General features: G+C 70.8%; 116 protein-coding genes and 4 tRNA genes (1 of these 120 only partly in view). 28 read left to right on the forward strand and 92 right to left on the reverse strand.

Translation table 11 applies throughout. The annotated features are described in order from the left end of the window. Positions 1–295: 295 nt before the first annotated feature. From ACZ7LY_RS07085 to ACZ7LY_RS07095, 3 genes are read right to left on the reverse strand one after another with little or no spacing between them, the layout of a single operon-like run. Entirely contained in the window at positions 296–667 is a 372-nt protein-coding gene (locus ACZ7LY_RS07085) for a holo-ACP synthase (RefSeq protein WP_471623515.1), read from the reverse strand. Between the two features lie 43 nt (positions 668–710). Continuing rightward, on the reverse strand, positions 711–2,558 hold the full coding sequence (gene glmS, locus ACZ7LY_RS07090) for a glutamine--fructose-6-phosphate transaminase (isomerizing) (RefSeq protein ID WP_471623516.1): 1,848 nt from the start codon (positions 2,556–2,558) through the stop codon (positions 711–713). A gap of 10 nt (positions 2,559–2,568) precedes the next feature. Continuing rightward, a complete protein-coding gene (locus tag ACZ7LY_RS07095; protein WP_471623517.1) occupies positions 2,569–2,817 on the reverse strand; it encodes a hypothetical protein in 249 nt (82 codons plus the stop codon). Between the two features lie 240 nt (positions 2,818–3,057). Between ACZ7LY_RS07095 and coaA the strand changes: the two genes are divergently transcribed. Together coaA and ACZ7LY_RS07105 are read left to right on the forward strand one after the other, a co-directional pair. Next, the gene (gene coaA, locus ACZ7LY_RS07100; RefSeq protein ID WP_471623518.1) at positions 3,058–4,038 is read left to right on the forward strand and encodes a type I pantothenate kinase; all 981 of its coding nucleotides are present in this window, start codon (positions 3,058–3,060) and stop codon (positions 4,036–4,038) included. Between the two features lie 22 nt (positions 4,039–4,060). Continuing rightward, positions 4,061–5,002 carry a DUF389 domain-containing protein gene (locus ACZ7LY_RS07105; RefSeq protein WP_471623519.1) on the forward strand — a complete coding sequence of 314 codons (942 nt, stop codon included), beginning with the start codon at positions 4,061–4,063 and terminating at the stop codon, positions 5,000–5,002. A gap of 75 nt (positions 5,003–5,077) precedes the next feature. Here the strand turns inward: ACZ7LY_RS07105 and glmM are convergent, their stop codons facing one another. From glmM to ACZ7LY_RS07125, 4 genes are all read right to left on the reverse strand, one after another. Then, positions 5,078–6,436 (reverse strand): phosphoglucosamine mutase, encoded by a 1,359-nt coding sequence (gene glmM, locus ACZ7LY_RS07110; RefSeq protein WP_471623520.1) that lies wholly within the window; start codon positions 6,434–6,436, stop codon positions 5,078–5,080. A 98-nt stretch (positions 6,437–6,534) separates the two neighbouring features. Next, positions 6,535–7,050, reverse strand: coding sequence for a 30S ribosomal protein S9 (rpsI, locus tag ACZ7LY_RS07115; RefSeq protein ID WP_471623521.1), 516 nt, complete (start codon positions 7,048–7,050; stop codon positions 6,535–6,537). Positions 7,051–7,094: 44 nt separating this feature from the next. After that, a complete protein-coding gene (rplM, locus tag ACZ7LY_RS07120) occupies positions 7,095–7,538 on the reverse strand; it encodes a 50S ribosomal protein L13 (protein ID WP_471623522.1) in 444 nt (147 codons plus the stop codon). A gap of 179 nt (positions 7,539–7,717) precedes the next feature. Then, on the reverse strand, positions 7,718–8,968 hold the full coding sequence (locus ACZ7LY_RS07125; protein ID WP_471623523.1) for a glycosyltransferase 87 family protein: 1,251 nt from the start codon (positions 8,966–8,968) through the stop codon (positions 7,718–7,720). 106 nt (positions 8,969–9,074) lie between these two features. Between ACZ7LY_RS07125 and ACZ7LY_RS07130 the strand changes: the two genes are divergently transcribed. After that, positions 9,075–9,923 (forward strand): hypothetical protein, encoded by an 849-nt coding sequence (locus ACZ7LY_RS07130; RefSeq protein ID WP_471623524.1) that lies wholly within the window; start codon positions 9,075–9,077, stop codon positions 9,921–9,923. A gap of 20 nt (positions 9,924–9,943) precedes the next feature. Here the strand turns inward: ACZ7LY_RS07130 and truA are convergent, their stop codons facing one another. The 36 genes from truA to ACZ7LY_RS07310 form a co-directional block, all read right to left on the reverse strand. Beyond that, entirely contained in the window at positions 9,944–10,789 is an 846-nt protein-coding gene (gene truA / locus ACZ7LY_RS07135; RefSeq protein WP_471623525.1) for a tRNA pseudouridine(38-40) synthase TruA, read from the reverse strand. Positions 10,790–10,880: 91 nt separating this feature from the next. Further along, entirely contained in the window at positions 10,881–11,384 is a 504-nt protein-coding gene (gene rplQ / locus ACZ7LY_RS07140; protein ID WP_471623526.1) for a 50S ribosomal protein L17, read from the reverse strand. A 177-nt stretch (positions 11,385–11,561) separates the two neighbouring features. Continuing rightward, entirely contained in the window at positions 11,562–12,584 is a 1,023-nt protein-coding gene (locus ACZ7LY_RS07145) for a DNA-directed RNA polymerase subunit alpha (RefSeq protein WP_003966937.1), read from the reverse strand. A 140-nt stretch (positions 12,585–12,724) separates the two neighbouring features. Next, on the reverse strand, positions 12,725–13,129 hold the full coding sequence (gene rpsK / locus ACZ7LY_RS07150) for a 30S ribosomal protein S11 (RefSeq protein ID WP_003948617.1): 405 nt from the start codon (positions 13,127–13,129) through the stop codon (positions 12,725–12,727). 64 nt (positions 13,130–13,193) lie between these two features. Next, the gene (gene rpsM, locus ACZ7LY_RS07155; RefSeq protein WP_471623527.1) at positions 13,194–13,574 is read right to left on the reverse strand and encodes a 30S ribosomal protein S13; all 381 of its coding nucleotides are present in this window, start codon (positions 13,572–13,574) and stop codon (positions 13,194–13,196) included. Positions 13,575–13,770: 196 nt separating this feature from the next. Beyond that, positions 13,771–13,884, reverse strand: coding sequence for a 50S ribosomal protein L36 (gene rpmJ / locus ACZ7LY_RS07160; protein ID WP_003974245.1), 114 nt, complete (start codon positions 13,882–13,884; stop codon positions 13,771–13,773). Positions 13,885–13,943: 59 nt separating this feature from the next. After that, positions 13,944–14,165 carry a translation initiation factor IF-1 gene (gene infA, locus ACZ7LY_RS07165; RefSeq protein WP_004927214.1) on the reverse strand — a complete coding sequence of 74 codons (222 nt, stop codon included), beginning with the start codon at positions 14,163–14,165 and terminating at the stop codon, positions 13,944–13,946. A gap of 422 nt (positions 14,166–14,587) precedes the next feature. After that, on the reverse strand, positions 14,588–15,424 hold the full coding sequence (gene map, locus ACZ7LY_RS07170) for a type I methionyl aminopeptidase (protein WP_471623528.1): 837 nt from the start codon (positions 15,422–15,424) through the stop codon (positions 14,588–14,590). A 126-nt stretch (positions 15,425–15,550) separates the two neighbouring features. After that, positions 15,551–16,198 carry an adenylate kinase gene (locus ACZ7LY_RS07175; protein WP_471623529.1) on the reverse strand — a complete coding sequence of 216 codons (648 nt, stop codon included), beginning with the start codon at positions 16,196–16,198 and terminating at the stop codon, positions 15,551–15,553. Beyond that, positions 16,198–17,511, reverse strand: coding sequence for a preprotein translocase subunit SecY (gene secY / locus ACZ7LY_RS07180; RefSeq protein ID WP_471623530.1), 1,314 nt, complete (start codon positions 17,509–17,511; stop codon positions 16,198–16,200). Before secY ends, ACZ7LY_RS07175 begins: the two co-directional genes overlap by 1 nt. A 235-nt stretch (positions 17,512–17,746) precedes the next feature. Next, a complete protein-coding gene (gene rplO / locus ACZ7LY_RS07185; RefSeq protein WP_093824865.1) occupies positions 17,747–18,202 on the reverse strand; it encodes a 50S ribosomal protein L15 in 456 nt (151 codons plus the stop codon). A gap of 2 nt (positions 18,203–18,204) precedes the next feature. Beyond that, a complete protein-coding gene (gene rpmD / locus ACZ7LY_RS07190) occupies positions 18,205–18,387 on the reverse strand; it encodes a 50S ribosomal protein L30 (protein ID WP_005481207.1) in 183 nt (60 codons plus the stop codon). After that, positions 18,387–18,992 carry a 30S ribosomal protein S5 gene (gene rpsE / locus ACZ7LY_RS07195; RefSeq protein ID WP_471623531.1) on the reverse strand — a complete coding sequence of 202 codons (606 nt, stop codon included), beginning with the start codon at positions 18,990–18,992 and terminating at the stop codon, positions 18,387–18,389. The genes rpmD and rpsE overlap by 1 nt, the downstream gene beginning before the upstream one ends. 41 nt (positions 18,993–19,033) lie before the next feature. After that, on the reverse strand, positions 19,034–19,417 hold the full coding sequence (gene rplR, locus ACZ7LY_RS07200; RefSeq protein WP_471623532.1) for a 50S ribosomal protein L18: 384 nt from the start codon (positions 19,415–19,417) through the stop codon (positions 19,034–19,036). Positions 19,418–19,420: 3 nt separating this feature from the next. Further along, a complete protein-coding gene (gene rplF / locus ACZ7LY_RS07205; protein WP_471623533.1) occupies positions 19,421–19,960 on the reverse strand; it encodes a 50S ribosomal protein L6 in 540 nt (179 codons plus the stop codon). A 24-nt stretch (positions 19,961–19,984) separates the two neighbouring features. Further along, on the reverse strand, positions 19,985–20,383 hold the full coding sequence (gene rpsH, locus ACZ7LY_RS07210) for a 30S ribosomal protein S8 (RefSeq protein WP_188337378.1): 399 nt from the start codon (positions 20,381–20,383) through the stop codon (positions 19,985–19,987). Positions 20,384–20,623: 240 nt separating this feature from the next. Continuing rightward, positions 20,624–20,809 carry a type Z 30S ribosomal protein S14 gene (locus ACZ7LY_RS07215; protein ID WP_003948630.1) on the reverse strand — a complete coding sequence of 62 codons (186 nt, stop codon included), beginning with the start codon at positions 20,807–20,809 and terminating at the stop codon, positions 20,624–20,626. A 5-nt stretch (positions 20,810–20,814) separates the two neighbouring features. Further along, positions 20,815–21,372 carry a 50S ribosomal protein L5 gene (rplE, locus tag ACZ7LY_RS07220; RefSeq protein WP_471623534.1) on the reverse strand — a complete coding sequence of 186 codons (558 nt, stop codon included), beginning with the start codon at positions 21,370–21,372 and terminating at the stop codon, positions 20,815–20,817. Next, the gene (rplX, locus tag ACZ7LY_RS07225) at positions 21,372–21,695 is read right to left on the reverse strand and encodes a 50S ribosomal protein L24 (protein ID WP_471623535.1); all 324 of its coding nucleotides are present in this window, start codon (positions 21,693–21,695) and stop codon (positions 21,372–21,374) included. Before rplX ends, rplE begins: the two co-directional genes overlap by 1 nt. 2 nt (positions 21,696–21,697) lie before the next feature. Further along, positions 21,698–22,066, reverse strand: a complete 369-nt coding sequence (gene rplN, locus ACZ7LY_RS07230; RefSeq protein WP_003998823.1) for a 50S ribosomal protein L14 — start codon at positions 22,064–22,066, stop codon at positions 21,698–21,700. 137 nt (positions 22,067–22,203) lie between these two features. Next, the gene (gene rpsQ, locus ACZ7LY_RS07235) at positions 22,204–22,488 is read right to left on the reverse strand and encodes a 30S ribosomal protein S17 (RefSeq protein WP_111663851.1); all 285 of its coding nucleotides are present in this window, start codon (positions 22,486–22,488) and stop codon (positions 22,204–22,206) included. Continuing rightward, positions 22,488–22,712 carry a 50S ribosomal protein L29 gene (gene rpmC, locus ACZ7LY_RS07240; RefSeq protein ID WP_017949657.1) on the reverse strand — a complete coding sequence of 75 codons (225 nt, stop codon included), beginning with the start codon at positions 22,710–22,712 and terminating at the stop codon, positions 22,488–22,490. The genes rpsQ and rpmC overlap by 1 nt, the downstream gene beginning before the upstream one ends. Then, a complete protein-coding gene (gene rplP, locus ACZ7LY_RS07245; protein WP_059424836.1) occupies positions 22,712–23,131 on the reverse strand; it encodes a 50S ribosomal protein L16 in 420 nt (139 codons plus the stop codon). The genes rpmC and rplP overlap by 1 nt, the downstream gene beginning before the upstream one ends. A 5-nt stretch (positions 23,132–23,136) precedes the next feature. Beyond that, positions 23,137–23,970 (reverse strand): 30S ribosomal protein S3, encoded by an 834-nt coding sequence (rpsC, locus tag ACZ7LY_RS07250; RefSeq protein WP_471623536.1) that lies wholly within the window; start codon positions 23,968–23,970, stop codon positions 23,137–23,139. Next, positions 23,970–24,317, reverse strand: a complete 348-nt coding sequence (gene rplV / locus ACZ7LY_RS07255; protein WP_009327087.1) for a 50S ribosomal protein L22 — start codon at positions 24,315–24,317, stop codon at positions 23,970–23,972. The genes rpsC and rplV overlap by 1 nt, the downstream gene beginning before the upstream one ends. 42 nt (positions 24,318–24,359) lie before the next feature. Further along, positions 24,360–24,641, reverse strand: a complete 282-nt coding sequence (rpsS, locus tag ACZ7LY_RS07260; RefSeq protein WP_403533367.1) for a 30S ribosomal protein S19 — start codon at positions 24,639–24,641, stop codon at positions 24,360–24,362. Between the two features lie 12 nt (positions 24,642–24,653). After that, positions 24,654–25,490 (reverse strand): 50S ribosomal protein L2, encoded by an 837-nt coding sequence (gene rplB / locus ACZ7LY_RS07265; protein WP_161304259.1) that lies wholly within the window; start codon positions 25,488–25,490, stop codon positions 24,654–24,656. 39 nt (positions 25,491–25,529) lie between these two features. After that, the gene (gene rplW, locus ACZ7LY_RS07270; RefSeq protein ID WP_471623537.1) at positions 25,530–25,949 is read right to left on the reverse strand and encodes a 50S ribosomal protein L23; all 420 of its coding nucleotides are present in this window, start codon (positions 25,947–25,949) and stop codon (positions 25,530–25,532) included. Further along, the gene (gene rplD, locus ACZ7LY_RS07275; protein ID WP_471623538.1) at positions 25,949–26,602 is read right to left on the reverse strand and encodes a 50S ribosomal protein L4; all 654 of its coding nucleotides are present in this window, start codon (positions 26,600–26,602) and stop codon (positions 25,949–25,951) included. The genes rplW and rplD overlap by 1 nt, the downstream gene beginning before the upstream one ends. Positions 26,603–26,610: 8 nt before the next feature. Further along, positions 26,611–27,255: a 50S ribosomal protein L3 gene (gene rplC, locus ACZ7LY_RS07280; protein ID WP_471623539.1), complete on the reverse strand. Its 645-nt coding sequence runs from the start codon at positions 27,253–27,255 to the stop codon at positions 26,611–26,613. A gap of 18 nt (positions 27,256–27,273) precedes the next feature. Then, positions 27,274–27,582 (reverse strand): 30S ribosomal protein S10, encoded by a 309-nt coding sequence (rpsJ, locus tag ACZ7LY_RS07285; protein WP_003948644.1) that lies wholly within the window; start codon positions 27,580–27,582, stop codon positions 27,274–27,276. A 495-nt stretch (positions 27,583–28,077) separates the two neighbouring features. Further along, complete coding sequence (locus tag ACZ7LY_RS07290) at positions 28,078–29,211, reverse strand: FAD-dependent monooxygenase (RefSeq protein ID WP_471623540.1); 1,134 nt, start codon at positions 29,209–29,211, stop codon at positions 28,078–28,080. 41 nt (positions 29,212–29,252) lie between these two features. Further along, entirely contained in the window at positions 29,253–29,816 is a 564-nt protein-coding gene (locus tag ACZ7LY_RS07295) for a GTP-binding protein (RefSeq protein WP_471623840.1), read from the reverse strand. A gap of 15 nt (positions 29,817–29,831) precedes the next feature. Further along, positions 29,832–30,194: a DUF742 domain-containing protein gene (locus tag ACZ7LY_RS07300; protein WP_471623841.1), complete on the reverse strand. Its 363-nt coding sequence runs from the start codon at positions 30,192–30,194 to the stop codon at positions 29,832–29,834. A gap of 92 nt (positions 30,195–30,286) precedes the next feature. Continuing rightward, a complete protein-coding gene (locus ACZ7LY_RS07305; RefSeq protein ID WP_471623541.1) occupies positions 30,287–30,724 on the reverse strand; it encodes a roadblock/LC7 domain-containing protein in 438 nt (145 codons plus the stop codon). Beyond that, positions 30,721–33,729 carry a sensor histidine kinase gene (locus tag ACZ7LY_RS07310; protein WP_471623542.1) on the reverse strand — a complete coding sequence of 1,003 codons (3,009 nt, stop codon included), beginning with the start codon at positions 33,727–33,729 and terminating at the stop codon, positions 30,721–30,723. Before ACZ7LY_RS07310 ends, ACZ7LY_RS07305 begins: the two co-directional genes overlap by 4 nt. A 264-nt stretch (positions 33,730–33,993) precedes the next feature. On the opposite strand from ACZ7LY_RS07310, the gene ACZ7LY_RS07315 reads away from it, so the two are divergent. From ACZ7LY_RS07315 to ACZ7LY_RS07325, 3 genes are all read left to right on the forward strand, one after another. Further along, the gene (locus ACZ7LY_RS07315) at positions 33,994–34,962 is read left to right on the forward strand and encodes a LysR family transcriptional regulator (protein WP_471623543.1); all 969 of its coding nucleotides are present in this window, start codon (positions 33,994–33,996) and stop codon (positions 34,960–34,962) included. A gap of 216 nt (positions 34,963–35,178) precedes the next feature. Next, positions 35,179–36,540: a carbohydrate-binding protein gene (locus ACZ7LY_RS07320; RefSeq protein ID WP_471623544.1), complete on the forward strand. Its 1,362-nt coding sequence runs from the start codon at positions 35,179–35,181 to the stop codon at positions 36,538–36,540. Positions 36,541–37,250: 710 nt separating this feature from the next. Continuing rightward, on the forward strand, positions 37,251–39,230 hold the full coding sequence (locus tag ACZ7LY_RS07325) for a PIG-L family deacetylase (protein WP_471623545.1): 1,980 nt from the start codon (positions 37,251–37,253) through the stop codon (positions 39,228–39,230). 127 nt (positions 39,231–39,357) lie between these two features. Here the strand turns inward: ACZ7LY_RS07325 and tuf are convergent, their stop codons facing one another. From tuf to ACZ7LY_RS07350, 5 genes are all read right to left on the reverse strand, one after another. After that, a complete protein-coding gene (gene tuf / locus ACZ7LY_RS07330; protein WP_471623546.1) occupies positions 39,358–40,551 on the reverse strand; it encodes an elongation factor Tu in 1,194 nt (397 codons plus the stop codon). A gap of 224 nt (positions 40,552–40,775) precedes the next feature. Then, positions 40,776–42,902, reverse strand: coding sequence for an elongation factor G (gene fusA, locus ACZ7LY_RS07335; protein WP_471623547.1), 2,127 nt, complete (start codon positions 42,900–42,902; stop codon positions 40,776–40,778). Positions 42,903–42,941: 39 nt separating this feature from the next. Further along, positions 42,942–43,412 carry a 30S ribosomal protein S7 gene (gene rpsG, locus ACZ7LY_RS07340; RefSeq protein ID WP_111663838.1) on the reverse strand — a complete coding sequence of 157 codons (471 nt, stop codon included), beginning with the start codon at positions 43,410–43,412 and terminating at the stop codon, positions 42,942–42,944. A gap of 2 nt (positions 43,413–43,414) precedes the next feature. After that, positions 43,415–43,786, reverse strand: coding sequence for a 30S ribosomal protein S12 (gene rpsL / locus ACZ7LY_RS07345; RefSeq protein WP_003948652.1), 372 nt, complete (start codon positions 43,784–43,786; stop codon positions 43,415–43,417). Between the two features lie 288 nt (positions 43,787–44,074). Beyond that, on the reverse strand, positions 44,075–44,548 hold the full coding sequence (locus ACZ7LY_RS07350; RefSeq protein ID WP_471623842.1) for a DUF1707 and DUF4190 domain-containing protein: 474 nt from the start codon (positions 44,546–44,548) through the stop codon (positions 44,075–44,077). Positions 44,549–44,782: 234 nt separating this feature from the next. Here ACZ7LY_RS07350 and ACZ7LY_RS07355 point away from each other — a divergent pair, with 234 nt between their 5' ends. The 6 genes from ACZ7LY_RS07355 to ACZ7LY_RS07380 all read left to right on the forward strand — a co-directional run bounded on the left by ACZ7LY_RS07355 (position 44,783) and on the right by ACZ7LY_RS07380 (position 51,168). Then, the gene (locus ACZ7LY_RS07355; protein WP_471623548.1) at positions 44,783–45,499 is read left to right on the forward strand and encodes a Crp/Fnr family transcriptional regulator; all 717 of its coding nucleotides are present in this window, start codon (positions 44,783–44,785) and stop codon (positions 45,497–45,499) included. Between the two features lie 124 nt (positions 45,500–45,623). Then, entirely contained in the window at positions 45,624–46,373 is a 750-nt protein-coding gene (locus ACZ7LY_RS07360) for a hypothetical protein (protein ID WP_471623549.1), read from the forward strand. Then, a complete protein-coding gene (locus tag ACZ7LY_RS07365) occupies positions 46,370–48,502 on the forward strand; it encodes a hypothetical protein (RefSeq protein WP_471623550.1) in 2,133 nt (710 codons plus the stop codon). Before ACZ7LY_RS07360 ends, ACZ7LY_RS07365 begins: the two co-directional genes overlap by 4 nt. A 48-nt stretch (positions 48,503–48,550) precedes the next feature. After that, positions 48,551–49,627 (forward strand): hypothetical protein, encoded by a 1,077-nt coding sequence (locus ACZ7LY_RS07370; protein ID WP_471623551.1) that lies wholly within the window; start codon positions 48,551–48,553, stop codon positions 49,625–49,627. Further along, positions 49,624–50,142 carry a Pycsar system effector family protein gene (locus tag ACZ7LY_RS07375; RefSeq protein ID WP_471623552.1) on the forward strand — a complete coding sequence of 173 codons (519 nt, stop codon included), beginning with the start codon at positions 49,624–49,626 and terminating at the stop codon, positions 50,140–50,142. Before ACZ7LY_RS07370 ends, ACZ7LY_RS07375 begins: the two co-directional genes overlap by 4 nt. A gap of 39 nt (positions 50,143–50,181) precedes the next feature. Next, entirely contained in the window at positions 50,182–51,168 is a 987-nt protein-coding gene (locus ACZ7LY_RS07380; protein ID WP_471623553.1) for a M48 family metalloprotease, read from the forward strand. A gap of 61 nt (positions 51,169–51,229) precedes the next feature. Here ACZ7LY_RS07380 and ACZ7LY_RS07385 read toward each other — a convergent pair whose 3' ends face one another. The 11 genes from ACZ7LY_RS07385 to ACZ7LY_RS07435 form a co-directional block, all read right to left on the reverse strand. After that, entirely contained in the window at positions 51,230–55,129 is a 3,900-nt protein-coding gene (locus ACZ7LY_RS07385) for a DNA-directed RNA polymerase subunit beta' (protein ID WP_471623554.1), read from the reverse strand. Positions 55,130–55,229: 100 nt separating this feature from the next. Next, a complete protein-coding gene (rpoB, locus tag ACZ7LY_RS07390; RefSeq protein WP_471623555.1) occupies positions 55,230–58,715 on the reverse strand; it encodes a DNA-directed RNA polymerase subunit beta in 3,486 nt (1,161 codons plus the stop codon). Positions 58,716–59,305: 590 nt separating this feature from the next. Next, positions 59,306–59,695 carry a 50S ribosomal protein L7/L12 gene (rplL, locus tag ACZ7LY_RS07395; protein WP_471623556.1) on the reverse strand — a complete coding sequence of 130 codons (390 nt, stop codon included), beginning with the start codon at positions 59,693–59,695 and terminating at the stop codon, positions 59,306–59,308. 122 nt (positions 59,696–59,817) lie between these two features. Then, the gene (gene rplJ / locus ACZ7LY_RS07400; protein WP_471623557.1) at positions 59,818–60,348 is read right to left on the reverse strand and encodes a 50S ribosomal protein L10; all 531 of its coding nucleotides are present in this window, start codon (positions 60,346–60,348) and stop codon (positions 59,818–59,820) included. A 268-nt stretch (positions 60,349–60,616) separates the two neighbouring features. After that, the gene (locus ACZ7LY_RS07405; protein WP_471623558.1) at positions 60,617–61,588 is read right to left on the reverse strand and encodes an SCO4651 family lipoprotein; all 972 of its coding nucleotides are present in this window, start codon (positions 61,586–61,588) and stop codon (positions 60,617–60,619) included. A 100-nt stretch (positions 61,589–61,688) separates the two neighbouring features. Further along, positions 61,689–62,408, reverse strand: a complete 720-nt coding sequence (locus tag ACZ7LY_RS07410) for an SCO4651 family lipoprotein (RefSeq protein ID WP_471623559.1) — start codon at positions 62,406–62,408, stop codon at positions 61,689–61,691. 184 nt (positions 62,409–62,592) lie between these two features. Beyond that, complete coding sequence (gene rplA / locus ACZ7LY_RS07415; protein ID WP_471623560.1) at positions 62,593–63,324, reverse strand: 50S ribosomal protein L1; 732 nt, start codon at positions 63,322–63,324, stop codon at positions 62,593–62,595. 77 nt (positions 63,325–63,401) lie between these two features. Further along, complete coding sequence (gene rplK, locus ACZ7LY_RS07420; RefSeq protein WP_016645192.1) at positions 63,402–63,836, reverse strand: 50S ribosomal protein L11; 435 nt, start codon at positions 63,834–63,836, stop codon at positions 63,402–63,404. Between the two features lie 196 nt (positions 63,837–64,032). Beyond that, on the reverse strand, positions 64,033–64,908 hold the full coding sequence (gene nusG, locus ACZ7LY_RS07425) for a transcription termination/antitermination protein NusG (RefSeq protein WP_471623561.1): 876 nt from the start codon (positions 64,906–64,908) through the stop codon (positions 64,033–64,035). Between the two features lie 77 nt (positions 64,909–64,985). Beyond that, on the reverse strand, positions 64,986–65,273 hold the full coding sequence (gene secE, locus ACZ7LY_RS07430) for a preprotein translocase subunit SecE (RefSeq protein ID WP_471623562.1): 288 nt from the start codon (positions 65,271–65,273) through the stop codon (positions 64,986–64,988). Between the two features lie 107 nt (positions 65,274–65,380). Beyond that, a tRNA-Trp gene (locus ACZ7LY_RS07435) sits at positions 65,381–65,453 on the reverse strand. 213 nt (positions 65,454–65,666) lie between these two features. Between ACZ7LY_RS07435 and ACZ7LY_RS07440 the strand changes: the two genes are divergently transcribed. Both ACZ7LY_RS07440 and ACZ7LY_RS07445 read left to right on the forward strand, forming a co-directional pair. Next, positions 65,667–66,920: a pyridoxal phosphate-dependent aminotransferase gene (locus tag ACZ7LY_RS07440; RefSeq protein WP_471623563.1), complete on the forward strand. Its 1,254-nt coding sequence runs from the start codon at positions 65,667–65,669 to the stop codon at positions 66,918–66,920. A gap of 121 nt (positions 66,921–67,041) precedes the next feature. After that, the gene (locus tag ACZ7LY_RS07445; protein ID WP_471623564.1) at positions 67,042–68,079 is read left to right on the forward strand and encodes an adenosine deaminase; all 1,038 of its coding nucleotides are present in this window, start codon (positions 67,042–67,044) and stop codon (positions 68,077–68,079) included. Positions 68,080–68,107: 28 nt separating this feature from the next. On the opposite strand, the gene ACZ7LY_RS07450 is transcribed toward ACZ7LY_RS07445, so the two are convergent. Further along, entirely contained in the window at positions 68,108–68,713 is a 606-nt protein-coding gene (locus tag ACZ7LY_RS07450) for a TetR/AcrR family transcriptional regulator (protein WP_471623565.1), read from the reverse strand. 106 nt (positions 68,714–68,819) lie between these two features. Between ACZ7LY_RS07450 and ACZ7LY_RS07455 the strand changes: the two genes are divergently transcribed. Beyond that, positions 68,820–69,452 carry an NAD(P)-dependent oxidoreductase gene (locus tag ACZ7LY_RS07455; protein ID WP_471623566.1) on the forward strand — a complete coding sequence of 211 codons (633 nt, stop codon included), beginning with the start codon at positions 68,820–68,822 and terminating at the stop codon, positions 69,450–69,452. A 99-nt stretch (positions 69,453–69,551) separates the two neighbouring features. Here the strand turns inward: ACZ7LY_RS07455 and ACZ7LY_RS07460 are convergent, their stop codons facing one another. From ACZ7LY_RS07460 to ACZ7LY_RS07485, 6 genes are all read right to left on the reverse strand, one after another. Beyond that, positions 69,552–70,607 (reverse strand): UDP-N-acetylmuramate dehydrogenase, encoded by a 1,056-nt coding sequence (locus ACZ7LY_RS07460; RefSeq protein WP_471623567.1) that lies wholly within the window; start codon positions 70,605–70,607, stop codon positions 69,552–69,554. Positions 70,608–70,707: 100 nt separating this feature from the next. After that, the gene (locus ACZ7LY_RS07465) at positions 70,708–71,136 is read right to left on the reverse strand and encodes a MaoC family dehydratase (RefSeq protein ID WP_471623568.1); all 429 of its coding nucleotides are present in this window, start codon (positions 71,134–71,136) and stop codon (positions 70,708–70,710) included. Between the two features lie 5 nt (positions 71,137–71,141). Beyond that, positions 71,142–71,594 carry an FAS1-like dehydratase domain-containing protein gene (locus ACZ7LY_RS07470; protein ID WP_471623569.1) on the reverse strand — a complete coding sequence of 151 codons (453 nt, stop codon included), beginning with the start codon at positions 71,592–71,594 and terminating at the stop codon, positions 71,142–71,144. Positions 71,595–71,743: 149 nt separating this feature from the next. Then, positions 71,744–71,908, reverse strand: coding sequence for a 50S ribosomal protein L33 (gene rpmG / locus ACZ7LY_RS07475; RefSeq protein ID WP_003948671.1), 165 nt, complete (start codon positions 71,906–71,908; stop codon positions 71,744–71,746). A gap of 91 nt (positions 71,909–71,999) precedes the next feature. Continuing rightward, positions 72,000–72,072, reverse strand: a tRNA-Met gene (locus ACZ7LY_RS07480). 34 nt (positions 72,073–72,106) lie between these two features. Next, positions 72,107–72,179, reverse strand: a tRNA-Thr gene (locus tag ACZ7LY_RS07485). Between the two features lie 227 nt (positions 72,180–72,406). Between ACZ7LY_RS07485 and ACZ7LY_RS07490 the strand changes: the two genes are divergently transcribed. Further along, positions 72,407–73,666 (forward strand): amidohydrolase family protein, encoded by a 1,260-nt coding sequence (locus ACZ7LY_RS07490; protein ID WP_471623570.1) that lies wholly within the window; start codon positions 72,407–72,409, stop codon positions 73,664–73,666. A 156-nt stretch (positions 73,667–73,822) separates the two neighbouring features. On the opposite strand, the gene ACZ7LY_RS07495 is transcribed toward ACZ7LY_RS07490, so the two are convergent. Further along, positions 73,823–74,923 (reverse strand): hypothetical protein, encoded by a 1,101-nt coding sequence (locus tag ACZ7LY_RS07495; protein ID WP_471623571.1) that lies wholly within the window; start codon positions 74,921–74,923, stop codon positions 73,823–73,825. Positions 74,924–74,998: 75 nt separating this feature from the next. Here ACZ7LY_RS07495 and ACZ7LY_RS07500 point away from each other — a divergent pair, with 75 nt between their 5' ends. Beyond that, on the forward strand, positions 74,999–75,655 hold the full coding sequence (locus ACZ7LY_RS07500; protein ID WP_471623572.1) for an SDR family oxidoreductase: 657 nt from the start codon (positions 74,999–75,001) through the stop codon (positions 75,653–75,655). 92 nt (positions 75,656–75,747) lie between these two features. On the opposite strand, the gene ACZ7LY_RS07505 is transcribed toward ACZ7LY_RS07500, so the two are convergent. From ACZ7LY_RS07505 to ACZ7LY_RS07525, 5 genes are all read right to left on the reverse strand, one after another. Beyond that, on the reverse strand, positions 75,748–75,966 hold the full coding sequence (locus ACZ7LY_RS07505; protein ID WP_471623573.1) for a hypothetical protein: 219 nt from the start codon (positions 75,964–75,966) through the stop codon (positions 75,748–75,750). Positions 75,967–75,970: 4 nt separating this feature from the next. Continuing rightward, positions 75,971–77,344 carry an MFS transporter gene (locus ACZ7LY_RS07510; protein WP_471623574.1) on the reverse strand — a complete coding sequence of 458 codons (1,374 nt, stop codon included), beginning with the start codon at positions 77,342–77,344 and terminating at the stop codon, positions 75,971–75,973. A 3-nt stretch (positions 77,345–77,347) separates the two neighbouring features. Beyond that, positions 77,348–78,031, reverse strand: a complete 684-nt coding sequence (locus ACZ7LY_RS07515; protein WP_471623575.1) for a DUF5825 family protein — start codon at positions 78,029–78,031, stop codon at positions 77,348–77,350. Beyond that, complete coding sequence (locus ACZ7LY_RS07520; protein WP_471623576.1) at positions 78,019–80,043, reverse strand: RiPP maturation radical SAM C-methyltransferase; 2,025 nt, start codon at positions 80,041–80,043, stop codon at positions 78,019–78,021. Before ACZ7LY_RS07520 ends, ACZ7LY_RS07515 begins: the two co-directional genes overlap by 13 nt. 364 nt (positions 80,044–80,407) lie before the next feature. Beyond that, a tRNA-Tyr gene (locus ACZ7LY_RS07525) sits at positions 80,408–80,489 on the reverse strand. 267 nt (positions 80,490–80,756) lie between these two features. Between ACZ7LY_RS07525 and ACZ7LY_RS07530 the strand changes: the two genes are divergently transcribed. Next, complete coding sequence (locus tag ACZ7LY_RS07530; protein WP_471623577.1) at positions 80,757–81,245, forward strand: YajQ family cyclic di-GMP-binding protein; 489 nt, start codon at positions 80,757–80,759, stop codon at positions 81,243–81,245. A gap of 74 nt (positions 81,246–81,319) precedes the next feature. Here ACZ7LY_RS07530 and ACZ7LY_RS07535 read toward each other — a convergent pair whose 3' ends face one another. The 14 genes from ACZ7LY_RS07535 to ACZ7LY_RS07600 form a co-directional block, all read right to left on the reverse strand. Continuing rightward, positions 81,320–81,592, reverse strand: coding sequence for a GlsB/YeaQ/YmgE family stress response membrane protein (locus ACZ7LY_RS07535; RefSeq protein ID WP_471623578.1), 273 nt, complete (start codon positions 81,590–81,592; stop codon positions 81,320–81,322). A 229-nt stretch (positions 81,593–81,821) separates the two neighbouring features. Continuing rightward, positions 81,822–82,214 (reverse strand): YccF domain-containing protein, encoded by a 393-nt coding sequence (locus tag ACZ7LY_RS07540; protein ID WP_471623579.1) that lies wholly within the window; start codon positions 82,212–82,214, stop codon positions 81,822–81,824. After that, a complete protein-coding gene (htpX, locus tag ACZ7LY_RS07545) occupies positions 82,211–83,074 on the reverse strand; it encodes a zinc metalloprotease HtpX (protein ID WP_471623580.1) in 864 nt (287 codons plus the stop codon). The genes ACZ7LY_RS07540 and htpX overlap by 4 nt, the downstream gene beginning before the upstream one ends. 233 nt (positions 83,075–83,307) lie before the next feature. Next, on the reverse strand, positions 83,308–83,772 hold the full coding sequence (locus ACZ7LY_RS07550; RefSeq protein ID WP_471623581.1) for an MscL family protein: 465 nt from the start codon (positions 83,770–83,772) through the stop codon (positions 83,308–83,310). A gap of 82 nt (positions 83,773–83,854) precedes the next feature. Further along, entirely contained in the window at positions 83,855–85,387 is a 1,533-nt protein-coding gene (locus tag ACZ7LY_RS07555; RefSeq protein WP_471623582.1) for an NADH-quinone oxidoreductase subunit N, read from the reverse strand. Continuing rightward, positions 85,384–86,958: a complex I subunit 4 family protein gene (locus ACZ7LY_RS07560; protein ID WP_471623583.1), complete on the reverse strand. Its 1,575-nt coding sequence runs from the start codon at positions 86,956–86,958 to the stop codon at positions 85,384–85,386. The genes ACZ7LY_RS07555 and ACZ7LY_RS07560 overlap by 4 nt, the downstream gene beginning before the upstream one ends. 6 nt (positions 86,959–86,964) lie before the next feature. After that, positions 86,965–88,992, reverse strand: a complete 2,028-nt coding sequence (locus ACZ7LY_RS07565; protein WP_471623584.1) for an NADH-quinone oxidoreductase subunit 5 family protein — start codon at positions 88,990–88,992, stop codon at positions 86,965–86,967. Next, positions 88,989–89,420: an NADH-quinone oxidoreductase subunit NuoK gene (nuoK, locus tag ACZ7LY_RS07570; RefSeq protein WP_471623585.1), complete on the reverse strand. Its 432-nt coding sequence runs from the start codon at positions 89,418–89,420 to the stop codon at positions 88,989–88,991. Before nuoK ends, ACZ7LY_RS07565 begins: the two co-directional genes overlap by 4 nt. After that, positions 89,420–90,040 (reverse strand): NADH-quinone oxidoreductase subunit J family protein, encoded by a 621-nt coding sequence (locus tag ACZ7LY_RS07575; protein WP_471623586.1) that lies wholly within the window; start codon positions 90,038–90,040, stop codon positions 89,420–89,422. Before ACZ7LY_RS07575 ends, nuoK begins: the two co-directional genes overlap by 1 nt. After that, on the reverse strand, positions 90,037–90,606 hold the full coding sequence (locus ACZ7LY_RS07580) for a NuoI/complex I 23 kDa subunit family protein (protein WP_471623587.1): 570 nt from the start codon (positions 90,604–90,606) through the stop codon (positions 90,037–90,039). The genes ACZ7LY_RS07575 and ACZ7LY_RS07580 overlap by 4 nt, the downstream gene beginning before the upstream one ends. Then, positions 90,606–91,574 carry a complex I subunit 1/NuoH family protein gene (locus tag ACZ7LY_RS07585; protein WP_471623588.1) on the reverse strand — a complete coding sequence of 323 codons (969 nt, stop codon included), beginning with the start codon at positions 91,572–91,574 and terminating at the stop codon, positions 90,606–90,608. Before ACZ7LY_RS07585 ends, ACZ7LY_RS07580 begins: the two co-directional genes overlap by 1 nt. Continuing rightward, entirely contained in the window at positions 91,571–92,830 is a 1,260-nt protein-coding gene (locus tag ACZ7LY_RS07590) for an NADH-quinone oxidoreductase subunit C (protein WP_471623589.1), read from the reverse strand. The genes ACZ7LY_RS07585 and ACZ7LY_RS07590 overlap by 4 nt, the downstream gene beginning before the upstream one ends. Continuing rightward, complete coding sequence (locus tag ACZ7LY_RS07595; protein WP_471623590.1) at positions 92,827–93,564, reverse strand: NADH-quinone oxidoreductase subunit B; 738 nt, start codon at positions 93,562–93,564, stop codon at positions 92,827–92,829. The genes ACZ7LY_RS07590 and ACZ7LY_RS07595 overlap by 4 nt, the downstream gene beginning before the upstream one ends. Beyond that, positions 93,555–93,938: an NADH-quinone oxidoreductase subunit A gene (locus tag ACZ7LY_RS07600; RefSeq protein WP_471623591.1), complete on the reverse strand. Its 384-nt coding sequence runs from the start codon at positions 93,936–93,938 to the stop codon at positions 93,555–93,557. Before ACZ7LY_RS07600 ends, ACZ7LY_RS07595 begins: the two co-directional genes overlap by 10 nt. 241 nt (positions 93,939–94,179) lie before the next feature. Between ACZ7LY_RS07600 and ACZ7LY_RS07605 the strand changes: the two genes are divergently transcribed. The 6 genes from ACZ7LY_RS07605 to ACZ7LY_RS07630 all read left to right on the forward strand — a co-directional run bounded on the left by ACZ7LY_RS07605 (position 94,180) and on the right by ACZ7LY_RS07630 (position 101,714). Further along, on the forward strand, positions 94,180–95,412 hold the full coding sequence (locus ACZ7LY_RS07605; RefSeq protein WP_471623592.1) for a sensor histidine kinase: 1,233 nt from the start codon (positions 94,180–94,182) through the stop codon (positions 95,410–95,412). Positions 95,413–95,570: 158 nt separating this feature from the next. Then, on the forward strand, positions 95,571–96,926 hold the full coding sequence (locus tag ACZ7LY_RS07610) for a sensor histidine kinase (RefSeq protein WP_471623593.1): 1,356 nt from the start codon (positions 95,571–95,573) through the stop codon (positions 96,924–96,926). 287 nt (positions 96,927–97,213) lie between these two features. Next, positions 97,214–97,873, forward strand: a complete 660-nt coding sequence (locus tag ACZ7LY_RS07615) for a LuxR C-terminal-related transcriptional regulator (protein WP_471623843.1) — start codon at positions 97,214–97,216, stop codon at positions 97,871–97,873. 226 nt (positions 97,874–98,099) lie between these two features. Next, entirely contained in the window at positions 98,100–100,046 is a 1,947-nt protein-coding gene (locus tag ACZ7LY_RS07620; protein ID WP_471623594.1) for a 2-oxoacid:acceptor oxidoreductase subunit alpha, read from the forward strand. After that, positions 100,039–101,142, forward strand: a complete 1,104-nt coding sequence (locus tag ACZ7LY_RS07625; RefSeq protein WP_471623595.1) for a 2-oxoacid:ferredoxin oxidoreductase subunit beta — start codon at positions 100,039–100,041, stop codon at positions 101,140–101,142. Before ACZ7LY_RS07620 ends, ACZ7LY_RS07625 begins: the two co-directional genes overlap by 8 nt. 335 nt (positions 101,143–101,477) lie before the next feature. Next, on the forward strand, positions 101,478–101,714 hold the full coding sequence (locus ACZ7LY_RS07630) for a hypothetical protein (RefSeq protein ID WP_471623596.1): 237 nt from the start codon (positions 101,478–101,480) through the stop codon (positions 101,712–101,714). A 67-nt stretch (positions 101,715–101,781) separates the two neighbouring features. Here the strand turns inward: ACZ7LY_RS07630 and ACZ7LY_RS07635 are convergent, their stop codons facing one another. Beyond that, on the reverse strand, positions 101,782–102,279 hold the full coding sequence (locus ACZ7LY_RS07635; RefSeq protein WP_471623597.1) for a DUF6082 family protein: 498 nt from the start codon (positions 102,277–102,279) through the stop codon (positions 101,782–101,784). A 237-nt stretch (positions 102,280–102,516) separates the two neighbouring features. Beyond that, on the reverse strand, positions 102,517–102,873 hold the full coding sequence (locus ACZ7LY_RS07640) for a winged helix-turn-helix transcriptional regulator (protein ID WP_471623844.1): 357 nt from the start codon (positions 102,871–102,873) through the stop codon (positions 102,517–102,519). Positions 102,874–102,988: 115 nt separating this feature from the next. Between ACZ7LY_RS07640 and ACZ7LY_RS07645 the strand changes: the two genes are divergently transcribed. From ACZ7LY_RS07645 to ACZ7LY_RS07660, 4 genes are all read left to right on the forward strand, one after another. Then, positions 102,989–103,846: an SDR family oxidoreductase gene (locus tag ACZ7LY_RS07645; protein WP_471623598.1), complete on the forward strand. Its 858-nt coding sequence runs from the start codon at positions 102,989–102,991 to the stop codon at positions 103,844–103,846. A 184-nt stretch (positions 103,847–104,030) separates the two neighbouring features. After that, on the forward strand, positions 104,031–104,948 hold the full coding sequence (gene rarD / locus ACZ7LY_RS07650) for an EamA family transporter RarD (protein WP_471623845.1): 918 nt from the start codon (positions 104,031–104,033) through the stop codon (positions 104,946–104,948). 135 nt (positions 104,949–105,083) lie between these two features. Continuing rightward, complete coding sequence (locus tag ACZ7LY_RS07655) at positions 105,084–105,548, forward strand: VOC family protein (protein WP_471623846.1); 465 nt, start codon at positions 105,084–105,086, stop codon at positions 105,546–105,548. Positions 105,549–105,707: 159 nt separating this feature from the next. Continuing rightward, complete coding sequence (locus ACZ7LY_RS07660; protein ID WP_471623599.1) at positions 105,708–106,301, forward strand: flavodoxin family protein; 594 nt, start codon at positions 105,708–105,710, stop codon at positions 106,299–106,301. Between the two features lie 29 nt (positions 106,302–106,330). Here ACZ7LY_RS07660 and ACZ7LY_RS07665 read toward each other — a convergent pair whose 3' ends face one another. The 4 genes from ACZ7LY_RS07665 to ACZ7LY_RS07680 all read right to left on the reverse strand — a co-directional run. Further along, positions 106,331–107,299 (reverse strand): ABC transporter permease, encoded by a 969-nt coding sequence (locus ACZ7LY_RS07665; RefSeq protein WP_471623600.1) that lies wholly within the window; start codon positions 107,297–107,299, stop codon positions 106,331–106,333. A gap of 211 nt (positions 107,300–107,510) precedes the next feature. After that, on the reverse strand, positions 107,511–108,449 hold the full coding sequence (locus ACZ7LY_RS07670) for an ABC transporter ATP-binding protein (protein ID WP_471623601.1): 939 nt from the start codon (positions 108,447–108,449) through the stop codon (positions 107,511–107,513). A 123-nt stretch (positions 108,450–108,572) separates the two neighbouring features. Continuing rightward, positions 108,573–109,823, reverse strand: coding sequence for a DUF2092 domain-containing protein (locus tag ACZ7LY_RS07675; RefSeq protein WP_471623602.1), 1,251 nt, complete (start codon positions 109,821–109,823; stop codon positions 108,573–108,575). 309 nt (positions 109,824–110,132) lie between these two features. Beyond that, positions 110,133–110,634: the 3' end of a polyprenyl synthetase family protein gene (locus ACZ7LY_RS07680; protein WP_471623603.1), read on the reverse strand. 509 nt of this gene lie beyond the right edge of the window; the window shows 502 of its 1,011 coding nt (coding positions 510–1,011); its start codon lies off the right edge, out of view; its stop codon occupies positions 110,133–110,135.

The following is a 110,634-nucleotide window of genomic DNA, read 5'->3' on the forward strand; positions in this document are numbered from 1 at the left end:
TTCCCCGCGCCCCTGGAGGCGGGGCTTCGCCCCTGCCTCCCCCGATAGAGGTAGCGCACGAAGTGCGCACCGAAGGGGCGCGGGGAACTGCGCGACCAGCCCACCACCGGGCGAAAGGTGAACGACAACCCCAGGGGGCAGCGCCCCGTCAGGGGCGCGGGGAACTGCGCGACCTCAGTTGCAAGCAGCCTCACCCGGGGCAACTCCCCAGGGGCGCGGGGAACTGCGCGACCAGCCACCCACCCGGCGAAAGGTGAACGACAACCAGCAGCCCCGCCCCCGCTGGAAAGCACCCTCAGGACTCAGCCACCACCACAGCGGAAGCGACCCCCGCATCGTGACTGAGCGACACATGAAACACCCGCACCCCCAACTCCGCCGCCCGCGCGGCAACAGACCCCGTCACCCGAAGCCGCGGCTGCCCACTCTCCTCCACCCAGACCTCCGCATCGGTCCACCGAAGCCCCGCCGGCGCCCCCAGCGCCTTCGCCACCGCCTCCTTCGCGGCGAACCGGGCCGCCAGGGACGCGACCCCGCGCCGCTCCCCTCCGGGCAGCACCAGCTCCCGTTCCAGGAACAACCGTTCGGCCAGCCCCGGCGTACGCCGCAACGACTGCTCGAACCGCTCGATCTCCGCCACGTCGATGCCGACCCCGATGATGCTCATACGCCGACCCTAAGCGCCGCCCCCGCGCCAGCACCCCGCCCGCCTACTCCACCGTCACCGACTTCGCCAGATTCCGCGGCTGATCCACCTCGTTGCCCCGCGCGGTGGCCAGCTCGCACGCGAACACCTGCAACGGCACCGTCGTCACCAGCGGCTGCAACAGCGTAGGCGTCACCGGCACCCACACCACATGGTCGGCGTACGCCGCGACGGCCGTGTCACCCTCCTCGGCGATGACGAGGGTCCGCGCCCCGCGCGCCCGGATCTCCTGGATGTTGGAGACGATCTTGTCGTGCAGCACCGACCGCCCGCGCGGCGACGGCACGACGACCACGACCGGCACCCCCGGCTCGATCAGTGCGATCGGCCCGTGCTTCAGCTCCCCCGCGGCGAACCCCTCGGCGTGCATGTACGCGAGTTCCTTCAGTTTCAGCGCCCCTTCGAGCGCCACCGGATACCCCACGTGCCGCCCGAGGAAGAGCACCGTGTCCTGCCCGGCGAGGGAGCGCGCGAGTTCCCGTACGGGCTCCATGGTCTCCAGGACCCGCTCCACGTCCTCGCCGCTGCGCCCGAGTTCCCGTACGACGGCGGCGATCTCGTCGCCCCACTTCGTGCCGCGCACCTGCCCGAGGTAGAGCGCGACGAGGTAGCAGGCGACGAGCTGCGTCAGGAACGCCTTGGTGGAGGCGACGGCGACCTCGGGCCCGGCGTGCGTGTAGAGCACGGCGTCGGACTCGCGCGGGATGGTCGAGCCGTTGGTGTTGCAGATGGCGAGGACGGTCGCGCCCTGCTCGCGGGCGTGCCGCAGCGCCATCAGCGTGTCCATGGTCTCCCCGGACTGGGAGATGGCGATGACGAGGGAGCGGGCGTCGAGGATCGGGTCGCGGTAGCGGAACTCGCTGGCCAGCTCCACCTCGCAGGGGATACGGGTCCAGTGCTCGATGGCGTACTTGGCGATGAGCCCCGCGTGGAACGCCGTCCCGCACGCCACGATGACGACCTTGTCGACCATGCGCAGCACCTGCGGCGGGATGCGCAGTTCGTCGAGGGTGAGCTGCCCCTCGGCGCCGATCCGCCCGAGCAGCGTGTCGGCGACGGCCTTGGGCTGCTCGGCGATCTCCTTGAGCATGAAGTAGTCGTAGCCGCCCTTCTCGGCGGCGGAGGCGTCCCAGTCGACGTGGTAGTGGCGTACGTCGGCGGGCCGCCCGTCGAAGTCGGTGACCGTCACCGCGTCCCGGCGCAGCTCGACCACCTGGTCCTGGCCGAGTTCGACGGCGGAGCGGGTGTGCGCGATGAACGCGGCGACGTCGGACGCGAGGAACGCCTCGCCCTCGCCGACGCCGACCACGAGCGGCGAGTTGCGGCGGGCGCCGACCACCAGGTCCGGCGCGTCCGCGTGCACGGCGACCAGCGTGAACGCCCCTTCGAGGCGCCGGCACACCAGCCGCATCGCCTCGGCCAGATCGCCGCTCGCGGAGAACTCCTCGGCGAGCAGATGCGCGACGACCTCGGTGTCGGTCTCGGAGCGCAGGTCGTGCCCGCGCTCGGCCAGTTCGGCGCGGAGCGCGGCGAAGTTCTCGATGATGCCGTTGTGGACGACGGCGACCCGGCCCGCGTTGTCCAGGTGCGGGTGCGCGTTGGCGTCGGTGGGGCCGCCGTGCGTGGCCCAGCGGGTGTGCCCGAGGCCGGCGGCCCCGGCCGGCAGCGGCCGCTCGACCAGCTCCTTCTCCAGGTTGGCGAGCTTGCCGGCCTTCTTCGCCGAGGCGACGGACCCGTCCGCGAGCACCGCGACGCCCGCCGAGTCGTAGCCCCGGTACTCCAGCCGCTTCAGCCCCGCGAGGACGACATCGAGCGCCGACTGTGACCCTACGTAACCCACAATTCCACACATAGGCCGCAGCCTAGGGGCTGTCCCAGCGCCCCTGAAGAAGCCGGTCCCGTGCGTCTTCCAGGAGTCCGAGATACTCGGCCTCCTCGCAGCGCGGCTTGCTGCCCATCTCGTAGAAGTCGAGGCAGTCGTCCAGGTCCTCGCCGAAGTCCTCGTCGGGCCACTCGTCCACCAGTTCGCTGCGGACCCGGCCCGCCGACCCGTCGGCCGGCGCCGGCGCCGACCCGCGCCGCCCGAAGCCCGGCATACGCACTACGGCCATGGAGCATCCCCTCCCGCCCGCGCGGACGGCTCTGCCCGCACGAGCATCCGAACGTATCGCCGCCTCCACACTGGGTCCATAGGTGTGGCGAGCTGTGGCGAACCTGTGACGGTGCGCTACCGGCGGGCCCACCCGCACGGCCCGTACGGGCACGGCCTCGGCCCGCGTGACGCAGCCCACCCTCCGCTCGGGGCCACACAGCCGTAACAATGGACTGTGATCTCTCCGATCTCCGTGCCCATGACAGAGCCGGCCTCGCGGAGCGCCCACCGGCACAAGCCGGAGGCGACTCCCTACGTCGACCTCACCCGCGACCAGTGGAGCGCCCTGCGCGACAAGACCCCCCTGCCGCTCACCGCCGGCGAGGTGGAGCAGCTGCGCGGCCTCGGTGACGTGATCGACCTGGACGAGGTCCGCGACATCTACCTGCCGCTCTCCCGCCTGCTCAATCTGTACGTCGGTGCCACCGACGGCCTGCGCAGCGCCCTGAACACCTTCCTCGGCGAGAAGGGCGCCCAGTCCGGCACCCCCTTCGTCATAGGGGTCGCGGGCTCCGTCGCCGTCGGCAAGTCGACCGTCGCCCGGCTCCTCCAGGCGCTGCTGTCGCGCTGGCCCGAGCACCCGCGCGTCGAGCTGGTCACCACGGACGGCTTCCTGCTGCCGACCAAGGAGCTCCAGGCGCGCGGCCTGATGTCCCGCAAGGGCTTCCCCGAGTCCTACGACCGGCGCGCCCTGACCCGCTTCGTCGCCGACATCAAGGCCGGCAAGGACGAGGTGACGGCCCCCGTCTACTCGCACCTCATCTACGACATCGTGCCCGACCGCAGGCTCACGGTCCGCCGCCCCGACATCCTCATCGTCGAGGGCCTGAACGTGCTCCAGCCCGCGCTGCCCGGCAAGGACGGCCGCACCCGCGTCGGCCTCGCCGACTACTTCGACTTCAGCGTCTACGTCGACGCCCGCGCCGAGGACATCGAGCGCTGGTACCTCCACCGCTTCCTGCGGCTGCGCGCCACCGCCTTCCAGAACCCGTCCTCGTACTTCCGCAGGTACACGCAGGTCTCCGAGGAGGAGGCGCTCGACTACGCGCGCACCACCTGGCACACCATCAACAAGGTGAACCTGCTGGAGAACGTGGCGCCGACGCGCGGCCGGGCCACCCTCGTCGTACGCAAGGGCCCCGACCACAAGGTGCAGCGGCTGCGCCTGCGCAAGCTGTGAAGGGGCCCGCTAACCTGCGCGCATGCTGCATCTGCGCCTGATCTCCCCCGCCGGCACCACGGACGACGTGGTGCGCCTGATCGAGGGCACGGTCGGCACCACGCATCTCGTGGTGCTGCCGGGCGCGGCCCGCGACCCGGCGGGCGACCTCGTCATGTGCGACGTGGCACGCGAGGCCGGTGACGGACTCATCGCGGCCCTGCGGGAGTTGGGCCTCGACCGGACCGGTTCGATCGCCGTCGAGAGCATCGACCTGTCGCTGTCCCGGCGCGCCGACCAGGCCGAGCGGGACGCGCCGGGCGAGGGCGCGGACGCGGTGCTGTGGGAGCAGTTGACGGACGCCTCGCACGAGGAGTCGACGCTCACCTTCACCTACGTGGCGTTCCTCGTGATCGCCACGATGATCGCGGCCTGCGGTGTCGTCCTGGACAACGCGATCCTGATCGTCGGCGCGATGGCCGTGGGCCCGGAGTTCGGGCCGCTCGCCGGGATCTGCACGGCCGTCGTGCGCCGGGCGCCCCGGCTCGCGCTGCGCTCCCTGATCGCGCTGCTCGTGGGCTTCGCCGTGGCGATGGCGGTGACGGTCGGCTTCAGTTCCTTCATGGACGCCGTGCACCTGTTCAGCGAGGCGCAGCTGAAGGGCGACCGGCCGAGCACCGGGTTCGTGTACGCGCCCGACTGGTTCTCGTTCGTCGTCGCCGTCCTCGCGGGCGCCGCCGGGACGCTCTCGCTGACGTCGGCCAAGTCGGGCGCCCTGGTGGGCGTGGCGATCTCGGTGACGACCGTGCCGGCGGCGGCGAACGCGGCGGTGGCGCTCAGCTACGGCGACATGAAGCAGACCTGGGGCTCCTCGCAGCAGCTCCTGCTGAACCTGCTGGGGATCGTCCTCGCGGGCACGCTCACCCTCCTGGCCCAGAAATGGGCCTGGTCCCGCAAGCGCGTCACGCCGCAGCAGGCACGATGACCCGCGCCCCGGCACCCGGGGTCCCCCAGGTGCCGGGGCGCGTCACCACGACAGGCCGCTCCTACGGGAAAGGCCCTAGCCGAGCGCCGACTTCACCGCGTCCGCGAGGCGGCTCGCCACCGAGCGGGCCTGCTCGATGTCGGCGGCCTCCACCATGACCCGTACGAGCGGCTCGGTGCCCGAGGGGCGCAGCAGGACGCGGCCCGTGGAGCCCAGCTCCGCCTCCGCGTCCGTGACGGCGCTCGCCAGCTCCGCCGAGGTCGTCACCCGGGACTTGTCCACGTCCGGCACGTTGATCAGGACCTGGGGCAGCCGCTCCATGACGGACGCCAGGTCCTTCAGCGCCCGCCCGGTCTGCGCGACGCGCGCGGCGAGGAGCAGGCCGGTCAGCGTGCCGTCACCGGTGGTGGCGTGGTCCAGCACGATGACGTGACCGGACTGCTCGCCGCCGAGCGCGAACCCGTGCTCCTTCATGTGCTCCAGCACATACCGGTCACCGACGGCCGTCTGGACGAGCTGGATACCCTCGCGCTCCATGGCGAGCTTGAGGCCCAGGTTCGACATGACGGTGGCGACAACGGTGTCGGAACGCAGCACACCGCGCTCCCGCATGGCGAGGGCGAGGACGGCCATGATCTGGTCGCCGTCGACCTCGGACCCGGTGTGGTCCACGGCCAGGCAGCGGTCCGCGTCGCCGTCGTGGGCGATGCCGAAGTCCGCCTTGTGCTCGACGACGGCGGCCTTCAACAGGTCGAGGTGGGTCGAGCCGCAGCCGTCGTTGATGTTCAGGCCGTCGGGGTCGGCGCCGATGGTGACGACGTCCGCGCCGGCCCGCGTGAACGCCTCCGGCGACACCCGGGAGGCCGCGCCGTGCGCCTCGTCGAGGACGATCCGCAGCCCCTCAAGACGGTTCGGCAGGACGCCGACGAGGTGCGCGATGTACTGGTCCAGGCCCTGGTCGTAGGAGCGGACCCGGCCCACGCCCGCGCCCGTCGGACGGTCCCAGGGAGCGCCGGTGCGGTGCTCCTCGTACAGCGACTCGATGCGCTCCTCAAGGGCGTCGTCCAGCTTGTGGCCGCCGCGCGCGAGGAACTTGATGCCGTTGTCCGGCATGGCGTTGTGGCTCGCGGAGAGCATCACGCCGAGGTCGGCGTTCAACGCGCCGGTGAGGTACGCCACCGCGGGGGTGGGCAGCACACCGACGCGCAGGACGTCGACGCCCGCGCTCGCCAGGCCCGCGACGACCGCGGCTTCGAGGAACTCACCGGAGGCGCGCGGGTCCCGGCCCACGACGGCGACCGGACGGTGCCCCTCGAACGATCCCGCCTCGCCGAGCACGTGCGCCGCGGCGACCGACAGGCCCAGCGCCAGCTCGGCCGTCAGGTCCGCGTTGGCGACACCGCGCACGCCGTCCGTGCCGAAGAGTCGTCCCACTTGGTGTCCTCCACAACTTCAGGTCGTCCATAAGCCGAACGCCCCGGCGGCACGAAAGGTGCCGCCGGGGCGAACGGAACATACAAGCAGCAGCGGATTTAGCGCTTGCTGTACTGCGGGGCCTTACGGGCCTTCTTGAGACCGGCCTTCTTGCGCTCGACCGCACGGTCGTCGCGGCGGAGGTAGCCGGCCTTCTTCAGGGCGCCGCGGTTGTTCTCCACGTCGGCCTCGTTCAGCGCGCGGGCGACGCCCAGGCGCAGGGCACCGGCCTGGCCGGAGACGCCGCCACCCGAGATACGGGCGATGACGTCGTAGCGGCCGTCCAGCTCGAGCACCTTGAAGGGCTCGTTGACTTCCTGCTGGTGCACCTTGTTCGGGAAGTAGTCCTCGAGCGTGCGCCCGTTGACCTTCCACTTGCCCGTGCCGGGCACGATGCGAACGCGCGCGATGGCGTTCTTGCGGCGGCCCAGGCCGGCGGCCGGCTGGGGGTCGCCGAAGCGGGCGGGGTTGGACTCCGAGGTGTACTCGCCCTCGACAGGCGCGTCCGACTCGGTGGTGTAGCTCTCGACGTCGACGATCTCTTCGACCGGCGTCTCGGCGGTGGTCTCGGCCACGATGCTCCTCAGATTCTTTTCTGTCTTTGGGGGTGTGGCCGGAACTACTGCGCGACCTGGGTGATCTCGAACGGCACCGGCTGCTGGGCAGCGTGGGGGTGCGTCTCGCCCGAGTAGACCTTCAGCTTCGAGAGCATCTGACGGCCGAGCGTGTTCTTCGGGAGCATGCCCTTGATGGCCTTCTCGACGGCCTTCTCGGGGTTCTTGTCCAGAAGCTCGTCGTAACGGACGGAGCGCAGACCACCCGGGTAGCCGGAGTGGCGGTACGCCATCTTCTGCGTCTTCTTGTTGCCGGACAGGTGAACCTTGTCGGCGTTGATGATGATGACGAAGTCGCCCATGTCCATGTGCGGCGCATAGGTCGGCTTGTGCTTGCCGCGGAGGAGAGTCGCGGCAGTGGTGGCCAGACGGCCCAGGACGACGTCCTGAGCGTCGATGACGTGCCACTGGCGAGTCACATCACCGGGCTTGGGGCTGTACGTACGCACTTAGCAGCCTTCTTCTTCTTCAGTGGATGGGTGCTGAAATTGGCATCACTGAAGCGATCGTGCAGCTTGGGACGACAGTGGCCGGGTTCAGCGCCCGTATGCCGCCCACTGGTAACTGCTCCAGGGAACCCGTGTACGGCCCTCTCAGATGAGAACGAGGAAGCCGATACACATAACGACTAGGCAGGATACCCGCGCCGCCCGGCACGGGTCAAAACGCGCCCCTCCCGGGACTCCGGGACCACCCCGCGCGCCCCCTCCGACACCGGCTCGCCGGCCCCGCCCCGCGCGCACCGCACCCCGGCGACCAGCGCGAGCCCGCACAGCGCCGCGCAGTCCAGGAACGCCCGCCGCGTCCCGGTGTCCAGGTACGGCCAGGCGAGCCCGGGCACCTGCGGCAGCAGCGCCGCCCAGAACCACGGGGAGCGCGCCACCGCCCCCGCCGCCCCGGCGCCCGCGATCAGCAGCGGCAGGACGACCAGCAGGTAGTGGTTGTACGAGGGCCGCGACACGAGGAACGCGGCCAGCATCAGCATCGCGGCCGTCTCCGTGAGCCGCGCGGGCCCCGCGTCCCCGCGCAGCCACCGGCGCCGCGCGCACCACACCCCCGCCGCCGCCCCGGCGAGCCCGAGCGCCCCGGCGAACCCGAGCGCCCCGGCGAGCCCGGACGGCACGCCGAGCCGCGCGAGCACCGCCCCGACAGACGCCTCGTAGAGCCGTACGAAGCTGTCGTCACCGTGCAGCAGGAACGGCAGCGTACGCGTGAAGAAGCCGCCCGGGTCCGGCATCGTCAGGGCGGTCAGGGCGCAGGCCACGGCGGGCACCAGCACCATCGCGGCGAGCGCCCGCCCGCGCCGGGCCAGGACGAACAGCAGGGCGACGGGTGCGAGCAGCGGCTTGAGCGCGAGGGCGGCGCCCAGCAGCAACCCGGCGGCGAGCCAGCGGCCCCGCTCGGCCAGGAGCAGCGCGCAGGGCAGCGCGACGACGGCGGTGACGGTCCAGTTGGCGAGCGAGACGAGCTGCCCGAAGGGCGCGAAGCCGAGGGCGAGTGCCGACAGCCCGCCCACCGCGAGCCGGCTCCCCCACGGCACCCGGTGCACCCGCAGCGCGCACGCCCACCCGGCGGCAAGACCCAGCGTCACGCCCGCCGGCACGGCGAGCCGCAGCCAGGCGGCAGGCATGAACACCTGCGGCAGCGCGGCCGGCAGGGCGCTCGGGAAGTACAGGAAGTGCGGGTCCGCGTACGGGGAGCCGCCGTCGAGCCAGACGCGGGCCGCGTGCACGACGATGGCGTTGTCCATGCCTCCGCCGGGCGCCTTGAGCGCGGCGTGCGCGGGCACCACCAGGAGAATCAGGGCGAGACAGACGCGCGCGGCCCGGGACGCCGGCTCCCGAAGCCAGGCGAAAAGCGGTGAAGTGTCCTGATCCATGCCCGTACGGTAGGGCGCGCACCGCCCCCACCCGTGGACCGCGCGCCGCACCCCGCGCCTCGAACGCCCGGACGGTCCGCAGTCCCGCCCGTCTAAGATGCGGCCCATGAGTTTCGGGCAGGGGGGACCCCAGTGGGGCCCAGGGGACAACGGATCGACTCCTGACTGGGCGGCGCTCGCCGAGGCGTCCGAGGCGCGGGCCCGCAAGAAGCGCTGGCTGGTGATCGGCGGGGCGGTGCTCGCCACGCTGGCGGTCGGCTCGGTGGTCGCCTGGGGCATCGTCTCGGCGAACAAGAGCAGCGAGGCGGGCAACAAGCCGGCCGACCAGCTCCCGAGCACCGCCGACATCCCGAGCGCGGGCCACACGCGCGCCCCCTCGTTCGCCGCGACGACCCCGCCGCCCCCGCTCGACCCCAACGACTTCATCGACAGCGCCGCCAAGGACAAGGCGCCGCTGAGCCCGGCCACGCTCTACCCGGGCACGACCCTCACCGTCGGCGACCGCGTCTACCGCAAGGGCGCCACGGCCCGCACGACGGACTGCACGGCCGCCGCGCAGAAGGGCCTCGCCACCGTCCTCAAGCGCAACGGCTGCACCCAGGTCATCCGCGCCACCTACTACAAGGGCGGCTCGGCGGTCACCGTGGGCGTCGCCGTCTTCGACACGAAGGCCGAGGCCACGAAGGCCAAGGAGCAGTACGACTTCGACGGCGGGATCGTCTCCCTGCCCGGCGCGGGCGTGCCCACGTTCTGCCGTACGACGGTGTGCCGCCAGACGGCGAACTCGGTCGGCCGCTACGCGTACTTCACCAACGGCGGCCTGACCGACGGCAAGGACGCCTCCAAGAAGGACACCGCCCTGTTCACCCTCGGTGACGACCTCCAGGTCTTCACCTTCCAGCAGATCAAGCGGCGCGGCGAGGCCCAGGCGTCCGCGGCGGCCACCGCCGGCTGACCCGCCCGGGCCCGGCGCGGTCAGTGCACGGTCCCCCGCACGCGCCGTGCCTGCGTCTGCCGCGCGTGCAGCAGCTCGTCGGCCGGGTACGCGACCTCCTCCAGGGTCAGCCCGTGCGGGCGCACCACGTGGACCGCGCTGTCGCGCACCCCGGCGTCGAGCACCGCGCGCGGCCACTCGACGCCCCGGTGCCCGTCGCCGACGAACAGCAGGGCGCCCACCATGGACCGCACCTGGTTGTGGCAGAAGGCGTCCGCACGGACCTCGATCTCGACGACCCCGTCGTCCCGGCGCCGCACCCCGAAGTCGAAGATCTCCCGTACGGTCGAGGCGCCCTCGCGCTTCTTCGCGTACGCGGCGAAGTCGTGCTCCCCCACCAGCGAACCGGCCGCCGCGTCCATCGCCGCGACGTCCAGCTCCCAGTCGTGCCACAGCACGTGGTTGCGCAGCAGCGGGTCGACGCCGCCGGGCCGGTCGCTGACGCGGTACACATAGCGCCGCCACAGCGCGGCGAACCGCGCGTTGAACCCGTCGGGGGCCTGCCCGACGCGCCAGACCCGCACATCGCGCGGCAGCCGCCCGGCGAGCCGCTTCAGCAGCTTCTCCTCGTGCTCGGCCCACACCCCGGCCGGCAGGTCCACGTGCGCGACCTGCCCGCGCGCGTGCACACCCGCGTCCGTGCGCCCGGCCACGGTCAGGTCGTACGTCACCTCGCCCGCACGCGTGACGGTCGTCAGCGCCGACTCGATCTCCTGCTGGACGGTCCGCCGGCCCACGGCCTGCTTGGCCCACCCGGAGAAGTCGGTCCCGTCGTACGACAGGTCCAGCCGTACGCGTACGAAACCGTCAGCGACCTCGTCGCTCACCTCGACACCCCTCTGCGCTCCTTAGGAGAAACGAAAAAGAAAGCGGGCCCGCCCCCGAGGGCGGACCCGCTCACACACCTGGCACGGAGCCTCAGGCGTCCTTGGACTCCCCGGCGGCCTCGTCGGCCGGCTTGGCGTCCTCGACGACCTCGGCCGGAGCCTCGGTCTTGGCCTCGGCGTCCTTGGCGGCACGCTTGGTGGCGGCCTCGGCCTCACCGGTGGCCTGCTGCGCGACCGTCAGGGCCTCGACCAGCTCGATGACGGCCATGGGCGCGTTGTCGCCACGGCGGTTACCGATCTTGGTGATACGGGTGTAACCACCCGGACGGTTCTCGTAGCGCGGGGCGATCTCGGTGAAGAGCGTGTGCACGATGCTCTTGTCCGTGATGACCTGGAGCACCTGACGGCGGTTGTGAAGGTCGCCCTTCTTCGCCTTGGTGACCAGACGCTCCGCGTACGGGCGCAGACGACGGGCCTTGGCCTCGGTCGTCGTGATCTTGCCGTGCTCGAAGAGGCTCTTCGCGAGGTTCGCGAGGAGGAGCTTCTCGTGCGCGGCGCTGCCGCCCAGACGGGCACCCTTGGCGGGCTTCGGCATGATGTTTCTCCTAGATGTCTGCCCCGGCCGTATCAGGTACCGGAGTCAGTGTCCGAGCAGGCGGTCGCCTGTCGGAGATCCGTGCGCGCCCCGCAGGGGCGGCCCGGAAGGGGCGCGGGGAACTGCGCGACCAGCCACAGCGCACCCGCACCCGAGAACCGTTCCGAGCGGAGTGGCTCAGTACTGCTCGGTCTCGACGAACCCGGCGTCCGCGTCATCGTCCGCACCAAAGGCGTCAGCCGCAGCCGTCGGGTCGAAGCCGGGAGGCGAGTCCTTGAGCGCGAGGCCCATACCGGCCAGCTTCGCCTTGACCTCGTCGATCGACTTCGCACCGAAGTTACGGATGTCGAGCAGGTCCGCCTCGGAGCGGGCGACGAGCTCACCCACGGAGTGGATGCCCTCGCGCTTGAGGCAGTTGTACGACCGAACGGTGAGCTCCAGCTCCTCGATCGGCAGCGCCAGATCGGCGGCCAGGGCGGCGTCCGTCGGGGACGGACCCATGTCGATGCCCTCGGCGTCGATGTTCAGCTCGCGGGCGAGACCGAACAGCTCGACCAGGGTCTTGCCGGCCGACGCCATGGCGTCACGCGGCCGCATGGCCTGCTTGGTCTCGACGTCGACGATCAGCTTGTCGAAGTCGGTGCGCTGCTCGACACGCGTGGCCTCGACCTTGTACGTGACCTTGAGGACCGGCGAGTAGATCGAGTCGACCGGGATACGGCCGATCTCCTGGCCGACCTGCTTGTTCTGCACGGCGGAGACGTAGCCGCGACCGCGCTCGACGGTCAGCTCCATCTCCAGCTTGCCCTTGCCGTTGAGCGTGGCGAGGACGAGGTCGGGGTTGTGCACCTCGACACCGGCCGGGGGCGCGATGTCGGCGGCGGTGACCAGACCCGGGCCCTGCTTGCGCAGGTACATCACGACCGGCTCGTCGTGCTCCGAGGAGACGACGAGCTGCTTGATGTTGAGGATCAGGTCGGTGACGTCCTCCTTGACGCCCGGCACGGTGGTGAACTCGTGCAGGACACCGTCGATACGGATGGACGTGACCGCCGCACCCGGGATCGAGGAGAGGAGCGTACGGCGCAGGGAGTTGCCGAGGGTGTAACCGAAGCCCGGCTCCAGCGGCTCGATGACGAACCGGGAGCGGAACTCGTCGACGACCTCTTCGGTCAACGAGGGACGCTGAGCGATCAGCATGAAGATTCCTTCAGTCAGGGGCACCCACTATTTGATGCCCTGAGGCACAGGCAGAGCCTGTGTTGCTATGTCAAGGGTACGGGCGGCACGGCTCAAAGGAGCTGTACCGCCCGGAACCTTCGACGAAGCGCGCGAACGCGTCAGACGCGGCGGCGCTTCGGGGGACGGCAGCCGTTGTGCGGCGTGGGCGTCACGTCCTGGATCGAGCCGACCTCGAGGCCGGTGGCCTGGAGGGAGCGGATCGCGGTCTCACGGCCGGAGCCGGGACCCTTGACGAACACGTCGACCTTGCGCATGCCGTGCTCCTGCGCGCGGCGGGCGGCCGACTCGGCGGCCATCTGCGCGGCGAAGGGGGTGGACTTGCGCGAGCCCTTGAAGCCCACGTGGCCGGCGGAGGCCCACGAGATCACGTTGCCGGTCGGGTCCGTGATGGACACGATCGTGTTGTTGAACGTGCTCTTGATGTGCGCGTGGCCGTGAGCGACGTTCTTCTTTTCCTTGCGGCGCACCTTCTTGGCAGCGCCCTGACGTCCCTTGGGGGGCATGTCGTTCTCCTACGGGAGGTGGTCGGTCCTACAGCGAAGACCGCGGTTAAGCGTCCGCTGAGGACTACTTCTTGCCCGGCTTCTTCTTGCCGGCGATGGCGCGACGCGGGCCCTTGCGGGTGCGGGCGTTCGTGCTGGTGCGCTGACCGCGGACCGGCAGACCACGACGGTGGCGAAGACCCTGGTAGCAGCCGATCTCGACCTTGCGGCGGATGTCGGCCTGGATCTCGCGACGGAGGTCACCCTCGGTCTGGAAGTTCTGGTCCACGTACTCGCGGATCTTGACGAGGTCTTCCTCGCTCAGGTCCCGAACGCGGATGTTGCGGTCGACACCGGTGGCGTCCAGCGTCTGCTGGGCGCGCGTGCGGCCGATGCCGAACACGTAGGTGAGGGCGACCTCGATGCGCTTGTCGCGCGGGAGGTCAACGCCTTCAACGCGTGCCATTCATGGCTCCTGTTGATGATTCGGAGGTCTGCAGCAGCGCCACTCCCAGCCGCCGTACTAGGTACGAACTGAGTCCCCGGCCTCCGACCGAAGGTGTCGCCACGACGCGTGTGCGCCGCCGGCGGGCCCTGCTTATGTACTCAATGTGCTGCGTCGCGCGAGACTCTGCGAACGAACTGCAGTGGGACGGTCTGCGTCAGCCCTGGCGCTGCTTGTGGCGCGGGTTGTCGCAGATCACCATGACCCGGCCGTGACGGCGGATCACCCTGCACTTGTCGCAGATCTTCTTGACGCTCGGCTTGACCTTCATGTGGTGAGGTTCTCCGGGTCAGTTGCCGGCGGCCCGCCTGGGCGGGACTTGGGCAAGATCTACTTGTACCGGTAGACGATCCGGCCACGCGTCAGGTCGTACGGAGAGAGCTCCACCACGACCCGGTCGTCAGGGAGGATACGGATGTAGTGCATACGCATCTTGCCGCTGATGTGTGCCAGGACCTGGTGGCCGTTCTGGAGCTCGACCCTGAACATGGCGTTCGGAAGAGACTCGACGACAGTGCCCTCGATCTCGATGGCACCTTGCTTCTTGGCCACGCTTCGCCCTTCGAATCGACTACCTTGATCGACTCTCGGTCTGGCATGAGGACACACCGATACACGAGAGCCGACGCGTCAGTCTACGTCAGCACCCCCGGAAAGACGAATCCAGGATTCCTCCCCCACCCCCAAGATCCCTACGCCTCCCTCAGCCCGGGAGCCTCTTAGGCGCCCCCAGCGCCGGGTGCGTGACTGTTGTGCCTCGGGTGCAGCCCCGGTGGGGCTTCTCGCGCAGTTCCCCGCGCCCCTGAGGGGGCTGGTCTCAGCCCCGGTAAATCAAGCCCCTCCGGCGATTGAGGAGCGGGGTCTGGGGCGGAGCCCCAGGGTCGAGTGCCGGGTGCGTCGTGGCCGGGCGCGCAGTTCCCCGCGCCCCTTACGGGGCTGATCTCAGCGGGGATTCCGGGCCGCCGGCGTGGGCGTCAGCCCAGGGGGTCGGGGGCGGCGGTGATGCCGAGTTCCGCGAGTTTGGACTTGCCGCCGTCCGGAGACGTGAGCACGAGCGGCCCCTCCTCGGTGAGTGCGACCGAATGCTCCCAGTGCGAGGACCACGTACCGTCCGTGGTGATGACGGTCCAGTCGTCCTCCAGCACCTCCGTCTTCGGCGTCCCCAACGACACCATCGGCTCAATGGCAAGGCAGAACCCGGGCACGAGCTTCGGCCCCTTCCCCCGCCGCCGCTCGACGTAGTTCAGCAGATGCGGGTCCATGTGCATCTCCGTACCGATGCCATGCCCGCCGTAGTCCTCGACGATCCCGTACTTCCCGCCCCCGGGCTTCGGCTGGCGCCGGATGTACGCCTCGATGGCCCGCGAGATGTCCACAAGCCGGTTGCCGGCCTTCATGGCCGCGATCCCGGCCCACATGGACTCCTCCGTGACCCGCGACAGCTCCAGCAGCTCCGGAGCGTGCCCGGACCCCACGAAACACGTGTACGCCGCGTCCCCGTGCCAGCCGTCCACGATCGCGCCGCAGTCGATGGAGATCATGTCGCCGTCCTCCAGGACGACGTCGTCACTGGGGATACCGTGGACGACGACCTCGTTCTTCGAGGTGCAGATCGTCGCGGGGAACCCGCCGTACCCGAGGAAGTTCGACTTCGCCCCGTGCTCGGCGAGCACCTTGCGCGCGGCCTCGTCGAGGTCCTTGGTGGTGGCACCGGGCACGGCGGCCTCACGGGTCGCGGCGTGGATCGCCGCGACGACAAGCCCCGCCTCCCGCATCTTGCGAATCTGGTCGGGGGTCTTGATCTGCACCATGGGGGCCTGCGCTCTCCGTCATCCAGTACGAGGTGTACGTACACCAACACTAAGGCCGCGATCCCCCCGGAGGGGAACCGCGGCCTGAGCGTACGAACGGGTGTGCCGGGCGGCCAGGGCGCCGCGTCAGCGTCCGAGGGCCTCCATGGCGCGGGCCGTGACCTCTTCCACCTTGCCGAGCGCGGAGATCGTCACGACGAGCCCCTGCTCCCGGTAGTAGTCGATGATCGGCTCGGTCTGCGTGTGGTAGACCTCCAGCCGCTTGCGCACGGTCTCTTCCTTGTCGTCGTCGCGCTGGTACAGCTCGCCGCCGCAGATGTCACAGACACCCTCGGCCGCGGGCTGCTTGTACGCGACGTGGAAGACGTGCGCCGAGTCGTTACGGCAGATGCGGCGGCCGGCGATGCGCTTGACCACCTCGTCCTCGGGGACCTCCAGGTCCAGGACCGCGTCCAGCTTCACGTCGTCGGCCTTGAGGGCGACGTCGAGCGCCTCGGCCTGCGAGACGTTGCGCGGGAAGCCGTCGAGCAGGAAGCCGTTCACGGCGTCCGGCTGCTCCATGCGGTCCTTGGCCATCCCGATGGTGACCTCGTCGGGGACGAGCTGACCGGCGTCCATGTAGGACTTCGCCTGCTTGCCCAGCTCCGTGCCCTGGCTGATGTTGGCACGGAAGAGGTCGCCCGTGGAGATGTGCGGGATCGACAGGTTCTTGGCAAGGAACGCGGCCTGCGTTCCCTTGCCCGCACCAGGCGGCCCGACGAGGACGATTCGCATCAGCGGAGGAACCCTTCGTAATTGCGCTGCTGGAGCTGGCTCTCGATCTGCTTCACCGTCTCCAGGCCGACACCCACGATGATCAGGATGCTCGTCCCGCCGAACGGGAAGTTCTGGTTTGCCCCGAAACCAACCAACGCCATCGTCGGTACGAGAGCGATCAGACCCAAGTACAGCGAACCCGGCCAGGTGATCCGGTTGAGCACGTACGAAAGGTACTCAGCGGTCGGTCGGCCAGCCCGGATGCCCGGGATGAAGCCACCATACTTCTTCATGTTGTCCGCGACTTCCTCGGGGTTGAACGAGATCGCCACGTAGAAGAAGGCGAAGAACACGATCAGGAGGAAGTACGTGACGATGTAAATCGGGTGATTTCCCTTGGTCAGATGGTCGTTGATCCAGACCTTCCACTGGGAATCACCACCGGCGAACTGCGCCACGAGCGCCGGGATGTACAGCAGCGACGAGGCGAAGATGACAGGGATCACACCCGCCTGGTTCACCTTGAGCGGGATGTAGGTGGACGTGCCGCCGTAGGAGCGGCGGCCGATCATGCGCTTGGCGTACTGGACCGGGATGCGGCGCTGGGCCTGCTCGACGAAGACCACCAGGCCGACCATGACGAGGCCGACGAGGATGACGGTGCCGAACTCGATCCAGCCGTCGGCCAGCGAGCCCTGCTGCTTGATGGCCCACAGGGCGGCCGGGAACGTGGCGGCGATCGAGATGAACATCAGGATCGACATGCCGTTGCCGATGCCGCGGTCGGTGATCAGCTCGCCGAGCCACATCATCACGCAGGTGCCGGCGGTCATCGTGATGACCATCGTGACCGTGGTGAAGATCGACTGGTCGGGCACGATCTGGCTGGCGACCGGGCAGCCCTGGAACAGGGCGCCGGTGCGGGCCGTGGCGACGAGGCCGGTGCCCTGAAGGATGGCGAGAGCCACGGTGAGGTAGCGGGTGTACTGCGTGATCTTCGCCGTACCGGACTGACCCTCCTTCTTGAGGGCCTCCAGACGCGGGATCACCACAGTGAGCAGCTGCAGAATGATGCTCGCGGTGATGTACGGCATGATGCCGAGCGCGAAGACCGTGATCTGCAACAGCGCGCCACCGCTGAACATGTTGACCAGACCGAACAGACCACTGCCGGAACCGGCCTGGTCCATACAGGTCTTGACGTTCGAGTAGTCCACACCGGGGATCGGGATATGCGCGCCGAGCCGGTAGATCACGATGATGCCCAGCGTGAAGAGCAGCTTCTTGCGCAGGTCGGGCGTCTTGAACGCCCGGGCGAACGCGGTGAGCACGGTGCCTCCTGCGACCCCCGCGCGCGTGCGTCAGAGGTGACGGTCTTGAAGGATTCGACGAATACGTAACGGTCGAGAGCCGGGTTTGGTGCCGGGGGCACGGACATCCCGGAAATCGACAGCGGACGCCACCTTACCGGCGTACATGCCCCCCTAGGAACGACCAACCGGGGATACCCCTTTTGTGGGGTATCCCCGGTCGGGATCGCTCATGTCATCGAGACGGTGTCTGAAATCAGACGAGCTCGGTGACCGTACCGCCGGCGGCGGTGATCTTCTCCTTGGCGGAGCCGGAGACGGCGTCGACCGTCACCTGCAGCGCCACGGAGATCTCGCCCTGGCCGAGGACCTTGACGAGGCTGTTCTTGCGCACGGCGCCCTTGGCGACAAGACCCTCGACCGTGACCTCTCCACCCTCGGGGTAGAGGGAGGCCAGCTTGTCCAGGTTGACGACCTGGAACTCGGTCTTGAACGGGTTCTTGAAGCCCTTCAGCTTCGGAAGACGCATGTGGAGGGGCATCTGCCCGCCCTCGAAGCGCTCCGGAACCTGGTAGCGGGCCTTCGTGCCCTTGGTACCACGACCGGCCGTCTTACCCTTCGACGCCTCACCGCGACCCACACGGGTCTTCGCGGTCTTGGCGCCCGGGGCCGGACGGAGGTTGTGGATCTTGAGCGGGTTGTTCTCCGCCATGATCAGTCGACCTCCTCGACCGTCACGAGGTGGCGGACGGTGTGCACCATGCCGCGGAACTCGGGACGATCCTCCTTGACGACCTGCGTGTTGATGCCCTTGAGACCAAGGGAGCGCAGGGTGTCACGGTGGTTCTGCTTGCTGCCGATGTACGACTTCGTCTGCGTGATCTTGAGCTGCGCCATTACGCACCAGCCCCGGCACGCGCACGCAGCAGAGCCGCGGGAGCGACGTCCTCGAGGGGCAGACCGCGGCGGGCCGCGATCTCCTCGGGACGCTGCAGGCCCTTGAGGGCCGCCACGGTCGCGTGCACGATGTTGATCGCGTTGTCGGAGCCGAGCGACTTCGACAGGATGTCGTGAACGCCGGCGCACTCGAGCACGGCGCGCACCGGACCACCGGCGATAACACCGGTACCCGGGGACGCGGGCTTGAGCAGCACGACGCCGGCAGCCTTCTCACCCTGGATGGGGTGCGGGATGGTGCCCTGGATACGGGGGACCTTGAAGAAGTGCTTCTTGGCTTCCTCCACACCCTTGGCGATGGCGGCCGGCACCTCCTTGGCCTTGCCGTAACCGACACCCACGGTGCCGTCACCGTCGCCCACCACGACCAGCGCGGTGAAGCTGAAGCGACGACCACCCTTCACAACCTTGGCGACACGGTTGATCGCGACAACGCGCTCAACGTAAGCGGTCTTCTCGGCGGCAGCGTTGCCGCCGTCACGGCCCTTCCGGTCCCGCCGCTCGCCGCCACCGGCACCGCTGCCGCGGCGCTGGGGTCCAGCCATTGGAATTACCTCTCTCTGTTTCCGCTAGCTACGGAACCGGCTCAGAACTTCAGGCCGGCTTCGCGGGCGGCGTCCGCCAGGGCGGCGATGCGCCCGGCGTACTGGTTACCACCGCGGTCGAACACGACGGCCTCGACACCGGCGGCCTTGGCGCGCTCGGCGACCAGGGCCCCGACCTGCTTGGCCTGCGCGGACTTGTCGCCCTCGTTGCCGCGGATCGAGCTGTCCAGGGTGGACGCCGACGCGAGGGTGTGACCCTTCACGTCGTCGATGACCTGAGCGACGATGTTGCGGTTCGAGCGCGTGACGACCAGACGCGGACGCTCAGCCGTACCCGAGATGTTCTTACGGATGCGGATGTGGCGACGCTTGATGGCAGCACGCTTGTAAGCGTCGCCCTTAGCGATCTTCTGCCCGTATGCCATGGCTTACTTACCAGCCTTTCCGACCTTGCGGCGGATGACTTCGCCCTCGTACTTGACGCCCTTGGCCTTGTACGGGTCGGGCTTGCGCAGCTTGCGGATGTTGGCCGCAACCTCGCCGACCTTCTGCTTGTCGATGCCCTCGACCGAGAACCTGGTCGGCGACTCGACCTTGAACGAGATGCCCTCGGGCGCCTCGATCAGGATCGGGTGGCTGTAGCCGAGCGAGAACTCCAGGTTGGAGCCCTTGGCCACGACGCGGTAACCGACACCGCTGATCTCGAGCTTCTTCACGTAACCCGTGGTCACGCCGGTGATCATGTTCGCCACCAGCGTGCGGGACAGGCCGTGCAGGGCCTTGTTCTGACGCTCGTCGTTCGGGCGGGTGACGTTGAGAACGCCGTCCTCACCCTTGGCGATCTCGATCGGCGCCACGACGGTGTGGCTCAGGGTTCCCTTGGAACCCTTCACCGTGACCGTCCGGCCGTCGATGGTGACGTCCACGCCGGCGGGAACCGTGATGGGGAGCTTGCCAATACGCGACATAGCTTTTTCCTCCGTTCCCTTCCGCTACCAGACGTAGGCGAGGACTTCCCCACCCACGCCCTTCTTCTGCGCCTGCTGGCCGGTCAGGAGACCGTGCGACGTGGAGATGATCGCCACGCCGAGGCCACCGAGGACCTTCGGCAGGTTGGTGGACTTCGCGTAAACGCGCAGACCCGGCTTGGAGATGCGCTTGATGCCGGCGATCGAACGCTCGCGGTTCGGGCCGAACTTCAGCTCCAGGACGAGGTTCTTGCCGACCTCGGCGTCCTCGACCTTCCAGCCGGTGATGAAACCCTCCTGCTGGAGGATCTCGGCGATGTGCGACTTGATCTTGCTGTGCGGCATCGCCACGGTGTCGTGGTATGCCGAGTTCGCGTTCCGCAGACGCGTAAGCATGTCTGCGATCGGATCAGTCATGGTCATGAATTGGCCTTCGGCCTCTCTCGCCGGGGTTTCCTGTATGCGCCATCCCTCTCCCCACACAGGGGCGGGACGGGTGCGGCGCGGGGACCTACGGCGTAGTAAGCATTCATTGCGCGGGCAGAAGCCCGCAGGCGGTCAGGGCAGCGAAGACGCCCAACTCTCCTAGCCTAAGCCATGAGAGCCGGGGTCTTCGCCGACCCTTTGCTTACCGAGAGTTCCGGGCACTCCCCAAGTGGGGGACTACCAGGAGCTCTTGGTCACGCCCGGCAGCTCGCCACGGTGAGCCATCTCACGAAGGCACACGCGGCAGAGGCCGAACTTGCGGTACACGGAGTGCGGGCGGCCACAACGCTGGCAGCGGGTGTAGCCACGAACACCGAACTTGGGCTTACGAGCAGCCTTGGCAATAAGAGCCTTCTTCGCCATCTCGCTCACGCCTCCTTGAACGGGAAGCCGAGGTGACGAAGGAGCGCGCGGCCCTCAGCGTCGTTGGTCGCCGTGGTGACCACGGTGATGTCCATACCCCGGACGCGGTCGATCTTGTCCTGGTCGATCTCGTGGAACATGACCTGCTCCGTGAGACCGAAGGTGTAGTTGCCACGGCCGTCGAACTGCTTGGGGGACAGACCACGGAAGTCGCGGATGCGCGGGAGCGCGAGCGACAGGGTGCGGTCCAGGAACTCCCACATGCGGTCGCCACGGAGCGTGACGTGGGCACCGATCGGCTGACCCTCACGCAGCTTGAACTGCGCGATGGACTTGCGGGCCTTGGTGATGGCCGGCTTCTGACCGGTGATGGTGGTCAGGTCACGGACAGCACCGTCCATGAGCTTGGAGTCACGCGCCGCGTCACCCACACCCATGTTGACGACGATCTTGACCAGGCCGGGGATCTGCATGACGTTCTCGTACGAGAACTCTTCCTGCAGCTTGGCCTTGATCTCGTCGCGGTACTTCTGCTTCAGACGCGGGTTGGTGGTGGTCGTCATCAGATGTCCTCACCCGTCCGCTTGGCAACGCGGATCTTGTTGCCTTCGTCGTCGAAGCGGTAGCCGACGCGCGTGACGACCTTCTTGCCGTCCTGCTCAACGACCAGCTGGACGTTGGAGACGTGGATCGGCGCCTCGGTCGTGACGATGCCACCGGCCTGCGAGCCGGAGGCCGTGGGGCCGGCCTTGGTGTGCTTCTTGACCCGGTTCACACCCTCGACCAGGACGCGCTCGTCGCGCGGGTAAGCGGCAATGACCTTGCCCTGCTTGCCCTTGTCCTTGCCGGTGATGACCTGAACCAGATCACCCTTCTTGATCTTCATGCTTACAGCACCTCCGGCGCGAGCGAGATGATCTTCATGAACTTCTTCTCGCGCAGCTCACGGCCCACGGGGCCGAAGATACGGGTGCCGCGAGGGTCGCCGTCGTTCTTCAGAATGACGGCGGCGTTCTCGTCGAAGCGGATGTACGAGCCGTCCGGACGGCGGCGCTCCTTGACGGTGCGAACGATGACCGCCTTGACGACGTCACCCTTCTTCACGTTGCCACCGGGGATCGCGTCCTTGACGGTGGCGACGATGACGTCACCGATGCCCGCGTAGCGGCGGCCCGAGCCACCGAGAACACGGATGCAAAGGATCTCCTTGGCACCAGTGTTGTCGGCGACGCGAAGCCGCGACTCCTGCTGGATCACGTCTATCTCCTGTTTGTCTGCCGGTTCCCGGCAGGGGCGTCTCTCTTACGAGAGGGCCCCTGCCGAGCCTGGCGGAACGAACCCTGAGGGAAAGCCCCTCAGAGCTGTACTTGTTGGAATTCCCTTGCGGGAATTACCTACTTGGCCTTCTCGAGGATCTCGACGACGCGCCAGCGCTTCGTCGCCGACAGCGGCCGGGTCTCCATGAGGAGGACACGGTCGCCGACACCGGCGGCGTTCTGCTCGTCGTGCGCCTTGAGCTTGTTCGTACGGCGGATGACCTTGCCGTACAGGGCGTGCTTGACGCGGTCCTCGACGGCGACGACGACGGTCTTGTCCATCTTGTCGCTGACGACAAGGCCCTCACGGGTCTTGCGGAAGCCGCGGGCGGCAGTCTCTTCAGTCACAGTCTTCTCGCTCATCAGGCGCTCTCCACCGTCTCGATGCCCAGCTCGCGCTCACGCATGAGGGTGTAGATCCGCGCGATGTCCTTGCGGACGGCCTTGAGCCGGCCGTGGTTCTCGAGCTGACCGGTCGCCGCCTGGAAGCGGAGGTTGAACAGCTCTTCCTTGGCCTCGCGGAGCTTGGCGACAAGCTCCTCGTTGCCCAGTTCGCGCAGCTCGGACGCCTTGGTTCCGGCCGACATCACGCTTCACCTGCCTCGCGCTTAACGATCTTGCACTTCATCGGCAGCTTGTGCGCCGCACGAGTCAGCGCCTCACGCGCGATCTTCTCGTTGGGGTACGACAGCTCGAACATCACGCGTCCGGGCTTGACGTTGGCGACCCACCACTCCGGGGAACCCTTACCGGAACCCATGCGGGTCTCGGCGGGCTTCTTCGTGAGGGGGCGGTCCGGGTAGATGTTGATCCAGACCTTGCCGCCACGCTTGATGTGACGCGTCATGGCGATACGAGCGGCCTCGATCTGACGGTTCGTCACGTAGGCCGGGGTGAGCGCCTGGATGCCGTACTCGCCGAACGCAACCTGCGTGCCACCCTTGGACATACCGCTGCGCTTCGGGTGGTGCTGCTTGCGGTGCTTGACCCTACGGGGGATCAGCATTTCGGTCAGGCCTCCGTTCCGGTGCTCTCAGCAGCCGGAGCAGCGGCGGCAGCCTCGGCCTTGGGGGCCTCGGCGGCGGGAGCCTGCTGCTGCGGCTTGCGACCGCGGCCGCCACGCTCGCCACCACGGCCACCACGGGCCGGGCGGTCGTTGCCACCACGGGCCGGGCGGTTGCCGGCGCGGGCAGCGGCGTTCTCGGCGCGGACCTCGGCGATGTTCTTGACGTCGCCCTTGTAGATCCAGACCTTCACGCCGATGCGGCCGAAGGTCGTCTTGGCCTCGAAGAAGCCGTAGTCCACGTTGGCGCGGAGCGTGTGCAGGGGCACGCGGCCCTCGCGGTAGAACTCCGAACGGGACATCTCGGCACCGCCGAGACGACCGCCACACTGGATCTTGATGCCCTTGGCGCCCGCCTTCATCGCCGACTGCATGCTCTTACGCATGGCACGGCGGAAGGAGACACGCGACGAGAGCTGCTCGGCGACGGCCTGGGCCACGAGCTGCGCGTCCGTCTCGGGGTTCTTGACCTCGAGGATGTTGAGCTGGACCTGCTTGCCCGTGAGCTTCTCGAGGTCACCGCGGATGCGGTCGGCCTCGGCGCCGCGGCGGCCGATGACGATGCCGGGACGAGCGGTGTGGATGTCCACACGCACGCGGTCACGGGTGCGCTCGATCTCCACCTTCGAGATGCCGGCGCGCTCCATGCCGGACGTCATCATCCGACGGATGGCGACGTCTTCCTTGACGTAGTCCTTGTACAGCTTGTCGGCGTACCAACGCGACTTGAAGTCGGTCGTGACACCGAGCCGGAACCCGTGCGGGTTTACCTTCTGGCCCATTACCGGGTTCCTTCCTTGCTGCTGACGACCACGGTGATGTGGCTGGTCCGCTTACGGATCCGGTAGGCGCGGCCCTGGGCGCGCGGACGGAACCGCTTCAGGGTCGGACCCTCGTCCACGTACGCCTCGCTGATGAACAGCGACGAGGCGTCCGTGTGGTCGTAGTTGTGCGCGGCGTTGGCGATGGCGCTGTCCAGCACCTTGCCGACCGGCACGCTCGCGGCCTGCGGGGCGAAACGCAGGACCGCCTGAGCCTCCGTGGCGTCCATGCCACGGATGAGGTCCACCACGCGGCGGGCCTTCATGGGCGTGACGCGGATGTACCGCGCCTGGGCCCTGGCTTCCATGGTTGTCCCTTCGGTGTTAGTCATAGTCGATTCCACCCCGCCTTAGCGGCGCTTCGACTTCCGGTCGTCCTTGACGTGACCCCGGAAGGTGCGCGTCGGCGAGAACTCGCCGAGCTTGTGGCCGACCATCGACTCGGTGACGAACACCGGGATGTGGGTCTTGCCGTTGTGCACCGCGATCGTGTGACCCAGCATGCTGGGAACGATCATCGAGCGGCGGGACCAGGTCTTGATGACGTTCTTGGTGCCGGCTTCGTTCTGGGCGTCCACCTTCTTGATCAGGTGGTCGTCGACGAAGGGCCCCTTCTTGAGACTGCGCGGCATCTAAACCCGCTCCTAGCGCTTCTTGTTCGACTTGCGGCGGCGGACGATGTACTTGTTGCTCGCCTTGTTGCGATCACGAGTACGACCCTCCTTCTTGCCCCACGGCGAGACCGGGTGACGACCACCGGAGGTCTTGCCTTCACCACCACCGTGCGGGTGGTCGACCGGGTTCATGACGACACCACGCACGGTCGGGCGGACGCCCTTCCAGCGCATGCGGCCGGCCTTGCCCCAGTTGATGTTCGACTGCTCGGCGTTGCCGACCTCGCCGACGGTGGCGCGGCAGCGCACGTCGACCAGGCGGATCTCACCGGAGGGCATGCGGAGGTGGGCCATCGAGCCCTCCTTCGCGAGCAGCTGCACGGAGGCACCCGCGGAGCGGGCGAACTTGGCGCCACCACCGGGACGGAGCTCGATCGCGTGGATCGTGGTACCGACCGGGATGTTGCGGAGCGCCAGGTTGTTGCCGGGCTTGATGTCGGCCGCCGGGCCGTTCTCGACCACGGCACCCTGGGCGAGCCCACGGGGGGCCAGGATGTAGCGCTTCTCGCCGTCCGCGTAGTGCAGGAGCGCGATGCGCGCGGTGCGGTTCGGGTCGTACTCGATGTGAGCGACCTTCGCCGGCACGCCGTCCTTGTCGTGACGACGGAAGTCGATCACGCGGTAGGCGCGCTTGTGGCCGCCACCCTGGTGGCGGACGGTCACGCGACCGGAGTTGTTACGGCCGCCCTTGCTGTGCAGCGGGCGGACCAGCGACTTCTCCGGCGTGGACCGCGTGACCTCGACGAAGTCGGCGACGGAGGAGCCACGGCGGCCCGGCGTCGTCGGCTTGTACTTGCGGATTCCCATTTCTCAGTCCTCGTCCGATATTCGGACCAGGGCGCTCCGTTAGGAGGCCTGGCCGAAGATGTCGATACGGTCGCCCTCTACGAGGGTCACGATCGCGCGCTTGGTGTTCGCACGCTGGCCGAAGCCGGTGCGGGTCCGCTTGCGCTTGCCCTGGCGGTTGATCGTGTTGACCCCGGAGACCTTGACCGAGAAGACCGCCTCGACGGCCTGCTTGATCTGGGTCTTGTTGGCACGCGGGTCGACGATGAACGTGTACTTGTTCTCGTCGAGCAGGGCGTACGACTTCTCCGAGACGACCGGACGAACGAGAACGTCACGGGGGTCCGTGATGCTCTTGCTCAGCGGCGTGGGCTCGACAGCGATCTTGCCCTCGGTGGCGATGCGCTTCGCCTTGGCGACGCGCGCGGCCTTGGCGGCCTTGGCGGCCTTCGAGGCGATGCTCGGGTGACGCGTAGCCATCAGGCCTCGCTCCCTTCGGTGTCAGCGGCCTTGGGGCCAGACACGAAGGACTCGAAAGCGGCCTGGGTGAAGACCACGTCGTCCGAGACGAGAACGTCGTACGTGTTGAGCTGGCCCGGCTCCAGAATGTGGACCTGGGGCAGGTTGCGGGCGGAGAGCCACGCGGCCTCGTCGGCGCGGTCGGCGACCAGGAGCAGGTTCTTGCGCTCCGAGATCTTGCCGAACAGCGTCTTCGCGGCCTTCGTGGAGACCTCGCCCTCGACCACGCCGGAGACGACGTGGATGCGAGCGTTGCGGGCCCGGTCGGTGAGGGCGTGACGCAGAGCGGCAGCCTTCATCTTCTTCGGGGTCCGCTGCGAGTAGTCACGCGGCACGGGGCCGTGGACGACGCCACCGCCGGCGAACTGCGGGGCGCGGGTCGAGCCCTGACGGGCGCGGCCGGTGCCCTTCTGGCGGTACGGCTTCTTGCCACCGCCGCGGACTTCGCCACGGGTCTTGGTCTTGTGCGTGCCCTGTCGGGCAGCGGCGAGCTGGGCGACGACGACCTGGTGGATCAGCGGGATGCTGATCTTCTCTACGTCGAAGATCTCCGCGGGGAGCTCGACGGACCCGGCCTTGTCGCCAGCCGGCGAAAGGATGTCAATGGTGCTCATCGGTTACCTCAGGCCCCCTTGGCCGCGGTACGGACCAGGACGAGGCCGCCGTTCGGACCAGGAACCGCGCCCTTGATGAGCAGCAGACCCTTCTCCGCGTCAACGGCGTGGACGGTCAGGTTCTGGGTGGTGACCCGCTCGTTGCCCATACGGCCCGCCATGCGGAGGCCCTTGAACACACGGCCGGGGGTGGCGCAGCCACCGATCGAGCCCGGCTTGCGGTGCACGCGGTGGGCACCGTGGGACGCCTTGCCACCACGGAAGTTGTGGCGCTTCATGACACCGGCGAAGCCCTTGCCCTTGCTCTTGCCGGTGACGTCGACCTTCACGCCGGCCTCGAAGGTGTCGGCGGCGATCTCCTGGCCGAGGGTGTACTCGCTGGCGTCAGCGGTACGGATCTCGACGAGGTGACGGCGGGGGGTGACGTCGGCCTTGGCGAAGTGGCCCTTGAGGGGCTTGTTCACCTTGCGCGGGTCGATCTCGCCGAAGGCGATCTGGACCGACTCGTAGCCGTCGGTGTCGTTCGTACGGACCTGGGTCACGACATTCGGGCCGGCCTTGACGACGGTGACCGGAACAACACGGTTGTTCTCGTCCCACACCTGCGTCATGCCGAGCTTCTCGCCCAGGATGCCCTTGATCTGCTTAGCCATCTCTCAGATCACCCGGCCTCAGAGCTTGATCTCGATGTCGACACCGGCCGGCAGGTCGAGTCGCATCAGGGAGTCAACGGTCTTCGGCGTCGGGTCGAGGATGTCGATCAGGCGCTTGTGCGTGCGCATCTCGAAGTGCTCGCGCGAGTCCTTGTACTTGTGCGGCGACTTGATGACGCAGTACACGTTCTTCTCGGTAGGCAGCGGCACCGGGCCCGCGACCGACGCACCAGTACGCGTCACCGTCTCGACGATCTTCTTCGCCGAGGAGTCGATGACCTCGTGGTCGTAGGCCTTGAGCCGGATGCGGATCTTCTGTCCCGCCATGGCTACTTAGTAGTCCTGTCTCTCGTAACGCTCTGGAACCTGGGGGCCCTGTTTCACACTTCCTCCGACCCACGCGGTCGGGCGTGTCGCAGTCCCGCTGACAGAAATATCCGTACGGATTTCCCTGCTAAGGGGTCTGCGGCCCGGGGCCGCGTGTGCTGGGGGAAGAAACCCACCAGGTGCCTGGCCGGGTCCCGCGCTGACACTTCCCGGAAGATTCCCGTACGTCCGCTCCAGCGCTGCCGCAAGCGACAGATGGGGCGACGAGTACTGTGGGACTCGCTTCCGGTCCTCCCGGCGGGAGGCGCGCAGCATCGGCACTCAACCGAGCAACCCCGCTAGTCTGCCATACGGGGCATGCCGGGTGCCAATCGAGCCGAAGAGACTACCCCGTGTGTGACCGAGGTCAAACCGGACGGGGCCCCGTCCCCGGGGAGCGCGGCGCGCCGCGGCGCAGGTCGGGCGCCTGACGCCCCCCGGGGCGAGGGAGGCGCCCTAGTAGGGCTCGGCCAGGACGTGGGCGGCGCCGGGGATGCCGACCTTCAGGAGTTCGTCCTCCTCCGGCGTCGTCGGGGAGCCCGTCTCCTGGCGCAGCACGGCGCGCGACATGGCCTGCACCCACAGGGCGCGGGGCCTGCGGCGCTCCTCCCACGCGGTGAGCGCGGCGGCGACGTCGGGCTCGGCGGTCAGGGACTCGGCGAGCACGAGGGCGTCCTCGACGGCCATGGCGGCGCCCTGCGCGATGTGCGGGGTGCTGGCGTGCGCGGCGTCACCGGCGATGGCGACGCGGCCGACGTGCCAGGGCTCCTCGACCGTCACCTGCGAGATGCGCGAGTAGACGATCGCGGCCGGGTCGGTGACGGCGGCGAGGGCGTCCGCGATCGGGCCGGAGAACATGTGCAGGCGGGCGGCGAGCTGCTCGTGGGCGCGCTCGGGGTCGGGCCGGAAGCCGTCCTCCTCGGCGAAGACCGCGCCCAGGTACATCAGCTCGTCGGTGATGGGCGTGAGCAGCGCCTTCGCCTCCTGGCCCGCCGTGGCCATGACGACCCCGCGCACCTCGGGGGCGCGCGGCACGGTGACGCGCCAGTTGGCGAAGCCGGTGTACTCGGGCGTGAAGCGGTCCCCGTACAGGCGGGTGCGGAGCGGGGAGCCGATGCCGTCGAAGCCGACGACGAGGTCGAAGCGGCCCGCGGTGCCGTCGGACAGGGTGATGTCGACGCCGGTGCCGTCGTCGGCCAGGTGGGTGATCGTGGTGCCGAAGCGCAGGGTCGCGCCGGCGGCCTCGGCGGCGGCGCCGAGCACGCGGGCGAGGGCGGGGCGCGGGATGCCGTTGGCGACGGGCGTGCCCTCCATGCGGGGCTGGGGTATCGCGGCCAGCGTGTTGCCCGCCGGGTCGGCGATGGTGAGGGTGTCCCACTCGAAGCCGGCCTTGAGGCAGTCGTCGAGGACGCCGATCTCCCGCATGACGTGCAGCGCGTTGGTCGGCTGGATGATGCCGACGCCGAGCGCCTCCAGGCCGGGGCGCAGCTCGGCGACCTCGACGGTGTGGCCGCGCCGGGCGAGCGCGGTGGCGAGGGTGAGCCCGCCGATGCCGCCGCCGTGGACCAGGACGCGCAGGGTGGGTGCCATGTCAGGTGACTCCAGGGGTTCGGGTGGGCCGTCGCGCGGGCTCAGGCGACGGGCAGGCTCATGAGGTGGTCGGTGAGGGCGAGCAGCACGTCCTTGCCGAAGGCGCGCAGCCGTACGTCACCGATGAGCAGGGGCACGTACGGGTCGAGGTCGAGGGCGGTGCGGATCTCGTCCTCGGTGCGGGTGTTGTGGCCGTGGAAGCAGTTGATGGCGACGACGAACGGGATGCCCCGGCTCTCGAAGAAGTCGATGGAGGCGAAGCTCGTGTCCAGGCGCCGGGTGTCGGCGATGACGACCCCGCCGAGCGCGCCGTTGACGAGGTCGTTCCACATGAACCAGAAGCGCTCCTGGCCCGGGGTGCCGAACAGGTAGACGACCAGTTCGTCGCTGACGGTGATGCGGCCGAAGTCGAGGGCGACGGTGGTGGTCTGCTTCTCGTCGACGCCCGCGAGGTCGTCGACGCCGACGCTGGCCTTGGTGAGGTACTCCTCGGTGTGCAGCGGTTCGACCTCGCTGACCGCGCCCACCAGGGTCGTCTTGCCGACGCCGAAGCCTCCGGCGATGAGGATCTTGACGGCGGCGGGGGCCGCCTGACTGTGCGTCATGGACGTCATGTGGGTTCAGAGTCTCCGGAGTCCGTCACGTACGGCGGCCAGCAGGCCCCGGTCGGCGCCGCCCCCGCCCACCGCGTGCGCGACCGTGATCGGGGCGCGGGCGGAGAGCAGGCCCTGGCCGACGAGGTCGGCGAGCAGGATCTTGGTCACCGAGATGGGCAGGTCGAGGTCGGCGGCGACCTCCGCGACCGCGGCCGGGCGGCGGCAGCGGTTGAGGATCATCCGGTGCTCGGGCTGGAGCCGGGCGGGGCGCAGCGGCACGCCGCGCTCGTCGAGCGGGGCGTCCCGTGTGGTCAGCACGGTGATGAGGGTGAGGTCGTCGCGCTCGGGCGCGGTCCGGCCCCGGGTGATGGTGTACGGGCGGACCATGCTGCCGCCCGCGTCCTCGTACGGGTCGCTCTCCTCGGGGCCGAAGCCGGGGCGGTCGTACCCCGCGCGGCCCTGGTTCCCCCCGGGCCCGTTCACGCGCCCGGCCCGGTCCCGGTACCGAAGGCGTCGAACTCGCCGCGCACGGGCGTGCCGAGGTTCTGGCCGACCTGCTGGACGAGGTTGTGCATGGCGAGGGACATGACCTCGGCGTCGACGTCCTGGGAGGCGACGACGGCGAGGTGGGTGCCCTGGGCGGCGGCGATGATGAAGAGCCACAGGTCGGCGAGTTCGACGATGACCTGGTGGACGACTCCGCCGTCGAACAGCTGGCCGACCCCGCGCGCGAGGCTCTGCTGGCCGGTGCAGATCGCGGCGAGGCGTTCGGCGTCGGCGCGCGTGATGGTCCTGGAGTGGCTGACGACGAGGCCGTCGTCGGAGAGCAGGACGGCGTTGCGGGTCTCGGCCACCGAGTCCACCAGTCCGTCGAGCAGCCAGTCCAGGTCCTGGTGGGTGGCGGGGGTGCGTGTCATGACCGTTCTTCTCTCGTGGGTCTCGGGGGATGAGGGGTGACGGGCGGTGCGGGGTCGGCCGGTGCCACGGGGACGGGCAGCCGGTTCGAGGTGGTGGTGTCGTCGCCGTCGCGGGCCGCGCGGGAGCGCCGCTGGAACGCGCCGATGGTGGCGCCCGCCCGGCGCGGCACCGGCCGCAGCAGCGGGTCGTCCTGCCAGCGCGGGGGGCGGGGCTGAGCGGGCCGGGAGACGGGGTCCACGCGGAGTTCGTCGACGAGGCTCGCCTGCCGCACCCGCCGGGGCAGCGGAGCCTCCGGGGAGAGCGGGCGCCTGGGGGCGGCGGGCTCGGGCGCGGCGGGCAGGCCGGTGATATAGGGCGCCGGGGGCTGCGGGGCGTAGATCCCGCCGTCCTCGGCCCGGTGCGGGTCCTCCGCCGGCTGCGGGGCGGGCGGCTGGAAGGCGTCGTAGGTGCCGAAGGGGGCGAAGGAGTCCTCGGCGTCCTCGGGATCGCCCGCGTCACCGGGGGTGCCGTAGCTCCCGTACACGGTCTGCGCGGGCGGCGTCCCGAACGGGTCCGGGGCGGCCGGTGCGGCTTCCGGGGCGTGGGCGGTGTGCGCCTGCGCGGTGTCGGCGGCGGTCCCCGCGCTCTCGTACGGGCCCGCCGGATCGGCCGGGTAGGTCTCCCCCGCCGGGTACGGCTCCCCGTACGCCTCTCCCCCGGCGTACGACTGCCCGGCCGGGTACGGCTGACCGGCGTCCAGGACGCGTCCGTGCACCTGATCGCCCCGGTCCGCGCCGGCGTACGGGCCGGCCGGGTGGGTCCGGGCGGTCGCGGGCATCTCCGGGTACGGGTCCTGCGACGCGGTCCGCGGGTACGGGTCCTGCGGCGCCGCCTGCGGGTCGGAGCCTGCCGGGGCGGGCGCCTCGGCGGGAGGGACCTCGGCGGGCAGCGGGGCTGCGGCCGGGCGCAGCTCGGTGACCTGGGCGGGCCCGCGCCCGCGCGCCCGGCGCTGCGGGAGCGCGCCGTCACCGGCGGCGGAGGCAGCGGATGCGGCGGAAGCGGCGGCCGGCTCGGGGACGGCGACGGGACCGGTGGGCGCGGCGGCGGGGTCGGGGGCACCGGCCTCGACGACGAGTTCGCGGGGCACGAGCACGATGACGCGGGTGCCGCCGTACGCGGACGAGCGGAACTCCACGCGCAGCCCGTACTTGGAGGCGAGGCGCGCGACCACGTGCAGGCCGAGCCGGACGTCCTCGGAGTCGGCGAGCAGGTCGAGCCGGGGCGGGCGAGTCATCAGGGCGTTGATCTCGGCGAACCGCTCCTCGTCCATGCCGAGCCCGCGGTCCTCGACCTCCAGGGCGATGCCGTGGCCGACGCGGGCGGCGCGGACCTCGACCTGGCTCGGCGGCCGGGAGAAGGACAGGGCGTTCTCGATGAGTTCGGCGAGGATGTGGGTGAGCGGGCCGACGCCGTGCGCGGCGATCCGGGCGCCGCCGTCGATGTCGAGGACGACGCGCTGGTAGTCCTGGACCTCGCCCTGCGCCGAGCGGAGCACGTCGAGCAGCGGGACGGGCTTGCGCCAGCGGCGGTGCGGGGTGCCGCCGGAGAGGATCACGAGGTTCTCCTCGTAGCGCCGCAGCCGGGCGGTGAGGTGGTCGAGGTCGAAGAGGCCGTCGAGCACCTCGGGGTCCTCGTGCCGGCGCTCCAGCTCGTCCAGCTTCTTGAGCTGCTGGCCGATCAGGCGCTGGGTGCGCAGGGCGATGCGCTGGAGCAGCTTCTCGAACCCGCGGTGCTGGTCGGCCTGGCGGACGGCGGCGCTCAGGGCGCTGGTGCGGGCGAGGTTGAGGGCGTGCCCGAGCTGCGCCAACTCGTCGTCGCCGCGCGGCCGTTCGCCCTCCTCGATGGCGGCTGCCTCGGCCTCCACGTCGATGCGCTCGCCCCGGCCGAGCCGCTCGACGACCTCGGGCAGCGCCTTCTCCAGCGATTCGGCCTGCGCCTGGAGGTGGCCGATGCGGCGGCGCAGGCTGCGGGTCAGACGCCAGGTGGTCCAGATGACGGCGATGACGGCGAGCAGGCCGACGAGGCTCGTGACGACCATCTTGACGAGCAGCGACTTGACCGCGCCCATGCCCTCGTCGACGACGTACGCGGTGCGCTGTTCGAGGAGCTTCTCGATCTGCGGCATGACCGAGTCGAGGGCGCCGCGCCAGGCCTTCTCGTCCACGTCGAGGCGTACGGAACCGCTGGCGCCGGCGGCCGCCGGGCGCAGCAGCCGGTCCTCCAGGCGGGTCTTGGTGCGCCAGGCGTCGCCGCCGGTGAGGTGGCGCCAGGTGGCGCGTTCCTCGTCGGTGAGGCCGGGGACGACCTTGGTCCCGTACAGGAAGGGCTGGGCGACGACGGTCTGGCGGAGCTGGGCCCAGGCGTCGGCGCTCAGGCGCCCGGAGCGCTCGCCGCGGGCGAGGAGGGCGTCGCTGCGGGAGATCATCTCGCGGGTCCAGAACAGGTCCACGAGCGGCTGGGACAGGGTGGTGATGCGGCCGTTGTCGACGTGGCTGAGCGCGGTGAACAGGCGCATGTCGACCGCGATGAGGTCGGTGTAGTAGCGGTAGACGACGGCCTGCTGGCCCTGGTCGCCCTCGTCCACGAGCGTGCGCTGCGCGGGGAGTTGGTCGATGGCGCGGCGGGCGGCGGCGACCGCGTCCAGGACCTCGCCGGGGGCGTCGCCCGCGGACACGTCGGACGCCTCGCGGAAGCTGTCGATGGCGGCGTCGGTCTTCTTGCGCTGCGCGGTGAGCGCGGCGGCGGAGCCCGGGTGGCGGGCCAGGACCTCGGCGCTGAGCCGCCGTTCCTCCTGGAGGTTGTAGTACACGATGTTGGAGGGCTGGCCGGCCTTGTCGGCCAGCATCCCCTGAGCGGCCTGCCGCTGGAAGTCCAGGAAGGTCTGCCCGCTGGTGACCGTCCACAGGACGATCAGCGCGATACCGGGGACGAAGGCCAGAACCAGCAGGGCCGTGCGCAGCGACACAGGTGCCGCGACGCTCCGCCATGACGACGCACGCGTACGCAGAGCAAACTCCTTGGCGTGGAACGGCCTTGACGACCGCTCAAATTCGCACACAACTACGACGCGCGCATATTAGTCACATGAGGGAAACTGTTGTGACGCCGGTCCCACATGATCACCACACTTCGGTCACGACGACTCCCGGACCCTGCCCCCGACCGGCCCCCGCCATCAGGTACGTACCAGCGTCTTGCCCTGGCCGGTGACCGGTACCAAGCTCCTTGCATGGAGCTGGAGTTGAGGCACCTCAGGACGGTACGCACGATCGCCGAGGCGGGCAGCCTCTCGCGGGCCTGCGGGGACCTCGGGCTGACCCAGGCCGCCCTGAGCGCCCAGCTCAAACGGATCGAACGGGCGCTGGGCGGACGCCTCTTCGAGCGCGGCCGCTACGGCGTACGGGCCACCGCGCTCGGCGAACTGGTGCTGGCCCGCGCCCGCGTCGTCCTGCCCGCCGTCAGCGGCCTGCGCGAAGAGGCGGCGCGGCTGGCCCGCACCGGCAGCCCCGACGTGCTGCGGCTCGGCGGGACGCACGGCCCGCTGCTCGGCGCGCTCGTGGACCGGCTCGGGCACGCGGCGCCCGGGATGCGGGTCACGACGTTCACGTCCTGGTCGGAGCGGGAGGTGGCGGCCGGGGTCGTCGAGGGGCGGCTCGACTTCGCCGTCACCGGCTCCTGCGGCGGGGCCGCGCCGCCCGGCAGCGGCGACCTGGAACTGCTGTGGGAGGAGGTGGCCGTCGACCCCGTGTTCGTCATGCTGGCCCACGACCACCCGCTGACCGCCCGCCCCGAGATCCCGCTCGGCCTGCTCGCCGACGCGGCCTGGGCGTGCGTGCCGGGCGACGGCTGCTTCGGCGACTGCTTCCGCGACGCGTGCGCCCGCGCCGGGTTCGCGCCCTCCATGCTGTACGAGACCGACACCGCGTCCTGCGCCCATCTGGTGCGGGTGGGGCGGGCGGTGGGCCTGTGCCGGGCGTCCTTCCCGCCCACCCCGGGCCTCGTCACACGCCCCCTCGCCGGTACGCCGCTGAGCTGGCGGCACTTGCTCGGGCGCGGGCCCGCCACCGAACCCGGGGGCCTCGCCGGGACCGTGCTGGCCGAGGCCCGCTCGGCGCACGAGGAGGTGGCGGCCCTCAGCGACAGCTACCGCGGCTGGCGCACGGCCCACGGCACCGGGCCCCGGCACGCGGACGGCTGAAGCGGGCGCGCCACTTCCATAACACCGGCGTGGGGGTCGGCCGACGGCTTACGGCACCGCCGCGCCCGCCCCTACGGTGACGGCACGTCCCCACCCCCGGGGCACCCGGCACACCGCTTCCCCGCGCACTCCCCGCAGGTCAGGCCCGTACGGCAGCTCACGTACGCGCCCGGCTCGCCGCCGCGTGCCCCACCGACGACGAACGAGGAGACCCCCATGCCTCAACCGCACGTCCCGCGTAGACGGGCCGGTGCCGTGGGCGCCGCGCTCGTGGCGTCCGCCACGCTGCTCACCGCAGGACTCGTCACCGACCAGGCGCACGCCGCCCCCTCCCCCGCGCAGGCCCTGCGCGTCGATTCGGCCCCGCCCGCGCTGCTCGACGCGATGCACCGGGACCTCGGCCTCGACCGCGCGCAGGCCCGGCAGCGGCTCGTCCACGAGGCCGAGGCGGGCGCCACCGCGGGCCGGCTCCGGCTCGCGCTCGGCCGCCACTACGCCGGCGCCTGGGTCAGCGGCCCCGAGTCCGCGCGGCTGACCGTCGCCACCACCGACGCCTCCGACGTGGCGGCCATCGAAGCGGCCGGCGCCCACGCCGACGTCGTCCGCACCCCGCTGACCTCGCTCGACGCGGCGAAGGCCCGCCTCGACCGGGCGGCGCGCGGCCACGACACGCGGGCGACGCCCGTCTGGTACGTGGACGTCAAGGGCAACTCCCTCGTCGTCGAGGCCGCCTCCGGCGCGAAGGTCTCCGGCTTCCTCAAGACCGCGGGCGTGGACCCGGCGCTCGTACGGGTGAAGCGGACCGCGGAGCGGCCCCGGCCGCTGTACGACCTGCGCGGCGGCGACGCGTACTACATCGACAACAGCACGCGGTGCTCCATCGGCTTCCCCGTCACACGCGGCACCACGCAGGGCTTCGCCACCGCCGGGCACTGCGGCCGGGCGGGCTCCACGACGACCGGGTCGAACCGGGTGGCGCAGGGCACGTTCCAGGCGTCGATCTTCCCCGGGAACGACATGGCGTGGGTGGCCACCAACTCCAGCTGGACCGCCACCCCGAACGTCAACGGGGCGAGCGCGCAGGTCGCGGGCTCCACCCAGGCGACCGTCGGCTCCTCCGTGTGCCGGTCCGGCTCCACGACCGGGTGGCACTGCGGCACGGTCCAGCAGCTCAACACCAGTGTCACGTACCAGGAGGGCACGGTCGCGGGCGTCACCCGCACATCCGTGTGCGCGGAGCCCGGCGACTCCGGCGGCTCGTTCATCTCCGGCAGCCAGGCGCAGGGCGTCACCTCGGGCGGCTCCGGCGACTGCACGAGCGGCGGCACGACGTACTTCCAGCCGATCAACCCCATTTTGCAGAACTACGGGCTGACGCTGAAGACCACGGGCGGCGGCGACCCGGGCCCCGGGCCCGGCGACCCCGGTGACCCGGGCGGTACGTGGGCCGCGGGGACCGTCTATCAGGCGGGGGCGACGGTGACGTACGGCGGCGTGACGTACCGGTGCCTCCAGGGGCACCAGGCGCAGGCGGGCTGGGAGCCGCCGAACGTCCCCGCGCTCTGGCAGCGCGCCTGAGCTCCTCCACCCGAGGGGGAAAAAGTGGCCCGGGACCCCAAACCCCGGGCCACACCCGTCCCCACCGGGGGCGCCCAGATCAGCCCCGCCAGGGGCGCGGGGAACGGCGCGCCCAGCTCCAACGAAACCCGCACCCGGCGACAAACCCTGGGGCTCCGCCCCAGACCCCGCTCCTCAATCGCCGGAGGGGCTTGATTGACCGGCGCTGAGATCAGCCCCGCCAGGGGCGCGGGGAACTGCGCGAGAAGCCCCACCGGGGCTGCACCCGAGGCACAACGTGCACATACCCGGCGCTGGGGCGCCTGAGAGGCACCGGCACTGAAAGCCCCCGCAGGGGGCGCGGGGAACTGCGCGCTCAGCCACGACGCACCCGGCACCCTGGGGCGCTGCCCCAGCCCCCGCTCCTCAAGCGCCGGAGAGGCTGGGAGTTGACGCTGAGGCCGACTACGCGAGAAAACCCCCGCACGGGAAAGCCCCCCTCACAAAAACCCCGCCCCCAAAAAGCCCCCGTGATGAACGGAACACGACGCCCGCTCCAACTACAGGCAACCCACCCCACCCCGCACCCCTCTCCCCAGGTGAACACCTGAAAAGAGGCGAGCGCCCCACCGACCGCTGCCTCGACAGCGGACGGAGTGAGCGCCCCCGTGCGAAAGCGACCTGCGATACCCCAGCCGGAACCGACCGGCACCCCCGAATCCCCCCGAGCGATGTCCCGCCGCACGATCATGCTGACCGCCGGCGCAGCCCTCGCCGCAACAGGCGCCGTCACGGCCTGCGCCCGCCTCACCGCCCAGGGCGACACCACCCCGCCGAAGACGACCGCCCCCTCCCCAGCGACCGGCCGCCCCGCCGCCGAGGCGGACCGCGCGCTCCTGCTCCAGGTCCTCGCCCACCCCGACGACGACCTGTACTTCATGAACCCGGACACCCAGCACGCCCTGTCCGCCGGCACCCCCCTCGTCTGCGTCTACGTCACCGCCGGCGAGGCGGACGGCCGCAACAAGACCCCGCAGGACCGCGACCCGGCCCCCGACAAGGCCGCCTACTCCGCCGCCCGCCACCAGGGCCTGCGCCAGTCCTACGCGACCCAGCTCGGCCTGCCCGTGTTCACCCGCTGGGAGACCGGCGTGCTGCGCCTGCCCGGCGGTTTCCAGGCCGAGGTCGACACCCTCGACCACCAGGGCCGCCGCGTCGAGCTGATCCATCTCGACCTGGCGATGCACACCCCCGCCGGCCACATGGGCGTCCCCGCGCTCTGGCACGACCGCGGCCTCCAGCTCCGTACGGTCGTCCCGCAGGGCTCCCCGGTGCGCACCGTCCAGACGTACGACTACGACAGGCTCGTCGGCGTGCTGGTCGCGCTGTTGGACCGCTACCGGCCGACCCTCGTGCACACCCTGGACCCCGACCCGGACATCCAGCGCAGCGACCGCCTCACCCGCATCCGCGACAGCGAGCAGCCCGGCTACTCCGACCACGCCGACCACACGGCCGTCGCCTGTTTCACGTGGGCCGCGCTGATCCGCTGGTCGCAGGAGGCGAAGGGCGGGCCGCCGCCGTTCGCCGCGGCCGCGTTCCGGGGCTATTACAACAACCACTGGCCGAAGAACCTGCCGCCGCGCGTCCTGGAGGAGAAGGCCGCGCACCTCGTCCCGTACGGCGCGGCCCCCGACTGGAACTGCGGCAACCCGGCGGGCTGCGGCGACTACAACGTCGGCGGCGACCGCCCGCTGACCAACCGCAAGGGCTGGGTCCGCGCGACCCACTACCGCTACCCGGGCCCGCGCCTCGCGCTCACCGCGAACGCGGACGGCAAGGTCACCGCGTACGGCGTCCTCGGCCTGCGGGCCGTCCGCTACGACGAGCACGGCACCGGCTTCGGCGCCCCCGTCGACCTCGGCGGCGGCCCGCTCGCCCCGGTGCTCGGCTCGGCGGTGCTGCCGGGCGGCCGCCATCTGGTGTTCGGGCTGCGGCTCGCGGCGCTGGCCGGACGGGGCGAGCCGGACGTGCGCGAGATCGTCGTCCTGGAGGAGCGCGCCCCGCGCCGCTACGGCTCCTGGACGAGCCTCGGCAACCCCGAAGGCGGGAACGCCGACCGGGGCCGCAGGATCGGCGTGCCCGTCGCGGTCACCGCCCCCGACGGCCGCGTCCACCTCTTCGTCCGCGACGCGGGCCAGGGCGTCAGCACCCGCGTCCGCGCGACGGACGGCACCTGGTCGCCGTGGCGCTCGCTCGGGGGCGGCCCGGTCCAGGACGGCCTCACGGCGGTCGTCGGCGCCGACCGCCGTGTGCACATGTACGCGCCCGGCCGCGACACCGTCCACCACTGGACCCCGGACGGCCCCGCCCCGCTCGGCGCGCTGCCCGCCCCGGCCGACGCGATCGCCGCCGCCGGCGACCGCCTGTACTACCGGCCGCCCGCCTCCGACCGCCTCCTGTCCCCCGGCGGGCCCCCGGTCCACTTCCCCGGCTACGGGCCGGTGAGCGTCGCCGGCACCGCCGTCCTCGGCCGGGGCCTCGACGGCCGTATCCAGCTCCTCCAGGACGGCCGCGTCACCCGCCCGACCGGCGCCCCGGTCTGCCTGGACGGTCCGGCTCTCGTCGGCACGCGCCAGGGCCCCACGGCCGCCGGCGTCTCCCCGGACGCGCAGCCCTGGATCTGGCGCCCCGCCGAGGCCCGGGCCTGACCCACCGGGCCGCATGCCCCGGGCCCGGCCCGGGGCATGCGAAAGGGCCCGTACGACCGAAGTCGTACGGGCCCTTCCTCAGCTCGCGGGAGCTACCAGGCGGTCAAGCCCAACAGGTAAGCGGAACTTACTTGTTGATCTTGGTGACCTGGCCGGCGCCGACGGTCCGGCCACCCTCACGGATGGCGAACTTGAGGCCCTCCTCCATGGCGACGGGCTGGATGAGCTCCACCTTCATCTCGGTGTTGTCACCCGGCATGACCATCTCGGTGCCCTCGGGGAGGGTCACGACGCCGGTCACGTCCGTCGTACGGAAGTAGAACTGCGGGCGGTAGTTGTTGAAGAACGGGGTGTGACGGCCACCCTCGTCCTTCGACAGGATGTACGCCTGCGCCTCGAACTCGGTGTGCGGCGTGACCGAACCCGGCTTGATGATGACCTGGCCGCGCTCGACGTCCTCGCGCTTGATGCCACGGAGGAGCAGACCGACGTTCTCACCGGCCTGGCCCTCGTCGAGCAGCTTGCGGAACATCTCGATGCCGGTGACCGTGGTGGTGGTCTTGTCCTGCTTGATGCCGATGATGTCAACGGTCTCGTTGACCTTCAGGACACCACGCTCGATGCGGCCGGTGACGACCGTGCCACGACCGGTGATCGTGAAGACGTCCTCGATCGGCATCAGGAACGGCTTGTCGACGTCACGCTCGGGCTCCGGGATGGCCTCGTCTACGGCCTTCATGAGCTCGAGGACCGAGTTGCCCCACTCCTTGTCGCCCTCGAGGGCCTTCAGAGCGGAGACCTTGACGACGGGAACGTCGTCGCCCGGGAACTCGTACTCGGAGAGGAGCTCACGGACCTCGAGCTCGACGAGCTCCAGGATCTCCTCGTCGTCCACCATGTCGGCCTTGTTCAGGGCGACGACGATGTACGGAACGCCGACCTGGCGGGCCAGGAGCACGTGCTCCTTGGTCTGCGGCATCGGGCCGTCGGTGGCGGCGACCACGAGGATGGCGCCGTCCATCTGCGCGGCACCCGTGATCATGTTCTTGATGTAGTCCGCGTGACCGGGGCAGTCGACGTGGGCGTAGTGACGGGTCTCCGTCTGGTACTCGACGTGCGCGATCGAGATGGTGATACCGCGCTGGCGCTCCTCGGGAGCCTTGTCGATCTGGTCGAAGGCCGAGGCCTCGTTCAGGTCCGGGTACGCGTCGTGCAGCACCTTGGTAATGGCGGCCGTGAGGGTCGTCTTACCGTGGTCGATGTGACCGATGGTGCCGATGTTGACGTGCGGCTTAGTCCGCTCGAACTTCGCCTTCGCCACTGGGGTCCTCCTGTGGAGTGGTTCTGTACGCCTTACTTCATCGGCGCCAGGTGATCTTTGCTGGACTGCATTCCCCGGGGGTCAGTCCCCGGACCCCGGCCGTGCGCCCTTGCGGGTCACGGCCGGTGGCCACGACGAGGAAAGCGGATGCCCGCCGCCGGGAGGACCGGGTGTCCGGAACATCCCGGCGGACAGGACAAGCCTAAAGCGTGTAACGGGGTGGGTTACTCGCCCTTGGCCTTCGCGATGATCTCCTCGGCGACGTTCCGCGGAACCTCGGCGTAGGAGTCGAACTGCATCGAGTAGCTCGCGCGACCCGACGTCTTGCTGCGGAGGTCGCCGACGTAGCCGAACATCTCCGACAGCGGAACCAGGCCCTTCACGACGCGGGCACCGGCACGCTCCTCCATGGCCTGGATCTGGCCACGACGGGAGTTGATGTCACCGATGACCTCGCCCATGTAGTCCTCGGGCGTGGTGACCTCGACGGCCATCATCGGCTCGAGGAGCACGGGACCGGCCTTGCGAGCGGCTTCCTTGAACGCCTGCGAACCGGCGATCTTGAAGGCGAGCTCGGAGGAGTCGACCTCGTGGTAGGCACCGTCGAGCAGCGTGATACGCACACCGGTCATCTCGTAACCGGCGAGGATGCCGAACTGCATGGCCTCCTGGCAGCCGGCGTCGACCGAAGGGATGTACTCCTTCGGGATACGACCACCGGTGACCTTGTTCACGAACTCGTAGGAGCTGTCGCCACCCTCGATCGGCTCGATCGAGATCTGCACCTTGGCGAACTGACCGGTACCACCGGTCTGCTTCTTGTGCGTGAAGTCGACCTTGTCGACCGTCTTGCGGATGGTCTCGCGGTACGCGACCTGCGGCTTGCCGACGTTGGCCTCGACCTTGAACTCACGCTTCATGCGGTCGACGAGCACCTCGAGGTGAAGCTCGCCCATACCGCCGATGACGGTCTGGCCGGTCTCCTCGTTGGTGTGCACCTGGAAGGAGGGGTCCTCCTCCGCGAGACGCTGGATGGCGACACCCAGCTTCTCCTGGTCACCCTTGGACTTGGGCTCGATCGCGACCTCGATGACCGGCGCCGGGAAGTCCATGGACTCCAGGATCACCGGGCTCTTGTCGTCGCACAGCGTCTCACCGGTCGTGGTCTGCTTGAGACCCATGACGGCGATGATGTCGCCGGCGCCCACCGACTCGATCTCCTCACGCTTGTTCGCGTGCATGCGGTAGATCTTGCCGATGCGCTCCTTCTTGCCCTTGACGGAGTTCAGCACCGAGGTGCCGGACTCCAGGCGGCCGGAGTACACGCGGACGAAGGTGAGCTTGCCGAGGTGCGGGTCGCTCATGATCTTGAACGCCAGCGCCGACAGCGGCTCGTCCTCGGACGGCTTGCGCTTGACGACGACCTCGGGGTCCTTGACGTCGTGGCCCTCGATGGCCTCGACGTCGAGCGGGGTCGGCAGGTAGCGCACGACCGCGTCGAGCAGGGGCTGGACGCCCTTGTTCTTGAACGCGGTGCCACAGAACACCGGGGTGACCGTGGTGTCGTTGGACTTGCCCGAAGCGATCGTGATGCGGCGGATCGCGGCGTAGAGCTGCTCCTCGGAAGGCTCCTGGCCCTCCAGGTACAGCTCCATGATGTCCTCGTCGTTCTCCGCGACGGCCTCAAGGAGCTTGCCACGCCATTCGTCGGCGGCCTCCTTGTGCGTGTCGGGGATCTCGACGGTGTCGTACATCTCGCCCTTGGCGGCCTCGGCGGACCACACGAGCGCCTTCATGCGGACCAGGTCCACGACGCCCTTGAAGTCGGCCTCGGCGCCGATCGGGAGCTGCATGACGAGCGGCTGGGCGCCCAGGCGGTCCGAGATCATGTCCACGCAGCGGTGGAACTCGGCGCCGGTACGGTCCAGCTTGTTGACGAAGCAGATGCGCGGCACGCCGTAACGGTCGGCCTGACGCCACACCGTCTCGGACTGCGGCTCGACACCGGCGACACCATCGAACACCGTCACGGCACCATCGAGAACACGCAGGGAGCGCTCCACCTCGACGGTGAAGTCGACGTGCCCAGGCGTGTCGATGATGTTGATCGTGTAGTCGTTGTCCTCGAGCGGCCAGTGACACGTGGTCGCAGCAGACGTGATCGTGATGCCACGCTCCTGCTCCTGCTCCATCCAGTCCATCGTGGCAGCGCCGTCGTGGACCTCACCGATCTTGTAAGAGACACCGGTGTAGAACAGGATCCGCTCGGTGGTGGTCGTCTTGCCCGCGTCGATGTGGGCCATGATGCCGATGTTGCGCACCTTGGCCAGGTCAAGCGAAGTGGTAGCCATAAGGCTTCAGTCTTCTCTCGGTCTCGATGTGGGTTGCGACTACCAGCGGTAGTGCGCGAAGGCCTTGTTGGACTCGGCCATCTTGTGCGTGTCCTCGCGCTTCTTGACGGCAGCGCCGAGGCCGTTGGAGGCGTCGAGCAGCTCGTTCATCAGACGCTCGGTCATCGTCTTCTCGCGGCGAGCGCGCGAGTAGCCGACGAGCCAGCGGAGCGCGAGGGTGTTGGCGCGGCCGGGCTTGACCTCGACCGGGACCTGGTAGGTCGCGCCACCGACACGGCGGGACTTGACCTCGAGGGTCGGCTTGATGTTCTCCAGCGCGCGCTTCAGCGTGATGACCGGGTCGTTGCCCGACTTCTCACGCAGGCCCTCCATGGCGCCGTAGACGATGCGCTCGGCGGTGGAGCGCTTGCCGTTCAGCAGCACCTTGTTGATGAGGGAGGTCACCAGAGGAGAACCGTAGACCGGGTCGATGATGACCGGGCGCTTCGGGGCGGGGCCCTTACGAGGCATTCTTACTTCTCCTTCTTGGCGCCGTAACGGCTGCGAGCCTGCTTGCGGTTCTTGACACCCTGGGTGTCGAGGGAACCGCGGATGATCTTGTAGCGAACACCCGGCAGGTCCTTCACACGGCCGCCGCGCACGAGCACGATGGAGTGCTCCTGCAGGTTGTGTCCCTCACCCGGAATGTAAGCAGTGACCTCGATACCGCTGGTCAGACGCACACGCGCGACCTTACGCAGGGCCGAGTTCGGCTTCTTCGGGGTGGTCGTGAACACACGCGTGCAGACGCCACGGCGCTGAGGGGAACCCTCAAGTGCGGGCGTCTTGTTCTTCTCGACCTTGTCCTGCCGGCCCTTACGGACCAGCTGCTGGATCGTAGGCACTACTTCTCCGGTTTCTGTGTGCCGAATAGTAAAGCTAACCTGGAACTTTCCCGACCCACGCGGTCGGGTGTGTCGAATGCTGCGGACTCCCGCCGAAGGGCAGGAAGCGGCAGATTGCGGTGACCATGATCAGAACGAAGCGGACTGATCCGGACTCGCCGTGCGGTTGAAGACACGCACACGAGCCCAGGCACACCCCAGGCACAAGGTCTGAGCGTACCTATCTCATGAGCTGCGGTCAAAACAAATACATCGCAGCCAGGACACGCCGGGCACGCCCTGGCCCCCTCAGCCCCCGTGGGCCGCCAGCACCACGGCGAACACGATGAACAGCGCCCAGCCCACCACCGACATCCAGCCCAGCACCAGACCGCCCACGGCCAGGCCGTCGCCCTGCTCGCCGGTGCGCCTGATCTCGCGCCGCGCCATATGACCGAGGACCACCGCGACCGGCCCCGTGACGCCGCCCGTGAGGAACGTCATCCCGCCGCACACCATCGCGCCCACGGCCTTGCCGTTGGTCGGCGGCGGCAGCGGCCGTGCGGGCATGAAGGCCCCCGGCACACCGCGCGGCACGAGCTGCTGCTGCGGCACCGGCCCCTGCGGCAGATCGGCGACCAGCGTCGCCAGCTCCCCCACGGTCCGCGCCTGGTACGCCCGCTCCACGCGCCGCTCGTACTCCGGCTGCGCGAGCCGCCCCTCGGCGAACCCGGCCCGCAGCACGTCCACCGCCCGCTCCCGGTCCGCGTGCGCGGCCAGCATCGCCGCCCCGTGCTGCTGCTGCGGCGGCCACGGCGCCGGCTGCCAAGAAGAATTCGACACCAAACCACTCCCCCGCGTACCGGACCGACTACCTCTCATCCTCTCCCAACGCGAACACCCCGGCCACCGGTTCCCTCAGCGCGGCTACGGCCGATTGTGGCCGGTCCGTGCGCGGTCCCCCTCCATTACCTTGACTCGTTGCGAGATCGACTCGGCTGACCACGGGGGCGGTGCATGGCGGCGGTACGTACACGCGCATGGGACGACGACGGCTTCGACGACGGAGTGCCCTTCCTCGCCAGGCTGGAGAAGGAGCACCGCGCGGCACTGCTCGCCATCGGCCGGCACCTGCGCTATCCGGCGCGCACCGTCCTCATGCACCAGAACGACCCCTCCGGACACGTCCTGCTGCTGCTCCGGGGCTGGACCAAGGTGACGGCACTCGCCGCCAACGGCTACGAGGCGCTCCTCGCGCTGCGCGGCCCCGGCGACATCATCGGCGAGGGGGCCGCCCTCAGCGGGCGGCACCGTTCGGCGACGGTGACCACGCTGGAGGACATCGAAGCCGTGGCGATCGACGAGAGCCGCTTCACCGCGTTCCTCGCCGCCCACGCGGAGGTGACGTTACGGCTGTTGAGCCTGACCACCGACCGGCAGCGCGCGGGCGACCGGCGCCGCGTGGAATGGGCGGCCCTGACCGTGCGCGAACGGCTCGCCGTGCTGTTGCTCGAACTGGTCCGCACCCACGGCCGGCGCACCGAGGAGGGCGTGGAACTGACCGTGGGGCTCAGCCAGCAGGAGTTCGCCGGGTCGGTCGGCTCGTCCCGGGAGGCGGTCGCGCGGCTGCTGCGGGAACTGCGTGACAAGCAGGTCGTGGTCACCCGTCGGCGCCGCGTCGTCGTCCTGCGGCCCGACGTGCTGCGCCGGATCGTCGGAGAGGGCTCCGCCTGACACAGATGCGGGCGCCGGTCTGTGCACACGGTCACAGTACGAGCGTGTCCGTGATCCTCCGCGCCGGACCCTGTCCCACGCCATCGTGCTGTGCGACACCAAGGCCCACCGGCGAGAGGCAGCCATGACCGACCCCTTGAACCGTACGATCCTGCTCTTCGACATCGAGCGCTACGGCTCCCGCGACGACGTGGAACAGGCGTATCTGCGACGGGTCCTGTACGACGTCGTCGACGCCACGCTGCTGGACGCCGCCGTCGACGAGGGCGCGGGGATGCGGGCCGACCGGGGCGACTCCGTGATGGTCCTCATCGACGCGCGGGTCCCCGTGGGCGCGCTGCTGAAGACGCTGCTGACCCAGACCCCCGCGCTGCTGCACAGCAAGAACCGGCTGCTCGCCGCCAGTGCCCGGATGCGGCTGCGCATCGTGCTCGCGGCCGGCTATGTCGCCGTCGATGAACTCGACGGCTGGGTCGGTTCGGACCTGAACCACGCCGTGCGGCTGCTGGATTCCGACCCCTTGCGCGACGCCCTGAAGAAGCGCGCGGACGACAGCGTGCTGTGCGTCTCCGACAGCATCTACCAGGGCGTCGTCCGGCACGGCCCGCTCGGTGTGCGCCCCGCCGACTTCCACCGCGTCACCGCGCACACCAAGGAGGGACCGACGGTCGCGTGGCTGCACGGCGAGCCCGCCGCCCCCGCCCGGCCCGAGCCCGCCGTCTCCGCCCAGGGGCCCACCACGGAGGCGCCCGCCACGAACACCCCCGTCCCCCAGACACACATCGCGGGGAACCAGTACGGCGTGACGGGCGGGACTGTCCACGGCGGCCTGCACTTCGGGCCGGGCGGCGCGGGCGCGGACGGCCCCCGATGAGTCCGGCCCCGGCGCCGCCCGACCCGCACGCCGGCCAGACCGGCGACACCGACGCCAAGGGACAGGAGGAGACCTCCGACGCCGCCCAGCCCCCGCGCCAGGAGGCCTGGGCAGCACGCCAGTCCCTCATCGCGCACGGCCCGGCGTTCGTCCAGCCACTCGCCACCGGGTCGGCGACGCGTGTGGGAGGCGACCAGTACGGTCTCAGCGGTGGCGTCGTCCACGGCGACGTGAACTTCTTCGCTCCCCCGACGTACACGCCGGAGTCGGCGTCCGGGGAGGTCCCCCGGGAGAGGGTCGAGGCACTCGCGGAGGTCTTCCGTGACTGTCCGAGCTTCGAGGAGGCCCTGGAGCGTCTGCGAACCGACGGCGTCGTCATCCTGTCCGGAGGGCGGGACACCGGGCGCGGCTCCGCCGCCCTGATGCTTCTGGCGCGTCTCGGCAGCGGCCGGCTGCTCAGGCTGGACGCACCCACGTCCCTGTCCGCACTGCCGGAGCGGTTAGCCGAACGGGCCGGGCATCTCCTCATCGATCTGCCGGTCGGACGCGACCGGCCACTGACCGAGTCACAACTGCTCAGTCTGCGAGACCGTCTCAAGCACCTCCACAGCCATCTGGTCATCACCGTCGACCCGTCCGCGGCGCTCGACGACGACGTGCCGTACGTCCGCTGGGAGCCACCGGCCGCCGAGGACATGCTGCACGCGCACGTCACCGCGCGGGCCGGACGAGCGAGCTGGCCGGAACTGGCGGCTCTCGCCCCGGTCAAGGAGTTCCTCACCCGGCCCCGCAGGCCGCGGACGATCGAGGAGTTCGCTCGGGTCCTGGCGCGCTTCCACCGCGCGGAGATCGACGAAGAAGAACTCGCCGCCCACGGGGAGGGAGCGGTGGAGGCGCAGGTCACCCGCTGGCTGACCGACGACCAGCGCACCCTGCGCGAGAAGGGGTTCGCCATCTCGCTCGCCGTCTTCGACGCGGCCCCCTACGCGGTGGCGGCGGAGCTCGCCGACGACCTCTATGTACGGCTGCAGCACATCGCCGACCCGGCGCGGCTTCCCCGCATCCCGGTCTTCGGCCCCGCCCGCGAGGAACGGCTGCAGCGCGTCGACGCCGACGGATACGTGGGCACCGAGATCACCGAGTGGGGAACCGTCGTCGGCCAGTTCATCGGCGCGTTCCACGACGAGCGGACGGCTTCCGTCCTGCTGCGCGCGGTGTGGAACGAACACCCGTCGGCGCGCCCGGCCCTGGCGGACTGGCTGCACGGCCTCGCCAAGGACCGGCGCCCTCTGGTACGCACGAGGGCCGCGTCGGCCACCGCGCAGCTCGCCTTCGCCGACCTGTCGTCCGCGATGGCCCATCTCATCGAGCCCTGGGCGGACGACCGGCACGCCACCGCCTGGCTGACGGCTGCCAACGCCCTCACCATGGCGCACCTGCTGTCGGTACCGCTCGTGTTCGAGATTCTTCGGGAGTGGTGCACCGGCGCTGTCTCCGGCCGCAGGTGGACGGCTGTCCGCGCCTACGGCCTCCTGGGGCCGGTGGAGTACGACAGGACGCTGGAGGCGCTGTTGGAGGCCGTCCACCACCGCTCCCCCGACGACGGCGACTCCGAGGAAGGGGATGCCAAGGCGGACAAGGAGAAGGAGGAGACCCAACAGCTCACGGACGCCCTCGAACTGCTCCTCCTCGCGGTGGGTGACCCCGTCCTGATCAAGCTCTCCGAACGACTCGACGACCGGGCGGTACGCGCCTACGCTCTGCCTGCCTTCCTCCACGCCTGCGGGAAGACGGCCGACGGCGGCGGGCTGCCTCCCGTTCTCGCTTGGTACGTGCGAGCCGAGGCGGGCGGGGACCACGCCGTCACCGGGCACCTCACGGCGATCTGGCGGCGCCTGCTCGCCGACCGCGCCCACACGGCGGAGGCGCTTGCCGCCCTCGGCCGCTGGGTACGCCTCGCCGACCGGGACCCCGCGATCGAGCGGGCGCTGGCATCCCTGTTGCCCCGCCTGGTCAGCCCGCGCGCCAACCACGACCGCGTCAGCCATCTGCTCCGCACCCTGCGCGACGCCGACAACGCCCGGCCGGCCGCCGCCGAGCGGCTGCACGACGAGATCGCCGCGCTCTGAGCGCCGGCCGACTCTGTCCGCAGGAGGAACCCACTCAAGGAGACCGCCATGCCAGGTACCAGCGCACGTCCGGAGGGCCCGGAGCACCCGGCCCGGCCCGACGCCCCGGCACCCGTCGACCAGCTCGACTGGCTCCAGCAGCAGCGTCAGTACCCGTCCACCGAACCCGATTCCGACCCCGACCCGGTCCGGACCGTCTGGCAGCTCCCCCGCCTCCGCCTCGGCAGCCGACGCTTCGTCACGCGCATCGACCACGCCCTGGTCCTCATCACGCGCAAGGGCGAGTACCGGACGTTCCCTCCACCGGCCCGCCCGGCGAGCCTGCGGCCCTACGTCGCCCTGTACGAGGTGGACATCGCACCGCATGCCTTTCATCTGCGGGTGCCCTTGCCCAGCGAGGACGACAGTTTCGAGTTCGAGGTCACCGCCGACATCCGCTGGCGGGTGGGCGACCCCGAGCGCTTCGTGCGCAGCCAGGAACGCGACGTGCCCGGCTTCCTGACCCGGGGAATGCTGCCGCTGATGCGGGCCGCCTCCCGTATGCACCCCGTCGAGGCCAGCACCCTCGCCGAGCGGTCCGTCCAGCACGCGGTGGACGCGGCACGCGACCTCGGCACGCCCCAGGGCCTGCACGTCACCTGCACCGTGCAACTACGGCGCGACGCCGCCGAGCGCTTCCACCAGGCCCGCCTGCGCACCGCGCGGCACGACGCGGAAGCCGCACCCGCCGAGCACACCGCCGCCCGGTTGCACGAGCGGTACGCGGCCGAGCGCCGGGCCGAGCAGCTCACGTTCTACGAACAGTGGCTCGCCCGCGGCGACCTCTCCACCCTCGCCCTGCATCTGGCGGCTCACCCCGATGACACCACCCGTGTCCTCGACCACCTGGCCGCCGAGCAGAAACAGGCCGTCGAGAACCAGCTCAAGCTCATCGACAATGCCTTCCAGAGCAAGAGCCTCGAGGACTATCAGCTCGAACTGCCCCACCAGCTCATCACCGATCGCATGTCCGCCATCCTGGGCGGCGGCCCGACCGCCTCCGGCGAGACCGACAGCACCGGATCCGAGTCGGGCCCGCGGCACCATGCTTCCCTCACGAAAGACCGTCCGGAGCCGGCCCCGTGACCACCCCGCCCCCGGGCCCTGACGAGCACCGGGTGCGGACAGCCGACCGGCTCGTCGCCGAACTGCGGGCCGAGATCGCGCGCGCCGACACGAAGGCCGCCCTGCTCGTCGGCGTCCTCGGCGTCCTCGCCGGCGGCTTCGGCGCCCTCATCGGCGAACGCGGCCGGGACCCCGCCGCCCTGTCGGTCCCGGCCGCCCTCATGTGGTGGTCCGGGGCGGTTCTGCTGATCACCGCGCTCCTGGCCCTGCTTCTCGCGGTGGTGCCCCGGCACGGACACAGCCGCTGGGCCCCGGGCGGTCCGCTGACGTACTTCGGTGACATCCACCGAGCCACTCGGATCGGTCTGCTCGCCGCGGCGTTGACCGACACGGCCCGGGACCCGACACACAGCCTGCTCCTCACGCTCGCCGAGACCAGCCGCATCGCCGCCCGCAAGCACTTCTGGATACGGGTCGGAGTCGTCGCGTTCAGCGGCGCCTCCGTGCTGCTGCCGGCCTCCGCCCTCCTGCCCTGACAGCTCCCCCACCGCTCCTCCTCACCCTCAGGACCGCTCATGCCCCTGCCACGCCCGTCCGAGAAGCCGGACAGTCCCTTACGCCCCGGCTCCGTCGGCGACCCGCTCCGCCACCGGGGCCGCGTCCATGTCGCCGCCCGCCGCCGCGGCATCGACGCCGCGGCCCTCGGTAACCTCACCCTCCATCTCCCGCACGTGGCCGCGAGCCTGACCGTCGTCCTCGTGGTGACGTACGCCTTCGACACCCTGGGCGGGCCTCCCTGGTGGATACCGTCGGCCTGCTGGGCGCTGAGCGGGGCCCTCGCCTTCCACCCACGGTGTGAGGAGCTGCTCGCCCGCTGGCTGTTCCGGCTGCGCCGGCCCACGCCGGAGGAGGACCGTACGCTGCGGGCCGTGTGGCGGCAGGTCACCGCGCGCGCGGGCGTGGACGCCGGGGCCTATCAGCTCTGGGTCGAGGAGAGCGACGAGGTCAACGCCACCGCGGCGGCCGGTCACATCGTCGCCGCGACCAGCCACGCCCTGGGCAGGCTCTCCCCCGCGGAGCTGGACGGAGTCCTCGCCCACGAACTCGCTCACCATCTGCGCGGTCACGCCTGGGCGTCGCTTCTGGTCTTCTGGTACGCGCTTCCCGCCCGGCTCACCTGGCGGCTGCTGCACCGGCAGGCCCCCCGCCTGCGCCGCCTGCCGCCCGGCCCCCAGGCGCTCGCCGCGGGCGTCCTCGGCGCCGTACTGCTGGCCCTGATGACGATGACGTACGGGCTGATCCTCCTGCCGTTCGCGGCGCCGTATCTGGCGGCGGCACTGTCCCGGCGCGCCGAACTGAAGGCGGACGAGCACGCCGCCGGCCTCGGTTACGCACGGCAGCTGATGGCTGTCCTGGAGGACGAGCTCGACGACGGGGTCCCGGTTTCCGCCGCGTCGGACACCCACGTCCCGGAGGGGATCTCCGCGCGGCTGCTCGCTTCGCACCCCGATGTCCACACCCGGCTGCACCGGCTCCGGAGCCGGCTGGACAAGGCGCGATGAAACGCCGCAGGGCGGCCCCCGGAGTCCGGGGGCCGCCCTGTGGTTTCAGGCTGCTGCTCGCTTACTGGTTGTACGGACCGTAGTCGTAGTCCTCCAGCGGGACGGCCTGGCCGGAGCCGGTGCCGAACGGCGAGTAGTCGATGTCGTCGTAGCCGACGGCCGAGTACATCGCGGCCTTGGCCTCCTCGGTGGGCTCCACCCGGATGTTGCGGTAGCGGGACAGACCCGTACCGGCCGGGATGAGCTTACCGATGATGACGTTCTCCTTGAGGCCGATGAGGCTGTCGGACTTGGCGTTGATCGCCGCGTCCGTCAGCACTCGGGTCGTCTCCTGGAAGGAGGCGGCCGACAGCCAGGACTCCGTCGCCAGCGAGGCCTTGGTGATACCCATCAGCTGCGGACGGCCGGAGGCGGGGTGACCGCCCTCGGTGACCACACGACGGTTCTCGGTCTCGAACTTCGAGCGCTCGACCAGCTCGCCCGGCAGCAGCTCCGCGTCGCCGGACTCGATGATCGTCACACGGCGCAGCATCTGCCGGATGATGATCTCGATGTGCTTGTCGTGGATCGACACACCCTGCGAGTTGTAGACCTTCTGGACCTCGCCGACCAGGTGGACCTGGACCGCGCGCTGACCCAGGATGCGCAGCACGTCGTGCGGGTTGGTGGCACCCACGGTCAGCTTCTGGCCGACCTCGACGTGGTCGCCCTCGCCCACGAGCAGACGGGCACGCTTCGAGATCGGGTACGCCGTCTCGTCGCTGCCGTCGTCCGGGGTGACGACGATCTTCTTGGTCTTCTCGGTCTCCTCGATGCGGACCCGGCCCGCGGCCTCGGAGATCGGGGCGACACCCTTCGGCGTACGGGCTTCGAAGAGCTCGACGACTCGGGGCAGACCCTGGGTGATGTCGTCACCGGCCACACCACCGGTGTGGAAGGTACGCATCGTCAGCTGGGTACCGGGCTCACCGATGGACTGGGCGGCGATGATGCCGACCGCCTCACCGATGTCGACCAGCTTGCCGGTGGCCAGCGAGCGGCCGTAGCACATGGCACACGTACCGACGGCGGACTCACAGGTCAGGACCGAGCGGGTCTTGACCTCCTCCACGCCGGCCGCGACGAGCTGGTCGATGAGCACGTCACCGAGGTCGACGCCGGCCGGGGCCAGCACCTTGCCGTCCACGACGATGTCCTCGGCGAGGCAGCGCGCGTACACGGAGGTCTCGGCGTCGTCCGCCTTGCGCAGGACGCCGTCGGCGCCACGCTCGGCGATCGCCAGCTTGAGGCCGCGGTCGGTGCCGCAGTCCTCCTCGCGGATGATGACGTCCTGGGAGACGTCGACCAGACGACGCGTGAGGTAACCCGAGTCGGCGGTACGCAGAGCGGTGTCCGCCAGACCCTTACGAGCACCGTGCGTGGAGATGAAGTACTCCAGCACGGACAGGCCCTCGCGGAAGGACGCCTTGATGGGACGCGGGATCGTCTCGTTCTTGGCGTTCGACACCAGACCGCGCATACCGGCGATCTGACGCATCTGCATCATGTTTCCTCGGGCACCCGAGTCGACCATCATGAAGATGGGGTTCGTCTTCGGGAAGTTCGCGTTCATCGCCTCGGCGACCTCGTTGGTCGCCTTGGTCCAGATCGCGATGAGCTCCTGAGTGCGCTCTTCCTTCGTGATGAGACCGCGCTCGTACTGCTTCTGGACCTTCTCGTCCTGCGCCTCGTAACCCGCGACGATCTCCTTCTTCGCCTCGGGAACGACGACGTCGGAGATGGCCACGGTGACACCGGAACGGGTCGCCCAGAAGAAGCCCGCCGCCTTCAGGTTGTCGAGCGTCGCCGCCACGATGACCTTGGGGTAGCGCTCGGCCAGGTCGTTGACGATCTCGGAGAGCTGCTTCTTGCCCACCGAGTAGTCGACGAACGGGTAGTCCTCGGGCAGCAGCTCGTTGAAGAGGGCGCGGCCCAGGGTCGTACGCAGCCGGAAGCTGTCGCCGGCCTGGTACTCGGGCTCGCCCTCCTCGGCGGCCGGCGGGGTCCAGCCGCGCGGCGGGATGGTGCCCACCGGGAAGCGGATGTCCACGCGCGACTGCAACGCCAGCTCGCCCGCGTCGAACGCCATGATCGCCTCGGCGACGGAGCCGAACGCGCGGCCCTCGCCCTTGGTGTCACGCAGTTCACCGTCGGTGGTGAGGAAGAACAGACCGAGGACCATGTCCTGGGTCGGCATCGTCACCGGACGGCCGTCGGCGGGCTTGAGGATGTTGTTCGAGGACAGCATCAGGATGCGGGCCTCGGCCTGCGCCTCCGCGGACAGCGGCAGGTGCACGGCCATCTGGTCACCGTCGAAGTCCGCGTTGAACGCGGTGCAGACGAGCGGGTGGATCTGGATGGCCTTGCCCTCGACGAGCTGCGGCTCGAAGGCCTGGATGCCGAGGCGGTGCAGCGTGGGCGCACGGTTCAGCAGCACCGGGTGCTCGGCGATGACCTCTTCGAGGACGTCGTACACGACGGTGCGGCCGCGCTCGACCATGCGCTTGGCCGACTTGATGTTCTGCGCGTGGTTCAGGTCGACCAGGCGCTTCATCACGAACGGCTTGAAGAGCTCCAGCGCCATGGCCTTCGGCAGACCGCACTGGTGCAGCTTGAGCTGCGGGCCGACGACGATGACGGAACGCGCCGAGTAGTCGACTCGCTTGCCGAGCAGGTTCTGACGGAAGCGGCCCTGCTTGCCCTTGAGCATGTCGGACAGCGACTTCAGCGGACGGTTGCCGGGGCCCGTGACGGGGCGGCCGCGGCGGCCGTTGTCGAAGAGCGCGTCGACGGCCTCCTGGAGCATGCGCTTCTCGTTGTTCACGATGATCTCGGGCGCACCGAGGTCGAGAAGGCGCTTCAGGCGGTTGTTGCGGTTGATGACGCGGCGGTACAGGTCGTTCAGGTCGGAGGTGGCGAAGCGGCCACCGTCGAGCTGCACCATCGGACGCAGGTCCGGCGGGATGACCGGTACGCAGTCGAGCACCATGCCCTTGGGGCTGTTGCTGGTCTGCAGGAACGCGGAGACGACCTTGAGGCGCTTGAGCGCGCGGGTCTTCTTCTGGCCCTTGCCGGTGCGGATGATCTCGCGGAGCCTCTCGGCCTCCTCGTCGAGGTCGAAGGTCTCCAGGCGCTTCTGCAGCGCCGCGGCACCCATCGACCCGTCGAAGTACGTGCCGAAGCGGTCACGCAGCTCGCGGTAGAGCAGCTCGTCGCCCTCCAGGTCCTGGACCTTGAGGTTCTTGAAGCGGTTCCACACCTCGTCGAGGCGGTCGATCTCGCGCTGGGCGCGGTCGCGGAGCTGCTTCATCTCGCGCTCGGCGCCTTCGCGCACCTTGCGGCGCACGTCGGCCTTGGCGCCTTCGGCCTCCAGCTCGGCGAGGTCCGTCTCGAGCTTCTTGGCGCGGGCCTCGAGGTCCGAGTCGCGGCGGTTCTCGATCTGCTGACGCTCGACCTGGACGTGCGCCTCGAGGGAGGGCAGGTCGCGGGTGCGGCGCTCCTCGTCGACGTACGTGATCATGTACGCCGCGAAGTAGATGACCTTCTCGAGGTCCTTGGGAGCCAGGTCCAGCAGGTAGCCGAGCCGGCTCGGGACGCCCTTGAAGTACCAGATGTGGGTGACGGGAGCGGCGAGCTCGATGTGGCCCATCCGCTCACGGCGCACCTTGGCGCGCGTGACCTCGACGCCACAGCGCTCGCAGATGATGCCCTTGAAGCGGACGCGCTTGTACTTGCCGCAGTAGCACTCCCAGTCCCGGGTGGGGCCGAAGATCTTCTCGCAGAAGAGCCCGTCCTTTTCCGGCTTGAGCGTGCGGTAGTTGATCGTCTCGGGCTTCTTGACCTCGCCGTGGCTCCACTGACGGATGTCGTCAGCGGTCGCCAGGCCGATCCGGAGCTCGTCGAAGAAGTTGACGTCGAGCACTATGCGTCAATCCCTCTCAGGGTTGTAAGTCTGTGGTCTGAAACGGGGGTCGCGGGGTCGGCCGGGGGGCTCATGAGCGAGCCCCCCGTCCGGACTCCCGTCAGACCTCTTCGACGCTGCTCGGCTCGCGCCGGGACAGGTCGATACCGAGCTCCTCCGCCGCGCGGAAGACGTCCTCGTCGGTGTCGCGCATCTCGATGGACATGCCGTCCGAGGACAGCACCTCCACGTTGAGGCACAGGGACTGCATTTCCTTGATGAGCACCTTGAAGGACTCGGGAATGCCGGGCTCGGGGATGTTCTCGCCCTTGACGATGGCCTCGTAGACCTTCACGCGGCCGGTGACGTCGTCGGACTTGATGGTCAGCAGCTCCTGGAGGGCGTAAGCGGCGCCGTACGCCTCCAGCGCCCACACCTCCATCTCACCGAAGCGCTGGCCACCGAACTGGGCCTTACCACCCAGCGGCTGCTGGGTGATCATCGAGTACGGACCGGTCGAACGGGCGTGCAGCTTGTCGTCGACCAGGTGGTGCAGCTTGAGGATGTACATGTACCCGACCGAGATCGGGTCCGGGAACGGCTCACCGGAGCGGCCGTCGAACAGCCGCGCCTTGCCGGACGGGAGGACCATGCGGTCGCCGTCGCGGTTCGGGCGGGTGTTCTCCAGCAGGCCCGCGAGCTCGTCCTCACGCGCACCGTCGAAGACCGGGGTGGCGACGTTCGTCCGGGGGGCGACGTCGTCGGCGCCGATCGCCTGGAGGCGCTTGGCCCACTCGTCGCCGAGGCCGGAGACGTCCCAGCCCTGGCTGGCGAGCCAGCCGAGGTGGATCTCCAGGACCTGTCCCGGGTTCATTCGGGACGGCACACCCAGCGGGTTCAGGATGATGTCGACCGGGGTGCCGTCCTCCATGAACGGCATGTCCTCGATCGGCAGGATCTTGGAGATGACACCCTTGTTGCCGTGGCGGCCGGCGAGCTTGTCACCGTCGGTGATCTTGCGCTTCTGCGCCACGTAGACACGGACGAGCTGGTTGACGCCGGGCGGCAGCTCGTCGCCCTCCTCGCGGTCGAAGACGCGGACGCCGATGACCTTGCCGATCTCACCGTGCGGCACCTTCAGCGAGGTGTCGCGCACCTCGCGCGCCTTCTCACCGAAGATCGCGCGGAGCAGGCGCTCCTCGGGCGTCAGCTCGGTCTCGCCCTTGGGCGTGACCTTGCCGACGAGGATGTCGCCGGCGACGACCTCGGCACCGATACGGATGATGCCGCGCTCGTCGAGGTCGGCGAGGACCTCCTCCGAGACGTTCGGGATGTCCCGGGTGATCTCCTCGGGGCCGAGCTTGGTGTCACGGGCGTCGACCTCGTGCTCCTCGATGTGGATCGAGGAGAGGACGTCGTCCTGCACGAGGCGCTGCGACAGGATGATCGCGTCCTCGTAGTTGTGACCTTCCCACGGCATGAACGCGACGAGCAGGTTCTTGCCGAGGGCCATCTCGCCCTCTTCGGTCGCCGGGCCGTCGGCCAGCACCTGCCCGGTGACGATCCGGGCGCCCTCGTCCACGACGACCTTCTGGTTGACAGAGGTGCCCTGGTTGGAGCGGGAGAACTTCGACAGGCGGTACGTGGTGTACGTGCCGTCGTCGTTGGCGGTGGTGATGTAGTCCGCGGAGACCTCCTGGACCACACCGTCCTTGTCGGCCTTGAGCACGTCGCCGGCGTCGACGGCGCAGCGGTACTCCATGCCGGTGCCGACGAGCGGCGCCTCGGACTTGATCAGCGGCACGGCCTGGCGCATCATGTTCGCGCCCATGAGGGCACGGTTGGCGTCGTCGTGCTCCAGGAAGGGGATCATCGCGGTGGCGACGGACACCATCTGGCGCGGCGAGACGTCCATGTAGTCGACGTCGTCACCGGGGACGTAGTCGACCTCGCCGCCGCGGCGGCGGACCAGGACGCGGGCCTCGGCGAAGCGCAGCTCGTCGGTGAGCGGCGCGTTGGCCTGGGCGATGACGAAGCGGTCTTCCTCGTCGGCCGTCAGGTAGTCGACGTCGTCGGTGACGACACCGTCGACGACCTTGCGGTACGGCGTCTCGATGAAGCCGAACGGGTTGATGCGGCCGTAGGAGGCGAGCGAGCCGATCAGACCGATGTTCGGGCCTTCGGGCGTCTCGATCGGGCACATGCGGCCGTAGTGCGAGGGGTGCACGTCGCGGACCTCGAAGCCGGCCCGCTCACGGGAGAGACCACCCGGGCCGAGGGCGTTCAGACGACGCTTGTGCGTCAGCCCCGACAGCGGGTTGTTCTGGTCCATGAACTGGGAGAGCTGCGACGTACCGAAGAACTCCTTGATCGACGCCACCACGGGGCGGATGTTGATCAGGGTCTGCGGGGTGATCGCCTCGACGTCCTGGGTGGTCATGCGCTCGCGCACGACGCGCTCCATACGGGCGAGACCCGTACGGACCTGGTTCTGGATCAGCTCACCGACGTTACGGATACGGCGGTTGCCGAAATGGTCGATGTCGTCGGTCTCGACGATGATCTCGCGGCCCGACTCACTGACCGTCTCGGTCTCACCGGCGTGCAGCTTCACCAGGTACTTGATCGTGGCGATGATGTCGTCTGTGGTGAGCACGCCGGCGTCCAGCGGCTCGTCGGCGCCGAGCTTCTTGTTCACCTTGTAGCGGCCGACCTTGGCGAGGTCGTAGCGCTTGGGGTTGAAGTAGAGGTTCTCGAGCAGCGTCTGCGCGGCCTCACGCGTGGGCGGCTCGCCCGGGCGCAGCTTGCGGTAGATGTCGAGCAGCGCGTCGTCCTGGCCCTGGGTGTGGTCCTTCTCCAGGGTGGCGCGCATGGACTCGTACTCGCCGAACTCTTCGAGGATCTGCTCGGTCGTCCAGCCGAGGGCCTTGAGGAGAACGGTGACGGACTGCTTGCGCTTGCGGTCGATGCGGACACCGACCATGTCGCGCTTGTCGATCTCCATCTCCAGCCAGGCACCCCGGGACGGGATGATCTTGGCCGAGAAGATGTCCTTGTCGGACGTCTTGTCGATGGAGGAGTCGAAGTAGACGCCCGGCGAGCGGACGAGCTGGGAGACGACGACACGCTCGGTGCCGTTGATGACGAAGGTGCCCTTGTTGGTCATGAGCGGGAAGTCGCCCATGAAGACCGTCTGGGACTTGATCTCGCCGGTCTCGTTGTTCGTGAACTCGGCGGTGACGAAGAGCGGAGCGGCGTACGTGAAGTCGCGCTCCTTGCACTCGTCGATGGAGTTCTTCGGCGGCTCGAAGCGGTGGTCGCGGAAGGTCAGCGACATCGACCCGGAGAAGTCCTCGATCGGCGAGATCTCCTCGAAGATCTCTTCCAGACCGGACTTGGTGGGGACGTCGTGTCCGCTCTCCAGAGCCTCCTCGACCCGACTCTGCCAGGCGGTGTTGCCGAGCAGCCAGTCAAAGCTCTCGGTCTGCAGCGCGAGCAGGTTGGGAACCTCGAGAGGCTCCTTGATCTTTGCAAAGGAGATGCGCAGCGGGGCGGTGCTTGCGCCGTTGTTCGTATTCGCGGTCGAGGCGTTGCGCGAGGCGGCCAAGAGGGGGTCCTTCCGAGGGCTCGGACTCACTACGCGCGTACCGGTCCCCAGCCGAGCAATGGGGACAGACGTCGCTGAATCCGGCGATTGGCCAGCTCAGAGGCGGTTCGGTCCACGGTGCTCAAGCGAGGGTATGCCCCTGGTGACGGGCAGGGAGCAGCTAACAGGCAGCGCAAAGGGACAGTGTAGCCAGAAGGCCCACTGATGTCCAGTGCGGGTTTTTCGACGCCCTCGTTGTTCTCAACCGTTCACCGTCTGCGGCTCGACCTGTGCGCTGCGCGCACATCTTTACTGCCCTCTTCGCCGTCGATCCATGCCTCGGATCCGGATCGTTGTGACGACGCGTCCTGAGAATTGCGCGCTGCGTGCGGTTCGTCAAGGCCCCCTCCAGGCCGAAACGGGGCGGCGCCAGGCACAACGAAGATCACCATACTCCGCGCGGACGACAGTGCAAGGCACCCTCGGCCCGCGTGCCAGGCAACGCCGAAGGGCGACCACCCACCTGGGTGATCGCCCTTCGGTACCTCGGCGTTACAGCTCCCGGAGGAACAGTTTCACCGAAGCGGAGAGTCAGCGGCTGACTCGTGAGGTCACTTGACCTCGACGGAGGCGCCGGCGCCCTCGAGGGCCTCCTTGGCCTTGTCAGCGGCGTCCTTGGCGACCTTCTCGAGGACCGGCTTCGGGGTGCCGTCGACGAGGTCCTTGGCCTCCTTGAGACCCAGCGAGGTCAGCTCACGCACGACCTTGATGACCTGGATCTTCTTGTCGCCGGCGCCGGTGAGGATGACGTCGAACTCGTCCTGCTCCTCGGCGGCCTCGGCGGCGGCGCCACCAGCGGCACCGCCGGCGACGACGACCGGCGCGGCAGCGGCGGCGGTGACGTCGAACTTCTCCTCGAAGGCCTTCACGAACTCGGAGAGCTCGATGAGGGTCATCTCCTCGAACTGGGCAAGCAGCTCGTCCTGGGTGAGCTTCGCCATGATGGCGTCCTTCCACTCGTTCGGCAGGTGGTGCCGTATGTACTGGGTAAGGCGGGCGTACGTTCGGGCCCGCTGCGATCCCTGCCGCCGGTCAGGCGGCGAGGATCAAAAAGCGAGCCGAGTTACTCGGCACCGCCCTGCTCGTCCTGCTTGGCGCGAAGGGCGTCCACGGTGCGGACGAGCTTCGACGGCAGAGCCTGGAAGACGGAGGCAGCCTGCGACTGCTTCCCCTTGAAGGCACCGGCCAGCTTGGACAGCAGAACCTCGCGGGACTCGAGGTCCGCAAGCTTCTTGATCTCGTCGGCGGACAGCGCCTTGCCGTCAAGGACACCGCCCTTGATGACGAGATTCGGGTTCTCCTTGGCGAAGTCGCGCAGACCCTTCGCCGACTCCACCGGGTCACCGGTGACGAAGGCGACGGCCGTCGGACCAGCGAAGAGCTGGTCGTCGAGCGTGATCCCGGCCTCGTTGGCCGCAATCTTGGTCAGCGTGTTCTTCACCACGGCGTACTGGGCGTTCTCACCGAGCGAACGACGCAGCGTCTTGAGCTGCGCCACGGTGAGACCGCGGTACTCGGTCAGCACGGCAGCGCTGGAGTTGCGGAACTTGTCCGTCAGCTCCGCCACTGCGGCAGCCTTGTCGGGCCTCGCCATGAGCCTCGGCCTCCTTCCGGGTGATTCGGACCGCGCGGACCCGAAGGAGGACTGGGATAAACGAAACGCCCCGGCGCAGGCGCACGGGGCGTGAGCTCGACCGATTCCGTACGGACTCGGGAGCACTTCCACAGTCACCTGCGCGGGTCGTCCGCAGTTTCAGCGGATCCTTCGGCCACCGCACCCTCTGCTGAGTGCACGGCAACGACCAGCGGTCTTTGGCTTCCTGGGAAGGTTACGTCAAGGGGGGCGCGTCGGGCAAATCCGCTCAGCCCCCGCCGCCCGAGGCCCCTCCGGCGCCCGACGCCCCGCCCGCTCCGGCACCCGCTCCAGCCCCGGCACCGCCGTATTGCTTGAGCAGTTCCATCACGTCGAAGGTCCGGTTCGCGGGCGGTACGTCGGCCTTCACGGCGGCGCCGTAGTGCGAGAACTTCTCCGAGAGGGAGACCGGACCCTGCTTCGACGCCATGGTGACGTCCATCCGGACCGGCAGGTCGTCCTTGCCGACCCACAGCTCGGTGTCGTACGAGGTGACCCCGGCCTTCCGCGCGTTCTCCCGGAGCTGGTCGCGCTGGGCCGGGTCGAGGACCTTGAGGGCGTCGTCGGACTTCAGCATCTTCTCGACGCTGAGGCGGCCCTTGTAGTGCTCGGCGCGCTGCCCGTCGACGGTCTGCGAGCCGACGTGCTTGAGGTCGGGCGAGTCGAGCAGGACCGCGATCTGCCGCGCCGGGTCCTGGCCGATGCTGTCGAGGCCGCCGGTCAGCTGCCGGGTCGCCGCGCCGCCGCCCGCCTTGCGGGACAGGGCGCCGAGGTCGAGCTTCATCCAGCGCTTGCCGCCGGTCTTCTTCGCCGCGCCCGCCCCCATGTCCATGTACATGACGTCGTCCTGCCACACCATCCGGACGTCCTTCGGCGCGTTCGATCCGGCGGCGGTGAACGCGCCCTCCGACATCGTCATATCCATGACCGTCGGGTCCCAGCCCATCGTGCCGGACGCCTTCACGCTGCCGCCGCCCGCCGGACCGCCGGGCATCTTCATCGTCATCTCGACGCGCGCGGACTTCGCCTTCGCCGTCTTCTCGTACGAGGCCGTCAGCGCCCGGGACGCCTGGGTCCTCGTCGCGCTCGGGGAGGCGGCGGAGGCCTTCGAGGACCCGTCACCGCCCCCGCAGGCGACAGCTCCGGCACACAGCAGCGCGGTCGCGGTCGCGGCGCCGGCCACCCGTCGTACGTCACCCATCTCGGACCCACCCCTCGAAAGAAACACGGACTCATTGCACCGTATCGGACGCCTCGGACATTCGCGGAGTCCGCCCCTGACACCCCGTGCGACCTGGGGTTCAGCGGTCGGCGGTCACCTCGTCGAAGTCGATCACGTCCCGCGCGGGCGGCCTGCGCGCCGACGCGGGCGCGCCGTAGTCGCTGTAGTGCACGGTGCTCATGACCTCCCCCGCCCGCTGCGTTCGCCGTACGAGGAGATGGCGGGCGTCGATCCAGACGTCCACGCGCCCGCCATCCACGCTCCCCCGGTAGTGCGTGGCCGCCCGCCCCCGTACCGCCTGGCGCCCGACCTCGCGCACGTCGCGGGACGCGGCCAGCGCGGCGAGCGTCGCGGCGGGGCTGAGGTCCCCGGCGTCCTCGTAGGGATGCCTGATCCAGTGCCGGCCGCGCTGGAGCTGCGCGAACCGTTCACTCATCCGGGTGTAGTACGCGTCGGGCAGGTACCGCGTCTGGGAGGGGTCGCCGCCCATCGAGCGCGTCGAGGCGGCCAGTTCGCCGCCGGTGACATGGACGGTGAGGGTGCCGCGCGCGCCGTCCGACCAGTCGAACGTGCCGGTGCTGCGGGTGGTGAGCTGCTTCCCGGTGTCCGTCGTGGCGTCGATCCGGGCGGACCCGGCGGCGTCGACCTCGGCGCGGGCCGTGCGCAGCGCCCGCGCGGCGGACCCGTCCCGCTTGCCGTCGTCCTCGCCGGCGCCGCCGCCCGCGCACCCCGCGAGCAGCACGCCCGTGACGCCCACCGCGAGCAGCCGCCCGCCCACCCCAGTCCTTCGCTGTCCCATCCGCTCCCCCGGTCGCTGCCGGTGACGCTAGCGCAGCCGGTGCGGCCGGGGCGCCGGAAAGGGAGGTGACCGGCCACGAAAGGGCCGGGAAGAATCGGCCACGGAATGGGCCGGGAAAAGAGGAACGGGCCCCGCACCCAGGAGGGTGCGGGGCCCGTCGCCGACTTCAGCGAGTCACGGGGACTCAGACCGCGGCCGGGTCCTCCTCGACGAGGAGGTTGCGGGTGCGGTTCGGGTCGACCGGAATGCCGGGGCCCATCGTGGTGGTGATGGCGGCCTTCTTGATGTAGCGACCCTTGGCGGCGGACGGCTTCAGGCGGAGGATCTCCTCCAGGGCCGCGCCGTAGTTCTCCACCAGCTTGGTGTCGTCGAAGGACGCCTTGCCGATGATGAAGTGCAGGTTCGCGTGCTTGTCGACGCGGAACTCGATCTTGCCGCCCTTGATCTCGTTCACGGCCTTGGCCACGTCCGGGGTCACGGTGCCGGTCTTCGGGTTCGGCATGAGGCCACGGGGACCGAGCACGCGGCCGAGGCGGCCGACCTTGCCCATGAGGTCCGGCGTGGCGACGACGGCGTCGAACTCGTTCAGGCGGTTGCCCTTGGAGATCTCGTCGATGAGCTCGTCGGAGCCGACGATGTCGGCGCCCGCGGCTTCCGCGGCCGCAGCACGGTCACCGGTCGCGAAGACCAGGACCCGGGCGGTCTTGCCGGTGCCGTGCGGGAGGTTCACGGTGCCACGGACCATCTGGTCGGCCTTGCGCGGGTCAACGCCCAGGCGGAAGGCGACCTCGACGGTGCCGTCGAACTTCGACGCGGAGGTCTCCTTGGCGAGACGGACGGCCTCGAGCGGGGCGTAGAGCTTGTCCCGGTCGATCTTGGCGTCCGCAGCGCGGAGAGTCTTGCTGCGCTTGCTCACTTACTGCTCCTGAGTTCTAGAGGAGTCGTGGTGCGGGCCGAGCAGGCCCTTCCACGGTGGTACCTACGAGGTGGAGGTCAGCCCTCGACCGTGATGCCCATGGAACGGGCGGTGCCGGCGATGATCTTGGACGCGGCGTCCAGGTCATTGGCGTTGAGGTCGGGCATCTTCGTGGTGGCGATCTCGCGGACCTGCGCCTCGGTGATCTTGGCGACCTTGGTCTTGTGCGGCTCGCCAGAGCCCTTCTCGACGCCGGCGGCCTTGAGGATCATCTTCGCGGCCGGCGGGGTCTTGGTGATGAAGGTGAAGGAGCGGTCCTCGTAGACCGTGATCTCCACCGGGATGACCCAACCGCGCTGCGACTCGGTCGCGGCGTTGTAGGCCTTGCAGAACTCCATGATGTTGACGCCGTGCTGGCCCAGCGCGGGGCCGACAGGCGGAGCCGGGTTGGCGGCGCCGGCCTGGATCTGGAGCTTGATAAGCCCCGTGACCTTCTTCTTCTTGGGAGGCATGTGCTCTCTCTCCGGGTCTTAGTGAGAGTGTTCAGCCCGCCGTCCCGGTGAACGATCGTCGAGATCGCTCGGACGGAGGCATACCGCACAACGATAACGGGTATCCATGCGCGGCTAAAAACCGAGCAGGTCAGACAGGCTGCGTGAGCCCGTCTGACCTGTTCGGAAGGCTGTGCCCAGAAGGGGCCGGGGGTGGCTAGTTCTTCTGGATCTGGTCGAAGCTCAGCTCGACCGGGGTCTCGCGGCCGAAGATCTCGACGAGGCCCTTGACCTTCTTCGAGTCGGCGTTGATCTCGTTGATCGTGGCCTGCAGCGTGGCGAACGGGCCGTCGGTGACGGTGACCGAGTCGCCGACCTCGAAGTCCAGGACCTGGACCTCGACCTTGCGCTGCGGAGCGGGCTTGCCCTCGGCCTCGGCGGCCTCGCGGGCGGCCTTCTCCTCGGCCTCCGGGGCGAGCATCTTGACGATCTCGTCCAGGGTCAGCGGGTACGGGTCGTACGCGTTGCCCACGAAGCCGGTGACGCCGGGGGTGTTGCGGACGACGCCCCAGGACTCGTTCGTCAGGTCCATGCGGACGAGCACGTAGCCGGGCAGCTTGTTCTGCCGGACGTTCTTGCGCTCGCCGTTCTTGATCTGGACGATCTCTTCCTCGGGGACCTCGGCCTGGTAGATGAAGTCCTCGACGTTGAGCGAGACGGCACGCTGCTCCAGGTTCGCCTTCACGCGCTTCTCGTAGCCCGCGTAGGTGTGGATGACGTACCACTCGCCGGGCAGACCGCGCAGCTCGTCGCGGAGGGCGGCGACGGGGTCGACCTGCGCCTGCTCCTCCTGGAGCTCCTCGATCTCGGCCTCGACGGCCTTGTCCTCGGCGTCGTCGATGTCCGCGTCGGCGGCCTCGGCCGTCTCGGCGTCCTCGACCTCGAGGGCGGCCTCCTCGGCGGGCTCACCGGCGGCGATGTCGGCAGCCTCGGCCTGGTCCGGCTCCTCGGCGTCCGCCGCCTCGACGATGTCGAGCTCGTCCTCAGCGGACTCGACCGGCTCGATCGCCTCGTTCAGGTTCGGGTCAGACACTGTGGCTGCTTCTTCCTGGATACATGGGGGTGGAACACGCGAAAGGGGCGCCGGACACGGCGCCCTCCGCTCTCGGATCAGCCGAAGACGTACTTGACGAGGTGGCTGAACCCATAGTCAATCACGGTGACCAGACCGATCATGATGACGACGAACACGATCACCACGGTGGTGTACGTCGACAGCTGGCCACGAGTCGGCCAGACGACCTTGCGGAGCTCCGCGACGATCTGGCGGTAGAAGAGTGCGAGGCGGCCGAAGGGACCCTTCTTGCCGCGCTTGCCGCCCTTGCGGGCCTTCTTCTTGGACTCCGGCGCCTCATCCTGGGCATCAGGCATGTCGATGGAGCCCACGGCGTCCGTCACTCGTCCTCACCTGATTCCGGGTCGTGGCCGTGCCGCGCCCGGTTGAGCCGCACGGCGGTGCATTGCAGTACGTACATGCGCACACATCCTGGCGAAGGTGTGTGTAGCAGGGCCGGAGGGACTTGAACCCCCAACCGCTGGTTTTGGAGACCAGTGCTCTACCAATTGAGCTACGACCCTTTGCTCACCCCAACGTACCGCATCGGCCCGGACGCACGGAGTGCCTTCGGAACGAGCGGCCGGTGAAGGCCAACGAGCAGTGAGTGTACGTGTTCCACGGCCCCAGGTCGAACGGGTACCGCCCGCAAGTGGATCACCAGCGTCCCGGGCGGGGACGGTCCAGGGCGTGAAACCCGTGTGCCCGGCGGGTTTCCGGTCTGGAACGATGGGGCCATGAGCGCTGCAACTCCTTCTCCCTCCGCCGCCGGTACCGCCCCCACCGAGCGCCGTGTCTCGGCCCGCGTCGGCTCCATCTCCGAGTCCGCCACGCTGGCCGTGGACGCCAAGGCCAAGGCCCTCAAGGCGGCCGGTCGCCCCGTGATCGGCTTCGGCGCCGGCGAGCCCGACTTCCCGACGCCCGACTACGTGGTCGAGGCGGCCGTAGAGGCCTGCAAGAACCCGAAGTTCCACCGCTACACGCCTGCCGGCGGCCTGCCCGAGCTGAAGGCCGCCATCGCCGCCAAGACGCTGCGCGACTCCGGCTACGAGGTCGACGCCTCCCAGGTCCTCGTGACCAACGGCGGCAAGCAGGCCATCTACGAGGCGTTCGCCGCGATCCTCGACCCGGGCGACGAGGTCATCGTCCCCGCCCCTTACTGGACCACGTACCCCGAGTCGATCCGCCTCGCGGGCGGTGTCCCGGTGGAGGTCGTGGCCGACGAGACCACCGGCTACCGGGTCTCCGTGGAGCAGCTGGAGGCCGCGCGCACCGAGCGCACCAAGGTCGTCCTGTTCGTGTCGCCGTCGAACCCGACGGGCGCGGTCTACAGCGAGGCCGACGCCGAGGCGATCGGCCGCTGGGCGCTGGAGCACGGCCTGTGGGTGATGACGGACGAGATCTACGAGCACCTCGTCTACGGCGACGCGAAGTTCACCTCGCTGCCGGCGATCCTGCCCGAGCTGCGCGACAAGTGCATCGTCGTCAACGGCGTGGCGAAGACGTACGCCATGACGGGCTGGCGCGTGGGGTGGATCATCGGCCCGAAGGACGTGGTGAAGGCCGCGACGAACCTCCAGTCGCACGCGACGTCCAACGTGTCGAACGTGGCGCAGGCCGCCGCGCTCGCCGCCGTCTCCGGTGACCTGACCGCCGTGGAGAAGATGCGCGAGGCCTTCGACCGCCGCCGCCGCACGATCGTGCGCATGCTCAACGAGATCGACGGCGTCGTCTGCCCGGAGCCCGAGGGCGCGTTCTACGCGTACCCGTCGGTGAAGGGGCTGCTCGGCAAGGAGATCCGCGGCAAGCGCCCGCAGGACAGCGTCGAGCTGGCCGCGCTCATCCTGGAGGAGGCCGAGGTCGCCGTGGTGCCGGGTGAGGCGTTCGGTACGCCGGGCTACCTGCGCCTGTCGTACGCGCTGGGCGACGAGGACCTCGTCGAGGGCGTGTCGCGCATCCAGAAGCTGCTCGCCGAGGCGCGCGACCAGTAGTCGCACGTTCTGGTGAACGGGCCGCCCTCTTTAAGAGGGCGGCCCGTTTCTTCGTTCGGAGGGTGTCCCGAACGGGGAAAGCGGCTACCGGGAGGGCGGGTGCGTACGGCAGGATCTTGGGATGGAGCGCGTAGTACGTGATGTACGTCAGTTGCCGAAGGCCCATCTGCACCTGCATTTCACCGGGTCGATGCGGCCCACGACCCTGCTGGAGCTGGCCGACAAGTACGGCGTGCGGCTGCCGGACGCGCTGACCGGCGCCGAGCCGCCGAAGCTGCGGGCGACGGACGAGCGGGGCTGGTTCCGCTTCCAGCGGCTGTACGACGCGGCGCGTTCCTGTCTGCGGGCCCCCGAGGACATCCAGCGGCTGGTGCGGGAGGCCGCGGAGGAGGACATCGCGGACGGCTCGGGGTGGCTGGAGATCCAGGTGGACCCGACCTCGTACGCGCCCCGGCTCGGCGGTCTCATCCCGGCTCTCGAGGTCATCCTGGACGCCGTGGAGAGCGCCTCGCGCGAGACCGGGCTCGGGATGCGGGTGCTGGTCGCGGCGAACCGCATGAAGCACCCCCTGGACGCGCGCACGCTGGCCCGGCTGGCGGTGCGGTACGCGGACCGGGGGATCGTCGGGTTCGGGCTCTCCAACGACGAGCGGCGCGGCATGGCCCGTGACTTCGACCGGGCGTTCCACATCGCGCGCGAGGGGGGCCTGTTGTCGGCGCCGCACGGCGGTGAGCTGACGGGCCCCGCGTCCGTACGGGACTGCCTGGACGACCTGGACGCCTCGCGGATCGGGCACGGGGTGCGGGCGGCGGAGGACCCGTGGCTGCTCAAGCGGCTCGCGGACCGCCAGGTGACGTGCGAGGTGTGCCCCGCGTCGAACGTGGCGCTTGGCGTCTACGAGAAGCCCGAGGACGTGCCGCTGCGCACGCTGTTCGAGGCCGGGGTGCCGATGGCGCTGGGCGCGGACGACCCGCTGCTGTTCGGTTCGCGGCTCGCCGCCCAGTACGAGATCGCGCGCCGCCACCACGGCTTCTCGGACGCGGAACTGGCGGAGCTGGCCCGGCAGTCGGTCCTGGGCTCGGCGGCGCCCGAGGACGTCAAGGAGCGCCTGCTGAACGGCGTGGACGCCTGGCTGACGTCCTCCGCGGCCGACTTCTGACGCCTCTCTTCGTGCGTGAAGGCGGGGCCTAGGCGATCCCGGCGAGCAGGGTGCGGGCGACACCGGCGGCGAAGGCGTCCAGGGGCTGGGGCGGCTTGCGGTCGGGGGACATCTCGTAGGCGAAGGCGCGCTGGGAGCAGGCGCCCATGAGGAGCGAGGCGGCGGCGTAGGTGTCGGCGCCGGGGCGCAGGCGTCCCGCGCGCTGTTCGGCCCGCAGGTAGTCGTCCAGGCGCTGGATGGGCTTGTGGGGGCCGGTGCCGAGTTCGCGCATCACTTCTTCGTGTCGGCGCTTGAGCTGCGGTTCGGCGTACAGGGACGCGGCCATCGGGAAGGTCTGCTCGTAGAAGAGTGCCGCCTCGCGCGCGATGTCCGTCAAATTCTCCTCGACCGTGCGCTCCGGGTTGCCCGCGCCCTCGGTGAGCAGGCGACCGAGGAGGTCGCCGAGGCGCGGGAGGCGTTCGTTGAGGACGGTGACGAACAGTTCTTCCTTGCTGGCGAAGTGCTTGTAGAGCGCCGCTTCGGAGCAGCCGGCCGCGCGGGCGATCTGCTTGGTGGTGGTGCGGGCCAGGCCGATGTCGAGCATGAGGGCGTGGGCCGCCTCGACGATCCGTACGCGGGCCGGCTTCTGGTCCATGGCTGCTCCAAACAAGCTTGACGCGGGGGTGAGCGTTCACTCACTCTAAAGCCATACGGGGGTGAGTGAGCACTCACCCACTCGGGTCTCGGCTGGAGGGTGTGCCATGAAGCTCACGGTTTTCGGTGCGACGGGCGGAGTCGGTCAGGAGATCGTCCGGCAGGCGCTCACGGCAGGCCACGAGGTGACCGCGGTGGTGCGGGATCCGGCCCGGTTCGCCGTCACGGGAGAGCGGCTTGAGGTGTTCCGGGGCGACTTCGGCGACCCCGAATCGCTGCGCGCGGCCGTCGCGGGCAGGGACGCGGTGCTGTCGGGGCTCGGCGCCCGCCGCAAGGCGGACGCGGGGGTGGCGGCGCAGCTGACGCGGTCGGTCCTCGCGGCGATGGAGGCGGAGGGCACGCGCCGCTTGGTGGTGGTCAGCGCGGCGCCGGTGGGCCCGCAGCCCGAGGGCCAGGGGTTCGCCGACCGGCTCGCCATGAAGATCGTCGGGACGCTCCTGAAGGACGTCTACGTGGATCTGGCGGCCATGGAGGCGGACCTGGCGGCGAGCGCGACCGACTGGACGTCGGTGCGCCCGCCGCGCCTCCAGGACAAGCCGCTGACCGGCACGTACCGCAAGGTCGTGGGCGGCTTCCCGCGCGCGGGGCGGTTCATCTCCCGCGCGGACGTGGCCCACGCGATGCTCGCCGCCGTGGACGACCCGGCGACGGTCAAGCAGGGCGTGGGCGTCGCCTACTGAGGGCTCTTACAGGGCTGCGCAGAGGCGCGTGCCTCATGGGCCGCACAGAGCCGTTCGCCTCACGGGCTGCACGGACGCCCACGCCTCATGGGCTGCTCCTCAGAGCCGCACGCCGACGGTCACCGGCTCGTTGACGAGGGTCACGCCGAACGCCTCGCGCACGCCCGCCACGACCTCGCGGGCGAGCGCGAGCAGGTCCTCGGTGGTGGCCTCGCCGCGGTTGGTGAGGGCGAGCGTGTGCTTGGTGGAGATCCGGGCGGGCCCGGTCCCGTAGCCCTTGGTGAAGCCCGCCTTGTCGATGAGCCAGGCCGCGGAGGTCTTGGTGCGGCCCTCACCGGCGGGGAAGGCGGGGGCCTTGGCGTCGGGGCCGAGACGGTCCGCCACGCGCGCGAGGAAGTCCGCGAACTGCTCGTCGGTGAGGATCGGGTTGGTGAAGAACGACCCCGCCGACCAAGTGTCGTGGTCCTCCGGGTCGAGCACCATGCCCTTGCCCGCGCGCAACTTGAGCACGGTGTCGCGCGCGGTGGCCGCGGGCACCCGGTCGCCCGCCTCGACGCCGAGGGCGCGCGCGGTCTCCGGGTACTTCAGGGGCGCGCTCAGCCCGCCCGCGTCCTCCAGCTCGAAGCGGACGCGCAGCACGACATAGCGGTCCGGTTCGGCCTTGAAGCGGCTGTGGCGGTACGAGAATGCGCACTCGGCGTTCGACAGGGTGACGGTCTCCCCCGCGCGCCGGTCGTAGGCGATGACCTCGGTGATGGTCGAGGAGACTTCCTGGCCGTACGCGCCGACGTTCTGGATCGGGGTGGCGCCGGCGGAGCCGGGGATGCCGGCCAGGCACTCGACACCGGCGAGCCCGGCCTCGACGGTGCGGCGCACGGCCTCGGTCCACACCTCGCCGGCGGCCAGTTCCAGTCTGGTGCCGTCGAGCGTGAAGCCCTCGGTGGCGATGCGCAGGGCGGTCCCGGCGAAGCCCTCGTCGCCGATGACGAGGTTGCTGCCGCCGCCGACGATCAGCAGCGGGGTGCCGGCGGCGTCGGCCTCGCGCACCGCGTCGATCACCTCGGCGTCGGTGGTCGCGGTGAGCAGCCTGCGGGCGGGCCCGCCGAGCCGGAAGGTGGTCAGGGGGGCGAGGGGGGCGTCGTGGAGTTCCTGCACGCGCACCAGGGTACGAGAACGGCCCCGCCACCCGGGCAGGGCCGTTCTCGCCGCCCCGGTCCCGCGCGGGGCGGCGGGGCGGCAGGTGACCGGCGTAGGTTCAGGCGAGCTGGACGACCGCGCGGGACATGCCGAGGACCTTCTGGCCCGCGTTCATGGCGGTCAGGTCCACGCGGACGCGGTTGTCGTCGAGCTTGGCCGCGACCTTGGCGCTGACCTCGATCTCGGTGCCCTTGTCGTCGTTGGGCACGACGACCGGCTTGGTGAAGCGCACGCCGTACTCGACGACGGCGGCCGGGTCGCCGGTCCAGTCGGTGACGACGCGGATCGCCTCGGCCATGGTGAACATGCCGTGCGCGATGACGTCCGGCAGGCCGACCTCGACCGCGAACTTCTCGTTCCAGTGGATCGGGTTGAAGTCGCCGGAGGCACCCGCGTACCGCACGAGCGTGGCGCGCGTCACGGGGAACGTCTGGGCGGGCAGTTCGGTGCCGACCTCGACCTCGTCGAACTTGATGGTCGTCGCCATGGTGATCAGGCCCCCTCTGCCGCGCGCGAGACGAGCTTGGTCCAGGCGGTGACGACGTGCTCGCCGTTCTCGTCGTGCACCTCGCCGCGTACGTCGAGGATGTCGTTGCCCGCGAGCGACTTGATGTTCTCGATGGTCGAGGTGACGCTCAGCCGGTCGCCCGCCCGCACCGGCCGGCTGTAGGCGAACTTCTGGTCGCCGTGCACGACGCGGCTGTAGTCGAGGCCCAGCTCCGGGTCGTGGACGACCTCACCGGCGGCGGCGAACGTGATGGCGAACACAAAGGTCGGCGGCGCGATCACATCGGGGTGACCGAGCGCCTGGGCGGCCTCGCGGTCCACGTAGGCGGGGTTGGTGTCGCCCACCGCCACCGCGAACTCGCGGATCTTCTCCCGGCCGACCTCGTACGGGCTGGTGGGCGGGTAGCTCCGCCCCACGAAGGACTGGTCGAGCGCCATGGACTCGGCACCTCCTGGGTCTGAGGACGAGGACGTCGCGCGGCGGGGACGCCCGCGCGAAGCCACCCCGTACGCCACTACGCGCGCGGGGCGAGGAACGACGCGAGGCCGCCCCCGGTGAAGGGGACGGCCTCGTGTACGAGCCTGATTTATCGCGTTTCGCGGTGCGCGGTGTGCGCGTTGCAACGCGGGCAGTGCTTCTTCATCTCCAGTCGGTCCGGGTTGTTACGCCGGTTCTTCTTGGTGATGTAGTTCCGCTCCTTGCACTCCACGCAGGCCAGCGTGATCTTCGGGCGGACGTCGGTGGCAGCCACGTGAGTGCTCCTTGACGAACGGATGGGACATGGTTGAACGCATAGAAGAGTAGCCGATCGAAGGACCGACCCCACAATCGGCTACTGTCAGTAGCGGTGACCGGACTTGAACCGGTGACACAGCGATTATGAGCCGCTTGCTCTACCGACTGAGCTACACCGCTGTGATGCAAGCGACGCGAACGCCGTCTGCACCAGAGCCCCAATGCGGAATCGAACCGCAGACCTTCTCCTTACCATGGAGACGCTCTACCGACTGAGCTATTGGGGCGAGCGATGAAGACATTACACGGTCGTGCGCCGATCGCCCAAATCCGTTCCGCGGGGCCGTCCGCTGCGCCACTCGGACCCCATCAGTACGACTATTGCGGCCTTCCGCGAAGCTCCCCCGCCGCCGCCCTAGGCTCGACACTCCCCGCGTGATCTTGTTCGTCGAGCGCCCGGCTCGCCGAGCCCCGTACGCGTCCCGACAGGCCCCTTTGCGATCACAGGAGCGCGATGCCCGAGAGCCCGCCGCCGCAGCAGCCCGCGTCCTCCGACGAGGGCGCCACGAACAGCCCGGGGCTGCTGCTGTGCGGCGCCCGGCTCACCGACGGCCGGACCGTGGACGTGCGGCTCGGCGGCGCCCGCATCGAGGCCGTCGGCACGGCCGGCACGCTGACCTCGCCGGGCCACCGTGTGGACCTCTCCGGCTACTTGCTGCTGCCCGCCCCGGCCGAGGCCCACGCGCACGGCGACACGGCCCTCACCGCCGACGAGGGCGGCCCGGTCTCCCACGCCGCCGAGGACGTCCAGCGGCGCGCCACGGAGGCCACGTTGCTGCAACTCGGGCACGGCGCCACCGTCCAGCGCTGCCATGTGCGGATCGGCGACATGGAGGGCCTCGGCTCGCTCGAGGCGGTGCTTCAGGCGCGCCGTTCCCTGATGGGCCTCGCGGACCTGCGCGCGGTGGCCATGCCCCGCCTGCTGACCGGGCTCGCCGGGGCGAACGGGCTGGCGATGCTGCGGGACGCCGTGAAGATGGGCGCCCCCGTCGTCGGCGGCTGCCCGGACCTCGACCCCGACCCGACGGGTTACGTCGAGGCCGTCGCCGAGGTCGCCGCCGAGCACGGCTGCCCGGTCGACCTGCACACGGACGGCGCCGACCCGGCCCGCCTGGAGCGTCTCGCGGCGGCGTCCGGCGGGCTGCGCGGCGGGGTCACCGTGGGGCCGCTGGCGGGGCTCGCGCGGCTCCCGGGCGACCACGCGCGCAGGGTCGCGGACCGGCTCGCCGCGGCGGGCGTCACGGTCGTGTGTCTGCCGCAGGGCGGCTGCGCGGGCGTGGACGCGCGCGGGGTGGCTCCGGTGCGGCTGCTGCGGGCGGCGGGTGTGCGGCTCGCGGCGGGCAGCGGCGCCCTGCGGGACGTGTCCAACCCGGTGGGCAGGGGCGACCCGCTGGAGGCCGCCTACCTGCTGGCCTCGCGGTACGGGCTGCGCCCCGAGGACGCGTACGAGGCGGTGGGCGCGACGGCCCGCGCGGTGCTCGGACTGCCCGAGGTGCGCGTGGAGGCGGGCTTCCCCGCCGAACTCCTCGCGGTGCGCGGCGACCGGCTCTCCGGGGCGCTCTCGCTCGCGTACAGCCGCATCGTCGTCCACCGGGGGCGCGTGGTGGCCCGTACGAGCGCGGTGCGGGAGTACTGCGACTCGGCGGGCGCGGTCGGCCTGGAGCTGCCCCGGCAGGGCCGGGTCGCCAAGTACGGGCGGGGCGGCCCTGCCTGACGGCGCGTGACGCCTTGCGGCCCGCTGCGAAACGTTCCGCTACGCGCGCGTGACCGCCCGCCCGCGATTCCCGTACGGCGCGCAGGAACCGCCGTCGAGTTCCGTCCTGCCGTACGGGGATCAGGAGCCGCCGTGTTCCGTCCTGCCGTACGGCGCTCAGGAGTCGTCGCCGAGTTCCTCCATGGAGCCGAAGCCGCCGTCGTCCTCCACCGTGCCGGGCCCCGACAGCAGCGGGTTGCCGCCGAAGACGCCGGTGGCCGGCACCTCGGTCGCGCCCGCGGGGGCCTTCAGCGCGCCCGCCTCACCGAACCGCAGGAACACCGGCAGCCGTACGCCCCCGGACTTCTCGGCGAACCTGGCGACGTCCAGGGTGACCTGGGTGAGCGCGCCGTCCTTCATGGCGAAGTCGACGGAGACCTTCTTGGCCGGCGCCCCCTTCAGGTCCTTCGCGGTGGGCAGGTCGGCCCCGCCGGGCAGGTCGGCGGTGAGCGGGCGCAGCCGGTCGAACAGGTCCATGATCAGGGCGCGGAAGGGCGCGGTGGCGACCACGTGGTCCGCGCCGTTCTTCTCGCCCTTGTCGGCGAACGTGACGTGGTCCGTCAGGGCGCCCCGGACCGCCTTCATGACCTTCTTCTGGATGGCCTTGTCGTCCTTGGACGTCTTCTTCTCGCCGCCGGTGAGGCCCTTGGTGACGCCCTCGGTCTTGGCCTTGACCCACTTGCCCTCGTAGACGGCCTTCGGCACGCCCATGCCCTCGGGCATGTCGTCCGGCGAGGGCGGCGGGAAGCCCATCAGCTCGGCGAACGCCTTCATGTCCGTCCGGTAGTACGTGTACGCGCCGACCGTGCGGTACTCCGTGAGGACGCCGTCGGGCCCGGTGATCTTCAGGCCGGCCGACACGAGGTCCTTCTGGCCCGACTCGGACAGCGGCTTGCGCGACCGTACGGAGACGGTGACGCGCGCCTTGGCGAGAGTGCCGGCGAGCTGGGGCGGCAGCGGGGCGTCATCGGCCTCCTTGGCGAACTTGTTCACCGCGGCGGGCGAGGCGTCGAGGCCCAGCTCAAGCGACAGGGAGTGGCGTTCACCGAGCTTCTCGGCGGCGTGGTCGACCTTCTGAGCCGCCGTGAGGTTCTCCACCGTGCCGCAGGCCGCGGTCGTCGCGAGCAGCAGCGCGGCACAGCCGGCGGCGGTGAACGTGGTGGTACGTATGACGTTGATGGCAGGCTCCCGTTGTCGGCCGCGCACTCGAACACGCACGCGGTATCTGTCTGACAGCCGGGCCGCCCACATGGTTGTACGGCGAACAGTCGGCGCCGGGCGTACGGTCGAAGCATGCGCATTGTCATCGCTGGTGGTCATGGTCAGATCGCGCTGCGCCTGGAGCGGCTGCTCTCCGCGCACGGGGCCGAGGTGGCGGGGCTCATCCGCAGGCCGGAGCAGGGTGACGACCTGCGTGCGGCCGGCGCGGAGCCCGTCCTGTGCGACTTGGAGTCGGCGTCCGTCGAGGAGGTCGCGGCGCATCTCCAGGGCGCCGACGCAGCCGTCTTCGCGGCGGGCGCGGGTCCTGGCAGCGGCGTGGACCGCAAGGCGACGGTGGACCGGGACGCGGCCGTGCTGTTCGCCGACGCGGCGGAGCGGGCAGGGGTGCGGCGGTACGTCGTCGTGTCGTCGATGGGCGCCGACGCGAGGCATGAGGGCGACGACGTGTTCGACGCGTACCTGCGCGCGAAGGGCGCGGCCGACGACAACGTACGCGCGCGTAGGGGCCTGGACTGGACGATCCTGCGGCCCGGGCAGCTCACGAACGACGCGGGTACGGGCCTGGTGCGCCTGGAGGCGTCCACCGGGCGCGGGCCCGTGCCGCGTGACGACGTGGCGGCGGTCCTCGCCGAGCTGGTCGAGTCGTCGGCCACGGCCGGGCTCACGCTTGAGCTGGTCTCGGGTTCGACGCCGGTGTCGGTCGCGGTGAAGTCGGTCGCCGGCAACTGAGCCCCTGCGGCGGGCCGTCCGTGGCGTACCGCGCGCGGAGCCCGTCACAACGGGCGCGGAGCCGTCAGAGCGCCCGCAGAGCCGTCGGTCCGTCAGAACAGCGGGAGCTGGCCCGGCACGTGGGGCACGGTGTAGCCGTCCAGGGTGTCCTGGACGGCCCCGAGCTGGGCCGTGCGGCGCGAGCCGGGGCAGGACACCAGCTCGCCCGCGGCGCGGGCCCCGGGCGGGTCGTGGCGGGCGAAGCGTCCCCCGACGACGGCGATCTCGCGGCGGCACTCGGGGCAGTTTCGGCGGCGGGATGTGGTCGGCATGGGTTCAGTCTGCGTCGTGATCGTCGCGTCCACACCGTGAGACCCCCTCAGAACGGTCCCTCCGGGGGTTTCCTGACACCTGGCCGACCCCGGCCGCCCGCGGCCCCTCCACCGGCGTACGCCACCACAGAGTGGCCGCCGACAGGAGGGCGACGGCGGCGGAACCCACGAGGACGGGGACGCCGCCGAGGCGGGCGGCGAGCGCGCCGCCCAGCAGGGCGCCCAGCGGCACGGTGGCGAGCAACACGGCCTGCGTGAGCCCCGCGACCCGCCCTTGCAGCTCCTTCGGGGTGGCCAGTTGCTGGGCGGTCGTCATGGAGACCATCCAGACGGTGCCGCTGAGCCCGTACGCGACCTGGTAGGCGAGCAGGACCGCGAAGCCGGCGCCGAGCGAGGCGGCCGGGAGCAGGAACACCGCCGCGCCCGCCACGAGCCCGCACAGCCGCGTCGCGCGCCACAGTCCCGCCGTCCGCGCGAAGCGCCGGGCGAGCAGCGCGCCCGCGACGGTGGCCGTGCTGTAGGCCGCGTAGGTGGCCCCTAACTGCCAGGCGGGCAGTGCGAGTTCCCGGGTGGCGTAGAAGACGTAGAGCGCGGCGGCGGCGCCGCTGCCGAGGTTGAGGCCCGCGCCCGACAGCACCATGCGGCGCAGGCGGGGCCGCGCGCGGACGACGGCGAGCCCCGCGCGCAGGGCGCGCGCGTGGGAGCCCGCGGCGTGCTTCACGCGCGCGTTGAGGGCCGTCGGCAGGGCGAGGACGAACAGGGCCTCCATGGCGTACGCGGCGGCGCCCGCGCAGAGCGCCGGGGCGGCTCCGACGAGGCCCACCAAGACGCCGCCGAGGGCGGGCCCGCCGATCTGGCCGAAGGTGCGGGCGCTGGTCAGCGCGGAGTTGGCGCCGAGGAGGCGGGCCGGTTCGACGACGCGGGGCAGGGCCGCCTGGAGGGCGACGGAGAGCGTGAAGGTGAGGGTGCCGGAGACGACGGCGACGGCGTACAGGTGCGGCCGGGTGAGATGGCCGGTGGCGTGCGCGAACGGTACGGAGCCGACGACGAGCGCCTGCGCGGCGGTCACCGTCACCAGCAGCGTCCGCAGCCGCGCCCGGTCGACGAGGAGCCCGGCGAGGGGGCTCAGGAGGGCGCCGGGCAGGTAGGTCAGCGCCAGTAGCGCGGCGGCGCCGAACGGGCCCGCGCCGAGGCCGGTGACCGCCAGCAGGGTGAGCGCGAGCGAGGTGATCTGCCGGCCCAGCGAACTGGCCGCCTGCTCTCCGCACAGCAGCACGAACGGGCGGTGGCGCCACAGCGGGGGCGCGGTCGGCGGGGCGGGGCGAAGGTGCGGGCGGGCGTCGGTGGGGGCTCCGGCGTCCGGCTCGCCGTCGGGCACCCGTCAGATCCCGGTGCAGGGCACGGGCCAGCGGCGCAGGCGCGGAGGCAGGGCGACGGCCCACCCGCCGACGACCAGGGCGAGGCGCTCCTCCGCGAGCAGCCCGGCCGCCTCCTGGTGCACGGCGCTCAACGCGGCGAGCGGTGTCGCTTCTTGCAGCACGTCGAAGGCGGCGAGCAGGTCGGGGTGGTCGAGCGTGAAGCGGGCCGACGCGGGGCGCTCCCTGCGGTCCATGACGGTGACGAAGCCCGGGCCGCGCCGGTGGTAGAGCATGCCGTACGTGTGTTCGGCCCGCCAAGCGGTGATCTCGGGCTGTTCCGGCGGCGCGGAGGGCGCTCGCGGGGCGCGGGGTGGCGGCAGGTGCCGTAGGGCGCGGACGAGGGCAGGGTCATACGTATGACGGCCCACCGGCCCTGGCGTGACGGGGTCATACGTATGACGACTCTCAGGCCCAGCCGACGACGGCACGGAGGCCGCCCGGGCCGGCGCGGCGGCGAGGTCGTACGCGACGCGCAGACCGTGCCCCAGGCACTCGCGCAGGAACTGGACCGCGCGCGTGGCTCCCGGCCCGTCCCCGTCCATCGGCAACGGCTCGGAGACCCGCACGGTGTCCCCGACGACGCGGTGCGCGACCGTGCCGGGCAGGCTTTCGGCGGCGGTACGGGCCGCGGGCGTCAGCGACCGCATCGGACGCTCACCGCCCCCGTGGCGACGACGCCCCCGGCGACCTCAGCGACCTCGGCGGCCACACCCTCCACGCCGCCCTCCGCGTCACCCACCAGGTCACTCACCACGCCGCCGCCCTCCCGTTCGATGCGGACCGGCACGGACCTCGTAGGGAGGGCGACGTACGTGTGCCCGTCGCGGAAGAGGAGCCCCAGTGCCACGGCGTCGGCGAGCCACTCCGCGACCTCCTGTTCGCCGGGCGCGTCGGCACCGCCGCCGTCGCGGTCGTCGGCGGCCAGTCTGCGCAGCAGGGCGGGTGCCGTGCGGCCCTCTTCGAGGTGGACGAGGGCCGCCGCCTGCCACCCGTGGAACCAGTAGGTGCGCCGCGGCCAGCCCTGGCGCCGGTCGTGGACGAGGAGGGCGTCGCCGTCGTCGCCGGCGCTCTCCATGACGAGCGTCGAACGGTCGTGTCCTGCGCGCCAGGCGGCGACCGCCGAGAGCAGCCGCGCCTCGGTCTCGCCGCCGATCCCGGCGTCCTGGGTGTCGAACAGGTAGACCATGTCGGCCAGTTCGCCCTCGGGCAGCTCGTACACGTGCCCGTACATCTCGGCGGGCCGGCGCTCGGCGAAGCCGAAGGCGGGGTCGGTGAAGTGCGGGCTGAACCGCTCCAGTTGGATGCGGTGGGCGCCGCCCGGGGGCTGGAGGTGGACGAGCGCGGGGAACTGGTCGAGCACGCGCGCGTAGTCCTGCGCGGTCTCGCCGGGGAACCCGTACAGATAGTTCCACGTACAGGTGATGGAGTGGTTGTCGAACTCGCGCAGCGTGCGGATGTTGCGGGCTCCGGTGACGCCCTTGTCCATGAGGTCGAGTACGCGGTTGCTCAGGCTCTCGATGCCGGGCTGGACGAGGACGGCGCCGGCCGCGCCGAGCTGGGCGATCTGCTCGGTGCTCAGGTTGGACTTCACCTCGTAGTGCATGCGCAGGTCCCAGCCGCTGGCGGCGGCGCGGGGCAGGAAGTCCTTGAAGTACGCCATGTCGATGATGTTGTCGACGGTGACGACGTCGAGGATGCGGTGGCGGCGCACGAGGCGGTCGATCTCCTGCCACAGCCGCTCGCCGGGCTTGGCGCGGAAGGCCATGGTGGTGCCGTTGAGGCCGCAGAACGTGCAGTGGTGCTTCTCGCCCCACCAGCAGCCGCGCGCGCCCTCCACGACGAGCTTTGGGTACACGTACTCGATGACGGGCGAGGACTCGATCTCGGCCTGCCACTGGTCGTAGTCGGGCGAGGGTATGTCGGCGGGCGCCACGATGCGATGGGCTTCGGTGTTGGCCCGCGACACCCTCCCCGCCTCCCCCTCCTCGCTGGCGTCCCACCAGCACAGGCCCGGTACGTCGGCGGGTGCGGTGCCCGCGTCGAGGTGGGCGAGGAGGGCGGGCAGCGCGTACTCGCCCTCGCCGCGCACGACGTGGTCGACGTAGGGATGGTTGCGGTGCAGGGCGTGTCCCATGGGCCCGTCGCAGTTGGCGCCGCCGAAGACGACGGTGAGGCCGGGGCTGCGGCGCTTGAGGGCGCGGGCGAGGGCGAGGGAGGGGACGTTCTGCATGAAGGTCGTGGTGAACCCGACGACGTCCGGCTCGTGGGAGAGCACCTCGTCGGCGCACCGCTCGATGTACGCGGCGGCGTGCGCGCGCATCTCGATGACGGTGTCGAGGGTGCCGGCGCACAGCTCGCGGCTGCGGGCGTACGCGCGCAGCCTGGTCAGGCCCCAGGAGGCGTCGTCGTAGAGCACGCCGGAGAAGACCCAGTCGCCGAGCCCGTGGAAGATCGAGTCGCTGCCCACGGTCTCGTAGTCGCCGGGGCGCAGCCGCCCGCCGGAGTGTTCGAGCAGATGTTCCGCCCAGCGCAGCGAGCCGTGGAACTCACGTACGTCGTCGTCCGGGCGGGCCTGGCGCAGCAGGGTGTGCAGCAGGCCCACCTGGAGGGAGGGCAGGTCGATCGGGTGCCAGGGCATGGTCACCAGCTGAACGCGCATGCCGCCCTTTTCTCGTCCCGTGCCGTGTCGTCCCCGCGTTCCGGTCCCGCGCTTCAGCGGGTCGGCCGCTTCTCCATGACGGCCGGCCTGCGGTTGGTGCGCTCTTCCTCACGGATCACGGTCTTCTTGATCTCCATACGACCACCCCCTCGGCCCCCTGGGCCCCGACTCGAACATCCGTCTACGGCAAGGCAGTTCACCCTAGATTCCCCACGCACCCCGGACAAGACCGGGGACCGCCCTCCCCGCCCTGCGCGACGCCCCCGATCAAATGAGACGAACCCCGCATTTCGCCCACCATCCGAGCGCACGTTCCCGAACAAAAAGAAACCCCCTCCGGAATCCGGAGGGGGTTTTCCCAGTGTGGCGGCGCCAGGATTCGAACCTGGGAAGGCTGAGCCGGCAGATTTACAGTCTGCTCCCTTTGGCCGCTCGGGCACACCGCCTGGGATCGCTGCTCGGGACCCCCGCTGGTGGGCGGTGCTCCCTGGCAACGACGTAAACAATACCTGATGCACGGGGGTGCTTCGCCACCCGATTGATCGGCGGGGGCACCCGGGGCGGTGGCTAGGCTTTGCAGTCGGCGTGAGGGCCGGGCGCAGGCCCGGCCGGACCGCGACCGGAGCCGGTGCCACGAGCCGGTTCCGGGGCCCGCTCACGGCCGGGCATCCCGTTCAGATCCGTTCCGTACCCGACGCAAGGAGCCACAGGACATGGCCGACTCCAGTTTCGACATCGTCTCGAAGGTCGAGCGGCAGGAGGTCGACAACGCCCTCAACCAGGCCGCCAAGGAGATCTCGCAGCGCTACGACTTCAAGAACGTCGGCGCCTCCATCTCCTGGTCCGGCGAGAAGATCCTCATGGAGGCCAACTCCGAGGAGCGCGTCCAGGCCATCCTCGACGTCTTCCAGTCCAAGCTGATCAAGCGCGGCATCTCGCTGAAGTCGCTGGACGCCGGTGAGCCGCAGCTCTCCGGCAAGGAGTACAAGATCTTCGCGTCCATCGAGGAGGGCATCTCCCAGGACAACGCCAAGAAGGTTGCGAAGATCATCCGCGACGAGGGCCCCAAGGGCATCAAGGCGCAGGTCCAGGGCGACGAGCTGCGCGTCAGCTCCAAGAGCCGTGACGACCTGCAGTCCGTCATCGCCCTGCTGAAGGGCAAGGACTTCGATTTCGCGCTGCAGTTCGTGAACTACCGGTAGGTCCGCCGGTGGAGCGGAAGGGGGCGGCACCTTCGAGGTGCCGCCCCCTTCCGCTGCCCGCGTCAGCCCTTACGTCAGCGCCGCCCGCGCGAGTCGCCGAAGAAGATGCGGTACAGGATCAGCAGCACGAGCGCGCCGCCGATCGCGGAGACCCAGGTGGCGCCGTCGTAGAAGTCCTTGGAGATCGGCCGGTCGAGCCACTTCGCCGATATCCAGCCGCCGATGAACGCGCCGGCGATGCCGATGAGCGTGGTGCCGATCAGGCCGCCGGGGTCGCGCCCCGGGAGCAGGAACTTGGCCACGGCACCGGCGAGCAGGCCCAGGATGATCCAACTGATGATGCCCATGCCGTCTTCTGCCCTTCTGTCGTACCCGTCGGGGAGTCCAGAGGGACGTGTGTCACGCCTGGGGCGGTGGCGCCCGGGCTCACGCACGTCCTTGATCCACTCTTGCCCTGGTAGACGTCACCCAGGCGTCCGGCGGTTGCGCCGGGCCATGACCGGGCCGTAGGGCAGGCACGTACGGCACAGGGGTACAGGGGTACAGGGGTACAGGCGGCACAGGCGGCCGCTTCGCTCAGCGCGCCGCGAACGGCTGGTCCGTGGGTACGATCTCGCGGCCCAGCGGCAGCAGCGAGAGCGGGATCAGCTTGAAGTTGGCGATGCCGAAGGGGATGCCGATGATCGTGAGGCAGAGCGCGATGCCCGTGACGATGTGCGCGAGGGCGAGCCACCAGCCGGCGAGGATCAGCCACAGCACGTTGCCCACGCAGGAGGGCGCGCCGGCGTCTCTGCGCTCGACGGCCGTGTACCCGAAGGGCCACAGCGCGTAGACGCCGATGCGGAAGGCGGCGATGCCGAACGGGATGCCGATGATCGTCACGCACAGCAGCAGGCCGGCGAACACATAGCCGAGGAACAGCCAGAAGCCGCTCAGGACGAGCCAGATGACGTTCAGGATTGTCTTCACTGCCGGCGACCTGCCATCTGTTCGAGTCGGGCGATGCGCTCCGCCATCGGCGGGTGCGTGGAGAACATTTTCGACATGCCCTGACCCGGGCGGAAGGGGTTGGCGATCATCATGTGGCTCGCTGTCTCGATGCGCGGCTCCGGCGGCAGCGGCAACTGCTTCGTCCCGGCGTCGAGCTTGCGCAGCGCGCTCGCCAGGGCCAGCGGGTCGCCGGTGAGCTGGGCGCCGGAGGCGTCGGCCTCGTACTCGCGCGAGCGGCTGATGGCGAGCTGGATCAAGGACGCGGCCACCGGGCCGAGAATCATGATCAGGATCATGCCGAAGATGCCGGGGCCCTCGTCGTCGTTCGAGCGGCCCACGGGGATGAGCCACGCGAAGTTGACCAGGAACATGATCACCGAGGCGAGCGCGCCCGCGACGGACGAGATGAGGATGTCGCGGTTGTAGACGTGGCTCAGCTCGTGGCCGATGACCCCGCGCAGCTCGCGCTCGTCGAGGATGCGCAGGATGCCCTCGGTGCAGCACACCGCCGCGTTACGCGGGTTGCGGCCCGTGGCGAACGCGTTCGGTGCCTCCGTGGGCGAGATGTACAGGCGGGGCATGGGCTGGCGGGCCTGGGTGGAGAGCTCGCGGACCATGCGGTAGAGCGCGGGGGCCTCGAACTCGCTGACCGGGCGCGCGCGCATGGCGCGCAGGGCCAGCTTGTCGCTGTTCCAGTACGCGTACGCGTTCGTCCCGATCGCTATGACCAGGCCGATGACGAGCCCCGTACGGCCGAAGAAGCTGCCGATGACGAGGATGAGGGCGGACAGTCCCCCGAGGAGTACGGCGGTCTTCAGCCCGTTGTGCCGGCGGTGCACGGTACGCCCTCCTGATGGTGCTGCAGGGGAACCCACTGCGTGTTTGTCTGCTGCTGGCCACTGGTCGCGGACGGGCGCCGGGCGGCGCGTGTGTCCGTGTCCAGTGGACCCTCCCGTACTGGTCAACGCCAGACGGGAGGGACTAGTTCCCTTGTGCGCGCACGGCGGACGGTGGGGGTGTGTAGGCCGTACGGGTCACGGAGCGGCGGGGCGGAGGCTGGGGCGGACGGCGCTCAGGTGCCCTGCTGCTGGGGCAGCATGCCGGCGAGCTTCAGCGCCTCGGGGTCGGCCTCGACCTCGCTCGTGCAGTACGAGCAGCGGGTGGCGATGCCGGGGATCTGGCTGAAGCAGCGCGGGCAGTCGCGCAGGGCGGCCTTGATGTCGACGGGCTTGCCGCGGTCCAGGCGGGCCTGGAGCTTCATCATCGGGACGACGACGAGGAAGTACAGCACGGCCGCCGTGATCAGGAAGGCGATGGCCGCGCCGACGAACTTGCCGTACGGGAAGTCGGTGCCGTCGACGGTGAAGTGCGCCTCGCTGAAGTCGCCGGTGGAGCGGGTCGCAAGGCCGACGAGCGGGGCGATGAAGGCCGTACTGAGGCCGGTGACGACGGCGGTGAAGGCGGACCCGACGGCCAGACCGATGGCCATCGTCACGATGTTTCCGCGAAGTATGAAGTCCTTGAACCCGCTCAGCACGGCGCGTGTCTCCTCAGGGTGGGGCCTACAGGGAGGCTGTTGTTCTGGCTGCCGAAAGTGTTCTGGCTGCCGTAAGAGGGTGCTAGAAGAGGCCCGTCGAGGCAAAACGCAGCACTAGCTGCGGCGCACCGGACAGTGCCACGGCGACGACGGCGGTCAGCGCGATGGCCCAGGTCAGCGGCGCGGAGACGCGGTAGGCGGCCGGTTCGCCCTCGGGTGCGCGGAAGAGGGTCGCGGTCCACTGGAGGTAGTAGTACAGGGCGATCACGACGTTCACGGCCATGACGACGGCCAGCCAGCCGAGGCCCGCGTCGACGGCCGCCGAGAAGACGGTGACCTTGGCGAACAGGCCGATGACGCCCGGCGGCAGCCCCGCGAGGCACAGCAGGAAGAAGCCGAGGACGAGCGCGGCGAGCGGGCGCGAGGCGTACAGGCCGCGGTAGTCGCTGAGGCGGTTGAGCGGCTTCGTACGGGCGACCAGGGCGGCGACGGCGAACGCGCCGAGGTTCACGGCGGCGTACATGAGGGCGTACGCGAGGGTCGAGCCGACGGCCCTGCGCGGGTCGTCGGAGTAGCCGGCGGCGGCGATCGGCACCAGGAGGTAGCCGGCCTGCCCGACGGACGACCAGGCGAGCAGCCGTACGGCGCTGTACGCGCGCGTGGCCTGCTGGCGCAGGGCGCCGACGTTGCCGACGGTCATGGTGAGCGCGGCGAGGACGGCGAGCGCGGGGCCCCACACGTCGGCGTACGAGGGGAACGCGATGACGGTGACGAGGATGAGGCCGGAGAAGCCGACCGCCTTGCCGATGACCGACAGGTAGGCGGCGATCGGCAGCGGGGCGCCCACGTAGGTGTCGGGCACCCAGAAGTGGAACGGGACGGCGGCCGTCTTGAAGGCGAAGCCGATCAGGGTGAGCGCCACGCCGGCCTGGGCGAGCGTGTGGAGCTGCCCGTCGACGTGGGTGAGCTGGGTCGCCACGCGCGTGAGGTGCAGGCTTCCGGTGGAGGCGTAGACGAAGCTCACGCCGAGCAGGGTGACGGCGGTCGCGGTGACCGAGGACAGGAAGAACTTCAGGGCCGCGTCGGCGGAGCGCCGGTCGCCGTGCTTGAGGCCGACCAGGGCGAACGCGGGCAGGGAGGCGACTTCCAGGGCGATGACCAGGGTGGCCAGGTCGCGGGCGGCGGGCAGCAGGGCGGCGCCGGCGGCGGAGGACAGCAGCAGGAACCAGTACTCGCCCTCGGGCAGCGGCCTGCGGGCGTTCTTCGCGTCCTTGAGGGTGTTGACCGACAGCAGGGCGGTCAGCAGCGCGCCCGCGAGGACCAGGAACTGGACGACCAGGGTGAAGTGGTCGGCGGTGTAGCTGCACGCCTCGTACGGCATGTTCTTCAGGCAGAACGTGGAGCGGTCGTCGCCGATCAGCGGCAGGAGGGTGAGCGCGGCGGCGGCGAGGCCCGCGACGGAGACCCAGCCGAGGACGGGCTTGCGGCGCTCGTCGAGGAACAGGTCGGCGACCAGGACGGCGAGGGCGACGAGCGCCGTGAGGGTGGGCGGCGCGATGGCGGCCCAGTCGACGGACTGGACGAGGGAGGCCACGGAGGGCGCGGCGGCGATCACTGGAGGCCTCCTGCGAGGAGCTTGTGCACGGCCGGGTCCGTGAGGCCGAGCAGCACAGCGGGCCACAGGCCCGCGAGGACGGTGAGGGCGACGAGCGGGGCCCAGGCGGCGACCTCGTAGCCCTGGACGTCGGCCACGGGCGCGGCCTCGCGCGGGTGCGGGCCCATGCAGACGCGGCGGACCACGATGAGCATGTACGCGGCGGTGAGCAGGGTGCCCATCGCGGCGATGGACATGAACACGAGGAACGCGGGGCGGCTGAGTGCCGCGTCGGGCCGGAACGCGCCGAACATGGCGAGCATCTCGCCCCAGAACCCGGCGAGTCCGGGCAGCCCGAGCGAGGCGACGGCGGCGAACGCGAGCAGGCCGCCGAGGCGCGGGGCGCGGCCGTACAGGGCCATGCCGCCCTGCTCGGCGAGGGTGTCGAGGTCGCTGGTGCCGGCCCGGTCCTTGAGGGCGCCGACGACGAAGAACAGCAGGCCGGTGATGAGGCCGTGGGCGATGTTGGCGAAGAGGGCGCCGTTGACGCCGGTCGGGGTCATGGTGGCGATGCCGAGCAGCACGAAGCCCATGTGGCCGACGGAGGAGTAGGCGATCAGGCGCTTGAGGTCGCCGCGGGCGCCCTGCTTGGCGAGGTTCAGGCAGGCCAGGGAGCCGTAGACGATGCCGACGACGGCGAACGCGGCGAGGTAGGGCGCGAAGGTGCGGAACCCGTCGGGCGCGATCGGCAGCAGAATGCGGACGAACCCGTACGTACCCATCTTCAGCAGGACGCCGGCGAGGAGGACCGAGCCCACGGTCGGCGCGGCGGTGTGGGCGTCGGGCAGCCACCGGTGCAGCGGCCACATCGGGGTCTTCACCGCGAGCCCGATCCCGACCGCCAGAACGGCGATGACCTGCACCGATGTGCTCAGCCCCCGGCCGTTGTCAGTGGCCAGTGCCATCATGTCGAACGTGCCCGACTTCGCGCCGATCAGGAGCAGGCCGAGCAGCATGACGACCGAGCCGAGGAGGGTGAACAGGATGAACTTCCAGGCCGCCTGCGCCCGCCCGGCACCGCCCCAGCGGGCGATGAGGAAGTACATCGGGATCAGGACCGTCTCGAAGGCGAGGAAGAAGAGCACGAGGTCGAGCACGGCGAAGGTCGCCAGCGTGCCCGACTCCAGGACCAGGATCAGGGCGACGAGGGCCTTGGGGGACGGCCCGTCCGGCGTCCTGAAGTAGGAGTACAGCGCGCACAGGAAGGTCAGCAGCGCCGTCAGCACGAGGAGGGGGAGCGAGATGCCGTCGATGCCGAGGTGGATCCGCACGTGCAGGGCCGGGATCCAGCTGATGTCCGTGGTGGCCTGCATCCTCGACGGCTGGTCGTGGTCGAAGCCGAGCGCGAGGACGAGAGCGGCGATGAGGATCACGCCGGTCACGACGACGCCGTGGCGGAGCACGGCCTGGCCGGGGGATTTCCCCTTCAGCCCGGGAGGGGCGGGGAGCAGGGCGGCGACGGCGCCGATGAGCGGGCCGACGACGATCAATGCGAGAAGGAACTGCATCACGGATTCGCTGATATCGATCACGGCTGCTCACGCTCCGGCGGTGGCGACGAGGACGACGGCGACCACCAGGACGACGGTGCCTGCGAGCAGCGCGCTGAGGTAGGTCTGCACGTTGCCGGTCTGGGCCCGGCGCACGATCCGGCCCAGCACCTCGGGGGTCCCGGCCGCGCCGCGTACGTACGTGTCGACGACCGCGCGGTCCAGGAAGGCGACCAGGTCGGCCGCCGCCCGCACCGGCCGTACGAACAGGGCGGCGTACACGGCGTCGAGCCGGAAGCCGGCTGCCGCGGGGCGGTGCAGCGGGCCCAGCAGGAGCCGGCCCGGGTCGGCCGGGTCGGGGGCGCCGGCGACATCGCCGTAGGCGGGGGCGTGGGAGGCGATGGCCTCGGCTTCGACCAGGCCCGCGTCGCCGCGCTCGGTGTCGACGGCGACCGCGCCGAGGGGGGCGGCGGCACGGGCGGCGGCGGTCGTGGTGTGGCGCCAGGCCCCGTAGGTGACCAGGCCGCCGATGAGCGCGACGCCGGTGCCGAGGACGGACGTGGTCAGCGTCGGGGTCAGTGAGCCCCCGTCGAACCAGTCGGGCAGTACGCCCGTGGCGAGGCCGAAGGCGAGGGAGGGGACGGCGAGGACCCACAGGACGACGTTCATGACGACGGGCTGCCGGCCGTGGTCGGGGGCCGCGGGGCCCCGCCCGTTGAAGGCGAGCAGCCACAGCCGGGTCGCGTACGCGGCGGTGAGCAGCGCGGTGACCAGGCCGGCGACGAGCACGATCCAGCCGGCCGCCGAGGGGGCGGCGAGCGGGCCGTGGCCGGGGGCGGTGGCGGTGTGCTCGGCGGCGCCGAGGACGGCTTCCTTGGAGAAGAAGCCGCTGAACGGGGGGATCGCGGCGAGCGCGAGCAGCGCCACGGTCATCGTCCAGAAGGCGTCGGGCACCTTGTCGCGCAGACCGCCCATGCGGGACATCGCGGCGAGGGAGTTGGTGCCGGCGGCGTGGATGATCACGCCGGCCGCGAGGAACAGCAGGGCCTTGAAGGCGCCGTGGGACAGGAGGTGGAAGACGGCGGCACCGCGGTCGCCGACGGCGAGGGCGCCGGTCATGTAGCCGAGCTGGCCGATCGTCGAGTACGCGAGGACGCGCTTGATGTCGTCCTGGGCGAGCGCGGCGAGGGCGGAGCCGGCCATGGTCAGCGCGGCCATGACGGCGAGCACGGTCATCGCCGCGCGGGAGGCGGCGAAGACGGGGAGGAGACGCGCGACGAAGTAGACACCGGCGGCGACCATGGTCGCGGCGTGGATCAGCGCGGAGACGGGCGTGGGGCCCGCCATCGCGTCGGGCAGCCAGGTGTGCAGCGGGAACTGCGCGGACTTGCCCGCCACGCCCGCGAGGAGCAGCAGCGCGATCAGCGTCGGGTGGTCGAGGCCGCCGGCGGTGACCTTGCCGAGGATCGCCGTGACGCGGAAGGAGCCGGCGTCGGCGGCGAGCGCGAACAGGCCGATGAGGAAGGGGACGTCACCGAGCTTCGTGACGAGGAACGCCTTGAGGGAGGCGGCGCGCGCCTCCGGGGTCTGCCAGTAGTGGCCGACGAGGAAGTAGGAGCAGATGCCCATGATCTCCCAGCCGACCAGCAGCACGATCAGATCGCCGGTGTAGACGACGAGCAGCATCGCGGAGGTGAACAGCGAGACGAGACAGGCGTACGAGGCGTAGCGCGGGTCGTCGCGCAGATAGCCCGTCGAGTAGAGCTGGACGCAGGACGCGACGAGGGCCACGAGGACGGCGACGAGGGCGGCGAAGCCGTCGATGTGCAGGGCGAGTTCGATCGGCACGGAGCCGGTCGGGGTGAGTTCGGTGTGCGCGTCGAGGGCCGTGGTGCCGTTGCCCGTGCCGCCGCCCTGGCGGACCGCGACGAGGACGGCGAGGACCAGCGCGGCGAGCGTCGGCAGCAGCGCCAGCGGGCGGACGAAGCCGGGCACGGCGCGGCCGAGGAGCAGGCCGGCGGCGGCGCCGAGGAACGGCAGGAGGGGGACGAGGACGGCGAGGGTCGTGGTGGTCACGCGGTGGCCTCGGCCTTCTCGTCGCCGCCGGCGGTCTGCGCGCGGCCGTGGGACGGGTCGTACGGGGTGGTGTCCTCGGGGGCCGTCCCCTCGGGGGCGCTCGGGTCGTCGGCCGGGTCGCGGGGCTCGGCGGAGTCCCGCAGCCGGTCGATGTCGGCGGTGCCGCGGGCGCGGTGGACGGCGAGGACGATGGCCAGGCCGATGCCGATCTCGGCGGCGGCGACGGCGATCGTGAACAGGGTGAGGGCCTGGCCGGCGTGGAGGGTGTCGCGGAGCCAGACGTCGAAGGCGACGAGGTTCAGGTTGACGGCGTTGAGCATCAGCTCGACCGACATCAGGACCAGGATCGCGTTGCGGCGGGCGAGGACGCCGTACAGGCCGGTGCAGAAGAGGAGGGAGGCGAGGACGGCGGGGTAGGCGAGGTGCATCAGTGGTCGCCCTCCCCCGCGCCCGAGGGCCCGGCGTTCTTCTTGCGGGACAGGACGATCGCGCCGACCAGCGCGGCCAGCAGCAGGACGGACAGCGCCTCGAACGGCAGCACCCAGTGCCGGAACAGGACGGAGCCGGTGACGGCCGTGCTGCCCGACGCGGACCCGGCGCTGTTGTCGCCGAGGTCGAGCCAGGTCGTGCGGAAGGCGTCGACGACGACCCAGACGAGGGCGGCGGCGGAGGCGAGGGCCACGGTGAGGGCGGCCCAGCGGTTGGGGCTGTCCGCGTCCGGGGACCGGCCGATGGGCGCGCGCGTCAGCATCAGCCCGAACAGCAGGAGGACGACCACGGAACCGACGTAGATGAGCACCTGCACCCACGCGATGAACTCGGCGGTGAGCAGGAGGTACTCGACGGCGAGACCGCCGAGGGCGACGACGAGCCACAGGGCGGCATGCACCAGTTGCCGGGTGGTGACGGTGACGACGGCGGCGCCGAAGGTGACCAGGCCGACGAGGAGGAAGGCGATCTCGACGCCCGTCGGGGAGAGGAAGCCGGGGCCTTCGGCGGCCCTGGCGACGACCGTGGTCGTCGGCAGGGCGAGGGCGGCGAGACTCATCCGTCCGTCTCCTCTCCGGTCTGGGTCTGGGCCTGGGTCTGGGCCGCGGCGAGTTTGTCGGCGGTCTTGCGGGCGGCCGCCAGTTCCTTCGGCTCCTCGGCGGCCGGGTCGAGCGCGGGCGGGGCCGGGACCGTCCACATCCACTCGCGGAGCTTGTCGCGCTCGTGGGTGAGTTCGCGGATGTCGGTCTCGGCGTACTCGAACTCCGGGGACCAGAACAGCGCGTCGAAGGGACACACCTCGATGCAGATACCGCAGTACATACAGAGGGAGAAGTCGATGGCGAACCGGTCGAGGACGTTGCGGGAGCGCTCGCGGCCGCCGGGCGCGGCGGGCGGCACCGTCTCCTTGTGGGAGTCGATGTAGATGCACCAGTCGGGGCACTCGCGGGCGCACAGCATGCACACCGTGCAGTTCTCCTCGAACAGGCCGATCACGCCGCGCGTGCGGGGCGCGAGGTCGGGCTGCACGTCGGGGTACTGCTCGGTGACGGTCTTACGGGTCATCGTGCGCAGGGTGACGGCGAGGCCCTTGGCCAGACCGGACCCGGGGAACTTCGCGGACATCAGCTGATCGCCACCTTCACGATTCCGGTGAGCGCGATCTGCGCCAGGGCGAGCGGGACGAGGACGGTCCAGGACAGTTTCTGGAGCTGGTCCTCGCGCAGACGGGGATAGGAGACGCGCAGCCAGATCACGACGAAGGCGAGGACGGCCGTCTTCAGCAGCGTCCACACCCAGCCGAGGCCGTCGGCGCCCCACGGCCCGTGCCAGCCGCCGAGGAAGAGGACGGTGGTCAGGCCGCACAGGACGACGATGCCCGCGTACTCGGCGAGGAGGAAGAGAGCGAACCGCAGGCCCGTGTACTCGGTGTACGCGCCGAAGATGATCTCGGAGTCGGCGACGGGCATGTCGAAGGGCGGGCGTTGCAGTTCGGCGAGCCCGGCGACGAAGAAGGCCAGGGCGCCGACGATCTGCCAGGGCAGCCACCACCACCGGAACGCGTCGAGGATGCCGGGCAGCGAGACCGTGCCGGCGGCCATGGCGACGGAGGCGGCGGCGAGCAGCATCGGCAGCTCGTACGCGAGGAGCTGCGCGGCGGTGCGCAAGCCGCCGAGCAGGGAGAACTTGTTGGCGCTCGCCCAGCCGGCCATGAGCGCGCCGAGGACGCCGACGCCCATCACCGCGAGCACGAAGAAGACGCCCGCGTCGATGACCTGGCCGACCGCGCCGTCGCCCGGGCCGACCGGGATCGCCAGCAGCACGAGGAGGTACGGGAGCAGGGCCACGGCGGGCGCCAGCTGGAAGACGCGGCGGTCGGCGTCGGCCGGGACCACGTCCTCCTTCTGCGCGAACTTGACGCCGTCGGCGACGAGTTGGGCCCAGCCGTGGAAGCCGCCCGCGTACATCGGGCCGAGGCGGCCCTGCATATGGGCCATGACCTTGTGTTCGGCCTGGCCGACGACCAGCGGCAGGACCAGGAAGGCGACGAAGACGACGAGCAGGCGCAGGGCGACGTCGAGAGCGTCGTTCACGCGGTGCCTCCGTTGCCGTCGTTGTTGTCGTTACCGGTGGTGCCGGTGTTACCGGTGGTGCCGGTGTTACCGGTGTCACCGGGGTCGTCGCCGGTGTCGCCGTCCGCGCCCGTGCTGTCCGCGCCGGGGTCCTCGGCGGGAGCCTCCGCGGCCCGGGGCTCCTCGTCGAACGCTGGTTTCGCGTGGTGCCAGGGCGCGTCACTGGACCGGGGCGGACGGGCGGGCGCCGGCGCCGGGGGTGCCGTCTCGCCGTCCGCCGGGGGCGTCGCCCGCTGGGAGGCGGAGCCCTGCGAGGCACTGCGGGAGCGGCGCGCGGGGCGCCCGGCGCCCTCGGCCGCAGCCGGCGTACCGGTACCGGCCGGGGCGGGACGGTTCGGCGTGCCCGTGTCTTCGGGCGCGGCCTGAGCCTGGCTCGCCGAGCCCTGACTCGCGGACCGCATACGCCGAGCGGGCCGCTCCCCGGCAGCACGCCCGGCACCGGCACCCGTGTCACCGGCGTCCGAAGCCCCGGCACCCGCACCAGCCGCACCGGCACCAGCAGCCCCGGCACCCGCACCAGCCGCACCCGCACCCGAAGCCCCGGCACGAGCAGCACCCCCGCGCGCCCCCGCACCGGAAGCCCCCGCACCCGCACCGGCGGCCCCCGCACCCGCCCGCGCCGCTCGCGCGGGCCTGGCCGGGGCCGGGGGGAGCTGGCCCTTGAGGGGACCCCACTCGTTCGGGTCGGGGACGCCCGGCGGCAGCATCTGGCGGCGCTTGGGCCCGCCGTGCTCCGACTCCCCCGGCTCCTTCGCGCCGGGCCACGCCTTGGCGACCCGCGCGGCGAGCACGAAGTCCTTGCGCAGCGGGTGGCCCTCGAAGCCCTCGGGCAGGAGCAGCGGGTCGAGCCCGGGATGCCCGTCGAACTCGACGCCGAACATCTCGTGCGTCTCGCGCTCGTGCCAGGCGGCGCCCGCGTAGACGCCGACGGCGGAGGCGAGCCGGGGGGCGTCGTGCGGGACGGTCGTCCGCAGCAGCAGCCGGCGTACGTCACCGGGGGCGAGGGCGGCGACGTGGGCGCAGACGCGGAAGCCCGTGCCGGGCTCGTCGACCGCGCTCAGCCAGTCGAAATAGGTGCAGTTCAGCGTCGTACGGGCGGTGTCGAGGGCGTCGGTCCAGGCGGCGGGAGGCACGTCGACGGTCAGCAGGTCGTACGCCTCCTCGACCGTGGCGTCGGCCCCGAACAGCTCCTCGACCGGGCGCGGCAGCCAGCTCATCGCCCACCCCCGGCACCCTCAGCACCCTCAGCCCCAGCGACCCCACCAGCACCCTCAGCAGCCCCATCGGCACCGCCAACCCCACCAGCACCGGCACCGGCACCGGCACCCGCAGAGCCACCGCCACCCTCAGCAGCCCCACCGCCCCCCGCCGGCCCCCGCACGAGCCCGCTCCGCAGCGCCCCCGCGGAGGGGCGCCCCGCGGCCGCGTCGGCGGAGACGTACCGCTCGCCCAGCGACTCGCGCGCGATCTTCTCCTGGAGCTTGAGGATGCCCTGGAGCAGCGCCTCGGGCCGGGGCGGGCAGCCGGGCACGTACACGTCCACGGGGATGATCTGGTCGACGCCCTTGGTGACGGAGTAGGAGTCCCAGTAGGGGCCGCCGCAGTTGGAGCAGGCGCCGAAGGAGATGACGTACTTCGGCTCGGGCATCTGCTCGTACAGCCGCTTCACGGCGGGCGCCATCTTGTCCGTGACCGTCCCGGAGACGATCATCAGGTCGGCCTGGCGCGGTCCCGGCGCGAACGGGATGACGCCGAGCCGGATGAAGTCGTGCCGGGCCATGGACGCGGCGATGAACTCGATGGCGCAGCACGCGAGGCCGAAGTTGAAGACCCACAGCGAGTAGCGGCGGCCCCAGTTGAGGACCACCTTCATCGGTTCGGGGGCCAGGCGCGAGAGCACGCCGAGCCGCTTGGGCTCCGGGAGGAGAACGGGCTCCGGGGTCACGTCCACGTCAGGACGCCCTTCTTGTATGCGTACAGCAGGCCCACGGCGAGGAAGCCGAGGAAGACGAACATCTCGACGAGCGTCGCGGCGCCGTAGCCCGGCGCGGCGAAGACCGTGGCCCAGGGGAAGAGGAAGATCGAGTCGACCGCGAAGATCACGTACAGGAAGGCGTACACGTAGTAGCGGACCTGGGTGTGGGCCCAGCCGTCGCCGACGGGGTCGACACCGCACTCGTACGTGAGGAACTTCTCGCGCGTGGGCACGACCGGGCGCAGCAGCTTGCCCGCGCCGAAGGCGACGGCGACGAACAGCACGCCGACGACGGCGAGCAGTCCGACCACCGAGTACGAGCGGAAGTAGTCCGCCGCGATGACGGTCACGTCTCAGCCCCTCGCGTGTCGTTGGTGGCGTCCGCCGGTCCGCCGGGGCCTGCGATCCGGTGGCACCGGCGATCCGGACGATCTGTACGCACGGGAGTCTAGGGCCTGTTAAAAGGACGGTAAGCAGCCCGGGGGCGGTGCGGTGGCGGTGCGGTCACCGAGCGGGGTGGGGATATCCCCCGGCCGCCCCCGGCGGTCCGCCTCATGGCGCCGCGCCGCGCTCACAAGGCACTCTTCCGGTATGACCGACCGTCTTCCCGATTCTCCGTCGCCCGAGGGCGACGACGAGCGCCCGCTGCCGCCGGCGCGTCTCGCGCTCGACCCGCAGACCTGGCGGGAGATCGCGTACCTCCTGAGCAGTTTTCCGCTCGCCGTCCTCGGGTTCGTGTACGCGCTGACGATGGTGTCGGTGGGCGGCACCCTGACCGTGACCGTGATCGGGCTGCCGCTGATCGCGGCCGGGCTGCGCGGCGCGCGCTGGCTCGGGCGGGCGGAGCGGGCCCGCGCCCGGGGTCTGCTGCGGCTGCGCATCGACGAGCCGAGCCCACTGCCGGTGCGCAGGGAGGACGGTTTCTTCGGCTGGCTGTGGAACGGGCTGAAGGACCCGGTCGGCTGGCGTTCGGTGCTGTACGAGCTGATCCGGCTGCCGTGGGGCGTGCTGACGTTCTCGGTGACGCTGGTGGGCCTGGTGGCGCTGTGGCCGGTGATGCCGTTCGTGGCGCGCGGCCTGACGAACGCGGACCGCGCGATGGTACGGGCCCTGCTCTCGCCGTCCGACGAGCTGGAGCGGCGGATCGCCGAGCTGGAGTCGGACCGGGGTGTGGTCGTGGACACGGCAGCCGCCGACCTGCGGCGCATCGAACGCGACCTGCACGACGGCGCGCAGGCCCGCCTGGTCAACCTGGCGATGGGCCTCGGGCTCGCCAAGGAGAAGCTGCTGGAGGACCCGGACGCGGCGGCGGCGATGGTCGACGAGGCGCACGGCGAGGTCAAGCTCGCCCTCCAGGAGCTGCGCGACCTGGCCCGGGGCATCCACCCGGCGGTCCTCACCGACCGGGGCCTGGACGCGGCCCTGTCCTCGGTCGCCTCCCGCTGCACGGTCCCGGTGGCGGTGACGGCGGATCTGCCGGGCCGCCCGGCCGAGGCCATCGAGGGCATCGCCTACTTCACGGTCTCCGAGCTGCTCCAGAACGTCAGCAAGCACAGCGGGGCGCGGTCCGCTTCGGTGGAGGTGTGGCGCTCGGGCGACCGGCTGCTGATCCAGGTGCGCGACGACGGACGCGGCGGCGCGAGCCTCGACAAGGGCACCGGCATGGCCGGGCTCGCGGAGCGGCTGGGCGCGGTGGACGGCCTGTTCGTCGTGGACTCCCCGGAGGGCGGGGGGACGACGGTGACGGCGGAACTGCCGTGGCGGGACCGTTCGTACGCCGCCGCTCCCCTGCCGACGACACCGCCCGGCGCGGCGCGGGGGTAGGGAAAACCCCCGGCCGAAGACGCCGACGCGCCGCATGGTCCCGGCCCGCCCCCGAGCGGACCCTGGAGTACACGGGGGCGGGCGGGCCCCGAGATCCGAAGGGTACGAGCGAGCAGTACGGCAGCATCCCGTACGACCGAGCAGAAACGGACGAAGCGATGGCCACGCAGCACTACGGATACCGCGAGTACGCGAGCGGCGGCCAGGGCGCGCCGGCGCCGCGCGGCGGGCTCGGCCGGCTCCCCGCGGGCCTGCGGGCCCCGGTCGAGGGGCGCACCTGGCGGGAGCTGGCGTTCGTGCTGACGAGCCTGCCGCTGGCGATCGTGACGTTCGTGTGGGCGGTGACGATGCTGTCGATGGGCGCGGGCCTGCTCATCACGTTCATCGGGGTGCCGGTGCTGGCGCTGGGGCTCGCCGGGGCGCGCGGTTTCGGCGCGCTCGAACGGGTGCGGGCGCGGGCGCTCCTCGACCTGGACGTGGAGTCGCCGGGCCCGGTCCGGCCGCGCACGGGCTCCCCGCTGGCGTGGATGGGCGCGCTCCTGAAGTCGGGCGCTTCCTGGCGGCACATGCTGTACGACGTGCTGCGGTTCCCGTGGGCGGTGTTCGCGTTCTCGGTGGCGCTGACGTTCTTCACGGCCGGCTGGGGGCTGCTGACGTATCCGCTGTGGCGGTGGGTGTTCCCGATGTACGTGGGGCAGGGTGGCATCCAGTTGTACGGGGACGAGCACCACGCGGTGTATCTGGACAACGCGTTCGAGATCACGCTGACCGCGCTCGTCGGCCTCGCCGTGACGCTGGCGACGCCGTGGGTGGTGCGGGCGCTGACGACGGTGGACCGGCTGCTGATCGCGGGGCTGCTCGGCCCGTCGCGGCTGACGCGGCGCGTGGTGGAGCTGGAGTCGGACCGGGGCGTGGTCGTGGACACGGCAGCCGCCGACCTGCGGCGCATCGAGCGCGACCTGCACGACGGCGCGCAGGCCCGCCTGGTCAGCCTGGCGATGGACCTGGGACTCGCCAAGGAGAAGCTGACCGAGGACCCGGACGCGGCGGCGCGCATGGTGGACGAGGCGCACGGCGAGGTGAAGACGGCCCTCCAGGAGCTGCGTGACCTGGCCCGGGGCATCCACCCGGCGGTCCTCACCGACCGGGGCCTGGACGCGGCCCTGTCCTCGGTCGCCTCCCGCTGCACGGTCCCGGTGACGGTGGAGGTGGACCTCGCCGAGCGGCCCGCGCCCGCGATCGAGGGCATCGCCTACTTCACGGTCTCCGAACTGCTCCAGAACATCAGCAAGCACAGCCGTGCCACGCGCGCCGAGGTCGATGTGTGGCGCGCGGGCGACCGGCTGCTCATCCAGGTCTTCGACAACGGCGTGGGCGGCGCGGACGCGGACGGCGGCTCCGGCCTCGCCGGGCTCACCGAGCGCCTCGACGCGGTGGACGGCGTGCTCCTGGTCGACTCGCCGCCCGCGGGCCCGACCCGGGTGACGGCGGAGCTGCCCTGGCGCCACTCCTGACGCCCCTGACCCTTCCCGCCGGCCTCGGCCGGTGAGCGGTGCGGCTGCCCCCGCGCCGCTCACCGGCATGCCCGGGCCCGGTGCGCGGGGTGCGGGCGGGGGCCCTGCGATGCCGGTGAGTCGGGGCGTGCGGCCCGGCGGGTGGGGGCGTAGGGCCCGGTAAGTAGGGGCGTAGGGCCCGGTGGGTGGGGACGTGCGGGCCCGGATGCTGGGATGCTTGTCCCGTCGAGAAAGCCCCGTAGGCCGGATGCCGGGGGCGCTGGGGGGACGGAAACGTGGAGGACAGGGTGCGGGTCGTCATCGCCGAGGATTCAGTGCTGCTCAGGGAGGGCCTGACCCGGCTGCTGACCGACCGGGGCCTGGAGGTCGTCGCGGGGGTCGGCGACGGCGAGGCGCTCGTCAAGACGGTCATGGACCTCGGCGCGCAGGACGAGCTGCCGGACGTCGTGGTGGCGGACGTGCGGATGCCCCCGACCCACACCGACGAGGGCGTGCGCGCGGCGGTGCAGCTGCGCGGCCTGTTCCCGGGGCTCGGGGTGCTGGTCCTGTCGCAGTACGTGGAGGAGCGGTACGCCACCGAACTGCTCGCCGGCTCCAGCCGCGGCGTCGGCTATCTGCTGAAGGACCGGGTCGCCGAGGTGCGGGAGTTCGTGGACGCGGTGGTGCGGGTGGCGCAGGGCGGCACGGCACTGGACCCGGAGGTCGTCGCGCAGCTCCTCGGGCGCAGCCGCAAGCAGGACGTGCTGGCGAATCTGACGCCGCGCGAGCGCGAGGTGCTGGGCCTGATGGCGGAGGGCCGGACGAACTCGGCCGTCGCGCGCCGGCTCGTGGTGAGCGACGGCGCGGTCGAGAAGCACGTCAGCAACATCTTCCTGAAGCTGGGCCTGTCGCAGAGTGACGGGGATCACCGGCGGGTCCTGGCCGTGCTCACCTACCTCAACTCATGATCACCTGACACCCTGTCAGATGTACTCCGTCCCTTGGGATGGCGCGTTCCGACTCCGGGCAGAGCGGGACGAACCGGGCGACAAATACGGCCAGAAGCCGTCTCATTTTCCGGTCCGTCATGCGAATGCTCGGGGGAAGGCGACCCTTACCGACGTAGGGTTGGCCCTGGGAAGGCCGGTCGGACGGCCCTGCCCGTAGAGCCGCCTCGAAGGAGGTCCAGTTCAAGTGACCAGCCAGGTCAGTAGCCCAGCCGAGCAGGCCGAGGGGGCCGACAGCGCGGTGGTCGGAGAGCAGCGGACGCACGAGCGCGCGTCGAACAAGGACGTACGGCGCCTGGACCGGGTGATCATCCGGTTCGCGGGCGACTCGGGTGACGGCATGCAGCTCACCGGGGACCGCTTCACGTCGGAGACCGCCACCTTCGGCAACGATCTGTCGACCTTGCCGAACTTCCCGGCCGAGATCAGGGCACCCGCCGGCACCCTGCCCGGAGTCTCCTCGTTCCAGTTGCACTTCGCGGACCACGACATCCTCACGCCCGGCGACGCGCCGAACGTGCTGGTGGCGATGAACCCGGCCGCCCTGAAGGCGAACATCCAGGACCTGCCGCGCGGCGCGGAAGTCATCGTCAACACGGACGAGTTCACCAAGCGCGCGATGGCCAAGGTCGGTTACGAGGAATCGCCTCTGGAGGACGGCTCCCTCGACGGCTACCACGTCCACCCGGTGCCACTGACGACGCTGACCGTGGAGGCGCTCAAGGAGTTCGACCTCTCGCGCAAGGAGGCGGAGCGCAGCAAGAACATGTTCGCGCTCGGCCTTCTGTCGTGGATGTACCACCGGCCGACCGAGGGCACCGAGCGCTTCCTTAAGCAGAAGTTCGCCCGTAAGCCCGAGATCATGAAGGCGAACCTCGCGGCCTTCCACGCCGGCTGGAACTTCGGCGAGACCACCGAGGACTTCGCGGTCTCCTACGAGGTGGCCCCGGCCGCCACCGCCTTCCCGGCCGGCACCTACCGCAACATCTCCGGGAACCTGGCCCTGTCCTACGGCCTGATCGCCGCGTCCCGCCAGGCGGACCTCCCGCTCTACCTCGGCTCGTACCCGATCACGCCGGCCTCGGACATCCTGCACGAGCTGTCCAAGCACAAGAACTTCGGCGTACGGACCTTCCAGGCGGAGGACGAGATCGCGGGGATCGGGGCGGCGCTGGGCGCGGCCTTCGGCGGCTCTCTCGCCGTCACCACGACCTCGGGTCCGGGTGTGGCGTTGAAGTCGGAGACGATCGGGCTGGCGGTCTCGCTCGAACTGCCGTTGCTGATCGTGGACATCCAGCGCGGCGGCCCCTCCACCGGCCTGCCCACCAAGACGGAGCAGGCGGATCTCCTCCAGGCCATGTACGGCCGCAACGGTGAGGCACCGGTCCCGGTGATCGCCCCCTGCACGCCCGCGGACTGCTTCGACGCGGCGCTGGAAGCGGCCCGGATCGCGGTCACGTACCGCACCCCGGTCTTCCTGCTGTCGGACGGCTACCTGGCCAACGGCTCCGAGCCCTGGCGCATCCCCGAGGTCGATGAACTCCCGGATCTGCGGGTGCAGTTCGCGCAGGGCCCGAACCACACCCTCGACGACGGCAGCGAGGTCTTCTGGCCGTACAAGCGTGACCCGCACACCCTGGCCCGCCCCTGGGCCGTGCCCGGCACCCCCGGTCTGGAGCACCGGATCGGCGGGATCGAGAAGCAGGACGGCACGGGCAACATCTCCTACGACCCGGCCAACCACGACTTCATGGTCCGCACCCGCCAGGCGAAGATCGACGGCATCGACGTACCGGATCTGGACGTGGACGACCCGTCCGGTGAGGCGACCACGCTCGTGCTCGGCTGGGGTTCGACCTATGGCCCGATCACGGCTGCGGTGCGGCGGCTGCGGGGGGCCGGGGAGCGGATCGCGCAGGCGCATCTGCGGCATCTGAACCCGTTCCCGAAGAACCTCGGTGACGTGCTGAAGCGGTACGACAAGGTCGTCGTGCCCGAGATGAACCTCGGCCAGCTCGCCACCCTCGTCCGCGCCCGCTACCTGGTCGACGCGCACTCCTACAACCAGGTCAACGGCATGCCGTTCAAGGCCGAGCAGCTCGCCACGGCCCTCAAGGAGGCCATCGATGGCTGACACCACGACCCCGGAGGCGACGACGCCCGGCGGGACCGCCGGAGGCGGCGAGACGCTGCTGTCCCTGGTCCCCAAGGCCGAGGCCAAGCAGTCGATGAAGGACTTCAAGTCGGACCAGGAAGTGCGCTGGTGCCCCGGCTGCGGTGACTACGCGATCCTCGCCGCCGTCCAGGGCTTCATGCCCGAACTCGGCATCGCCAAGGAGAACATCGTCTTCGTCTCCGGCATCGGCTGCTCCTCCCGCTTCCCGTACTACATGAACACCTACGGGATGCACTCCATCCACGGCCGCGCCCCCGCCATCGCCACCGGACTCGCCTCCTCCCGGCGCGACTTGAGCGTGTGGGTCGTCACCGGCGACGGCGACGCCCTCTCCATCGGCGGCAACCACCTCATCCACGCCCTGCGCCGCAACGTCAACCTCAAGATCCTCCTCTTCAACAACCGCATCTACGGACTCACCAAAGGCCAGTACAGCCCCACGTCCGAAGTCGGCAAGATCACCAAGTCCACCCCGATGGGCTCCCTCGACGCCCCCTTCAACCCGGTCTCCCTCGCCATCGGCGCGGAAGCCAGCTTCGTCGCCCGCACCGTCGACTCCGACCGCAAGCACCTCACCTCCGTGCTCCGCGCCGCCGCCGACCACCCCGGCACCGCCCTCGTCGAGATCTACCAGAACTGCAACATCTTCAACGACGGCGCCTTCGAAGTCCTCAAGGACAAACAACAAGCCGAGGAAGCCGTCATCCGCCTCGAACACGGACAGCCCATCACCTTCGGCGCCGGGGGCTCGAAGGGCGTCGTCCGCGACCCCTCCACCGGCGACCTGCACGTCGTAGCCGTCACCGAGGACAACAAGGCCGACATCCTCATCCACGACGCCCACGCCACCTCCCCCACCACGGCCTTCGCCCTCTCCCGCCTCGCCGACCCCGACACCCTCCACCACACCCCCATCGGCGTCCTGCGCGACGTCGAACGCCCCGTCTACGACACCCTCATGTCCGACCAGCTCGACACCGCCGTCGAACAGAACGGCAAGGGAGACCTGGCGTCCCTCCTGACCGGCACAGACACCTGGCCAGTCCTCGACTGACCCCACACACAGGGGGGCCCGGACCCCAACACCACCCCGGGCCCCTCCGGCGCCCCCGGGCCCCTGGGCTGAGGCCACGCCCCGCTCTGAGGACGGCCGTACGAGGTCACTCGAAGGAGTGGGATCGGCCGGTCTCACGAGGGCACGGAACCGTCGTGCTCCGGTCAGGTTCCAGCGGGCGTCCGCCGGGGTCACGGGCGCGGCGGAAGGATGCGGCACGCCCTCCGAAGGGACGGACGCGCGCCCATCCGGACTACCGCCCGTTTTGCTTCCCCGCGGTCACTTCGGCGAAGGTTCAGCACCCGACCATCGTTCAGTCCGAGGAGACCCCCGAAGTGAAGATCGTTCGTCGCGTGGGGGACGCCCCCGGCTTGAGGGGTTGCGGCACCGGCGAGACCTGCCCGGACATCTTCGAACTGAGTGACACCAGTTACGCGGTGATCGGCACGGACGCCACCGAGTCCCTGCGTGACAGCCTCCCGCAGGGCGTCACCCTCGGCGCCGGCGAGCGCGTCGTCGTGATCACCCGGGCCACGCTGGTGCGCGCCAAGCGCGACCTGCCCGACGCCTGACACCTGACACCAGAGGCCTGACGCCGCCCCGCGCCGCCTCCTGAACACCCGGGCGTCGCCGGCGACTTCACGCGCCCTCGGGCCCGACCACCCACCATTCCTCCGCGCCCGCGGCGAGCTCTTCCATCATGGCGTCGAGGGCCTCGTTGACGCGGGCGTCCAGGCTTTCGGGGGCGAGGCTGCGGCGGTGTTCCTTCGTGCGGTCCCAGAACTGCTTGAAGAACTCGTTGCGGCACAGGATGCGCAGGTGGCCGATCAGCTCGTCCCAGCCGAAGACGCCGACGCGGTGGGCGAGCAGCAGGACGGAGTACTCGCGGTTGGCCCAGAGCATCAGGCGGCGGTCGCGTACGGAGAGGCCGGGCAGGGTGCTCAGGGCGGCGGCGAGGTCCGGATCGGCGATGGCCCGGTCCAACTGGTCCAGGAACAGGGTGTGCTGGCGGAGCGTGTTGGCGCGGCACAGCTCCTGCACCAGTCGTTCGAGGAGCTCGTCCCGGTGGCGGCGGCGGTCGATCCCGGCCCTGAGCCAGGTTCCGACCCCCCGCAGCGGTGCTGTCAGTGTGACCATGTCAAGGAGACCCCCCGGTCGGCGCAACGGGCGGAACGTTCCACCTCCAGGGTGCCGAGCGGGTTCGGGACGCGCGGGAGGCGGACAGGGGGCGCACAGAGGGATGGCGGGTCCGGTGCGGCTCGGCGCCCTACCGGGTGTCTGCCCCTGATGCGCCGTCCACATGCCGGGCCGGGCGGCCCGCGGGCTCCCGGACGGCCGACGTGGCGCCCGGGTACGCCAGTCGGACGACGCCGGTCACCGGGCCTCGTCGTACTCCTGGCGGGCCCGCTCCACGTCGGCCATGCGCCGGGCCGTCCACACGGAGAGCCCGCGGACCAGCTCCGCGGCCTCCCGGCCGAGCGGGGTCAGCGAGTAGTCGACGCGGGGCGGGATGACGGGCTTGGCGTCGCGGTGCACGATCCCGTCCCGCTCCAGCGTCTGGAGCGTCTGCGTCAGCATCTTCTCGCTGACCCGCCCGATCTCCCGGCGCAGCTCGCTGAACCGGTACGAGCGCTCCTCCAGCGCCAGCAGCACGAGCACGCCCCAGCGGCTGGTGACGTGCTCCAGGACCAGCCTGTGCGGGCACATCTCCTCGCCCTGCCGGAGCTTCATCACTACGTCGTCACTCACCTTCATGCCAGTACCTTACTTTGAAGTGGGTACTTTCTTCTAGTAAGCGCCCCCTTTACGGTGAGTGGCACACCCCGTCACCAAGGAGATGTCACCCATGAGCCTCGTCGTCACCGGAGCCACCGGACACCTGGGCCGCCTCGCCGTCGAGGGCCTGCTCGCCGCGGGCGTCCCGGCCGGGCGCGTCGCCGCCGTCGTACGCGACAAGGAGAAGGCCGCCACCCTCGCCGAGCGCGGCGTCGAGATCCGCGTCGCCGACTACAGCGCCCCCGAGACCCTGCGGGACGCCTTCCGCACCGGCGACCGCGTGCTGTTCGTCTCCGGCAGCGAGATCGGGCAGCGCCTGCCGCAGCACCGCGCGGTGATCGACGCGGCCCAGGCCGCGGGCGTGGCGCTGCTCGCGTACACCGGCGTCCTCGGCGGCCCGGACGCCGACTTCACGCTGGCCGACGAGCACAAGGCGACCGAGGCGGCGATCCTGGAGTCCGGCCTGCCGTACACGTTCCTGCGCAACGGCTGGTACCACGAGAACTACACGGAGAACCTCGCCCCGGTCCTCGCGCACGGCGCCGTCGTCGCCAACGCGGGCGAGGGCCGTATCGCCTCCGCCGCCCGCGCCGACTACGCGGCAGCCGCCGTCGCCGTCCTGACCGGCGAGGGCCACGAGGGCCAGGCCTACGAGCTGAGCGGCGACGACGCCTGGTCGCTGAGCGAGTACGCGGCCGAGGTCGCCCGGCTCAGCGGCAAGGAGATCGTCTACCGGCCCGTCTCCGCCGCCGAGCACCGCGAGGTGCTGCTCGGCGCGGGCCTGCCCGCCCCCTTCGCCGACATCCTCGTCGACGTGGACGAGGCCATCGCCCGCGGCCGCCTCGCCCACCGCGACGGCACCCTCGCCCGCCTCATCGGCCGCCCCACCACCCCGCTCGCCGACGCGATCGCCGCCGCGCTGCGCTGACCCGCCGAACCGTCAGGACCGTATGGCGATACGGGCATGACATACCGGGCCCCGCAGCGCTACCTTTCTGGTGGCCGCCGCGGGGCTGCCGCATGTCGTGAGGAGGGCGGCCGTGGCCGAGAGGGAACAGCAGGGACGCGAGCAGGGGCGCGTCGGGCTTCTCAACGGCTTCGCGGCCTACGGGATGTGGGGCCTCGTCCCCCTCTTCTGGCCACTGCTCAAGCCGGCCGGCGCACTGGAGATCCTCGCCCACCGCATGGTGTGGTCGCTGGTCGCCGTCGGGCTCGCGCTGCTGCTGTTCGTACGCCGCTGGGACTGGGCCCGCGACCTGCTGCGCCAGCCGCGCAGGCTCGCCCTGGTGGCGCTCGGCGCGGCCGTCATCACCGTCAACTGGGGCGTCTACATCTGGTCGGTGAACGCCGGGCACGTCGTCGAGGCGTCCCTCGGCTACTTCATCAACCCGCTCGTCTCCATCGCCCTCGGCGTCCTGCTCCTCGGCGAGCGCCTGCGGCCCGCGCAGTGGGCGGCGGTCGGCATCGGCGTCGCGGCCGTGCTGGTGCTCGCCATCGGGTACGGGCGACCGCCGTGGATCTCGCTGGTCCTCGCGTTCTCCTTCGGCTCGTACGGGCTCGTGAAGAAGAAGGTGGACCTGGGCGGCCTGGAGTCGCTCGCCGCCGAGACCGCGATCCAGTTCCTGCCCGCCCTCGCCTACCTCCTGTGGCTCACCGCGCAGGGTGACCTCGTCTTCGGCCACGCGGGCGCGGGCAACGCGGCACTGCTCGCCTCCACCGGCCTGGTCACCGCGATCCCGCTGGTCTGCTTCGGCGCCGCCGCGATCCGTGTGCCGCTCTCCACGCTCGGGCTGCTCCAGTACCTCGCGCCGGTCTTCCAGTTCCTGCTGGGCATCGTGTACTTCCACGAGGAGATGCCGCCCGAGCGCTGGGCCGGGTTCGCCCTGGTGTGGGCGGCCCTGATGATCCTCACGTTCGACGCGCTGCGCACCGCGCACGCGGGCCGCGCGGAACTGACGCGGGCCGCCGCCGCGCGCACGGTCGCCGAGACGGCCGCGGGCGGCGCCGTCGAGCGCGAGCGCGCGCGCTGAGCCGACACCCCCTGCTCCGGGGGCCGTTCTGTTCCGGGGGGCCGTTCTGTTCCGGGGGCCGTTGTCAGTGGGGTCCGCTTCACTGGGGACATGACTACTGGAGACAGCGGTACGGGGGACAGCCGTACCGGGGACATGACCACCGGCGGCGTCACCTTCGAGTGGAAGCTCGTCGTGGACGCCGCCGACCCGCACGCGCAGGCGGAGTTCTGGGCGGCGGCACTGGGCTACGAGGTCGAGGACAACGCGGCACTGATCGAGCGCCTGCTCGGCATGGGCGCGCTGCCGAAGGAGCAGACGGTCGAGTTCCGGGGGCGGCGCGCGTTCCGTGACCTGATCGCGGTGCGCCATCCCGGCGACCCCGTGGAGGAGGCGACCGGTACCGGGCTCGGGCGGCGCCTGCTGTTCCAGCGCGTCCCCGAGGCCAAGTCCGGCAAGAACCGGCTGCACATCGACATCCACGCGGGCCCGGAGCGAAGAGAGGCCGAGGTCGAGCGGCTGACGGCGCTGGGGGCGCGGGTGCGGCAGCGGGTGGAGACGCCGGCCGGTTCCTGGGTGGCGATGACGGACCCCGAGGGGAACGAGTTCGACCTGCAGTGACGGCGGGGCCGAGGGCGTAGCTCGGGGCGTACGGGTTCGGGGCGTGCGGGGGTCGGGCGTACGGGGAGTCGGTTCACCCGAGCGGGGTCTTCCGCGTTGTAGATGCGCATGCATATACTGCACACGCATCTACAACGCGTCCGCGTCTTTGGGGGATCCATGGCCGACCGCTCTTTCCTCTTCGTCCTCGGCAGCAGCCGCTCCGACGGCAACAGCGAGCTGCTGGCCCGCCGCGCCGCCGAGCAACTGCCGCCGGGCATCGGGCAGCGCTGGATCGACCTCGCCCGGCACCCGCTGCCCGACTTCGAGGACCTGCGCCACGACAGCGACCACCGCCGCCCGCACGGCGACAACACCGCGCTCCTGCTCGACGCGACCCTCGCCGCGACGGACATCGTGATCGTGTCGCCGCTGTACTGGTACACGCTCTCCGCCCCGATGAAGCGCTACCTGGACCACTGGTCGGGCTGGCTGCGCACCCCCGGCGTCGACTTCAAGGAGACGCTCGCCGGCCGCACCCTGTGGGGCGTCACCGCGCTCGCGCACGAGGAGAGCGAGGTGGCCGACCCGCTCGTCGGCGCCCTGCGCAACTCGGCGGCGTACATGGGCATGCGCTTCGGCGGCGTCCTGCTGGGCAACGGCAGCAGACCGGGCGACGTCCTGCGCGACGAGGCGGCGCTGACCCGCGCGAAGACGTTCTTCGAGGGCGAGCCGCCGTTCGCCCGGTACGGCTACGAGACGGCGGCGGCCTGACGCCCGTACGGGGTGCTCGCGGCCCGACCCTAGGCGGTGACGTCCTTGGAGGTGAAGCGCGCCCAGGCCGCCGAGCCGAACACCGCGGCGTACAGGGCCTGGAGGCCGAGGTTCTTGAGCAGGCCGTCCCAGTAGACCGGGTCCCGCATCAGGTCCGCGAAGGACAGCCAGTGATGGGAGAACAGATAGGGCTGGATGGCGTGGAGCTGGGGGATCTGGTCGAGGATCTGGACCGTGATGAGCAGGCCGACGGTGGTGGCCATCGCCGCGATGCCGCTGTTGGTGAGCGTGGAGACGAACAGGCCGAGCGCGGCGATGCCGATCAGCGACGCCGCCACGACCAGCGCGATCAGCAGCGCCCGCCACAGGCCCTCGCCGTAGCCGATCCGGGTGCCGGAGATCGTGACCACGTCCCCGAGGGGGAACAGGGCCAGGCCCGTGACCAGCGCCGAAACCGCCACGACCAGCGTTCCGGCGAGGCAGAAGATCAGGGAGGTCGCGTATTTGGTGAGCAGCAGCCGGGTCCGGCCGGCCGGAGCGACCAGGAGATAGCGCAGGGTGCCGGCGCTCGCCTCCCCCGCGATGGCGTCCCCGGCGATGACCCCGACGGCCATCGGCAGGAAGAACGGCAGGGTCGCCGCGAGCGCGGTGAAGACGAGGAACAGGCCGTTGTTCGTGATCTGCGCGATGAACGCGGGCCCGCCGCCCTCCGGCCCGCCCCCGGCCGCGCCGGCCTGCCCGCCCGTCTCGATCCGCACGGCGATCCCGATGAGCACCGGGACCCCGGCGAGGACCGCGAGCAGGGCCAGCGTGCGCCAGCGCCGGAAGGTGACGGCGACCTCGCTGCGCAGCAGCCCGAGCGTACGCAGCGGACGAAAGCGCGCGGCGCCCGTATCGGCCCCCACCGCACCGCCACCGGAACGCGTACCCACACCGAAGCCGGCCCCCGGACCCGACCCGCCACCGGCACCAGGTCCCGTACGTCCGCCCGAGCCCATGCTCGCTCCCGCCTCGGCCCCCGTACCGGCGCAGGGGCCCGCGCCCAAGTCCGTGCCCGCGCCCGACTCGACCCCCGCACCCGCACCGGAGCCCGCGCCCGAGTCCGTCCCCGCGCCCTCGCGCGACCCCGGACCCAGGTCCCGTCCCGCGCTCCCACGCTCCCCCGCGCCCAGGTCCCGTCCCGCGTCCCCGCGCGAGCCCGTGTCCGGTTCAGCCCGCGACATCGAAGCCCTCCCCTGTCAGGGCGACGAACGCGTCCTCCAGGGAGGCGCGTTCGACGCCGAAGCCGCGTACGCGGACGCCCGCCGCGACCAGCGCCGCGTTCAGCTCGGCCACGTCCGTTCCGGGCGGCGGCGGCTCGGCCCGTACCGTGTCGCCGGCCGTCTCCAGGACCGTGACCCCGTGCTCCTTCAGGACGCGGGCCGCGTCCGCCGGGTCGGGGGTGGTGACCTGGAGCGTGCCGCGAGCGCCGCCCGCCAGCTCCGCGACCGGGCCCTGGACCAGCAGCCGGCCCTGGGCCATCACGGCGGCGTGCGTGCACACCTGCTCGATCTCGTCGAGGAGGTGGGAGGAGAGGAAGACGGTCGTGCCGTCCGAGGCCAGTTCCCGCACCAGCGTGCGGATCTCGCGCATGCCCTGCGGGTCGAGCCCGTTCGTCGGCTCGTCGAGGACCAGCAGGCGGCGCGGCTGGAGCAGGGCCGCCGCGAGCCCGAGCCGCTGTTTCATCCCGAGGGAGTACGCGCGCGCCTTCTTGCCCGCGGCCGCGCCCAGGCCCACCCGCTCCAGGGCCCGCGTCACCCGGCGGGCGCGGGTGCGCGGGTCGGCGGTCGGGTCGGCGGCGTCGTAGCGCAGCAGGTTGTCGCGGCCGGAGAGGAACCCGTACAGGGCCGGGCCCTCGATCAGCGCGCCGACGTGCGGCAGGACCGCGCGGCCGGCGCGGGGCATCGGGCGGCCGAGCAGCCGGGCGGTGCCCGAGGTCGGCTCGATGAGGCCCATGAGCATGCGGATGGTGGTCGTCTTGCCCGATCCGTTCGGCCCGAGGAAGCCGAAGACGGCGCCCTCGGGGACCGTGAGGCTCAGCCCGTCCACGGCCGGCCGCCCGCCCCGGTAGCGCTTGGTCAGCTCCTCGGTCTCGATGACCGCCGCCATGCCCCTCCTCGTCCGTCACGCGGGCGCGGGGACGCCACGTGCCGCCGTCTCCGTCACCCGGGCGCGGGGACGGCGTGTGCCGCCGCCCCCGCGCCCCGCGAGCCGTCGCCGGCCCGCGCGGGGTCAGCCCTTCTCGGCCACCTTGACCAGGGTGTCCTTGGTGACGGCACCGGCGTACGCCTTGCCGTCCTCGGTCACCAACACGTTCACCAGGCGCGTCGAGAAGACCGTGCCCTTGCCGAACGAGCCGTGGACCTTGTCCCCCAGCGAGCCGATGAACTTCTGCGCGTCGGGCGGCAGGTCGGCGCCGCTCCGCGCGCCGGACGCGATGCCCGCCGCCTCCTTGGGCAGCTTCAGCTCGGCGACGGACGTCCAGCCCTTGCCGACGATCATGGGACCGCCGAGGTGCTCGGGCCGCCCGGCCTCGGGCTTGCCCTGCCGCTGCCGCTCCTGCTTCGCCTGGTCGGCCTCGGTCACCTTCATGCCCTTCGCGGGCTTGAAGTCGAACGTGGACGCGGCCGGCTTGCCGAAGTCGACCTTGGTGAAGCCCGCGTCGACGACGGCCGCGCCGCCGCTCGCCGGGGTGAGCGTGAACTTCAGCGGCGTACCGGTCTTGGCGTCCACGGAGACCGTGATCGCGCCGACCGTCGAACCGGCCTGCTTGGGCTTGATCTGGAGGCGGTAGGCGTCACGGCCGGCGACCTGCGAGGTGCCGTCGACGGTGAAGGACGTGGTGTCGCCGGACGCCTTGAGGACCTCGTCCGTGAACTGCTTGGGCGTGGCCGGCATGCCCTCGGGCCGCTTGCCGACGTCGAGCGGGCCGCCCGGCGTCTTCGACGGCTTCTCGGCGCCCGCCCGCTCGCCGGAGCGCGGCTGCTGCGCGTGGAACGCCTCGTTGGACTTGCTGTCGTAGCCCCAGACGTCCGCGCCGTTGTGGATCAGGCTGTACTCGGACGCGTCGTCGAGGACGGACAGCTTCTGGCGGTCGGGGCCGTCGGCGGCGACGCGCAGGGTGTGCGTCCCGGAGGCCAGTTCGCCGAGCTTGGCGCGCGGGTCGGCGGAGGAGCCGGAGCCGGGGCCGCCCGAGGCGCCCGGGGCGCCGCCGGTCAGGCCGCCGGCCGCGGCGCCGCCGAGCGAGGGCAGACCGAGGTCGGTGTGGATCTTGACGGTGCCGGACAACTGCTCGGTGTCCGACTTCGCGATCTTCTCGATGAGCTGCTGCGCGGTGATCTTCGGCAGGTGCGGGTCGCCCGAGTCGGCGAGCGCCGGGACGAGCCCGATGGTCGCCGCGGCCACCCCCACCACGGCCACCGGGACCGCGTACCGGGCCGCTTTGCGGGGTCCGGTGCTCTGTTCGGTTTCGTTCGGTGCCATGTCTGTTGCCCTACCTCCGTGATCGGCGGCGGCTTACCGTCGTGTGCACACGTCCACCCCCAGCCGCCATTCTCACCCGAATTGGTCTGGAGTGGTGTACCCCTATCTGACCAAAACGGCACCGCGAAGACGTCAGACCCCGGGATCAACTCGGCGTACACCCACGGGATGACACAAGGGCCCTCGCCCCCTGACACCCCGTAGGGGACACCACCCGCCCGGCTGACCCGGACGGGTGGGCGCGGGCGCGACGGACGGGTGACCCCGGGCGCGACGGGCGGGCGGGCCGGGCGGGCCCGTGATCGGCGGTCAGCCCGCGCGGTGCACCACGGCGTCGCACAGCTCGACCAGCGCCGCCTTCGCCTGGCACTCCGGCAGCGGGGCGAGCGCGGCGCGCGCCTCCTCGGCGTAGCGCACGGTGTCGCGGCGGGCCTGCTCCAGCGCCGGGTGGGCGCGCAGCCGGCGCAGCGCCTCGGCGTGTCGCTCGTCGTCGGTGAGGTCGGAGTCGAGCAGTTCGACCAGCTCGCGGTCCTCGGCGAGCCCGAGCTTGTCGGCGCGCTCGCGCAGCCGCAGCACCGGCAGCGTGGGGATGCCCTCGCGCAGGTCGGTGCCGGGCGTCTTGCCGGACTCGTGGGAGTCGGAGGCGATGTCGAGGACGTCGTCGGCGAGCTGGAAGGCGACGCCGAGCCGCTCCCCGTACTGGGTGAGGACGTCCACGACGGTCTCGTCGGCGCCGGACATCATGGCGCCGAAACGACACGCCACGGCGATCAGCGAGCCGGTCTTGCCGCCGAGCACGTCGAGGTAGTGG

The organism is Streptomyces sp. NPDC107550 (assembly GCF_055639095.1).

What these genes read in the sequence shown, in the direction of transcription:
- ACZ7LY_RS07405 (WP_471623558.1), bottom strand. Translation starts at nt 61,588, where the DNA reads ATGGGTGACGTACGACGGGTGGCCGGCGCCGCGACCGCGACCGCGCTG.
- rplX (WP_471623535.1), bottom strand. Translation starts at nt 21,695, where the DNA reads ATGAAGATCAAGAAGGGTGATCTGGTTCAGGTCATCACCGGCAAGGAC.
- ACZ7LY_RS07665 (WP_471623600.1), bottom strand. Translation starts at nt 107,299, where the DNA reads ATGGGCTCGGGCGGACGTACGGGACCTGGTGCCGGTGGCGGGTCGGGT.
- ACZ7LY_RS07455 (WP_471623566.1), top strand. Translation starts at nt 68,820, where the DNA reads ATGAAGCTCACGGTTTTCGGTGCGACGGGCGGAGTCGGTCAGGAGATC.
- ACZ7LY_RS07675 (WP_471623602.1), bottom strand. Translation starts at nt 109,823, where the DNA reads ATGGCACCGAACGAAACCGAACAGAGCACCGGACCCCGCAAAGCGGCC.
- ACZ7LY_RS07215 (WP_003948630.1), bottom strand. Translation starts at nt 20,809, where the DNA reads ATGGCGAAGAAGGCTCTTATTGCCAAGGCTGCTCGTAAGCCCAAGTTC.
- ACZ7LY_RS07515 (WP_471623575.1), bottom strand. Translation starts at nt 78,031, where the DNA reads ATGCGGTCGCTGACGCCCGCGGCCCGTACCGCCGCCGAAAGCCTGCCC.
- rplV (WP_009327087.1), bottom strand. Translation starts at nt 24,317, where the DNA reads ATGGAAGCCAGGGCCCAGGCGCGGTACATCCGCGTCACGCCCATGAAG.
- rpsQ (WP_111663851.1), bottom strand. Translation starts at nt 22,488, where the DNA reads ATGAGCGAGAAGACTGTGACTGAAGAGACTGCCGCCCGCGGCTTCCGC.
- ACZ7LY_RS07610 (WP_471623593.1), top strand. Translation starts at nt 95,571, where the DNA reads ATGGCCACGCAGCACTACGGATACCGCGAGTACGCGAGCGGCGGCCAG.
- ACZ7LY_RS07655 (WP_471623846.1), top strand. Translation starts at nt 105,084, where the DNA reads ATGACCACCGGCGGCGTCACCTTCGAGTGGAAGCTCGTCGTGGACGCC.
- rplB (WP_161304259.1), bottom strand. Translation starts at nt 25,490, where the DNA reads ATGGGAATCCGCAAGTACAAGCCGACGACGCCGGGCCGCCGTGGCTCC.
- rplJ (WP_471623557.1), bottom strand. Translation starts at nt 60,348, where the DNA reads ATGGCGAGGCCCGACAAGGCTGCCGCAGTGGCGGAGCTGACGGACAAG.
- ACZ7LY_RS07445 (WP_471623564.1), top strand. Translation starts at nt 67,042, where the DNA reads ATGGAGCGCGTAGTACGTGATGTACGTCAGTTGCCGAAGGCCCATCTG.
- ACZ7LY_RS07380 (WP_471623553.1), top strand. Translation starts at nt 50,182, where the DNA reads ATGCCCCTGCCACGCCCGTCCGAGAAGCCGGACAGTCCCTTACGCCCC.
- ACZ7LY_RS07305 (WP_471623541.1), bottom strand. Translation starts at nt 30,724, where the DNA reads ATGACACGCACCCCCGCCACCCACCAGGACCTGGACTGGCTGCTCGAC.
- ACZ7LY_RS07535 (WP_471623578.1), bottom strand. Translation starts at nt 81,592, where the DNA reads ATGGGCATCATCAGTTGGATCATCCTGGGCCTGCTCGCCGGTGCCGTG.
- ACZ7LY_RS07640 (WP_471623844.1), bottom strand. Translation starts at nt 102,873, where the DNA reads ATGAAGCTCCGGCAGGGCGAGGAGATGTGCCCGCACAGGCTGGTCCTG.
- rplC (WP_471623539.1), bottom strand. Translation starts at nt 27,255, where the DNA reads ATGGCTAAGCAGATCAAGGGCATCCTGGGCGAGAAGCTCGGCATGACG.
- ACZ7LY_RS07365 (WP_471623550.1), top strand. Translation starts at nt 46,370, where the DNA reads ATGAGTCCGGCCCCGGCGCCGCCCGACCCGCACGCCGGCCAGACCGGC.
- ACZ7LY_RS07145 (WP_003966937.1), bottom strand. Translation starts at nt 12,584, where the DNA reads ATGCTGATCGCTCAGCGTCCCTCGTTGACCGAAGAGGTCGTCGACGAG.
- ACZ7LY_RS07325 (WP_471623545.1), top strand. Translation starts at nt 37,251, where the DNA reads ATGTCCCGCCGCACGATCATGCTGACCGCCGGCGCAGCCCTCGCCGCA.
- rplL (WP_471623556.1), bottom strand. Translation starts at nt 59,695, where the DNA reads ATGGCGAAGCTCACCCAGGACGAGCTGCTTGCCCAGTTCGAGGAGATG.
- rplQ (WP_471623526.1), bottom strand. Translation starts at nt 11,384, where the DNA reads ATGCCGAAGCCCGCCAAGGGTGCCCGTCTGGGCGGCAGCGCCGCGCAC.
- ACZ7LY_RS07505 (WP_471623573.1), bottom strand. Translation starts at nt 75,966, where the DNA reads ATGCCGACCACATCCCGCCGCCGAAACTGCCCCGAGTGCCGCCGCGAG.
- ACZ7LY_RS07130 (WP_471623524.1), top strand. Translation starts at nt 9,075, where the DNA reads ATGAGTTTCGGGCAGGGGGGACCCCAGTGGGGCCCAGGGGACAACGGA.
- fusA (WP_471623547.1), bottom strand. Translation starts at nt 42,902, where the DNA reads ATGGCTACCACTTCGCTTGACCTGGCCAAGGTGCGCAACATCGGCATC.
- ACZ7LY_RS07635 (WP_471623597.1), bottom strand. Translation starts at nt 102,279, where the DNA reads ATGGTCACACTGACAGCACCGCTGCGGGGGGTCGGAACCTGGCTCAGG.
- ACZ7LY_RS07320 (WP_471623544.1), top strand. Translation starts at nt 35,179, where the DNA reads ATGCCTCAACCGCACGTCCCGCGTAGACGGGCCGGTGCCGTGGGCGCC.
- ACZ7LY_RS07355 (WP_471623548.1), top strand. Translation starts at nt 44,783, where the DNA reads ATGGCGGCGGTACGTACACGCGCATGGGACGACGACGGCTTCGACGAC.
- rplF (WP_471623533.1), bottom strand. Translation starts at nt 19,960, where the DNA reads ATGTCGCGTATTGGCAAGCTCCCCATCACGGTTCCCGCCGGCGTGGAC.
- rpsG (WP_111663838.1), bottom strand. Translation starts at nt 43,412, where the DNA reads ATGCCTCGTAAGGGCCCCGCCCCGAAGCGCCCGGTCATCATCGACCCG.
- rpsK (WP_003948617.1), bottom strand. Translation starts at nt 13,129, where the DNA reads ATGCCCCCCAAGGGACGTCAGGGCGCTGCCAAGAAGGTGCGCCGCAAG.
- rpmD (WP_005481207.1), bottom strand. Translation starts at nt 18,387, where the DNA reads ATGGCGCAGCTCAAGATCACGCAGACGAAGTCGTACATCGGCAGCAAG.
- ACZ7LY_RS07575 (WP_471623586.1), bottom strand. Translation starts at nt 90,040, where the DNA reads ATGAGTCTCGCCGCCCTCGCCCTGCCGACGACCACGGTCGTCGCCAGG.
- rplW (WP_471623537.1), bottom strand. Translation starts at nt 25,949, where the DNA reads ATGGCTACGCGTCACCCGAGCATCGCCTCGAAGGCCGCCAAGGCCGCC.
- ACZ7LY_RS07580 (WP_471623587.1), bottom strand. Translation starts at nt 90,606, where the DNA reads ATGTCCGCGAAGTTCCCCGGGTCCGGTCTGGCCAAGGGCCTCGCCGTC.
- nuoK (WP_471623585.1), bottom strand. Translation starts at nt 89,420, where the DNA reads ATGCACCTCGCCTACCCCGCCGTCCTCGCCTCCCTCCTCTTCTGCACC.
- coaA (WP_471623518.1), top strand. Translation starts at nt 3,058, where the DNA reads ATGACAGAGCCGGCCTCGCGGAGCGCCCACCGGCACAAGCCGGAGGCG.
- ACZ7LY_RS07370 (WP_471623551.1), top strand. Translation starts at nt 48,551, where the DNA reads ATGCCAGGTACCAGCGCACGTCCGGAGGGCCCGGAGCACCCGGCCCGG.
- rplP (WP_059424836.1), bottom strand. Translation starts at nt 23,131, where the DNA reads ATGCTGATCCCCCGTAGGGTCAAGCACCGCAAGCAGCACCACCCGAAG.
- ACZ7LY_RS07450 (WP_471623565.1), bottom strand. Translation starts at nt 68,713, where the DNA reads ATGGACCAGAAGCCGGCCCGCGTACGGATCGTCGAGGCGGCCCACGCC.
- ACZ7LY_RS07300 (WP_471623841.1), bottom strand. Translation starts at nt 30,194, where the DNA reads ATGGTCCGCCCGTACACCATCACCCGGGGCCGGACCGCGCCCGAGCGC.
- rpmC (WP_017949657.1), bottom strand. Translation starts at nt 22,712, where the DNA reads ATGTCGGCCGGAACCAAGGCGTCCGAGCTGCGCGAACTGGGCAACGAG.
- ACZ7LY_RS07295 (WP_471623840.1), bottom strand. Translation starts at nt 29,816, where the DNA reads ATGACGCACAGTCAGGCGGCCCCCGCCGCCGTCAAGATCCTCATCGCC.
- ACZ7LY_RS07350 (WP_471623842.1), bottom strand. Translation starts at nt 44,548, where the DNA reads ATGCTGGCCGCGCACGCGGACCGGGAGCGGGCGGTGGACGTGCTGCGG.
- ACZ7LY_RS07410 (WP_471623559.1), bottom strand. Translation starts at nt 62,408, where the DNA reads ATGGGACAGCGAAGGACTGGGGTGGGCGGGCGGCTGCTCGCGGTGGGC.
- rpmJ (WP_003974245.1), bottom strand. Translation starts at nt 13,884, where the DNA reads ATGAAGGTCAAGCCGAGCGTCAAGAAGATCTGCGACAAGTGCAGGGTG.
- ACZ7LY_RS07175 (WP_471623529.1), bottom strand. Translation starts at nt 16,198, where the DNA reads ATGCGAATCGTCCTCGTCGGGCCGCCTGGTGCGGGCAAGGGAACGCAG.
- rpsM (WP_471623527.1), bottom strand. Translation starts at nt 13,574, where the DNA reads ATGGCACGCGTTGAAGGCGTTGACCTCCCGCGCGACAAGCGCATCGAG.
- ACZ7LY_RS07470 (WP_471623569.1), bottom strand. Translation starts at nt 71,594, where the DNA reads ATGGCGCTCGACCAGTCCTTCGTGGGGCGGAGCTACCCGCCCACCAGC.
- ACZ7LY_RS07315 (WP_471623543.1), top strand. Translation starts at nt 33,994, where the DNA reads ATGGAGCTGGAGTTGAGGCACCTCAGGACGGTACGCACGATCGCCGAG.
- ACZ7LY_RS07360 (WP_471623549.1), top strand. Translation starts at nt 45,624, where the DNA reads ATGACCGACCCCTTGAACCGTACGATCCTGCTCTTCGACATCGAGCGC.
- rpsS (WP_403533367.1), bottom strand. Translation starts at nt 24,641, where the DNA reads ATGCCGCGCAGTCTCAAGAAGGGGCCCTTCGTCGACGACCACCTGATC.
- rplK (WP_016645192.1), bottom strand. Translation starts at nt 63,836, where the DNA reads ATGCCTCCCAAGAAGAAGAAGGTCACGGGGCTTATCAAGCTCCAGATC.
- ACZ7LY_RS07105 (WP_471623519.1), top strand. Translation starts at nt 4,061, where the DNA reads ATGCTGCATCTGCGCCTGATCTCCCCCGCCGGCACCACGGACGACGTG.
- ACZ7LY_RS07670 (WP_471623601.1), bottom strand. Translation starts at nt 108,449, where the DNA reads ATGGCGGCGGTCATCGAGACCGAGGAGCTGACCAAGCGCTACCGGGGC.
- ACZ7LY_RS07290 (WP_471623540.1), bottom strand. Translation starts at nt 29,211, where the DNA reads ATGGCACCCACCCTGCGCGTCCTGGTCCACGGCGGCGGCATCGGCGGG.
- ACZ7LY_RS07095 (WP_471623517.1), bottom strand. Translation starts at nt 2,817, where the DNA reads ATGGCCGTAGTGCGTATGCCGGGCTTCGGGCGGCGCGGGTCGGCGCCG.
- ACZ7LY_RS07530 (WP_471623577.1), top strand. Translation starts at nt 80,757, where the DNA reads ATGGCCGACTCCAGTTTCGACATCGTCTCGAAGGTCGAGCGGCAGGAG.
- rpsH (WP_188337378.1), bottom strand. Translation starts at nt 20,383, where the DNA reads ATGACCATGACTGATCCGATCGCAGACATGCTTACGCGTCTGCGGAAC.
- ACZ7LY_RS07085 (WP_471623515.1), bottom strand. Translation starts at nt 667, where the DNA reads ATGAGCATCATCGGGGTCGGCATCGACGTGGCGGAGATCGAGCGGTTC.
- map (WP_471623528.1), bottom strand. Translation starts at nt 15,424, where the DNA reads ATGGTGCAGATCAAGACCCCCGACCAGATTCGCAAGATGCGGGAGGCG.
- rplD (WP_471623538.1), bottom strand. Translation starts at nt 26,602, where the DNA reads ATGAGCACCATTGACATCCTTTCGCCGGCTGGCGACAAGGCCGGGTCC.
- ACZ7LY_RS07605 (WP_471623592.1), top strand. Translation starts at nt 94,180, where the DNA reads ATGACCGACCGTCTTCCCGATTCTCCGTCGCCCGAGGGCGACGACGAG.
- ACZ7LY_RS07125 (WP_471623523.1), bottom strand. Translation starts at nt 8,968, where the DNA reads ATGGATCAGGACACTTCACCGCTTTTCGCCTGGCTTCGGGAGCCGGCG.
- rplE (WP_471623534.1), bottom strand. Translation starts at nt 21,372, where the DNA reads ATGACGACCACCACCAACCCGCGTCTGAAGCAGAAGTACCGCGACGAG.
- rarD (WP_471623845.1), top strand. Translation starts at nt 104,031, where the DNA reads ATGTGGGGCCTCGTCCCCCTCTTCTGGCCACTGCTCAAGCCGGCCGGC.
- ACZ7LY_RS07520 (WP_471623576.1), bottom strand. Translation starts at nt 80,043, where the DNA reads ATGCGCGTTCAGCTGGTGACCATGCCCTGGCACCCGATCGACCTGCCC.
- rpsE (WP_471623531.1), bottom strand. Translation starts at nt 18,992, where the DNA reads ATGGCTGGACCCCAGCGCCGCGGCAGCGGTGCCGGTGGCGGCGAGCGG.
- ACZ7LY_RS07660 (WP_471623599.1), top strand. Translation starts at nt 105,708, where the DNA reads ATGGCCGACCGCTCTTTCCTCTTCGTCCTCGGCAGCAGCCGCTCCGAC.
- rpsJ (WP_003948644.1), bottom strand. Translation starts at nt 27,582, where the DNA reads ATGGCGGGACAGAAGATCCGCATCCGGCTCAAGGCCTACGACCACGAG.
- ACZ7LY_RS07645 (WP_471623598.1), top strand. Translation starts at nt 102,989, where the DNA reads ATGAGCCTCGTCGTCACCGGAGCCACCGGACACCTGGGCCGCCTCGCC.
- ACZ7LY_RS07500 (WP_471623572.1), top strand. Translation starts at nt 74,999, where the DNA reads ATGCGCATTGTCATCGCTGGTGGTCATGGTCAGATCGCGCTGCGCCTG.
- rplR (WP_471623532.1), bottom strand. Translation starts at nt 19,417, where the DNA reads ATGGCATACGGGCAGAAGATCGCTAAGGGCGACGCTTACAAGCGTGCT.
- ACZ7LY_RS07465 (WP_471623568.1), bottom strand. Translation starts at nt 71,136, where the DNA reads ATGGCGACGACCATCAAGTTCGACGAGGTCGAGGTCGGCACCGAACTG.
- ACZ7LY_RS07590 (WP_471623589.1), bottom strand. Translation starts at nt 92,830, where the DNA reads ATGAGCTGGCTGCCGCGCCCGGTCGAGGAGCTGTTCGGGGCCGACGCC.
- rplO (WP_093824865.1), bottom strand. Translation starts at nt 18,202, where the DNA reads ATGGCGGAGAACAACCCGCTCAAGATCCACAACCTCCGTCCGGCCCCG.
- rpsC (WP_471623536.1), bottom strand. Translation starts at nt 23,970, where the DNA reads ATGGGCCAGAAGGTAAACCCGCACGGGTTCCGGCTCGGTGTCACGACC.
- ACZ7LY_RS07625 (WP_471623595.1), top strand. Translation starts at nt 100,039, where the DNA reads ATGGCTGACACCACGACCCCGGAGGCGACGACGCCCGGCGGGACCGCC.
- glmS (WP_471623516.1), bottom strand. Translation starts at nt 2,558, where the DNA reads ATGTGTGGAATTGTGGGTTACGTAGGGTCACAGTCGGCGCTCGATGTC.
- ACZ7LY_RS07490 (WP_471623570.1), top strand. Translation starts at nt 72,407, where the DNA reads ATGCCCGAGAGCCCGCCGCCGCAGCAGCCCGCGTCCTCCGACGAGGGC.
- ACZ7LY_RS07440 (WP_471623563.1), top strand. Translation starts at nt 65,667, where the DNA reads ATGAGCGCTGCAACTCCTTCTCCCTCCGCCGCCGGTACCGCCCCCACC.